The 115,343-nt window shown below is 39.8% G+C and carries 96 protein-coding genes and 1 pseudogene (2 of these 97 cut by a window edge); 70 read left to right on the plus strand and 27 right to left on the minus strand.

Annotation, left to right across the window (positions count from 1 at the left end; genetic code table 11):
• The 15 genes from NLF99_RS13080 to NLF99_RS13150 form a co-directional block, all read left to right on the plus strand.
• Positions 1–837 carry the 3' portion of a RagB/SusD family nutrient uptake outer membrane protein gene (locus NLF99_RS13080; RefSeq protein WP_254528834.1) on the plus strand. Its footprint begins 735 nt before the window's first position, so only the last 837 of its 1,572 coding nucleotides appear in the window; the start codon falls outside the window, past its left edge; it ends in the stop codon at positions 835–837.
• A 66-nt stretch (positions 838–903) separates the two neighbouring features.
• Positions 904–1,827, plus strand: a complete 924-nt coding sequence (locus NLF99_RS13085; RefSeq protein ID WP_254528836.1) for a dihydrodipicolinate synthase family protein — start codon at positions 904–906, stop codon at positions 1,825–1,827.
• Entirely contained in the window at positions 1,827–2,948 is a 1,122-nt protein-coding gene (locus tag NLF99_RS13090; protein ID WP_254528838.1) for a hypothetical protein, read from the plus strand. The genes NLF99_RS13085 and NLF99_RS13090 overlap by 1 nt, the downstream gene beginning before the upstream one ends.
• Positions 2,949–2,952: 4 nt before the next feature.
• The gene (locus tag NLF99_RS13095) at positions 2,953–4,179 is read left to right on the plus strand and encodes an MFS transporter (protein WP_254528840.1); all 1,227 of its coding nucleotides are present in this window, start codon (positions 2,953–2,955) and stop codon (positions 4,177–4,179) included.
• The gene (locus NLF99_RS13100; protein WP_254528842.1) at positions 4,163–6,241 is read left to right on the plus strand and encodes a GDSL-type esterase/lipase family protein; all 2,079 of its coding nucleotides are present in this window, start codon (positions 4,163–4,165) and stop codon (positions 6,239–6,241) included. The genes NLF99_RS13095 and NLF99_RS13100 overlap by 17 nt, the downstream gene beginning before the upstream one ends.
• Before the next feature lie 6 nt (positions 6,242–6,247).
• Entirely contained in the window at positions 6,248–7,441 is a 1,194-nt protein-coding gene (locus NLF99_RS13105) for an AGE family epimerase/isomerase (RefSeq protein WP_254528844.1), read from the plus strand.
• Positions 7,434–9,377: a family 20 glycosylhydrolase gene (locus NLF99_RS13110; protein ID WP_254528846.1), complete on the plus strand. Its 1,944-nt coding sequence runs from the start codon at positions 7,434–7,436 to the stop codon at positions 9,375–9,377. The genes NLF99_RS13105 and NLF99_RS13110 overlap by 8 nt, the downstream gene beginning before the upstream one ends.
• A 19-nt stretch (positions 9,378–9,396) precedes the next feature.
• The gene (locus NLF99_RS13115; RefSeq protein ID WP_254528847.1) at positions 9,397–10,554 is read left to right on the plus strand and encodes an exo-alpha-sialidase; all 1,158 of its coding nucleotides are present in this window, start codon (positions 9,397–9,399) and stop codon (positions 10,552–10,554) included.
• 118 nt (positions 10,555–10,672) lie between these two features.
• Positions 10,673–11,779 (plus strand): family 43 glycosylhydrolase, encoded by a 1,107-nt coding sequence (locus tag NLF99_RS13120; protein WP_254528848.1) that lies wholly within the window; start codon positions 10,673–10,675, stop codon positions 11,777–11,779.
• 9 nt (positions 11,780–11,788) lie between these two features.
• Positions 11,789–12,868 (plus strand): glycoside hydrolase family 43 protein, encoded by a 1,080-nt coding sequence (locus NLF99_RS13125; protein WP_254528849.1) that lies wholly within the window; start codon positions 11,789–11,791, stop codon positions 12,866–12,868.
• Positions 12,869–12,908: 40 nt separating this feature from the next.
• Positions 12,909–13,961 (plus strand): UDP-glucose--hexose-1-phosphate uridylyltransferase, encoded by a 1,053-nt coding sequence (locus tag NLF99_RS13130; protein WP_254528850.1) that lies wholly within the window; start codon positions 12,909–12,911, stop codon positions 13,959–13,961.
• Positions 13,958–15,115 (plus strand): galactokinase, encoded by a 1,158-nt coding sequence (gene galK, locus NLF99_RS13135; protein ID WP_254528851.1) that lies wholly within the window; start codon positions 13,958–13,960, stop codon positions 15,113–15,115. Before NLF99_RS13130 ends, galK begins: the two co-directional genes overlap by 4 nt.
• 19 nt (positions 15,116–15,134) lie before the next feature.
• Complete coding sequence (locus NLF99_RS13140) at positions 15,135–16,307, plus strand: aldose epimerase family protein (protein ID WP_254528852.1); 1,173 nt, start codon at positions 15,135–15,137, stop codon at positions 16,305–16,307.
• A 5-nt stretch (positions 16,308–16,312) separates the two neighbouring features.
• On the plus strand, positions 16,313–17,971 hold the full coding sequence (locus NLF99_RS13145; RefSeq protein ID WP_254528853.1) for a sodium/sugar symporter: 1,659 nt from the start codon (positions 16,313–16,315) through the stop codon (positions 17,969–17,971).
• Between the two features lie 66 nt (positions 17,972–18,037).
• On the plus strand, positions 18,038–19,990 hold the full coding sequence (locus NLF99_RS13150; protein WP_254528855.1) for a glycoside hydrolase family 127 protein: 1,953 nt from the start codon (positions 18,038–18,040) through the stop codon (positions 19,988–19,990).
• 30 nt (positions 19,991–20,020) lie between these two features.
• On the opposite strand, the gene NLF99_RS13155 is transcribed toward NLF99_RS13150, so the two are convergent.
• The gene (locus NLF99_RS13155; protein ID WP_254528857.1) at positions 20,021–21,208 is read right to left on the minus strand and encodes a PLP-dependent aspartate aminotransferase family protein; all 1,188 of its coding nucleotides are present in this window, start codon (positions 21,206–21,208) and stop codon (positions 20,021–20,023) included.
• 113 nt (positions 21,209–21,321) lie between these two features.
• Here NLF99_RS13155 and NLF99_RS13160 point away from each other — a divergent pair, with 113 nt between their 5' ends.
• Positions 21,322–23,817, plus strand: coding sequence for a M14 metallopeptidase family protein (locus NLF99_RS13160; protein ID WP_254528859.1), 2,496 nt, complete (start codon positions 21,322–21,324; stop codon positions 23,815–23,817).
• 191 nt (positions 23,818–24,008) lie between these two features.
• On the opposite strand, the gene mfd is transcribed toward NLF99_RS13160, so the two are convergent.
• Both mfd and NLF99_RS13170 read right to left on the minus strand, forming a co-directional pair.
• The gene (gene mfd, locus NLF99_RS13165) at positions 24,009–27,344 is read right to left on the minus strand and encodes a transcription-repair coupling factor (protein WP_254528861.1); all 3,336 of its coding nucleotides are present in this window, start codon (positions 27,342–27,344) and stop codon (positions 24,009–24,011) included.
• Between the two features lie 57 nt (positions 27,345–27,401).
• On the minus strand, positions 27,402–27,956 hold the full coding sequence (locus tag NLF99_RS13170; protein ID WP_254528863.1) for a hypothetical protein: 555 nt from the start codon (positions 27,954–27,956) through the stop codon (positions 27,402–27,404).
• Positions 27,957–28,118: 162 nt separating this feature from the next.
• Between NLF99_RS13170 and NLF99_RS13175 the strand changes: the two genes are divergently transcribed.
• Both NLF99_RS13175 and NLF99_RS13180 read left to right on the plus strand, forming a co-directional pair.
• A complete protein-coding gene (locus NLF99_RS13175) occupies positions 28,119–28,979 on the plus strand; it encodes an AraC family transcriptional regulator (RefSeq protein WP_254528865.1) in 861 nt (286 codons plus the stop codon).
• A 125-nt stretch (positions 28,980–29,104) separates the two neighbouring features.
• Complete coding sequence (locus NLF99_RS13180) at positions 29,105–29,407, plus strand: DUF983 domain-containing protein (RefSeq protein ID WP_308214535.1); 303 nt, start codon at positions 29,105–29,107, stop codon at positions 29,405–29,407.
• A 165-nt stretch (positions 29,408–29,572) separates the two neighbouring features.
• Here the strand turns inward: NLF99_RS13180 and galE are convergent, their stop codons facing one another.
• Together galE and NLF99_RS13190 are read right to left on the minus strand one after the other, a co-directional pair.
• Positions 29,573–30,601, minus strand: a complete 1,029-nt coding sequence (gene galE, locus NLF99_RS13185; RefSeq protein WP_254528869.1) for a UDP-glucose 4-epimerase GalE — start codon at positions 30,599–30,601, stop codon at positions 29,573–29,575.
• 29 nt (positions 30,602–30,630) lie between these two features.
• On the minus strand, positions 30,631–31,578 hold the full coding sequence (locus tag NLF99_RS13190; RefSeq protein WP_254528871.1) for a UDP-glucuronic acid decarboxylase family protein: 948 nt from the start codon (positions 31,576–31,578) through the stop codon (positions 30,631–30,633).
• 56 nt (positions 31,579–31,634) lie between these two features.
• Between NLF99_RS13190 and NLF99_RS13195 the strand changes: the two genes are divergently transcribed.
• Entirely contained in the window at positions 31,635–32,882 is a 1,248-nt protein-coding gene (locus tag NLF99_RS13195; RefSeq protein ID WP_308214536.1) for a glycosyltransferase N-terminal domain-containing protein, read from the plus strand.
• 11 nt (positions 32,883–32,893) lie between these two features.
• Here NLF99_RS13195 and NLF99_RS13200 read toward each other — a convergent pair whose 3' ends face one another.
• From NLF99_RS13200 to NLF99_RS13220, 5 genes are all read right to left on the minus strand, one after another.
• Positions 32,894–33,943, minus strand: a complete 1,050-nt coding sequence (locus NLF99_RS13200) for a ThuA domain-containing protein (RefSeq protein ID WP_254528873.1) — start codon at positions 33,941–33,943, stop codon at positions 32,894–32,896.
• Between the two features lie 23 nt (positions 33,944–33,966).
• The gene (locus NLF99_RS13205; protein ID WP_254528875.1) at positions 33,967–35,226 is read right to left on the minus strand and encodes a sugar MFS transporter; all 1,260 of its coding nucleotides are present in this window, start codon (positions 35,224–35,226) and stop codon (positions 33,967–33,969) included.
• 61 nt (positions 35,227–35,287) lie between these two features.
• Positions 35,288–36,142 (minus strand): sugar phosphate isomerase/epimerase, encoded by an 855-nt coding sequence (locus NLF99_RS13210; RefSeq protein WP_254528877.1) that lies wholly within the window; start codon positions 36,140–36,142, stop codon positions 35,288–35,290.
• Between the two features lie 28 nt (positions 36,143–36,170).
• Complete coding sequence (locus NLF99_RS13215) at positions 36,171–37,232, minus strand: cytochrome c (RefSeq protein ID WP_254528879.1); 1,062 nt, start codon at positions 37,230–37,232, stop codon at positions 36,171–36,173.
• 142 nt (positions 37,233–37,374) lie between these two features.
• Positions 37,375–39,252 carry a PVC-type heme-binding CxxCH protein gene (locus NLF99_RS13220; RefSeq protein WP_254528881.1) on the minus strand — a complete coding sequence of 626 codons (1,878 nt, stop codon included), beginning with the start codon at positions 39,250–39,252 and terminating at the stop codon, positions 37,375–37,377.
• A gap of 1,027 nt (positions 39,253–40,279) precedes the next feature.
• Here NLF99_RS13220 and NLF99_RS13225 point away from each other — a divergent pair.
• Positions 40,280–40,948 carry a hypothetical protein gene (locus NLF99_RS13225; RefSeq protein WP_254528883.1) on the plus strand — a complete coding sequence of 223 codons (669 nt, stop codon included), beginning with the start codon at positions 40,280–40,282 and terminating at the stop codon, positions 40,946–40,948.
• A gap of 41 nt (positions 40,949–40,989) precedes the next feature.
• Here the strand turns inward: NLF99_RS13225 and NLF99_RS13230 are convergent, their stop codons facing one another.
• On the minus strand, positions 40,990–42,438 hold the full coding sequence (locus tag NLF99_RS13230; RefSeq protein ID WP_254528885.1) for a glyceraldehyde-3-phosphate dehydrogenase: 1,449 nt from the start codon (positions 42,436–42,438) through the stop codon (positions 40,990–40,992).
• A gap of 431 nt (positions 42,439–42,869) precedes the next feature.
• On the opposite strand from NLF99_RS13230, the gene NLF99_RS13235 reads away from it, so the two are divergent.
• Positions 42,870–45,335 carry a glutaminase family protein gene (locus NLF99_RS13235; protein WP_254528887.1) on the plus strand — a complete coding sequence of 822 codons (2,466 nt, stop codon included), beginning with the start codon at positions 42,870–42,872 and terminating at the stop codon, positions 45,333–45,335.
• Between the two features lie 60 nt (positions 45,336–45,395).
• On the opposite strand, the gene hemW is transcribed toward NLF99_RS13235, so the two are convergent.
• Together hemW and NLF99_RS13245 are read right to left on the minus strand one after the other, a co-directional pair.
• Entirely contained in the window at positions 45,396–46,523 is a 1,128-nt protein-coding gene (hemW, locus tag NLF99_RS13240) for a radical SAM family heme chaperone HemW (protein WP_254528889.1), read from the minus strand.
• Positions 46,524–47,069: 546 nt separating this feature from the next.
• On the minus strand, positions 47,070–47,447 hold the full coding sequence (locus tag NLF99_RS13245) for a (deoxy)nucleoside triphosphate pyrophosphohydrolase (protein ID WP_254528891.1): 378 nt from the start codon (positions 47,445–47,447) through the stop codon (positions 47,070–47,072).
• Positions 47,448–47,765: 318 nt separating this feature from the next.
• On the opposite strand from NLF99_RS13245, the gene NLF99_RS13250 reads away from it, so the two are divergent.
• Positions 47,766–48,854, plus strand: a complete 1,089-nt coding sequence (locus NLF99_RS13250; protein WP_254528892.1) for an ImmA/IrrE family metallo-endopeptidase — start codon at positions 47,766–47,768, stop codon at positions 48,852–48,854.
• Here NLF99_RS13250 and NLF99_RS13255 read toward each other — a convergent pair.
• From NLF99_RS13255 to NLF99_RS13265, 3 genes are all read right to left on the minus strand, one after another.
• Positions 48,844–49,776: a hypothetical protein gene (locus tag NLF99_RS13255; protein WP_254528893.1), complete on the minus strand. Its 933-nt coding sequence runs from the start codon at positions 49,774–49,776 to the stop codon at positions 48,844–48,846. The genes NLF99_RS13250 and NLF99_RS13255 overlap by 11 nt on opposite strands.
• Positions 49,773–50,741: a thymidylate synthase gene (locus tag NLF99_RS13260; RefSeq protein WP_254529107.1), complete on the minus strand. Its 969-nt coding sequence runs from the start codon at positions 50,739–50,741 to the stop codon at positions 49,773–49,775. Before NLF99_RS13260 ends, NLF99_RS13255 begins: the two co-directional genes overlap by 4 nt.
• Positions 50,742–50,976: 235 nt before the next feature.
• Positions 50,977–51,462, minus strand: coding sequence for an antitoxin Xre/MbcA/ParS toxin-binding domain-containing protein (locus NLF99_RS13265; protein ID WP_254528894.1), 486 nt, complete (start codon positions 51,460–51,462; stop codon positions 50,977–50,979).
• 240 nt (positions 51,463–51,702) lie between these two features.
• On the opposite strand from NLF99_RS13265, the gene NLF99_RS13270 reads away from it, so the two are divergent.
• The 3 genes from NLF99_RS13270 to NLF99_RS13280 all read left to right on the plus strand — a co-directional run bounded on the left by NLF99_RS13270 (position 51,703) and on the right by NLF99_RS13280 (position 57,643).
• Entirely contained in the window at positions 51,703–52,791 is a 1,089-nt protein-coding gene (locus tag NLF99_RS13270; protein WP_254528895.1) for a hypothetical protein, read from the plus strand.
• A gap of 379 nt (positions 52,792–53,170) precedes the next feature.
• Positions 53,171–56,302, plus strand: coding sequence for a DUF6493 family protein (locus tag NLF99_RS13275; RefSeq protein ID WP_254528896.1), 3,132 nt, complete (start codon positions 53,171–53,173; stop codon positions 56,300–56,302).
• A gap of 3 nt (positions 56,303–56,305) precedes the next feature.
• Positions 56,306–57,643 (plus strand): SWIM zinc finger family protein, encoded by a 1,338-nt coding sequence (locus NLF99_RS13280; protein ID WP_254528897.1) that lies wholly within the window; start codon positions 56,306–56,308, stop codon positions 57,641–57,643.
• 1 nt (position 57,644) lies between these two features.
• On the opposite strand, the gene NLF99_RS13285 is transcribed toward NLF99_RS13280, so the two are convergent.
• The 3 genes from NLF99_RS13285 to NLF99_RS13290 all read right to left on the minus strand — a co-directional run bounded on the left by NLF99_RS13285 (position 57,645) and on the right by NLF99_RS13290 (position 59,243).
• A complete protein-coding gene (locus NLF99_RS13285) occupies positions 57,645–58,040 on the minus strand; it encodes a type II toxin-antitoxin system HigA family antitoxin (protein ID WP_254528899.1) in 396 nt (131 codons plus the stop codon).
• Complete coding sequence (locus NLF99_RS19820) at positions 58,012–58,134, minus strand: type II toxin-antitoxin system HigB family toxin (RefSeq protein WP_368041470.1); 123 nt, start codon at positions 58,132–58,134, stop codon at positions 58,012–58,014. The genes NLF99_RS13285 and NLF99_RS19820 overlap by 29 nt, the downstream gene beginning before the upstream one ends.
• Before the next feature lie 218 nt (positions 58,135–58,352).
• Positions 58,353–59,243 carry a VCBS repeat-containing protein gene (locus NLF99_RS13290; RefSeq protein WP_254528901.1) on the minus strand — a complete coding sequence of 297 codons (891 nt, stop codon included), beginning with the start codon at positions 59,241–59,243 and terminating at the stop codon, positions 58,353–58,355.
• A gap of 514 nt (positions 59,244–59,757) precedes the next feature.
• Between NLF99_RS13290 and NLF99_RS13295 the strand changes: the two genes are divergently transcribed.
• Positions 59,758–60,309: a hypothetical protein gene (locus tag NLF99_RS13295; RefSeq protein WP_254528903.1), complete on the plus strand. Its 552-nt coding sequence runs from the start codon at positions 59,758–59,760 to the stop codon at positions 60,307–60,309.
• Between the two features lies 1 nt (position 60,310).
• A complete protein-coding gene (locus NLF99_RS13300) occupies positions 60,311–60,925 on the plus strand; it encodes an OmpA family protein (protein WP_254528904.1) in 615 nt (204 codons plus the stop codon).
• Positions 60,926–60,981: 56 nt separating this feature from the next.
• Here the strand turns inward: NLF99_RS13300 and NLF99_RS13305 are convergent, their stop codons facing one another.
• Both NLF99_RS13305 and NLF99_RS13310 read right to left on the minus strand, forming a co-directional pair.
• Entirely contained in the window at positions 60,982–62,472 is a 1,491-nt protein-coding gene (locus NLF99_RS13305) for a SusD/RagB family nutrient-binding outer membrane lipoprotein (RefSeq protein ID WP_254528905.1), read from the minus strand.
• 3 nt (positions 62,473–62,475) lie between these two features.
• A complete protein-coding gene (locus tag NLF99_RS13310; protein ID WP_254528906.1) occupies positions 62,476–65,697 on the minus strand; it encodes a SusC/RagA family TonB-linked outer membrane protein in 3,222 nt (1,073 codons plus the stop codon).
• A gap of 288 nt (positions 65,698–65,985) precedes the next feature.
• On the opposite strand from NLF99_RS13310, the gene NLF99_RS13315 reads away from it, so the two are divergent.
• The 6 genes from NLF99_RS13315 (at position 65,986) to NLF99_RS13340 (ending at position 72,926) form a co-directional block, all read left to right on the plus strand.
• Positions 65,986–66,474 (plus strand): porin family protein, encoded by a 489-nt coding sequence (locus tag NLF99_RS13315; RefSeq protein WP_254528907.1) that lies wholly within the window; start codon positions 65,986–65,988, stop codon positions 66,472–66,474.
• 199 nt (positions 66,475–66,673) lie between these two features.
• On the plus strand, positions 66,674–67,093 hold the full coding sequence (locus NLF99_RS13320; RefSeq protein WP_254528908.1) for a hypothetical protein: 420 nt from the start codon (positions 66,674–66,676) through the stop codon (positions 67,091–67,093).
• Between the two features lie 56 nt (positions 67,094–67,149).
• Positions 67,150–68,220 (plus strand): hypothetical protein, encoded by a 1,071-nt coding sequence (locus NLF99_RS13325; RefSeq protein WP_254528909.1) that lies wholly within the window; start codon positions 67,150–67,152, stop codon positions 68,218–68,220.
• A gap of 37 nt (positions 68,221–68,257) precedes the next feature.
• Positions 68,258–68,812 (plus strand): GNAT family N-acetyltransferase, encoded by a 555-nt coding sequence (locus tag NLF99_RS13330; protein ID WP_254528911.1) that lies wholly within the window; start codon positions 68,258–68,260, stop codon positions 68,810–68,812.
• A gap of 222 nt (positions 68,813–69,034) precedes the next feature.
• Positions 69,035–71,290, plus strand: a complete 2,256-nt coding sequence (locus tag NLF99_RS13335; protein ID WP_254528913.1) for a GH92 family glycosyl hydrolase — start codon at positions 69,035–69,037, stop codon at positions 71,288–71,290.
• 121 nt (positions 71,291–71,411) lie between these two features.
• Positions 71,412–72,926, plus strand: a complete 1,515-nt coding sequence (locus NLF99_RS13340) for a sulfatase-like hydrolase/transferase (RefSeq protein ID WP_254528915.1) — start codon at positions 71,412–71,414, stop codon at positions 72,924–72,926.
• Positions 72,927–73,140: 214 nt separating this feature from the next.
• Here the strand turns inward: NLF99_RS13340 and NLF99_RS13345 are convergent, their stop codons facing one another.
• The 3 genes from NLF99_RS13345 to NLF99_RS13355 are packed head-to-tail and all read right to left on the minus strand — an operon-like array spanning position 73,141 to position 76,867.
• A complete protein-coding gene (locus NLF99_RS13345; protein WP_185213074.1) occupies positions 73,141–75,009 on the minus strand; it encodes a M1 family metallopeptidase in 1,869 nt (622 codons plus the stop codon).
• Between the two features lie 41 nt (positions 75,010–75,050).
• Positions 75,051–75,479: a hypothetical protein gene (locus tag NLF99_RS13350; protein WP_254528916.1), complete on the minus strand. Its 429-nt coding sequence runs from the start codon at positions 75,477–75,479 to the stop codon at positions 75,051–75,053.
• 2 nt (positions 75,480–75,481) lie between these two features.
• Positions 75,482–76,867, minus strand: coding sequence for a WG repeat-containing protein (locus NLF99_RS13355; RefSeq protein ID WP_254528917.1), 1,386 nt, complete (start codon positions 76,865–76,867; stop codon positions 75,482–75,484).
• A 128-nt stretch (positions 76,868–76,995) separates the two neighbouring features.
• On the opposite strand from NLF99_RS13355, the gene NLF99_RS13360 reads away from it, so the two are divergent.
• The 18 genes and pseudogenes from NLF99_RS13360 to NLF99_RS13445 all read left to right on the plus strand — a co-directional run bounded on the left by NLF99_RS13360 (position 76,996) and on the right by NLF99_RS13445 (position 93,278).
• On the plus strand, positions 76,996–78,519 hold the full coding sequence (locus NLF99_RS13360; RefSeq protein ID WP_254528918.1) for a sulfatase: 1,524 nt from the start codon (positions 76,996–76,998) through the stop codon (positions 78,517–78,519).
• Positions 78,520–78,532: 13 nt separating this feature from the next.
• The gene (locus NLF99_RS13365) at positions 78,533–80,062 is read left to right on the plus strand and encodes a sulfatase (protein ID WP_254528919.1); all 1,530 of its coding nucleotides are present in this window, start codon (positions 78,533–78,535) and stop codon (positions 80,060–80,062) included.
• 107 nt (positions 80,063–80,169) lie between these two features.
• Positions 80,170–80,850: a response regulator transcription factor gene (locus tag NLF99_RS13370; RefSeq protein WP_254528920.1), complete on the plus strand. Its 681-nt coding sequence runs from the start codon at positions 80,170–80,172 to the stop codon at positions 80,848–80,850.
• Entirely contained in the window at positions 80,840–82,222 is a 1,383-nt protein-coding gene (locus tag NLF99_RS13375) for a cell wall metabolism sensor histidine kinase WalK (protein ID WP_254528922.1), read from the plus strand. The genes NLF99_RS13370 and NLF99_RS13375 overlap by 11 nt, the downstream gene beginning before the upstream one ends.
• A 74-nt stretch (positions 82,223–82,296) precedes the next feature.
• Positions 82,297–83,493 carry a porin gene (locus NLF99_RS13380; RefSeq protein ID WP_185213067.1) on the plus strand — a complete coding sequence of 399 codons (1,197 nt, stop codon included), beginning with the start codon at positions 82,297–82,299 and terminating at the stop codon, positions 83,491–83,493.
• 35 nt (positions 83,494–83,528) lie between these two features.
• Positions 83,529–83,834 (plus strand): urease subunit gamma, encoded by a 306-nt coding sequence (gene ureA / locus NLF99_RS13385; protein WP_185213066.1) that lies wholly within the window; start codon positions 83,529–83,531, stop codon positions 83,832–83,834.
• Between the two features lie 18 nt (positions 83,835–83,852).
• A pseudogene (gene ureB, locus NLF99_RS13390) lies at positions 83,853–84,155 on the plus strand (urease subunit beta); the annotation flags it as partial.
• Between the two features lie 86 nt (positions 84,156–84,241).
• Complete coding sequence (gene ureC, locus NLF99_RS13395; RefSeq protein ID WP_185213064.1) at positions 84,242–86,095, plus strand: urease subunit alpha; 1,854 nt, start codon at positions 84,242–84,244, stop codon at positions 86,093–86,095.
• A 6-nt stretch (positions 86,096–86,101) separates the two neighbouring features.
• Positions 86,102–86,596 (plus strand): urease accessory protein UreE, encoded by a 495-nt coding sequence (locus NLF99_RS13400; protein WP_185217411.1) that lies wholly within the window; start codon positions 86,102–86,104, stop codon positions 86,594–86,596.
• Positions 86,597–86,618: 22 nt separating this feature from the next.
• Complete coding sequence (locus NLF99_RS13405) at positions 86,619–87,284, plus strand: urease accessory protein UreF (protein ID WP_254528924.1); 666 nt, start codon at positions 86,619–86,621, stop codon at positions 87,282–87,284.
• Positions 87,285–87,295: 11 nt separating this feature from the next.
• A complete protein-coding gene (ureG, locus tag NLF99_RS13410) occupies positions 87,296–87,910 on the plus strand; it encodes an urease accessory protein UreG (RefSeq protein ID WP_093099259.1) in 615 nt (204 codons plus the stop codon).
• An 11-nt stretch (positions 87,911–87,921) separates the two neighbouring features.
• The gene (locus NLF99_RS13415; protein ID WP_254528926.1) at positions 87,922–88,851 is read left to right on the plus strand and encodes an urease accessory protein UreD; all 930 of its coding nucleotides are present in this window, start codon (positions 87,922–87,924) and stop codon (positions 88,849–88,851) included.
• Between the two features lies 1 nt (position 88,852).
• The gene (locus NLF99_RS13420) at positions 88,853–89,206 is read left to right on the plus strand and encodes a hydrogenase maturation nickel metallochaperone HypA (RefSeq protein WP_185213060.1); all 354 of its coding nucleotides are present in this window, start codon (positions 88,853–88,855) and stop codon (positions 89,204–89,206) included.
• The gene (hypB, locus tag NLF99_RS13425) at positions 89,199–89,912 is read left to right on the plus strand and encodes a hydrogenase nickel incorporation protein HypB (RefSeq protein WP_185213059.1); all 714 of its coding nucleotides are present in this window, start codon (positions 89,199–89,201) and stop codon (positions 89,910–89,912) included. The genes NLF99_RS13420 and hypB overlap by 8 nt, the downstream gene beginning before the upstream one ends.
• Positions 89,912–90,361 carry an urease accessory protein UreE gene (locus tag NLF99_RS13430; protein WP_185217408.1) on the plus strand — a complete coding sequence of 150 codons (450 nt, stop codon included), beginning with the start codon at positions 89,912–89,914 and terminating at the stop codon, positions 90,359–90,361. The genes hypB and NLF99_RS13430 overlap by 1 nt, the downstream gene beginning before the upstream one ends.
• A gap of 33 nt (positions 90,362–90,394) precedes the next feature.
• Positions 90,395–91,399, plus strand: a complete 1,005-nt coding sequence (locus NLF99_RS13435; RefSeq protein WP_185213057.1) for an iron ABC transporter permease — start codon at positions 90,395–90,397, stop codon at positions 91,397–91,399.
• Complete coding sequence (locus tag NLF99_RS13440; RefSeq protein WP_185217407.1) at positions 91,399–92,169, plus strand: ABC transporter ATP-binding protein; 771 nt, start codon at positions 91,399–91,401, stop codon at positions 92,167–92,169. The genes NLF99_RS13435 and NLF99_RS13440 overlap by 1 nt, the downstream gene beginning before the upstream one ends.
• A gap of 236 nt (positions 92,170–92,405) precedes the next feature.
• Positions 92,406–93,278 (plus strand): alpha/beta fold hydrolase, encoded by an 873-nt coding sequence (locus NLF99_RS13445; RefSeq protein WP_254528928.1) that lies wholly within the window; start codon positions 92,406–92,408, stop codon positions 93,276–93,278.
• A 60-nt stretch (positions 93,279–93,338) separates the two neighbouring features.
• On the opposite strand, the gene NLF99_RS13450 is transcribed toward NLF99_RS13445, so the two are convergent.
• A complete protein-coding gene (locus tag NLF99_RS13450; RefSeq protein ID WP_185213054.1) occupies positions 93,339–94,199 on the minus strand; it encodes a M23 family metallopeptidase in 861 nt (286 codons plus the stop codon).
• A gap of 128 nt (positions 94,200–94,327) precedes the next feature.
• Between NLF99_RS13450 and mutY the strand changes: the two genes are divergently transcribed.
• The 17 genes from mutY (at position 94,328) to NLF99_RS13535 (ending at position 110,880) form a co-directional block, all read left to right on the plus strand.
• Complete coding sequence (mutY, locus tag NLF99_RS13455; RefSeq protein WP_254528930.1) at positions 94,328–95,371, plus strand: A/G-specific adenine glycosylase; 1,044 nt, start codon at positions 94,328–94,330, stop codon at positions 95,369–95,371.
• 25 nt (positions 95,372–95,396) lie between these two features.
• Complete coding sequence (locus NLF99_RS13460) at positions 95,397–95,849, plus strand: single-stranded DNA-binding protein (protein WP_185213052.1); 453 nt, start codon at positions 95,397–95,399, stop codon at positions 95,847–95,849.
• 61 nt (positions 95,850–95,910) lie between these two features.
• Positions 95,911–96,951 (plus strand): phenylalanine--tRNA ligase subunit alpha, encoded by a 1,041-nt coding sequence (gene pheS, locus NLF99_RS13465; protein WP_254528932.1) that lies wholly within the window; start codon positions 95,911–95,913, stop codon positions 96,949–96,951.
• A gap of 89 nt (positions 96,952–97,040) precedes the next feature.
• Positions 97,041–97,646, plus strand: coding sequence for a TetR/AcrR family transcriptional regulator (locus NLF99_RS13470; protein ID WP_185213050.1), 606 nt, complete (start codon positions 97,041–97,043; stop codon positions 97,644–97,646).
• A gap of 577 nt (positions 97,647–98,223) precedes the next feature.
• Positions 98,224–99,633, plus strand: coding sequence for a 23S rRNA (uracil(1939)-C(5))-methyltransferase RlmD (gene rlmD / locus NLF99_RS13475; protein ID WP_185213049.1), 1,410 nt, complete (start codon positions 98,224–98,226; stop codon positions 99,631–99,633).
• The gene (locus NLF99_RS13480) at positions 99,634–100,035 is read left to right on the plus strand and encodes a hypothetical protein (protein ID WP_254528934.1); all 402 of its coding nucleotides are present in this window, start codon (positions 99,634–99,636) and stop codon (positions 100,033–100,035) included.
• A 56-nt stretch (positions 100,036–100,091) separates the two neighbouring features.
• Positions 100,092–100,847 (plus strand): hypothetical protein, encoded by a 756-nt coding sequence (locus tag NLF99_RS13485; RefSeq protein ID WP_185213047.1) that lies wholly within the window; start codon positions 100,092–100,094, stop codon positions 100,845–100,847.
• A 131-nt stretch (positions 100,848–100,978) separates the two neighbouring features.
• Positions 100,979–101,662 (plus strand): OmpA family protein, encoded by a 684-nt coding sequence (locus NLF99_RS13490; protein WP_313260521.1) that lies wholly within the window; start codon positions 100,979–100,981, stop codon positions 101,660–101,662.
• Positions 101,663–101,869: 207 nt separating this feature from the next.
• Positions 101,870–103,303 carry a tRNA (N6-isopentenyl adenosine(37)-C2)-methylthiotransferase MiaB gene (miaB, locus tag NLF99_RS13495; protein WP_185213045.1) on the plus strand — a complete coding sequence of 478 codons (1,434 nt, stop codon included), beginning with the start codon at positions 101,870–101,872 and terminating at the stop codon, positions 103,301–103,303.
• Between the two features lie 22 nt (positions 103,304–103,325).
• Complete coding sequence (locus tag NLF99_RS13500) at positions 103,326–104,597, plus strand: sigma 54-interacting transcriptional regulator (protein WP_185213044.1); 1,272 nt, start codon at positions 103,326–103,328, stop codon at positions 104,595–104,597.
• Position 104,598: 1 nt separating this feature from the next.
• Positions 104,599–105,129, plus strand: coding sequence for an LptE family protein (locus tag NLF99_RS13505; RefSeq protein ID WP_185213043.1), 531 nt, complete (start codon positions 104,599–104,601; stop codon positions 105,127–105,129).
• Between the two features lie 20 nt (positions 105,130–105,149).
• Entirely contained in the window at positions 105,150–106,259 is a 1,110-nt protein-coding gene (locus NLF99_RS13510) for a hypothetical protein (protein ID WP_185213042.1), read from the plus strand.
• Positions 106,260–106,272: 13 nt separating this feature from the next.
• Positions 106,273–106,653, plus strand: coding sequence for a preprotein translocase subunit SecG (gene secG / locus NLF99_RS13515; RefSeq protein ID WP_185213041.1), 381 nt, complete (start codon positions 106,273–106,275; stop codon positions 106,651–106,653).
• A gap of 235 nt (positions 106,654–106,888) precedes the next feature.
• Positions 106,889–107,164 carry a co-chaperone GroES gene (gene groES / locus NLF99_RS13520; protein WP_185213040.1) on the plus strand — a complete coding sequence of 92 codons (276 nt, stop codon included), beginning with the start codon at positions 106,889–106,891 and terminating at the stop codon, positions 107,162–107,164.
• 94 nt (positions 107,165–107,258) lie between these two features.
• Positions 107,259–108,896 carry a chaperonin GroEL gene (gene groL, locus NLF99_RS13525; RefSeq protein WP_185213039.1) on the plus strand — a complete coding sequence of 546 codons (1,638 nt, stop codon included), beginning with the start codon at positions 107,259–107,261 and terminating at the stop codon, positions 108,894–108,896.
• A 135-nt stretch (positions 108,897–109,031) separates the two neighbouring features.
• Positions 109,032–109,829, plus strand: a complete 798-nt coding sequence (locus NLF99_RS13530) for a zinc-dependent peptidase (protein ID WP_254528938.1) — start codon at positions 109,032–109,034, stop codon at positions 109,827–109,829.
• A gap of 67 nt (positions 109,830–109,896) precedes the next feature.
• Complete coding sequence (locus NLF99_RS13535) at positions 109,897–110,880, plus strand: aldo/keto reductase (protein ID WP_254528940.1); 984 nt, start codon at positions 109,897–109,899, stop codon at positions 110,878–110,880.
• Positions 110,881–110,931: 51 nt separating this feature from the next.
• Here the strand turns inward: NLF99_RS13535 and NLF99_RS13540 are convergent, their stop codons facing one another.
• Positions 110,932–111,312, minus strand: coding sequence for a nuclear transport factor 2 family protein (locus NLF99_RS13540; protein ID WP_254528942.1), 381 nt, complete (start codon positions 111,310–111,312; stop codon positions 110,932–110,934).
• A gap of 243 nt (positions 111,313–111,555) precedes the next feature.
• Between NLF99_RS13540 and NLF99_RS13545 the strand changes: the two genes are divergently transcribed.
• Positions 111,556–113,862, plus strand: coding sequence for a lipopolysaccharide assembly protein LapB (locus NLF99_RS13545; RefSeq protein WP_254528944.1), 2,307 nt, complete (start codon positions 111,556–111,558; stop codon positions 113,860–113,862).
• Positions 113,863–114,054: 192 nt separating this feature from the next.
• Positions 114,055–115,173: an acyltransferase gene (locus NLF99_RS13550; protein WP_254528945.1), complete on the plus strand. Its 1,119-nt coding sequence runs from the start codon at positions 114,055–114,057 to the stop codon at positions 115,171–115,173.
• Between the two features lie 76 nt (positions 115,174–115,249).
• Here NLF99_RS13550 and NLF99_RS13555 read toward each other — a convergent pair whose 3' ends face one another.
• Positions 115,250–115,343, minus strand: partial view of a hypothetical protein gene (locus tag NLF99_RS13555; protein WP_185213033.1) — the 3' portion only. The gene runs 68 nt beyond the window's last position; 94 of the gene's 162 nt are visible here — the last part of the coding sequence; the start codon falls outside the window, past its right edge — the gene reads right to left on this strand; it ends in the stop codon at positions 115,250–115,252.

Below are 115,343 nucleotides of genomic sequence, written 5' to 3' on the forward strand. Positions count from 1 at the left end.
ACTGCACAAGATCTTCAGACTGCAAAAGCTGCTGTAGAGGCCGTAATACCAAAATTCACCCTAGTCAATGATTATGCGAATGTCTTTGCGACGGCAAGTTCAGCTGCCAATAAAGGAAATTCGGAAACCATTTTTACTTTGAGGTACCAATATGGTGAGGCGACCAGTTTCTTCAATAACTTTCTGTATGCACAGAGTGATGATATTTCAGGCTACGTAGATGATAAAGGTGAGGCCATTCCAGCAGATCCTTTGAAAATTTCCAATACGGGCATTATCCGTTATGAATACAAATATGGCCTATATCAACTGTATGAAGCAGCAGATAGCAGAGCCAATGCAACTTTCTTAAACTTTAACAAGGGCGATGTGCATGCAGTGGTACTCCGTAAATTCTTGGGTACCATTGTGGAAGGCGTACGAAGCTATTCAGATGACTATCCGATTTACCGCTTAGCCGATGCTTATCTGTTATTGGCAGAAATCAAGAATAAATTGGGGCAAGATCCGACTAATGAAATCATGTTGGTGCGAAACAGGGCTTATAAAGGTTCGGCTCCACAATTTGTAAACGGAGGGTTTGAAGCCAATGAACTTGCCATTTTTTATGAGAGGACCAAGGAGTTTGTTTCAGAGGGTAAGCGTTGGTATGATCTACGCCGCATGCAAGATGCCTCAGGAACGCCATTGGTTTTTCGTAAGGACCTGAATTTGGTTGGGGTGTTGGACAACAATGATTCCCAAAAACATAAAATTCTTTGGCCTATTGACCTTGGAACGCTATCGGCGGATCCGAAGTTAGATGGAGACCAAAATCCTGGATATTCAGGAACTTAATGTTAAATTTAATATAAACCTATCCTGCCCAGCAGGATAGGCTATCTAGTTTTTAATAATTTGTATATGCTAACAAACAAAATTGAAGGATTAATTGCCGCTCCATTTACGGCATTTGATCCAAACGGTGAACTGAACCTAGACCTGATTCCTGCTTATTATCAGTCGCTTAAAAAGAATAATGTGAAAGGAGCTTTTATCTGTGGCTCGACTGGTGAAGGGGTATCCTTGACCTTTGATGAAAAAGTGCAAGTATTGAAGGCCTGGACAGCATTGACAAAAGCCGATCCAGATTTCGCCCTGATTATGTTTTTAGGCGGTACGAATGTCAAGGAATGTAAGCAATTGGCAGTGATCTCTGAGCAAGAAGGAGCAGATGCCATTTCCTTTACTTCCCCTTATTATTTCAAACCTGCAAATGTGCAGCAATTGGCGAAATGCTGTCAGGAAATAGCTGCCGCTGCACCAAATACCGCATTTTATTATTACCATATTCCAGTGCTTACCGGTGGAAACTACAATATGATCGATCTATTGGAAGCTGTGGATAATATGATTCCAACCTTCAAAGGCATCAAATATACGCATGAAGATTTTATGGATTTCTTGTCTTGTTTAAATCATAAAAATGGAAAGTACGATATGCTTTGGGGGCGTGATGAAAACATGTTGTCCTCTTTGGTATTAGGAACAAAAGGTGCGGTAGGAAGTACCTACAATTATGCGGCTCCATTATACAATGATCTGATAGCGGCATATGACCAAGGTAATTTTGAGGAAGCCAATAAATTGCAGCAGAAATCCATTGATATGATCCGTCTGTTAGGTAAATATGGTGGTATTGCAACAGGAAAGGCTTACATGAAATTAGTGGACCTGGATTGTGGAGAATTCCGTTTACCGATAGCCAATATGTCAAAAGAGAATTTTGAGTTGTTCAAAGCTGATGTTGCGGCATTGGGCTTTGATTCCTTTAAGTCAATTAATTAATGCGGACTAAGGCAATATTATCTATGGCGGTTTTAGTGGTTGGTTGTTCTGGTTTGCAGAGCAAGTCTGGATTAGTATGGGAAGAAGCAAGTCATTTGCCTGCGATTTCTGGATCAAAAAATATAGGGGTCGCAGGACCAATAACAGGTATCCTTCAGGACAAACTGATTGTGGCAGCTGGTGCTAATTTCCCCGATGGATTGCCTTGGGATGGAGGAAAGAAAGTTTACCAATCTCAAGGATATATCTTTTCCATTTCAGGGTCAAGCATAAAGCTGGATACCATATTTAATCTTGAAACTGGGATTGCCTATTCTGCCAATCTCAGTCTTCCAGATGCCATCTATATTGCTGGCGGAGAAAATGAAATCGGTCCAATTGATCAAGTTGCCAAATATGAATTATCCGAAAGAGGTAAACTGGAAAAGAAATACTTAAAACCCTTGCCAGTGGCTTTGACCAATGCCGGTTTGGCAGCAGGTACCAACGAAATCTTCTTTATTGGTGGTGAAAATGCAGAATCGGTCTCTGATCGGGTTTATTCCCTGAAATTGGATGATTCCACTGCAAATTGGATAGAATATATGAAACTGCCCTATCCAGTAAGTCATGCTGTTGTGCTTGGCAATGGGAAGGACAAGGTCTATGTCATTGGGGGAAGGAAGAAAAATCCAAATGCCATCAGTGATATCTATGATGGGCTGTTGGAATTGGACCTAAATACCAAAAGTGTTCGTGAGCTTACTAAGCTCCCTAAGGCTTTGGCCGCAGGGACCGGAGTCTATAAAGATGGGAAAATCTTTGTGTTCGGAGGGGATGATGGAAGCACGTTTTCAAAGGTAGAGGAGGCTATAGCCAATATTGCCAAGGAAAATGATCCGCTGAAAAAGGAAGAATTGACTCAAGCAAAGAATAAACTTCAGGCAGGACATCCCGGGTTTTCGAAAGAGAATTTGGTGTATGACCTGAAGACAGGTGCTTGGTCACAATTGGAGGGAATTGAAACTGAAAGTCCAGTAACCACTACGGCAGTTATAAAAGAAAATCTATTTTTTATTCCATCTGGGGAGGTTCGAGCGGGGGTTCGTACCGATCAGATCTTGGTTGGACAGATAAAATAAATCTATGAAAAACAGTAAAAGATATCCTTGGATCGTTGTAGGCTTGTTATGGTTTGTGGCACTCCTGAATTATATGGACCGTCAGATCTTATCAACCATGCGACCTGCAATGGCCATCGATATTTTGGAATTGGAAAGTGCTGCGGTATTTGGTAACCTGATGGCTGTATTTCTTTGGATATATGGTTTTATGAGTCCTGTAGCGGGAATTGTTGCCGATAAGTGGAACCGGAAATGGTTGATCGTAGGGAGTTTGTTTGTATGGTCGGCAGTTACCCTAGCGATGGGCTATGCTGATACTTATGAGCAACTGTATGCCCTACGGGCGATTATGGGCGTCAGTGAAGCCTTGTATATTCCAGCGGGACTTTCATTGATTGCGGATTACCATTCGGATAAGTCAAGGTCCTTAGCTGTAGGGATCCACATGACCGGTTTTTATTTTGGACAGGCATTAGGCGGTTTTGGTGCCACCGTTGCGGCATCCTATTCCTGGCATTATACCTTTATCCTGTTTGGATTGATCGGAATCATCTATTCCGTCGTCCTTATTCTATTTTTACATGAAACGGATCATCGATCTGATGCCAAGAAGTTAGTGGAAAACAAGGTTCCCCTGTTAAAAGGGCTTTCCATGTTGTTTTCCAATATTGCTTTCTGGGTCATCCTATTATATTTTGCTGTTCCAAGCCTTCCGGGCTGGGCAACCAAGAATTGGCTACCTACCTTATTCTCGGAGAACCTGCATATCCCTATGGAAAAAGCAGGTCCATTGGCAACCATTACCATAGCCCTTTCCTCATTCTTTGGGGTAATCCTTGGAGGAATTATTTCCGATAAATGGATTCAAAAGAATGTGCGCGGAAGGATCTATACCAGCGCCATAGGATTGGCATCGACCATTCCGGCGGTAATATTGATTGGATATGGACACAGTGTCTTTGCAATCGTTGCTGCAGGCCTGATGTTCGGCTTTGGTTTTGGGATGTTTGATGCCAATAATATGCCCATCCTTTGTCAGTTTGTATCTTCAAAATACAGGGCAACGGCCTATGGGATCATGAATATGGTTGGTGTCTTTGCAGGTGCTTATATCACGAAGATTCTTGGTGCCTCTGCAGATGAAGGACAATTGGGAAGTGATTTTGCATTATTGGCGGGAATTGTGTTGATCGTATTGATCATTCAATTGGCCGTATTAAAACCGAAGGGAAATGAGGCTATCGATTAAAGTACTTTTCTTATTTATTCTATCGTTCAACTTTCTTTTTGCCCAACAAAAGAAGAGGGTGGCCTGTATTGGTGATTCAGTGACTAAAGGCTCTAATTTAGCCAAAGGGAAAACCTATCCGGATCAATTGCAGCAGTTACTGGGCGATGATTATGAAGTACGCAATTTTGGGAGAAATGGTGCAACTCTACTGGAAAAAGGGCATAACCCTTATCTGAAATCAGAGGAACTGGAGGCTGCGCTAGCCTTTAAACCTGATTTGGTTGTCATTAACTTAGGCTTGAATGATACAGATCCAAGAAATTGGCCTAATTACCAAATGGACTTTCAACGGAACTATAATAAACTGATCTCTCTTTTTAAAAACGGAAATCCGAAGGTGGAAGTTTATGTATGTGAAAACACACCAATTTTTAGTGGACATCCTCGATTCCTTTCAGGAACTCGAGATTGGTACTGGGATATCAAGAGAGAAATACGCGCTGTAGCGGTGAGACATTTCCACAAGCTCGTTTATCTCTATCCGCCCTTAGCTTTTCGTATCGATCTATTTGATGATTATCTACACCCATCGGAGCAAGGTGCCGAAATTATTGCAAAGACCATTTTCGATGTAATAGTTCCTGTAAGGCAGAAGCTTTCCGTACATGAAAGTATAGGTTCGCATATGGTATTGCAACGGGATCAAACTAATCGAATAACAGGCAAAGCGAATGCTAAACAGGCTGTATTTATTGAAATGAATGGAGGAACTTACTTATCCCCTGCTAACTCCGAAGGGGAGTGGAGAATTGATATTTATGACATACCTGCTGGTGGACCATATAAGATGAAAATTTTTACGGATCAGGATACGATCATCTTAGAAGATATATTGTTTGGCGATGTGTTTTTAGCATCAGGGCAGTCCAATATGGCTTTCCCGTTAAAGGATGCCAATGGATCAAAAGAATTGATTAAGGAGGCTTCCAAACACGATAATATTCGAATTTTTAATAACAAGGTCCTTAAGGAAACAAATAATGAAGAGTGGGATGAGGCTACTTTAAAGAAAGTAAATGACCTGGAATATTTCTCTGGGAACTGGGAAAAGCTAACAGCAGAAAATGCCGCCAACTTTTCAGCGATTGCCTACAGTTTTGCAATAGAATTACAAAAGGAAACGCAGGTTCCGATTGGCATCATTGAACTTGCCGTGGGCGGTTCGAATACCGAGTCTTGGATTCCGAGAAGAAGCTTGGAGAACGATCCGCTTTTGGCGACTTATATCCATCAGTGGCGGAAATCCGATTTCATTCAGGATTTCTGTAGAAGCAGAGCTGAGGTTAATCTGAAGAAATCCATGGTCAAGAACCAAAGACATCCCTATGAACCGGCCTATAATTTTGAAGCAGGTTACAATAAGTGGAAGGATGCTTCATTAAAGGGGGTTCTATGGTATCAGGGGGAAAGTAATGCCCATAACGTTGAACTACATGAGCATCTATTCAAGACTTTAATAGCTTCTTGGAGAGAGAATTATAAGCCCTTTTTCGGTAAACGGGAAAGGTTGCCATTCTATACGGTTCAGCTTTCCAGTATAGATAGGCCCTCTTGGCCAAAATTCAGGGATAGCCAAAGAAAGCTCAGCAATGAATTGAAGGATGTCTATATGGCTGTCAGTTCTGATCTAGGTGATTCCTTGGATGTACACCCTAGAGAGAAGTTAATCATTGGAAAACGATTGGCTAATCTGGTCTTGAAGCATGAATTTGGAAAGGATAATAATTCGGATAGCCCGCAACCTATTTATTCTTATGAAAATGAAGATATACATGAAATAAGGTTCAGTCATGCCAAGCAATTAAAGGTAATGGGATCAAAAGAAGTTACAGGTTTTCAGGCTAAAGATGAAAACGGAAATTTGGTAGATCTCAAGGTCGTGGAAATAAAAGGGAATTCGGTTTTCCTGGAAAATCCTAGAGGTTTAATGGAGATATATTATGGATACAAGCCTTTTTCAAGGGCAAATTTAGCGAATGAGGAAGGAGTGCCTGTTTCCACATTTTCGATTAAAAGATAAAAAAGAATGTACAATAACGAAGAGTTAACTGAATTAGCAGATTTTTATAAAGATCAATTGGTCAATGATACGGTTCCTTTTTGGTTTCCGCGATCATTTGATCATGAGTTTGGTGGGTACCTATTGATGCGAGATCAAGATGGTTCCCTGATTGATACCGATAAGGCCGTTTGGATACAAGGCCGTGCTTGTTGGTTGCTTTCTACCCTTTATAACACGGTGGAACCAAGGGAAGAATGGTTGGAAGGCGCGCGCTTAGGCTATGAATTTTTGAAAAATAAATGTTTTGATGCAGCAGGGAAAATGTATTTCCACGTTGATCAGGAAGGCAATCCAATCCGTATGCGTCGATATTTTTTCTCGGAAACCTTTGCCGTGATTGCCAGTGCTGCCTACGCAAAAGCTTCAGGTGATGAGGAAGCTGCGCAATTAGCCCGTAATCTATTTGGGATATGTTTGGAATATGCCAGTGGAGAACGAAAAATGGAACCTAAGTTTGAGGAAACTCGACCAAGCCGCGGAATAGGAATCCCGATGATCATGTGCAATACCGCTCAGCAATTAAGGGAGACCATTGGCGACCCTCGATGTGAAGATGCGATTACAAATTGGATCCAAGAGATAGAACAGTATTTTGTGAAGGATGATATCCGCTGTGTGATGGAGCAGGTAGCTCCTGATGGTAGTATCATCGATCATATTGATGGAAGAACACTCAATCCGGGGCATGCCATTGAGGGTGCTTGGTTTATTCTGCATGAAGCTGTTCATAGAAATATGGATGAGAAATTGATAAACCTTGGATTGCGGATGCTGGATTATATGTGGGAAAGAGGTTGGGATAAGGAATTTGGAGGTATTCTGTATTTTAGGGATGTCTATAATAAACCTGTCCAAGAATATTGGCAGGACATGAAATTTTGGTGGCCGCAGAACGAAGCTATCATTGCTACCTTATTGGCGTATCTGATAACCAAGGATGAGAAATATGCTAGCATGCACAAGCAGATCCATGAATATGCCTATACTCATTTCCACGATAAAGAACATGGGGAATGGTACGGTTATTTACATCGTGATGGGGGAATAGCCCAAACCGCTAAAGGGAACCTGTTTAAAGGTCCATTCCATTTGCCTAGGCAAGAATGGTACTGTTGGTCCATTATCAATCAATTTAAGAAAAAGGACAATTATGAATAGGATAGCCCATTATATTTTATTGTTGTTGAACTTTTTCGCTGTCGATAGCTTGAACGCTCAAGAGGCTTTGATTCCAATGCCTCAAGATGTGCAGTGGTCGGAAAATAAACTGGACCTATCCAAAGGGGTTCATCTTGAAATTGGCAAATCCATTGAAAAGAATGAGGTCAACCTGCTTAAAAATTTATTAGAAGGTCAATCGATAAACATTTCTAAGAATAAGAAATTACCTTCAATTTCATTGAAGATAATTTCAAGTCTGGAAGGTATACAATCTGATGAAGGTTATACTCTGCAAATTGATTCCCAGGGAATCCAAATCAAAGCTTTATCTAGTAAAGGGATTTTCTACGCTCTGCAGACTTTAGGACAAATGGACTTTCATGAGAAGCAAGTAGCTCTAGTGAAAATCAAGGACCAGCCTGCATATTCCTTTAGGGGATTCTTGCTGGATGTGGGTAGAAATTACCAACCGGTGGCGATGTTGAAAGAGCAGATCGATGTGATGGCGAAGTATAAGCTTAATGTTCTGCATTTCCATTTCACGGAGGATATTGCTTGGCGCTTGGAAAGTAAAAAATATCCTGGTCTCACAGCTGCGGAGAACATGACCCGATGGGCTGGGAAATATTATACGGTTGCGGAGTTTCAGGAGTTGATCGATTACTGTCAGGAAAGGCATATTTTATTTTTGCCTGAGATTGATATGCCAGGACATTCAGCTGCATTTGAGCGTTTCTTTAAGGTCAATATGCAGAGTGAAGAAGGTATTGTATACATCAAGGAATTGCTTAAGGAGTTTGCTGATACCTTTCCTACGCTCAAGCATCTGCATATAGGTGGGGATGAGGTAAAGATTAGTAATAAGCAGTTTATGCCGGAAATCACGAAATATGTGGAATCATTGGGCTTCAAAACTTACGGCTGGGATCCGGGAAGTAATCTGGAATCATCCACCGTTCGTCAAATGTGGATGGGCGGTCCAAAAGCTATAGATCCTAAAACTACACTTCAGTATTTAGACTCCAAGCATCTTTATATCAACCATATGGATCCTTTGGAGACTGTGACAACCTTGTTTTTCCGAAGGTTTGCTGAACAGGAAAAGGAAAGCTCGCAACTTCCTGGAGCCATTCTATGTTCATGGCCAGACCGTGCAGTTGAAAAACCAGAGGATATGTTCCTGCAAAGTGCTATCTATCCTGGGATGATAACATTTGCAGAAAGAATATGGCGTGGAGGCGGTGAATTAGGTTGGAAGGCATTTCTTCCAGAAAGAAAAACGGAAGCATTCCAAGAATTTGCAGCATTTGAGAAGAGACTCTTGTCCCATAAATCGAAATATTTCGCCAACCTTCCTTTCCCATATCAGCAACAGACTGGAATGTTCTGGGAAATGATCGGACCTTTTGATAATAATGGCGAATTAGCGAAAGAGTTCCCTATTGAAAAGGAACCATTTGGGGAACAATATGCTGTTTATAAGAACCAAGTCGGAGGGACCATCGTTTTGAGACATTGGTGGGCTGATATTATTCCCGGAGTTGTTGAATCGCCTAAACCCAACAGTACTTTTTATGAAAGAACAAGGATCTGGAGTGATAAAGCCGAAGAAAAAGAATTCTGGATCGGTTTTGCAAACCTTTCGCGGTCTTATGCCAGTGATTCGCCGGCAGAAGGTACATGGGATGACCTGCAAAGCCAGGTTTTGGTCAATGGAATAAAAATCCCAGCGCCGAAATGGAATCATCCTGGTCAGAAAGGGGAGCTAGAGCTGCCATTGACGGATGAAGGCTATTCTTTTAGGGAACCCACCAAGATCCAGATGGAGGAAGGATGGAATGAGATATTAATCAAGTTGCCAGTCGGAGATTTTAAGGGCAAGGATTGGCAGAATCCAACGAAATGGATGTTTACTTTTATCCCTTATCAATAGAAATCAATACACACTATATATGAAAAAACTATTTTTATCAGTATTTGCCGCATGCTTAATATCAGCAGTTTCAGCTCAGGAAACCGTAGTTTTCCGCTCAGGAGAGGATGGTTATGCCAGCTATAGGATTCCAGCCATTATCAAGAACAAGAATGGAGACCTGATAGCATTTTCGGAAGGTCGTGTGGACCATGCCGGAGATTATGGCAATGTGGATATCGTTTATAAGATCAGTCAGGACCAAGGAAAGACTTGGGGGAAACTGAATGTTGCAGCTGATTATGATAAGCTTCAGGCTGGAAATGTAGCGCCGGTGTTGGATATGACGGATCCAGCTTATCCAGCTGGAAGGATATTTCTTTTTTATAATACAGGGAACAACCACGAAGGCGAAGTGAGGAAAGGCAAAGGCTTGCGTGAAGTCTGGTACATCACTTCTACGGATGGTGCAAAAACTTGGTCTGAACCCGTGAATATCACGACCCAGACCCACAGACCAAATCAGCCACAGGTTAATTCCGCCTATACCTTTACAGAAGACTGGAGAACTTATGCCAATACGCCTGGACATGGATTTCAGTTTGTGTCAGGTCCTAATAAGGGAAGGATTTACATTGCTGCCAACCACAGTGCTGGAGATCCTAGTGCACAGGGTAAGGACTGGAATGCACATGCTTTCTATTCGGATGACCATGGAAAGACCTTTAAGTTGAGCCAGAATGTACCTTATCCAGGAACTAATGAATCTACTGCTGCTCAGGTTGGAGATAATGAGGTCTATATGAGTTCCAGGAATCAGCAGTTGAATCCAAAGCAACGTGTTATTTCCGTTTCGAATGATGGCGGTGAAACTTGGCAGAGTTCTGCTCCAGACCCTAATCTTCCAGACCCGATCAACCAAGGTTCGGTATTGTCCTGGAAGAAAGGGAAGAATTTCGTGCTGGCTCATATCAATGCAGCAGATGAAAAGAATAGGGATAACCTAACCTTGAGGCTTTCAAAGGATAAAGGGAAGACCTGGTATTTTACAAAATTGATTGCTAAGGCGCCTGAAGGATATAAAGGAGCCTATTCAGCCTATTCGGACATCGTCCTGATGAAACCTAAGTTGGTCGGTATTCTGTATGAAAAAGACAATTATAAAGACATTGTCTTCCTAACGGAAAAGATCAAATAAAGGAAAACCCTAAGCCCATAAAGCTTAGGGTTTTCTTTTTTTATTCCCTTAATTCTCAGAAAATTCCTGTAAATTGAACTTTATCTACTTGTTTAACCTGTTTAAACTCAATCAAATTATGTTTCTGAAAAGTGTGGTCTATATAAAAACATTGATCAGTGTGCCTTCGGTCCGCAATTCAATGCTCATGTCTGTTTTATTACTTTCAGCTTCTGTTCTTGATTCTTGTGCAAGGAAAAACTCTGTGGTTACAAGCCAAAAAAATGATACCTATCAGAATCCGGTATTTGAACCTGTGCTCGCTGACCCTACGGTAATCCAAGATCCTAAAACAAAACTATTCTATGCTTATGGCACCCAAGATAATTGGGATGATGGTAAGGGCTCTCGTCTTGTTCCAATCTTGGAGTCCAAGGATATGGTGAACTGGTCCTATGTGGGGCCTGCTTTTGACACTAAGCCTAATTGGAAAGAGGCCGGTGGTATTTGGGCACCAGATATCAATATTGTAGATGGAAAGTATTACCTCTATTACTCCTTTTCAACTTGGGGCGATAAGAACCCTGGTTTGGGATTGGCTATTTCGGATTCTCCAAAGGGGCCTTTTATAGATCAAGGGAAATTGCTTGATTCTGAATCTGCCAATGTGCCTAATTCAATTGATCCCTTTTTTATGGAGGATAATGGCAAGAAATATATATTCTGGGGAAGTTTCTCCGATAGTCCTGAACAGGGCACATTTGCGCTGGAGTTAACCTCTGATGGGAAAAAGGTGTTAACTGGGAAAAAGCATAAAATAGCTGCCGGTGATTATGAAGCCGTGACCATCTATAAGAAAGATGGCTATTTCTATTTCTTGGGTTCTAAGGGTAGTTGCTGTGAGGGTGCAAATAGTAAGTATCATGTGCTGACAGCAAGATCCAAGAATTTGTTGGGACCCTATCTCGATAAAGAGGGACGAGATATCAAGGAAAGAAATCATGGTAGCCTAATCTTGGAAGGTTCGGATTCCATAGTTGGCCCTGGGCATACTTCAGGGATCATCAAGGATGCTAAAGGTAAGGATTGGATTTTCTACCATGCGATTGATAAGACCAATGGAAAGTTGGGGAATGGAACAAGCAGAAGGATGTTGATGTTGGATCCGCTGAACTGGAAAGAGGGTTGGCCACTGATCGGTACAGGAAAACCAGAAAGAAATAAAACTCAAAAACCTATTATTTAATTCTTAGAGATGAACATACGATTATTGCTATTAGGATTGTCATTCCTGTTGTGCCTGCAAGGTAAGGCCCAGGAATTACCGGGGAATCCACTGTCAGTTGCTTTAGGGGATCCTTATATCATCTTTGATGAGCAGAGCGACCTTTATTATTTATATGGAACAGGGGGTACAAAGAACGGTTTTGTGGTTTATTCTTCCAAGGACCTAAAGGATTGGAAAAATGAAGGTGTAATCTACAATAACCAACAGGAAAAATCATGGGGAACCAAAGACTTTTGGGCTCCTGAGGTTTATAAATGGGATGATAAGTTCTATTTATTCTACAGTGCCCATTGGAAAGAAAATCCAAATAATGAACTTGAAAACTATAAAATCGGCGTTGCGGTATCGGATAATCCAACCGGTCCTTTTGTGGATATAGAATCGCATCCGCTTTTTGATCCTGGCTATCCCATTATTGATGCCAATGTCTATGTAGCGGAGGATGGCAAGAAATATCTTTATTATTCCAGATGTTGTTACAAACATCCCGTGGAATCAGAGATCGCAGATTGGGCAAAAAAGAATGGCATTTATGATGAGATTGAGGAGAGTTGGGTTTACGGAATTGAGTTAAAACCAGATTTGAGTGGGGTAATCGGTAAGCCTCGCCTTTTGTTGAAGCCACCAGTGAAAATGGACGATAAGCAGGCAGAATGGGAAAGCCGTTCTGTCCATAATAAGGAAATCAATCGCCGTTGGACCGAGGGGTCCTATTTGTTCAAGCATAATGGTCTTTTTTATATGATGTATTCTGCGAATCACTATGCAGGGCCATATTATGCCGTGGGTTATGCCACCTCAGAAAGTCCTTTAGGGCCGTTTGTGAAATCGGAGTTTAATCCGGTATTGGAAAAGAACAGCGAAAAGGGAGGTGATGTGACAGGTACGGGCCATAATTCTGTGTTTGTAGGTAAGGATGGCAAAATGTACTGTGTCTACCATGGCAGGACCACCAAAACCGGAAATGACAGGGTTGTTTTTATTGATCCCATAGAAATAGATTCTAAGGGTGTGTTAAAAGTACACGGACCCACTACAATTAATTGATGGAATTTGTATCTTAGGAAAACTAATTTAAGCGCAACCTATGCCCAACTTTGCTATAAATGATGTTCCTCACAGGCGTTTGAACCTGTTGACAGGTGAAAGTATCCTTGTTTCTCCCCATCGCAGTAAGCGACCTTGGCAGGGGCAAGTGGAAGATTTACCTGCCGACAATAGGCCTGAATATGACCCAAATTGTTACCTCTGCCCAAGAAATTCAAGAGCTGATGGAAGTGTAAATCCAGATTACAAAGAGAGTTTTGTGTTCGTGAATGACTTTTCTGCATTATTGAAAGATTCCGAGGAAGGGGAGATGAATGAGGAAGGCCTTTTGGTAGCTGAAACGGAAAGAGGGATATGCAAAGTGATCGCTTTTACGCCGCAGCATGACTTGACCTTACCAGAAATGGATATCCCAGCAATCAGGAAGGTAGTCGATGTGTGGCAAAGCGAATTTGCTTCTTTGGCAGCAAACGATTGGATTAAATACATACAGATCTTTGAAAATAAGGGTTCCATCATGGGCTGCAGCAACCCCCATCCGCATGGACAGATTTGGGCCGAGAGTAAACTCCCTATGGAAATCCAAAAAGAAGAGAAGCAACAAAAGGAATATTTCGAAAAAAATGGTCATTCCTTGCTTTCTGATTACCTAGCCTTGGAGCTCAAGAAAAAGGAAAGGATCATTGTTGATAATGATCATTTCGTCGCCCTGGTGCCATTCTGGGCAGCATGGCCATTTGAAACCTTGGTCATCAGCAAAAGACAGGTAAAGGACATCAGGGAATTTACCGATGATGAAAAAACCGATCTCGCCAAAACCTTACAAGAACTAACCATCCGTTACGATAATATCTTTTCTACTTCTTTTCCATATTCTGCAGGCATGCATCAAGCGCCAGTAAATAGTGGAAATCAAGATTTTTGGCATTGGCATATGCATTTTTACCCGCCTTTGTTGCGTTCCGCCACAGTAAAGAAATTCATGGTCGGATATGAAATGTTAGCCAATCCGCAACGCGATATTACAGCTGAAAAAGCTGCAGAAATAATCAGAAATCAATCCACAGTACATTATAAATCGAATACCAAATGATTGACAGAGACCAAATTAGTGCTAGGTTTAAGGAATTGTATGGAACAGAGCCTACATTAGTTTCGAAATCCCCAGGAAGGATCAATATCATCGGGGAACATACCGACTACAACGAAGGCTTCGTCCTTCCAACTGCTATTGACAAAGCTGTCTATGTTGCGCTTTCCAAACGAGAGGATTCGGAGATACATTTATACGCTGAAGACTTTAAAGAGAGCTATACAGTTGAATTAGACAAGGTAGCTCCTTCCGATAAAGGGTGGCCTAATTATATATTAGGCGTGGTTAATCAATTAAAATTAAGAGGATTGGAACTTTCAGGTTTTAACCTTTATATCGATGGGGATATCCCTGTTGGTGCGGGATTATCATCTTCTGCTGCCGTTGAATGTGCAACGGGTTATGGATTGAATGAATTGTTCAGACTAGGCTTGGATAAAGTCAGTATTGCCAAGATCGGTCAACTTGCAGAGCATACCTATGCTGGCGTAAAGTGTGGAATCATGGATCAATTTGCCTCGGTACTCAGCAAGGCAAACCATGTAGTTCGCCTGGATTGTCGGGATCTCACTTATACCTATGTCCCTTTGGAATTGGGGGAATACGAAATCGTATTGTTAAATACCAATGTAAAGCATTCTTTGGCCTCCTCTGCATATAATGATAGAAGGTATTCCTGTGAGCATGCTGTTACCTTGGTCCAAAAGAAACATGCTGATGTGAAGAGCTTAAGAGATGTTGATATAGCAATGTTGGATGAATTGGTCATGCCGTTTGATCTGGATAGTTATATCAAAGCAAAGTTTGTAGTAGAAGAAAATGAAAGGCTAGCGAAAGCCTGTGCAGCCATGGAAAATGGTGATATCGTAGAAATGGGCAAGCAGATGTTCCGTGCGCATGAAGGTTTGAGCAAGGAATATGAAGTAAGCTGTAAAGAATTGGACTTTCTAGTGGAGAAAGCGAAGGACTTCCCTGAAGTACTTGGAGCGAGAATGATGGGAGGAGGATTCGGTGGCTGTACGATCAATATCGTCAAAAAAGGATTCGGACAGCAGCTTGTTGATGCGCTTGCACCGGCCTATAAAACAGAGTTTAACCTTGAGTTGACACCTATTTTCGTAAAAACCGATAATGGCTCAGAATTAGTATATTAGAATCAATTATAAACAGAAAATGAAAAGATCAATCCTTAAACTTATGCTAGCGTGCGGCCTAATTACGGCTGTGGCATGCCAGCAAAATAGTAAGCAAGAAAGCAGTCAGTCCACTGATTCAAGCAGCAATGCTGTTACAACCTTAGACTCCAGTTCTTTCACGGAAAAAATCGATGGGAAAGAAGCCAAGCTTTACATGCTAAAGAATTCTTCCGGTGCCAAGGCTTATTTTACGAACTTTGGGGCCAGGATTGTTTCTCTACAGGTTCCTGATAAGAATGGAACACTGACTGACGTGGTATTGGGCTTCAATAAAGCTTCTGATTATAACAACCCTAAAGAACCATTTTTCGGACCTATCGTTGGACCATTTGGCAACCGTATTGCCAAAGGTAAGTTTACCCTAGATGGGGAAACCTTTACCCTTCCGACCAATAATGGTGCTAATACCCTTCATGGTGGATTAAAAGGAGTTCATTTTGCAAATTGGGAGGTGAAATCTGCCAATGATAAAGCCATTACCTTTGCATATACCCTTCCAGATAAACAAGAAGGTTTTCCTGGTCCTATCCATATCGAGGTTACCTATAGTCTTTCTGATAACAATGAATTGGCCATCGCTTACAAAGCAACCGCTGACAAGAAAACTGTAGTGAACTTTACAAACCATGCTTATTTCAATCTAAACGGTGAAGGTAGTGGAACCATTACTGAACATACCTTAAAGCTATATGCGGATAAATTTACGCCAGTAGATAGCACGCTGATCCCCACTGGAGAGTTGAAGGACGTGAAAGGTACTCCATTCGATTTTACAGTGTCCAAAACTATCGGTAAGGATATTCAACAAGAGGATGAGCAATTGAAATTCGGAAAAGGATATGACCATAATTGGGTTCTTAGCGGAACTAAAGTGGATGGATTAAACCATGCTGCCACGTTAACTGGAGATAAAACAGGGATCGTGATGGATGTGTATACCGAAGAGCCAGGAATTCAGTTCTACAGTGGGAACTTTATGGCAGATAATGTAACCCTAAAAAATGGTGTAAAGGATAGCTTCCGTACCGGTTTATGCTTGGAAACACAACATTTCCCAGATTCCCCAAACCAACCGAACTTCCCTTCAACAACCTTGAAACCAGGAGATACCTATACAAGCAAATCTATTTATAAGTTTACGACTAATTAATATCAATGGAAACCAAAGACTATATTGTATTCCTGTGTTACTTCATCATTGTTGCAGGATATGGACTTTACATTTATTATAAGAAGAAATCGGCCTCTGGAGACTCCAAGGACTACTTCCTAGCCGAAGGATCTTTGACCTGGTGGGCAATTGGAGCCTCATTGATCGCATCCAACATCTCCGCTGAGCAATTCATCGGGATGAGTGGTTCGGGCTTTAAGATCGGTCTTGCCATTGCTACCTATGAATGGATGGCAGCGGTGACCTTGGTGGTAGTCGCGGTTTTCTTTCTACCGGTCTATCTCAAGAACAAGATCTTTACGATGCCGCAGTTCCTGAATCAGCGGTATAACGGCACTGTAGCCATGATCATGGCTGTTTTCTGGTTGCTATTGTATATCGTTGTCAATTTGACCTCCATCTTATTCTTAGGGGCATTGGCGGTGTCCAGTATATCAGGGTTAGATTTCCAAGTCTGTATGATCGGCTTAGCGATTTTCGCTATTTTCATCACGCTAGGGGGAATGAAAGTAATTGGATATACTGATGTTATCCAAGTATTCTTCCTGATCTTAGGTGGATTGGCGACGACTTATCTTGCCTTAAACTTGGTGTCTGACCATTTCGGTGGTGGTGGCGTTTTAGATGGACTTGGAATTGTTCATAACAAAGCCCAAGACCATTTCCATATGATCCTAAAACCAGATAATCCGAATTACATCGATCTTCCTGGCCTTTCCGTTCTGATCGGGGGTATGTGGATTATCAACCTAAACTACTGGGGCTGTAACCAATACATCACGCAACGTGCATTAGGTGCGGATCTTCCAACAGCAAGAAACGGTCTGTTATTCGCTGCTGGATTAAAGTTATTGATGCCTTTAATCGTTGTATTGCCAGGTATTGCCGCCTTCGTACTTTATAATGATGGTCTATTCCAACAAGAAATGTTAGCTGGTGGAGAGCTGAATCCAGATAGAGCCTATCCGGTACTATTGAATCTATTGCCAACAGGATTGAAAGGCTTGTCTTTTGCGGCCTTGACTGCTGCGGTGGTAGCCTCATTGGCGGGAAAAGCAAACTCAGTGGCAACGATCTTTACCTTGGATATCTATAAAAAGATCTTCGACAAAGATGCTTCTGAAAAGAAATTAGTAAATGTAGGAAAGATCACTATTGTGGTTTCCATGATCTTGGCCATCTTTATCGCTCCATATTTAGGGATTGATAAAAAAGGCGGATTCCAATACATCCAGGAATATACCGGATTTGTTTCTCCAGGGGTATTTGCCATGTTCCTTTTAGGGTTTTTCTGGAAGAAAACGACTTCAAATGCAGCACTATTTGCAACCATCGTTGGTTTCTTGCTGTCGATCGTATTGAAATTCCTTCCAGGTTATATGGATCTTTCATTCTTGGCTTCAACAGGATTTGCAATCCCTGTGGATGGCGTTTATGAAATCCCATTCATCGATAGAATTGGATTCGTATTCATATTCTGTCTAATCGGGATGTACATTATCTCTATGTACGAGCACAAAAAAGGCGTGGTTACACACGGACTTGAGATAGATGCTACCATGTTCAAAACAAAAACTGGCTTTGCAGTAGGTGCCTTGATTGTTATCGGTATCACCGCAGCGCTTTATACCATATTCTGGTAATAACTAAAGCTAGAAGAGGAAAAGACCTCTTCTAGCTTTTTTCATAATTAACCCAACCCTACCATTATGAGAAGCTTTCTGATTTGTTCAGCGGGACTGTTATTTTCCGCGAGCCTTTGGGCACAAAGCCCTTCACAAAAGATTTATCCGATTAATTTTTCAAAGGTTGCCATAGAAGATAACTTCTGGTCACCCCAATTGGAAAAGGTCGCCAATGCTACCATAGATGCCTGTGTAACCTATACCGAGGACAAAACGGGACGCATCCGGAATTTTGAGAAGGTGGCTCAGGGTTCAGGCAAGCACGAGGGGATCTATTATGATGATTCCGATGTCTATAAAGCGATTGAAGCCATCGCCTATTCCTTGAAGAACTATCCAGACAAAGAACTAGAAGCCAATACAGATGTATGGATCGATAAAATAGCCGCAGCTCAACAGCCTGATGGATATTTAAATACCTATTACACCCTAAATGGCCTTCAGGATCGCTGGAAAGATATGGAAAGGCATGAGGATTATTGTGCTGGTCATCTAATCGAAGCGGGTATAGCCTATTATAATACAACTGGTAAGGATAAATTGCTGAAGGTAGCAACAAAGTTTGCAGACCATATCGACAATTATTTTCGGGTTCCCAATAAGCCATGGGTATCGGGACATGAGGGAATTGAATTGGCCTTGATGAAATTATATCATCATACCAATGAGAAGCGTTATTTACAATTGGCAGACTGGTTTGTTGAACAGAGAGGAAGGGGACATGGCGTAGGCAAGATCTGGGATGAATGGAAAGACCCTGAATATGCCCAAGATGATATTCCTGTTCGCGATCAAAGAAAAATAACGGGGCATGCCGTACGAGCTATGTATTTATATACAGGGGTTGCGGATATAGCTTCTGAAACAAAGGATGCAGGTTATGTCAAGACCATGGATGCCATTTGGGATGACGTAATCAACAAGCACTATTATATCACCGGCGGAATTGGAGCCCAAGGTTCCAATGAAGGGTTCGGAAAACCCTATGACCTTCCGAATGAATCCGCCTATTGCGAAACCTGTGCTTCCGTAGGGATGGTTTTCTGGAACCAGCGGATGAACATGCTTTCTGCACAGGCAAAATACATCGATGTACTGGAAAGGACGCTGTACAATGCCGCTATCGATGGCATCAGCCTTTCTGGCAATCGTTTTTTCTATGGCAATCCATTGGCTTCGGATGGAAATTACGAACGTAGCGAATGGTTCGGAACCGCCTGCTGTCCATCCAATATCGCAAGGTTGGTATCTTCCTTAGGTTCCTATATCTACAGTCGCTCGGCAACAGACCTCTATGTCAATCTATTCGTAGGCAGTGAGACAACAGTAGACCTAAATAAAAACGAGGTCTTTGTGAAACAGTCCGGCAATTATCCGTGGAACGGACAGGTCAGTATAGAGGTAAGTCCTAAGAAAGCGAAGGAATTTGCAGTCTTTGTTCGTATTCCAGGATGGTTAAAAGAACCCGTTCCAAGTTCATTATATCATTATAAAAACGGCAAAACCAATAACTATTCGGTAACTGTCAATGGAAAGCCTGTAAATGCAGCTGTGGAAGATGGATATTTAAAGATCGATAGAAAGTGGAAAAAGGGGGATAAGATTGATATGCAACTGAATATGGAGGTGCAACGGATCGTGTCTTCCGATGAATTGAAGCAGAACCAGAACCGTATTGCCCTACAATATGGTCCTATTGTATATGCCGTGGAAGATGTGGATAACCCGAACGCAAAGAATGGACTGTTCATTCCTGAGAACACCCAGTTTCAAGTAAACTACAAACCTGATTTATTGGGGGGGACAAATGTTATCCAGTTCAAAGCCCCTGTTGTAGCTATTGATCAGGCAAGCAATCAGGTATTACAACAAGAGAAAGAAATTACGGCAATCCCTTACTTCCTTTGGAACAATAGGGGTAAGAGTGCCATGCAGGTCTGGATACCTGAAAAATTAACATCCGTAAGGATCGACTAAAATAGAAGAAGCGGGTTTTGCCCGCTTCTTCTATTTGATATCCTCGAGTGCATGTTCAAAATCTGCAATCAGATCATCGATATGTTCTATTCCTACAGAAATTCGAAGCATGCCATTGCTTATTCCGGAAACTGATTTTTGTGTTTTATCATGATGTGAACCCCACATGCTGGCCGGGTGGACCACCAAGGATTCCACGCCGCCCAAACTGGCCGCATTGGCAAATACCTCCAATTTGTTTATTGCCGATTGCGCATTTTTATAGGCCTCGTCCTCATTAGCCCCCACAACTTCTATACAGAGCATGCCCGTTCCACCGCGCATCTGCTTTTTGACCAAATCATACTGGGGATGCGAAGGAAGCCCCACATATCCGGTATGTTTTATGGCCGGGTGGTTTTCAAAGTATTCAGCCAAAGCCAAGGCATTGCTATTTATCTGTTTTACGCGCATGGATAGCGTCTTAAGGCCTCTCAAGAGTAACCAAGAGTCGAAAGGACTCAGGGATCCCCCAAGCATCAAGGACCTTTTCCAGACCCTTTCAATAAAGGATTTGCTTCCACAGACCACTCCTGCAGTAAGGTCACTGTGGCCTCCCAAATATTTGGTCGCTGAATGAACCACGACATCAATTCCAAACTCCGTAGGCGTTTGATTGATGGGTGAGGCAAAGGTATTGTCAGCCATCGTGGTCAGCTGATGCTTCTTCCCTAAATAAGCGATAAACTTCAGATCGGTGACATCTAAGTTCGGATTCGAAGGGGTTTCAACGTAGATTAATATTGTGTTCGCTTGGATTGCCTTTTCGAAGGCTGTATTGTCTTTCTGGTCCACATGGGTTACTTCCACTCCATATTCGGTCAAGAAGTCCTTAAAAAAGAGCATAGCGCCAGAATATAATGAGTTTTGGGTTACAACATGATCTCCTGACTTGACCACCGATAAAATGGCCGTGCTGATAGCCGCCATCCCAGTTGCCAAAACCAAGGCATCTTCCGTCTTCTCCAAACTTGCCACAATGGCCGCTGCTTGGGAGTTGGTTGGATTGCCATGTCGATGATAAAAATTAGGGTTCTTCGTTTCTGTAGCAGAAATGATATAATTCTTCAAATCTTCATCTGCAAAATAGGTAGATGTCTGATAAATGGGTGTTACAACAGCTTTACTGCTGTTAAATTCCTGGCCTTTATGGATGAGGTCGGTTTCTAAATGAGCCATAGTAGGTTGGGTTTAAAAAATAAAGGACTGAAAATTAAAAAAATAACTTGTAAATACTTAATTTCAGCAACGAATTATTTTAAATTATTAAATCCTAATTAACCTCAAATACTATGAAAAAAATACTGGCCGTCCTGGCTTGTTTTATTTCCACACTTTCTTTTGCGCAAATCAAATCTCCCGCCGAATACCTAGGCTATCAAGTGGGAACAAAAGTGACGCCGCATTGGAAGGTTTTGGAATATTATCAGTATGTGGCAGATCAGGTTCCAAATCAAGTAAAAGTGGAATCTTATGGTGAAACACCTGAAGGTAGACCTTTAAAGGTTTTCTATATTTCCTCTGCCCAAAACATCGGAAACCTTGAAAACATCCGAACAAACAACCTTAAGCTTGCCCATGCCATCCAAGGCGAAGGCAGCAGCAGTTCCCCAGCCATTGTCTGGATCAGCAATAACATCCATGGCAATGAAACTTCATCGATCGAAGCTTCCATGATGACCCTGTTTGAATTGGTAAATCCAAAAAACAGCAAGACCAAAGGTTGGTTAGACAATACCTTGGTCATCATAGACCCATGTTTGAACCCAGACGGTACTGAACGTTATAACAATTGGTACAATGGTACCGTAGGCATCAAGTACAATCCTGAAATCTATGCTAGAGAGCATCGCGAACCATGGCCAGGCGGTCGATATAATCATTATTATTTCGATATGAACCGCGACTGGGCATGGCAAACACAAAAGGAAAGTACATTCCGTGCGGCGATCTACAACAAATGGTTGCCACATATCCATGCCGATTTCCATGAGCAGGGGATCAACTCACCGTATTATTTCCCGCCAGCTGCAGAACCTTTCCACGAGGTGATTACGCCTTGGCAACGTGAGTTTCAAACGACCATTGGTAAACATAATGCAAAGTATTTTGATTCCAAAGGCTGGTTATACTTCACTAAGGAGCGTTTTGACTTGTTTTACCCTTCCTATGGCGATACTTATCCCATCTATTCCGGAGCTATCGGTATGACCTTTGAAAAAGCCGGTAATGGATCTGCAGGTTTGGGAGTCTATACCGATGAAAAGGATACCCTGACTTTGGTGGACCGAGCTATCCAGCATCATGCCTCAGGCATGAACATCGTAGAAGTGGTTTCCCAGAATGCTGCAAAGGTCGTTTCTGAATTCAAGAAATTCGGAGATGATGCTGCTGCCGGTAAACTGTCTTCATATCAAACCTATGTGATCAAGTACGACTCTTCCCGAGATAAAACCATGCGTGCATTAATAGAACTGTTGGACAAGAATAAAATCAATTATTATTCGTCCTCAGGTTCTGTAAAGGGCTTTGATTATTTCAGCAAAAAAGAACAGAACCATAGTCTGAGCGAAAAGGACTTGGTTATCCCGGGCAATCAATCCAAAGCTGCATTGATACGCGTGCTGTTTGAACCGGAAGCGAAATTGACGGATTCCATCACCTACGATATTACCGCTTGGTCCTTACCTTATGTCTATGGCCTTCCAGCTATGGCATCCCAAGCAAAAATAAGCAACCTTAATCCGTATCAACTGGAAACCATCAGCAACAGCGTGGGTTCCAATTTTGGTTATGCGGTAAAATGGGATGGCTTCTCATCTGCCAAATTATTGGCGGCATTGTTACGCCATAAGATCACGGTTAAAGTTTCCGATCAGAGCTTCAAGATTGGTTCCGATGAATTTCCAAAAGGATCACTTTTGGTAATGAAAAATGGCAATAAACAGGCGAATGTAGAAAAGATCCTAAAGGAAGAAGCAGATAAGCTACAAGTGAGGATGTATGCTTTCCAATCTGGAATCGTAGAAGGCGGAAAAGATTTGGGAAGTTCCGATGTGAAGACCATCAAGGCTCCAAAGGTGATGATGATGGCAGGTGAAGGCCTTAGAGCGACCAATGTGGGCGAGGTGTGGCATTTCTTCGATCAACAATTACAGTATCCAATAATCCTGATCAATCCTACTGATTTTGCAAGAGTAGATTGGGATGAAGTCGATGTCTTCATCATGCCGAATGGCAATTATTCTTTCCTAAAAGATAAAGCGCAGAGCGAGGAATTTGCAACCTGGATCAGAAAAGGAGGAAAGGTCATTGCATTGGAAAGTGCCGTAAGTCAATTGGCTGCCCAACCTTGGTCTGAATTGAAAACGGTAAAACAAGATACCTCTGCAAAAGCAAAACTTAACCCATTGAAGAAATATGGAGACCGTGAAAGAGGTGCAATGGAAAATTATACCTCTGGAGCCATATTCAAACTGACTTTTGACAACTCACATCCTTTGATGTTCGGTATTAAAGATTACTTCACCCTGAAACAGGATGACAATCTCTTTCAATATTTTGAACAGGGCAAAGGTTGGAATGTGGGCTATATCACTGAAAACTCTAAGATGAGCGGCTTTGTCGGTCATAACCTCAATAAGAAGCTTAAGAATGGAATGGTCTTCGCGACCCAGAACCTTGGTAGAGGTTCTGTCATCTATTTGACGGACAATGTATTGTTCCGTAACTTTTGGGAAAGCGGAAAGCTGGTCATGGCCAATGCAACTTTCTTAACGGTTGAGTAAAAAATACCCAATGTCGGGGATTGTATCATGTCCTAATGTGATTTACTTTTGGGTAACCACATTAGGACATTTTATGAATTCGCATTCAAAAAGAAAATCAAAAAGGAAGGATAGATTAATACCCCTATTAAAATTCATTGCTGGATACTTTGTATTCCTGTATAGGATAGCTATTCGCCCTTAAGGCAATATTATCGCATCTGTTTCAACAATTCAATAGCATATTCAATACTGTTTACATTATTGATTGCTATACGCAATTGGCCTTTGACCTCCTTCATATTGGAGTTGCTGGCATGTTGCTGCACAAAGCCCAAAACCTTTCCAAAACTGTCCGATTGGTAATAACTTGATTTCGGATTGTTTACAAAATAGCCCTTCAGCACATGTTTTTTATAGGATATTTTCTCCAAACCAATTTCCTTACCCAACCATTGTAATCTAAGGGTATTAAACAGTTCAAAGACCGGCTCAGGTATTGGACCGAATCGGTCAATCAGTTCCTTCTCAAATTTCTGTAACTGCCCTTCATCCTTCAACTTCGATATATCGTTGTACAGATTGTATCGTTCAGATACGTTGGTCACATATTCATCAGGAATCATGACTTCCAGATCGGTATCTATCTGCGTGAAGCTCACATATTTTCTGTTTTCCTCATCTGCAAACAGTTCACCGAACTCATCATCCTTCAATTCCTGCACGGCTTCATCCAAGATCTTGTTGTACATTTCAAAACCGATCTCCGCGATGAATCCCGACTGTTCAGCACCTAGCAGGTTACCGGAACCACGAATATCCAAATCACGCATGGCAACATTGAAGCCCGAACCCAATTCGGAGAACTCTTCAATAGCTGATAATCGTTTGTAAGCTTCGCTGGTCAGGGTAGACAGCGGTGGACTCAGAAGATAACAGAAGGCCTTCTTATTTGACCTCCCTACACGACCACGCATCTGGTGAAGGTCACTCAAACCAAACATATGGGCCTGATTGATTATAATGGTATTGGCATTAGGGATGTCCAAACCTGCTTCAATAATGGTCGTCGCAATCAACACATCGTATTCATGGTTGATGAACTTCAGCATTACATCTTCCAAGTCATCTCCTTCCAGTTGTCCATGGGCAATTCCAACCCGTGCACCTGGCACCAATTTACGGATCAGCATACCCAACTGCGGTAGATCCGCCACCCGATTATGGATGAAGAAAACCTGTCCGCCACGATCGATCTCGAAGCTTACTGACTCTTGGATCAAACTCTCGTTAAAGACATGTAATTCCGTTTGTACAGGTTGCCTGTTTGGCGGAGGGGTAGAGATAATGCTCAAATCCCGAGCTCCCATGAGGGAGAAGTGTAAGGTTCTCGGAATCGGCGTCGCTGTTAAGGTCAGGGAATCCACATTGGCCCGCATCACCTTTAACTTCTCTTTCACTGAAACGCCAAATTTTTGCTCCTCATCGATGATCATCAAGCCTAGATCCTTGAACTTAACATCCTTGCTTACCAAACGATGGGTACCAATAATGATATCTATTTTTCCTTCTTCTAATTTCTTAAGTGTCTCTTTGATCTGCTTGCTGGTTTTGAAACGATTGATATAATCAATGTTTGCCGGCATACCTTTCAATCTTTCAGAGAAAGTACGGTAATGTTGCAGCGCTAAGATGGTGGTTGGTACCAATACGGCAACTTGCTTGCTATCAGCTACCGCCTTAAAAGCTGCACGGATGGCAACTTCGGTCTTACCAAAACCTACGTCGCCACAGACCAACCTATCCATTGGATGCGGTGATTCCATGTCCTTTTTCAGGTCAGCAGTTGCCTTTTCCTGATCGGGAGTATCTTCATAGATAAAGGAGGCTTCCAATTCCCTTTGCAAATAGGTGTCCGGACTGAAAGCATTTCCCGTCTGGGCTTTACGCTTTGCATACAGCATGATCAAGTCTCGGGCTATATCCTTAACCTTTTTCTTGGTGGTCCTCTTAAGTTTCTCCCAAGCATCTGTTCCCAATTTATTCATCTTTGGAACTGTTCCTTCCTTACCAGAATACTTGGATATGCGGTTTAAGGAGTTGATGTTGACATACAGTAAATCATTGTCTGCATAGACCAGACGGATCATTTCCTGGCTCTTGCCATTTACATCTACCTTTTCCAGACCTGCGTATTTACCTACACCGTGGTCTATATGCGTAATGTAATCACCGGGCTTTAGTTCGCTCAATTCCTTCAGGGTGATTGCTTGCGAACGTTCATAGCCCTTTCTACGTTTATATTTATAGTAACGATCAAAGATCTGGTGGTCGGTATAACAGGCCACTTTCAGCTTATCATCCCTGAAGCCTTCCCTTAGTGCCTTGTAGATAGGGGTAAAGGTTACGGTCTTGTCAAGGTCGTCCAATATGGCATAGATGCGTTCGATCTGTTTGCTGGAATCTGAAAAAATGTAATTATGGATCGCATGTTTTTCATTTTCCTTGAAATTATGGATCAGCAGGTTGAAGTCCTTGTTGAATGAAGGTTGCGGATGTGTGTCAAAACTGAACTCTTCATCCGGTTTATAGAAAAATTGCTTCCCAAATTCTACCAATGCATACTCAAAGAGCATGGCATTGAAGTTTTTGTCATCGGTAAAGGTGAATCTCGGATCTACCCAGTCTGGGTTATCCTTGATGTCCTTTTCGGTCAATGCCTTCCAATATTTAGAAGCTTTTTTATATCCGTCCTGAATAATGTCCAATGTAAACTGAACATCCTTGATCCAGATGATGGAATCCTTCTCTATATATTCCAATAAAGAGATATGATTATTGCTCAGGAACTTTGCTTGAACATTTGGAACAATGGTTACTGAATTGATCTTATTTACGGAAAGTTGAGATTCAATCTCGAAGGTCCTGATACTATCGATTTCATCGCCAAAGAACTCAATCCGATAGGGGAGGTCATTTGAAAAGGAGAATATATCCACGATCCCACCACGGATAGCAAACTGTCCGGGCTCATAAACAAAATCAACGCGTTCAAAATCATATTCATAGAGGAACTCATTGATGAAATCAATGCTCAGTTTGGTTCCCACTCGTATTTCCAACGTGTTTTTCTCGAGATCCTGTTTGTTGATGACCTTTTCCGAAATCGCTTCAGGATAGGTCACCACAATTTTTGGTAATTCAGAATTGCGGTTCAGTGAACTCAGCGTTTCTGCACGTTGCAGCACATTGGCGCTATCCAAGATGGTGAAATCAAAGGCCTTCCTGTAAGATGCAGGAAAGAACAGGATTTGATTATCAAATAAACTTTCCAGGTCACTCAAGAAATAGGATGCCTCTTCATGTGTCGGTAGAATAAAAACATTCAATCGCTTTTCTATCTGATAGCTTGCCGCAGCCAGCATAGCATCTGCCGACCCTACTAATCCCTTGACATGGATCTTCGGTTTGCCGTTCTGGATACTGCTTGTAAATCGCTTGACTTGTTCGGATAGGATGTATTTATCTAATATTTCTTGGATGTTCACGCTAGTATATTTTTGCAAATTTACAAAAATGCTTGGGTAATAGGAATGAATATCAACCTACAAGCTCTGATCGAGCTTATGCTGTGCAGCAAAATCAAGCACATATTCCATTTGCTCTTTCAGGTCAAATTGTAAATCCTCATGGAGATTGTCGAATATCTTTACGGCATTTTTTATCCTCGCACTGACATAACTCTGTAATTTGAAAGCAGGGGATAATGCCGATGGACCAAATAGGGAGGGATACCGGTCAAAGGCCTCCTGTAAAATCAAAAGCCTACATTCAACCACTGAAAACTTATCCTTCGTAATTTTTTCATGTTCATTGATCATCCCACTCGCCTGGCGTAAGGTGCTGTTTAACCCTTTGTAATTGGAATACATGGGCAAGTTTTTTACCTTATTGCTATTGATCTCAAATAGGGATTCTAAGGCATTCTTCAGATCAAAAATACGATCCTCCAGATCTGCTTCATCCTCCAAAAGCTCATAGTGCAATTGTTTCAAAAGCATCTTATCCTTATTGATTAACCTGACCAATAACTTGTCTTTTTCCTTTGCTGGTAGATTTAAAACCGCTTCCTTGAGTTCCTGATCCTTGTGTAATGACATAAATAAAGATAATTAATATTACAATTAATACCATTTTAATCTATATCAATGGTATTAATTCTCCCGTTTTTAAGGGTAAAATTAATTCAATAAGTAAATAACACCATTGATGACTGTTTTTATACCATTATCCATGGTAGTTATTGGTTACCTTTGTATTGTATGGGCAAGATACCTGTTTTAGAGCAATGTACAGTATCCTACAAGGAGGATAAAAACTTTTTGGCAGACCGTCTGGAGGTGTACCTAGGCAAAAATAATAACCTAGTTTTTCCACATCGACACAATTTCTACCAGATGTTGTTATTCCTATCGGGAGAGGGCATGCATGAAATTGATTTCAAGCAGTACCCCATTGAAAGGGGTCAGGTGTACTTTATGGGGCCAGGTCAGGTGCATTCATGGATGTTCGAAGGGAAAATGACTGGTTATATCGTCAATTTCGATATCGACTATTTCAAATCCCTGTTGATCCAGCCTGATTATGTAGAAAATCTAGATTTGTTTTCTTCCTTGAACGAGGGGGTATTCACACTAGAAGAATATCAGGTCCGCGAAATCTCTGGTCTGTTCGATCAATTGATAGAACTGAGCAGTCTACCTGTAGCAAAAGATCTTAAGCGTTCTTTACTGCTTTATATCCTGCTGAGGTTTGATCAAGCATATATCCCTAATTTCCCAGCAAAGAGCATCGACTATCATTTGGTGCTGATCAAGAATTTTATTTCTTTGGTCGACCAGAATTTTAAAGAGCTCCATTTACCGAAGGAATATGCAGAGTTATTGTTTGTAACTCCAAATCACCTCAATTCGGTATGTAAGGAATACTTGGGGACGCAGGCAGGGGAAGTGATCCGGAACAGGATCATGCTAGAAGCCAAACGCTTGCTGATCTTGCCAGACTGGACCATCTCACAGGTGGCCTATGAGTTGAGTTTTAACGATAATTCATATTTCACAAAATTTTTTAAAAAAGTAGAGGGTAAGACCCCCGAAGAATTCAGAAAATCACAATGGACGTAAATATCAATATGGAAACAAAATATACCATACCTTCCGAATTAAATAGTGCAATAGATGGAAAGTGCCCAAGATGTAGAACAGGTAATATGTTCGCAGCACCTCTTTTGAGTTTTAAATCCAAGCGAATGTTGGAAAGATGCCCAGCATGTGATTTGAAATTTGAAAAAGAACCTGGCTATTTCTATGTTGCCATGTATGTCAGTTACGCACTCAGTGTTGCCGAATTGGTAACAGCATGTGTATTGACCTATTTCCTGTCGGGTAATTTGGAAAGCCCTTGGCTATATGTCATCGTTGCCCTAGCTGTAACATTGATCATGGCACCATTCAACAACCGATACTCCAGAATCATCCTTTTATACTTGATGACTCCTTCCTTCAAATTCAACCCTAAAATCTTCCAAAGGGTGAAAGATGAGGGGAAATAGCATAATTCCATAAAAAAGCGGGCTCTTGTATTTCAAAAGCCCGCTTTTTTATGGGGTAGATGTGAGATTTGAGATATGAGTATTGAGATAGAAAGGCCGTTAGCATATTTAATAGTCATGAGATAAGAGATTTAATATCTCACATCTCATATCTCAAATCCCCTTTTACTTAATCGGATTCTCTTTCAAATATTTTTCCCATTCCCAAGCAGAGGACATCATCTCGTCGATCCCTAACTCGGCTTTCCAACCTAGTTCTTTTGTGGATTTAGTAACATCGCCCCAAACTTTTACGATATCACCTTCACGGCGAGGGCCAACCTCGAAGCTAAGTGGCTGTCCGGATGCTTTTTCGAATGCTTTGATGGCTTCTAATACCGAATAACCATTACCTGTTCCGATGTTGAAAACGTCGTAGTTGCCATTAGGGTTACCTTTTTCCAATAATTTGATGGCTGCAACGTGAGCTTTCGCTAAATCTACCACATGGATATAGTCGCGAACCGCTGACCCATCCGGTGTTTCATAATCATTACCAAATACGGTCAATTTCTCTCTCTTGCCAATTGCTGTTTGTGTGATAAAAGGCAATAAGTTCTGAGGGACACCGATTGGCAATTCACCGATTAGGGCAGAACTATGCGCTCCAACTGGATTGAAGTAACGAAGAGCAACAAATTGATAGTTTGGAGCAGCTTTCGCAGTTTCCTCTAAGATTTCTTCTGCGATCTGTTTCGTATTCCCGTACGGCGAAGTCGCTTTCTTTACAGGAGCACTTTCCGTCACTGGAAGAGTATCTGGTTCTCCATAAACTGTACAGCTCGATGAGAATACGAAATTGATCGGTTTCTCACGGTAAGCTTCTAGTAAATTGATTAAGGAGAAGAAGTTGTTATGATAGTATTTTAATGGGTTCTGAACAGATTCACCAACTGCTTTTGATGCTGCAAAATGAATAATACCCGTGATATCAGGATTTGCCTTTACAAATTCGTTTACTTTTTCCGTATCACAAAGGTCAAATTGATGGAATTCTGGTTTAACACCAATGATTTTTTCAATTTGCTCTAAGATCTTGATATTGGAATTTGAAAGATTGTCAACTAAAACAGGCGTATATCCAGCATTGTGCAATTCGACTACGGTGTGTGATCCAATGAATCCGGTTCCTCCGGTGACAAGTATTTTACTCATTTTATTTACAATTATATAGTTGCGTGTTCTTAAAATAATGTTCTATAGTATTCGATTGTTTTTTCAAGTCCTTCTTTTCTTCCGATTTTTGGCTCCCACTGAAGGATCTCTCTAGCCTTGCTAATATCGGGCCGTCTTTTCTTCGGGTCGTCAATAGGAAGTGGTTCAAAGATGATCTTGGACTTACTGTTCGTTAGGGCTATGATCTCATTTGCCATGTCGATCAAGGTCATTTCATCTGGATTACCGATGTTGATCGGTAAATGGTAATCGCTGAAAAGTAATTTACAGATACCTTCAACCTGATCCGAAACATAAATAAAGGATCTCGTCTGTTTGCCATCTCCAAAAACCGTTACATCCTTGTTCTGTAAAGCTTGGGAGATAAAAGTCGGCAAAGCGCGTCCATCTTCTAGCCTCATCCTGGGACCAAAGGTGTTAAAGATCCTGGCGATTCGAGTTTCCAATCCATGGAAATTATGGTAGGCCATGGTCATGGCCTCTTGGAAACGCTTGGCCTCATCATAAACCCCTCTTGGACCTACTGGATTTACATTTCCCCAATATTCTTCATTCTGCGGAGATACCAAGGGATCACCGTAGACTTCAGAGGTCGAGGCGACCAAGATCCGCGCTAGTTTGCTCTTTGCCAACCCCAATAGGTTATGGGTTCCCAATGAACCTACTTTTAGGGTCTGTATGGGAATCTTCAGATAATCAATGGGACTCGCTGGCGAGGCAAAATGTAAGATATAATGTAATTCTCCAGGTACATGGACAAACTTGGAAACATCATGATGGTAGAACTCAAAATTGGACAGATGGAAAAGATGTTCAATATTGCGAAGATCTCCAGTCACGAGGTTGTCCATTCCGATGACATGAAAGCCCTGATCAATAAAATGGTCGCAAAGATGGGATCCTAAGAATCCAGCTGCTCCTGTTATTAATATTCGTTTGCGCTTGTTTTCTTGCACAATAGTGAATTTGAAAAGGTTTAAATATCTTTGACGAAGATAAGTAATATTTTAACATGATGCGTTTTCTTTACGACCTGGGGATTTTAATTTATGGCTTGCTTCTTCGCATTTTTGCCTTGTTCAATACAAAGGCGAAGTTGCTGTCTGATGGTCGTAGAGGATTGATGCAGCATATAGAACAATCGGTTGAAAAAGGGCAGGAATACATTTGGTTTCACTTTGCTTCCTTGGGAGAATTTGAACAGGGTCGATCCGTCATGGAACAAATTAAATTGCGCTATCCTAAGGAAAAAATAATTGTAACATTTTTTTCCCCATCCGGTTATGAGATCCGCAAAAATACGCCATTGGCAGATCATGTATTTTATCTTCCCGCAGATACGGCTAGGAATGCTCGTCGCTTTCTAGATATAATTAATCCGAAGTTGGCCATTTTCACTAAGTATGAGTATTGGTACCATTACTTCAGGGAACTTGATAAAAGGAATATCAGGTTGTTGATGATATCGGCCATATTCAGGGAAAATCAAGTTTTCTTTAAGCAATATGGAGGGTTCTTCAGGGCCATTCTCAAAAAGGTTTCCTATTTTTTTACCCAGAATACCGAGAGTGTGAATATGCTAAAATGGATTGGTATCACGAAAGCAGGATTGGCAGGCGATACTCGATTTGATAGGGTAGTGGAGTTGCCAAAAGAACATAAGGATATTCCTGAAGCTCATATTTTCGCAGGGAATGAAGATATATTGGTAGCCGGAAGTACCTGGCCAGCTGATGAAGCACTCTTAAAAACTTTGCTGGAAAACAATAAGGATTTGAAGGCGATTATTGCGCCACATGAAATCCATCAGGATCATATTGATGCCATGATGAAGTTATTTCCGCATGCCCTGCTGTTCTCAAAATTCTATACCTATACGGATCAACAGATTGCCTCATCCCGACAGCTGATCATTGATAATATCGGTATGTTATCCTCTTTGTACCATTACGGTCGAATTGCATACATTGGTGGCGGCTTTGGTGCCGGAATCCATAATACGCTAGAAGCTGCAACCTATGGTATGCCCGTAATCTTTGGACCAAAGTATGAGAAGTTTCAGGAAGCAGTCGACCTCATGGAAATAGGGGCAGGATTCTCTATTTCAAATGAACAGGAATTGCTGGAAGTCTATAGTGCATTGTGCATCACTGAAAAGCTGGTGCAAGCCAGCATTGCTGCCAAAAACTATGTTCAACAACGGTCTGGTGCTACCCAAATCATTATGAAATACCTGGAAACTGAAAAGTTATTGGGTTAATCGGATCTGTCCTATTGGTAATCTTTTGGATATTTCCCTTTTATATGGGTACCGAAACCAAACATAATCGGCTTAAAATCACCTACAGGATCCACATTTGAATCTGCCTTGATTTCATTTTCCAAACCAACTGCCCAATAAGAAGCATTTACGATCAATCGTCTTAGGTTTTTATCCAATAGATCAATGGAAGATCCCATTGTGGTAGTGAATACCTTACCTTTCTTACCGCCAGGGATTTGGTAATCCTTTGTCCAAGCGACAGGCATGATTGATTTTTTTCTGTTGACAGGGCTATCTGCGGTCATTCCCAAGGTAGGCTGACCGAATACAAGGATTTCCGACTGTTTTAAGTTGTTTTTGATGCCATACACATCGGAAGGCACCCAAATATCCTCAACTCCTAACAGGATTGGGTTTTTGGCATTCACTTGAAGTCCATTTACCAAACCCAATGATCCTTCTGTACCATGGTCTCCATGGTGATTGATCCATGTTTCACCTAAAACAAATCCGCCAAAACCGCCTTTCCATTCACCTTCTTGGTTGCTATAACCATAGTGTTTATAGGCACTTTTTGATTCTTTGCCGAAATTGAAGGCATGGGTTGCAGTACGTAAGCCAATAACTGGTTTTCCTGCTTTAAGAAAATTGTCCACATGTTTCATCTGCTCATCCGGCAGTTCTCTAAATCGACTTGCAATGATCATCAAATCTGCATTTTGCAGATTCTCTAATCCTGGGATATTCTTTTGGTATTCAGGATCTATCTGTTTCGTCTCTGGGTTAATGGCAAAGAGCACGAAAGTTTCAAACCCATGCTTTTGAGTTAGGATTTTCGCCAGCATGGGTAAGCTTTCCTCAGAACGGTATTCTTCATCGCCAGAAATCAGCACCACTTTCTTGCCCTTGGCTTGCGCCTTTTCAGGTGTAAAGTGTAACCAATTATTTTGCTGGGCAACACAGTTGCTAAGACCCAAACTGATCAATAGAAAGGCTATCAATACCAGTTTATTGGTCCAAAATGAAAGAATAGAGGTGGTTCTGAGTTGATGTTTCATTATTTCTTTTGAGTATTGTTGAATTAAATGGTCTCTACTTGCGCATCAGATGTTCCTTCTTCAGTTTCCTGATGACCTTTATAGGTTCTCTTTTGCCAGAAATGGAAGAATAGGAACAGGACAATTAATATAGCTGGGAAAATTGCCAATTTAGCTAAAGTCACCTGACCTACGACCAAATCTAGGTTTTCTATCACTTCGCCGGATTGTTGTACGGCAGCTTTAGAATCATCAATCCAACGTCCAATGATTGGTTGGAAGATGGAAGTTGAGAACATCCCTACACCACCGATTACCGACATACCGATCGCACCGCTCAATGGTACACGCTGCGCTGTTGTTGCAATCATGGTAGGCCAGAAGTAACATACTCCGATGGCAAATAAAATGGCTGCTACGTATACCATTCCTCCTGTCGCAACAGAGAATAGGTAAACTCCAATGGTGGCAAAGATGGCTCCACCAAGCAATACGCCCGTTTGGCCCAAAGCTTTGACTACTGGACCGGCAAAGAACCTTCCTACAGCCATTAAACCCGTTACCAAGGCCAAAACTAACATTGGACTGGCACCGCTATTTGCCATAATAATTCCTACCCATTGCTGTGGTCCGAATTCAGAGATAGCCGTTAATGCCATACAGCAGAATAAGAATATAAAGGTCAGCGAGAACATGGCTTTCACATTATTGGAAAGTGAAGTTGCGCTTTCTTCTTTTGGTCTTGGAAAAACTTTTCCGTAAAAAATAATAGCGTATAAAATAGTTGGGATCATGATAATCCACATTTGAGTTTGCCAAGTTGCACCCATTTTTGTCATGGCCAAGGAAATCAAACTACCCAATACAATTCCTCCTGGGAACCACATATGGAACCTGTTCAACATCTTGTCCATTTTCTTGCCTGAATATAGATCCGCAATCAATGGATTACAGGCGGCTTCTGTACAGCCGTTACCTAAACCAATAAATAATGTGGAGATCAATAAAGTGGAATACCCAGTTGCAAAGATGGTCAACAAAATCCCAAGGGTATGGGAAACAAACGCAAAGCGCATGATGTTGCTAGGTCCAATTTTGTAATAGAATATACCTCCAAGGATCATCGAGATCGGAAAGCCGAGAAACCACATGGAATTGATAAATCCCAGTTGTTCTGCAGATAAATTGAAGCTTTCGCCTAACTGAGGTAATATCCCAGCACGAATTGAAAAGGTAAGACCTGTAGTGATTAGGGCTAAACAGCTTCCTAAAAACAAGGCACTAGGGTTAACTTGTTTACTCATAATGTGGTTTATTTGTGGTTAAATTATTTTGTGTTGATTATAAATCAATCAACAAGATAACTTATTTTTTTTCAAAATTCGCTAGATTATTTTTGATAAAATGATAACCATGCTCAGCAATCTCCCATGGATCGGAGTATTCCCGCCAAACATTAATGGCATTCGCAAAATCTGGATCTGCCCTGGAAAAAGCCTCAATGGTGTACCAACCTGAATAATTAACTTCGTTCAACGTTTGAAAGACTTCATCCCAATGCACTAATCCCCGACCTGGTGTACCTCTGTCATTTTCGCTGATATGGACATGGGCTAAAACCGGAGCTATTTTCTGGATAGAATTTCGAACGCTCTTCTCCTCAATATTGGCATGATGGGTATCATACATGCCTTTTACATGGGGATGGTCGGTCAGGTTGATCAGATAAGCCAAATGATCAATACAGCTTGCCAAATAGTTTTCAAAGCGATTCACCGCTTCGGGAGTTAGGGTTATGCCAGCCTGCTGGGCATGGTCACCCGCTGCTCGCAAGGTTTCAGCAGCCCATTGGTATTCCTGGTCTGTAGGAGCCGCCCTTGAAAAATAACCATGGGCAGAGTGAAAGGGTCCGCATAAAATCGTCGAACCCATATCGTGTGCCCGATCAATTACCCACTTTATTCTATCTAATCCTCGACTTCTACTTGCCCTGTCCGTCGAGATGGGACTTTCATTTTCACCAAGTGTGGTAACCGCATTGACTTCCAAACCTAGGTCATGTGCATGTCTTGCCAATGCCTTATATTCTTCTTCATCCGGAGAACCTATAAAGACCTCAACACCATCATAACCTATTTTCTTCAAACGGTCTAAGATGGGAAATGCCTTTTCGGTAACTCCTGCTGTCCATGGTAAAATGTTGAATCCTATTTTGTTCATTCTCTATATTTCTTTTTTATAAGTTTTTTTACTTCTCTAATGGATGCTCTTTTAACAGCTCATCCGGTGTATAGAATCCCTTCTTGTCCTTAATGGACTCCCGGATTTCCTTCACTTTCGCAGCAGAGATTGGGTTAGCCTCATTTGTAAATGAATTTCTAACATAGGTCAGCACATCTGCAATTTCCTGATCGTTCAGCATCATGCCAAATGGAGTCATCGGTACCTGACCAGGATATTTTTTGCCGTTCACTTCAATTGGTCCTAAAAGACCATTTAAGGTCAATTTGATCAAGCGGTCTTCACTTCCTGTAACCCATTTACTTGCATTTAAAGGAGGGAAGCCAGAGGCATCCAATCCTTTGCCGTTCGGTTGATGACAGGTAACACAGAATCCTTCTTTTGCATAGATCACTGCACCTCGTCTGTATTGTTCCAATGCCGGACCGGTCAGCTTAGTTGCTGTTTTACTGGTTTCATTTTTCTCCTTAACCGATTTGTTGTTTAGATGAGCAACAGAAGTTAAGTATGCCGGTTTATTCCACTTATCTAGACTTGTGGTATCGATCGCATTCATCAGGTCTATTCCCTCATTAGGTGACAACCAAGAAGCCGCTGCAATCAACTCTAATTTTACACGTCCGTTTTCATCTTTTGTTGCCTTGGCCATTAGATCTTTATAATTTTTGATCTTATCGGTGTTATATCGGATGGCATGGATGGCAGCTGCTCTCGCATGATAATCATTTGATTCCAATAGCTTTTGGACCAGGTCTGCATTGATCTTATTGGCTCCCCAAGTAACCCACATGGCTTCCAATAGATTGTGCAGGTACTTTGGATCTTTAGTATCCAACTTTTCAGCCCAAGCGATAGCTTTCTTAGCCACTTCATCATTATCACGCATCCTCAGTTCCGTACGTGTTCTGTAACGGGTCCTGATTTCCGGAAGTTTTAGGTTCTCAAGCAATTCATCAATGGATGCTCCATCAATCTTAGCAGGTTTTACCAATGGTCTGGATGGATAGGTAATCCTATAGATGCGACCATGAACATGGTCACGAAGGGGATCCCTTGCGTTGTGCTGCATATGTCCGATCAGCATATTATGCCAATCTACAATGTATAGAGAGCCATCCGGTGCTATTTCTGCATCTACAGGGCGGAAGTTCTTGTCATCTGACCAAAACAGGTCCTGCCTGTGTCTTGATTTGTAACCGGTACCATCATCCTCAAAAGGTATGCTGCTTGCCGCCTAAAAAGCCGATCGTATTGTTCAATAGGTAATCTCCTTGAACAGAGTCAGGGAAATGACTGGATGAAATAAATTCCAGACCTGAGGTAGGACGGACACGATGGTTTTCATCAACCAGAGAAAAAGATTTATCATTAGCTTCTCCATATCTTGGCTTCATACTTCCAGGCAACATCCATCTCACATCTGGACCGGAAGTTTCCAGATAGATCGTCTGGCCCCATTCGTCTGTAGCAATTCCCCAAGGATTTGGAATGGATACCTGCGCCACGCGTTCCAGTTTTTTGGTCTGCGGCGCATATCTGTAAAAACCGCCATTTACCCCACGTACTGGACCATATGAGGTTTCTACATTGGTATGTAGGAACACGCCTTCAGCCATTAAGATGGCTCCAGATGGATCCATGCTGTAGGCACTGTGGGCATGGTGCGTATCGTGATCATCAAAGCCACTTAAAATAACTTCTTTATGATCAGCTTTTCCATCATTGTCAGTGTCTTTCAATAAGACTAGATTCTTTCCTTGGGATAGGTAGACGCCTTCTGGAGCAAATTCAAATCCGATCGGTAGGTGTAAGTTGTCTGCAAAGACGGATTGTTTATCCGCTTTGCCATCACCATCGGTATCTTCAAGGATAATGATTTTGTCGTTAGGTTTTCCATCACCTGCTTTGTAATGGGGATAGCTCGGCATGGTTGCCACCCAAAGCCTTCCTTTGGAATCAAAGGAAATCTGAACAGGATTGGCCAAGTCAGGGAATTCCTTTTCCGATGCAAATAGATCGATCTTATAGCCAGGAGCGGTGTGGAATTTTGCCAATGCATCTTCTCCGTACAGATATCTAGAATTTGGATCCTGTCCAAAATCATAATTTGTTTTCACCTCCGGTAATTTCAGCGTATTCTTATCCATCGCCGCTAAATCATAGAATTCACCTTTAGCTGCTTTCCAGATGGCAGTATCGCGGATATAACCCATCTCGCGAAGTTTCTTGATCTCAAAAGGATAGTTTTCTGGACCAAAAGGATTAAAACGACGACCATAAGCATGTACGCCATTTGGAATCTTGAAGTCTTGGGTCCAGATCCAATCTTTCTCCAATACCGCTTTCTTGATCTCCGCTTTGTGGCTTGACGCTTTTCCTTCACCTTTGCCAAAAATGCTGCTCACCAAGTAATCAGCAAATTTCTCATAGGCTTTTTCTGAAAGCTGCGAGCCATCGATGGTTAAATAATCTGAGCTTTGCTCATACCATTTTTGGCTAATGTCAAAAACATCCAGGAATGGAACGTTTTTGTCCTTAGCCACCTGTTGCATTGCTGCAGCATAGAGCTGGATGTTCTTGTTGAATTCCTTGCCGTCAGGAAGGTCGAATTTATCGGTCAGGTCTTCGAATGCAATGGGAGAGATCAGGACCAAAGTGGTGCCCTTGCCACCATTGTAATCTTGACTTTTTGTATGGTCAATAAAGGCTGCAATTTCGCCTTTGAAATCTTCAATGCCCTCAGGTCCGCGGAAGGATTCATTATAGCCAAAGAATCCCAAGATCACATCAGGTTTCAGTTCGATCAGCCATTCATCTTCTGTAGGGAAGTGTCCTTCGCTGCCTGTATTGATGTCAAATTCTGGATTGAACTTTTCTGCGCCAGGGAATGCCCAAGGCGAGTTCCGAGACGGATGTGGTCTAAAGCCTGGCGTATTGCCCGGACTACAGATATTACGGATGAATAAATTATAATCAGGAAATCGTGTTTGCAGTTCAGTGTCAAAATCACCATATTCCATCATCCGCGAGCCCAGATTGTTCCCAACAAGTACGATACGGGAATCTTTTTGGATTTTTACTGGCTCCATCGTTGGCTTATGCGTACAACCGAATAGAACTAGAACCAAAGAGATTAAAATAAAATGCCTTAGACGGTTCATATTAATTTTTGTAGTGGTTTAGTTTAGATTTATAAGAACCGATTGCAAAGAATGTACGATTCTGGTTAACTCAAAGATAACTTTATAATTGATTGAGGGTATCCTGTACTGTCCTGTTATATGAAATTTTTACAAAGAAGGGGCGGGAAATGGTCTTGTGCTAAGGCTTTTTTGATCATGCTGATAGGCTTTGTTGCATTGGCGAACTGTTCCAGTTGAGGGTTTAGGGCGTTTTGCAATATCAATAAGTTAGGGATTTTTGTGTGTCATACTGAGGTTCATCCGAAGTATCTCGGAACAATGCAAACACCTAAAATTAAAAACATCATTAATAGCATTGGCGAACAGGTCTTCTATCGAAGATGGAGGATGACAGCAGGTTATGGGACATTGTCATACAGATTCTTCACGAATTGTTCAGAATCCAAATTTCCATAGAGGGATTCAGAACAAAGTGAAGAATCTATTTTTGTTTTTTTAGGATTGCTGTCATCCGGAATCGTAAGATGATGGAACCATTTTTTATTATTTTATGCCAATAAAGGGGATTTTCGGAAAAACATTCCAGCCCCGCTGGGGGTATCCAAAAAAGAATGGACAGTTCCGGGACCCTTCGGGAAACCCTCAGGGTGACACAGAAAGGATAAAGAAAAGATGTCACCCCTGCTGGGGGGTCCACGGAAATTATTTTGACCATGTTTTTTAGGTTTCATATTGACCTTATTCGAGACACATTCGGAATTTTCGCAATGTGTCTCGAATATGTCTCGAATGAGAGTCGGAGAGATGTCCAAGAATTTTGATGCATACATTACCAAATCGAAGAGCAAATCCTGACCATTTAGTATGATTTTATTGACCTTATCCGCTAATTTTGTTCTGATTCTGGTGGATAATAGAATAATATCATACCCCGAAATCAGCCTTAATAAAAAGTAAACCTTAATAAACCATCATGGAAATCGCAGAAATTCTTTTTGATAGTGCTTATCTCGTTGCGGTATTGACGATGGGGTTTATCCTTTTGATCCGGTCAAATGGCAGAGAACAGGTCAGGTTATTCGGAATTATGGCCCTGATACTAGGGCTTGGGGACTCCTTTCACTTGGTTCCCAGGATATATGCGCTGAGTACCGACGGACTGCAAAACCATCAAGCTGCATTAGGCTTTGGAACTTTTGTGGCCTCCATTTCCATGACTGTTTTTTATGTTATCCTATACCATATTGCAAAAATTCGATACTCCTTAAAAGATGGTTTCTTGACATTGTTGGTGTATGGTTTGGCAAGCATACGGATCTTGCTTTGCCTGTGTCCTGATAATAAATGGACCTCTGAAGCCCCATCGTTTTCATGGGAAATATATAGAAATATTCCTTTCTTGATGTTAGGGATAGTAATCATTATCCTATTTTGGAGGGAGGCAAGGAAGAATAAGGACAGGGTTTTGCGTTGGATGTGGTTGGCTATTGTGCTAAGCTTTGCCTTTTATATTCCGGTTGTCATTTGGTCAAGGACCTTTCCGAGTATTGGGGTATTGATGATCCCGAAGACGATTGCTTATGTTTGGATGGTTGTTATGGGAATGAACCTGTTAAAATCGGAAACGAGTTTTGAACAATAAGAAAGAAAGGGGCGATTGGATCCAATTGCCCCTTTCGTGGATTAATAATAAGTATATCTCCTTACACCAGCGATATGTCTTGCCAATCGCATGACTTGGTGAGAATAACCATATTCATTATCATACCATACATAGATAATAGCTGTTTTTCCATCTTCCGAAACGATGTTAGCAGGAGCGTCGATAACTGAAGCTGCTGAAGTTCCGATGATATCTGAAGAAACGAGTTCTGAATTGTTGGTATAGCTTATCTGTTCAACCAGGTCGCCATCTAATGCTGCCTTTTTCAGGAGGTCATTCAATTCGGTCAAGGTTGTTTTGTTTTTTAATTCTAAGTTGAGGATTGCCAATGATCCATTTGGTACCGGAACGCGGATGGCATTGGAAGTTAGTTTTCCAGCCAAGGAAGGCAATACTTTTGCCACTGCTGAGCCAGCACCGGTTTCTGTGATCACCATGTTCAAGGCAGCTGCACGGCCCCTTCTAGATTTCTTGTGCATATTATCGACCAAGTTTTGGTCATTGGTATAGGAGTGGATGGTCTCAATATGACCCTTGCTGATTCCCAATTCCCTTTCTAAAACGGCCAATACCGGTGAGATAGCATTGGTCGTACAAGATGCTGCTGAGAACAGTTGGTCTTTCTTAGGGTCTGCATCCAATTCATTTACCCCGTAAACAATATTAGGTACACCCTTACCAGGTGCAGTCAAAAGCACCATGGATGCGCCTTTTGAAGTCAGATGTCTTGAAAGTTCTTTATCATCCCTGAAAGCTCCTGTATTATCAATAACCAATGCATCCTGTATACCATATTTTCCATAGTCAATATCTTCATGGTTTTTTGCTGAGATAATATATACAGGAATTCCGTTGATGATCAAGGCTCCATTTTCAGCATCAACAGCTACTTCGCCATCAAAGTTTCCATGAATGGAATCTTGTCTTAATAGGGAGGCCCTTTTCTCAAGCGTTTTTTCATTTACCTCATCTCTGGTTACAATGGCTCTCAATCTCAATTGTCTGCCAGCTCCAGCTTTGCTGATCAGTTCACGGGCAAGCAATCTTCCAATCCTTCCGAAACCATAAAGTACGACATCCTTTGGTTGGAAAGGTAAATGTTGATTGGCAGGTTCCAATTCCTTGCGGACAAACTCTTTGATGTCAGCCTCTTGGATTCCCTGTTTACGGATGTTGAGTGCCAATTTTCCGATATCTAACCTAGAAGGATTAAGATCTAGGGCATAGATAGCTTCGGCAACCTTTAGGGTTTCCATAATATTCAATTCTACACCGGCATACTCTTTTGTTTCTTGGTGTAAATTCAGAATAAAGCTGACCCTACGGTCGATCAATTGGTTTCTGAAGAGCACGAGTTCAATGGATTGGTTGAACCATAGGTCGCTTATGATTTGGATAAGCTTAACGCATGCATTTTGGTTTGATTTGTAACTTTTGATCTGGTCCTCAAAAGTAGAATTGTGTATCATAATTATTGATTGAAAGAAATTTGACGCAAACTTAGAGCTTTTGTATTGCTTAAAAAATAAAAATTGAAAATATGGCAATTTTAAGCTACTTAAGCTTCGTGCTTTTTGTAATTTTTTAAAAATGACAACGTCTTATTGTTAATATGACAACTTTGTTCCCGTAGCTGCTAAACGCTTTTTGCTTATTTTATTTATTATTATGCTTTTGGGAAGAAATAATTATTAATCTAGGTTTATTACACATTTTAATGAATTGTAAAGAATTCCTTACAGAAGTTGCTTAAAACGTTTTAGTTACTATCTTTAAGCTAATCGATAAGAGATAATAAACCTTTAATCCAGAATTTTATTTTCATCAAGAGTACCAAGAATTCAATGAATTGATCTTTTGGACTTCCGATACATTTTATAAAAGATTTTAGACGGCACCTATGATTAATAAAGCAAATGTCCTTGGGGTTTTTATGTTGTTGCTGGCACACTTGCTGCCAGCACAACATATCAAAAATGATTTGAGAGCCCCCGCTTTTCCATTGATTACCCTAGACCCAAATACGAGCGCATGGTCTTATACCAATAATCTATATGATTCCAATCCATCCCATTGGTCAGATAAGAACCTGCCTTTTATGGGGGTATTAAAGGTGGATGGGAAATTTTATCGTTTTATGGGGGCAGAGGATGTAGAGATGCTGACGGTCATTCCAAATGGTGAAGATAAGGCTTGGGAAGGGAAGTACTCAACGACAGAGCCTGCAAAAAATTGGTTTGCCATGGATTTTGATGCCGCTAAATGGCAGACTGGAAAAGGTGCTTTTGGAACAACTGAAAATGAATCGCTGAGCAAGACCAATTGGACCACAGACAAGATCTGGGTTCGAAGGGATATTGAACTTGGGGAAGACCTGAACAACAAAAACGTGTTTCTGGAATATTCGCATGACGATGATGTTAAGATTTATGTGAATGGAATAGAAGTGGTCAATCATGGTGGAACTGGAAAGAATAAACGTGTCAAATTATCGGAGGAGGTAATCAAGACCTTGAAGAAAGGTAAGAATAGCATTGCTGCCTATTGTTTCAATGGTGGTGCAAATGGATTTTTGGATTTTGGATTGTTGGTTGAGCGTAGTGATAAGGCTTTCTTTGCTAATACGGCAAAGCAGATTTCTGTAGATGTACAGCCTATGCAGACGGTATATACCTTCCAATGTGGCGATGTGGAACTGAATGTGACTTTTACGGCTCCGGTATTTTTGGATAATCTGGAATTATTGTCTAGGCCGATCAACTATTTGAGCTATGAAATCAAATCTCCACAAGCCAAAGACGTTGAGCTGTATTTTGAAGCCTCTCCAAATTGGGCACTTAACCTTCCGACACAAGAGTCTGTTTCAAGTACCTTTCAAAAAAATGGAATTACTTACCTAAAGACAGGTTCTACGGCACAAAAGATTTTGGGTAGGACCGGAGACCATGTGAAAAACGATTGGGGATACTTCTATTTGGCCAGTGAAAGTGCCGGAACTACGGCAAAGGTAGGTTCTAGTACGGCCTTGCGTTCTGCATTTGCATTAGGTAATGCCAACGATGCAGACCAAAAGGGCGGAGTAAAGCAATTGGCTCTGACCAAGAAATTAAAAGTTAACGGTACGTCGAAAGGCAAAATAGCCATTGGTTATGACGATGTATATGCCATTCAATACTTCAAAACCAACCTTAGACCTTATTGGAACCGCAAAGAAAACAGCAGCATTGAGAAACAGTTTGAAATCGCCTTTAAGGAGTATGGCCAATTGATGGCTGCGAGCAAGAAGTTTGATGATAAATTCATGCAGGAATATCAGCCTTATGGAAAAGAATATGCAGAGCTATGTGCTTTGGCCTATAGGCAATCCATTGCTGCCCATAAACTGGTTGAAGCTCCAAATGGCGACCTCCTTTGGTTGTCTAAAGAAAACGACAGTAATGGTTCAATCGGAACGGTGGACATTACCTATCCTTCATCGCCCCTGTTCTTGATCTATAATCCTGAACTGGCAAAGGGCTTGGCGAACTTTATCTTTTACTATTCAGAGTCTGGAAAATGGCAGAAGCCATTCCCTTCGCATGATATCGGTACTTATCCTGTTGGAAACGGACAGACCTATGGTGGGGATATGCCGATCGAAGAGGGTGGAAATATGTTGATCCTGACTTATGCCATTGCAAGGGCAGAGGGAAATGCTGACTATGCGAATAAGCATTGGAACACATTGACCACTTGGGCAGATTATTTGGTCGAGAAAGGTCTGGACCCGGAGAACCAGCTCTGTACAGATGATTTCGCTGGACATTTTGCCCATAATGCGAACCTCTCTGTCAAGGCTATCATGGGAATTGCATCCTATGGTTATTTAGCGAAGATGTTGGGCCTAGATGAAGTTGGTACTAAATATATTGCGAAAGCTAAGCAAATGGCGAAAGAGTGGGAAGAGATGGCAAAGGATGGCGATCATTACAAGCTTACTTTTGATAAATCTGGAACCTGGAGCCAGAAGTACAACATGGTTTGGGACAAGATCTTTGATATGGGGATTTTTGATCCGAAGATCAGGGAGACGGAGATCAAATACTACTTGACCAAGCAGAATAAATACGGGCTTCCTTTGGACAGCCGTGAGGCCTATACCAAGACGGATTGGATTTTTTGGACAGCTACCATGGCGGATAAACATGAGGACTTCCTGAAGTTCCTAAAGCCTGTTTATCTGTTTATGAACGAGTCAACTACACGGGTGCCGATGTCGGACTGGATTTGGACGGATCGTCCTGAACGTAGAGGATTTAAGGCAAGAGCGGTTGTAGGCGGGTATTATATCAAACGTTTTGAGGATTTGATTAAAAAAGGAAATTAAGATCAGGTTATATATTAGGTTAATTAGAGAGGGGGGATGCGAAGGCATCCTCCTTTGTTGTTAATCGACGATAAATAATTCGGCTGCAATCTGATCTGCCAGTAATTTTCCGGATGGGCTTAAACTGATGATGCCTTCTTCTGAGATCATTACTTCTTGGTTGTGAACATATTCCTCTATGTTTTTAAGGATGCTGCTCAGGTAATCGTTGCCAAATTCCTTTTCCACGTAGTTTTTGTCGATTCCCCATTTGGTCCTTAATGAGGTCATGACATATTCATTGAAGCGATCGTTCTTGCTCAGTTGCTCCGTTTCCAGCGGTAGTTCTTTAGCTAGGATTCCTTTGATGTACAGGGCATTGTTGGCAATGTTCCAAGATCTGGAAGTTCCGTTGAAGGAATGTGCTGAAGGACCAATGCCTAGGTAGGGTTTCCCTTTCCAGTAATTGCTGTTGTGACGGGCGTAACGATCTGGTTTGGCAAAATTGGAGATTTCGTAATGTTCGTATCCTGAGGAAGTCAGCGTATCGATGAGCATGAGCATCTGTTCGGCACTCTGTTCTTCGTTGAGTGCTGGAGTTTTCCCTTTGTTGATAAGATGTGCCAATGCGGTTTTCTTTTCCACCGTCATGGAATAGGAGGAGATATGTGGGACTTCCAGTTCAATCAGTGATTGCATATTAGATTTCCATTTGCTATTGGTCAATAAGGGGTAACCATAGATCAGGTCGCAGGTAATGTTTTCAAAACCGGCATCCTGCACGCGCATGATCGATGATTTGGCTTCTTCGGAATTATGGGCACGGTTCATCCATTTGAGGTCTTCCTCAAAAAAGGACTGTATGCCAATGCTGAAGCGGTTGATCTCGGTGTTGCGGAGTTCCTGTACTTTCTTTTTATCCAGGTCGTCAGGGTTTGCTTCCAGGGTGATCTCTGCATCGGAACTGATTTCAAAATATTTGGCGACTTGGCCGATTAGGGCGTCGATTTCCTTTGCTTGGAGGATGGAAGGTGTTCCGCCACCAAAATATAGGGATTCTACTTTTTTGTTCTCGAGGTAGGCGGCACGGAGTTCAATTTCCTGATGCATTGCTTGGAGCAGGTCTTCCTTGTACTTTAGGGAAGTGCTAAAGTGGAAGTCGCAGTAGTGACAAGCTTGTTTGCAAAATGGAATGTGGAAGTAGAACATGGAGTGCTTTTGGGGAGTAAAGGTAAGGAAATGAACTCAAGTATCTAGATGGATATTTGAGAATGATCGATTAAAGTTCTTGGGATTAAATAAAAATTTTTGATGGTTAGACTGATTCTTTACAATTGAATTTTGGGAATATTCTAAAAGAAGAAGAGCAAAATATTAAAAAAGGTAATAAGTTTTTTTTTAATCAAAAAATCACATACAAATTATCAATTGGGAATTGTAATTGCAGCATTGAAGGAGAATTTTGTAAAGAGTTAAAACAAACACTAAATGAATAAAAGGAAGTTCCTCGGAATATTAAGCAACTATAATAACATATTAATGTCATGATACCTAATTCAAAAATTGAGGTTGATTGTGGTGAATTGAAGCAATATGTTGAAATTATTTTTAAACACCTGCTGAAATATCTAATCAGTTAAAGAAGGCTTTAGAGAAATTTTTCATAATTGTTATTAATTGCTGTTTTTAGGCTTACCATTAATATCCTCAAGTATTTCAATTTATTTTGCATACTTGGCAATACCTTTCAGTTAATTATTTATCTAAAAAATTTAAAATTATTGGGATATCTGCATCAGCTAAATCATACTGCAAGATTTCATTTTTGTTGCACCACTTATAAGCAAGATGATCATTAAGAATAATTCTTCCAGATTTAATATAACAAACAAATGGATGAAGCGTAATTTCTGCGAAAGAGTATTTATGGAAATGTGAAGGAAGTTTTTCAACTATATCTAATTCTATACATAACTCTTCTCTTATTTCTCTTAATAGGCAATCTTCCAGTGTTTCATTTATCTCTTGCTTGCCCCCTGGGAATTCCCATTTAAGAGGAAGAGATTTTTCAGAGTTTCTTTGGCAGATAAGAATTCTAGATTCTTTTATTATTATTCCACATGCAACATTCATACTCAAATATATAATATATATAAAACAATCTTTATATTTGTGATGTTAACCATTATTATAAATTGTATATATCATTTGAATCAGAAGATATTCGAAATATATGTGAAAATGAGGATGAAGCACTTTCTCTTTTTGAATACAATGTTGTTGAATCTTTAAAGTCTAGATTAAGTGAAATAGTTGCTTTAGATAATCTAGACGACTATGTTTTTTCTAATCGAAAGAGTGAAAGGTTTTTTATTAAATTATCGAAAGATTTATATCTTATTCTCGAATTATTAGAAGTAAATAGGGTGAAAATCCTTAATATCGAAAAAAATGAGTTTTAATCCTAATTGGGTTTCTATACCAGGTGATACAATTAAAAGTATTTTAGAATTTAAAGGTTCTAATATTATTGAATTTTCTGAAAAAATTAATAAACCAAGTTCTTTTATTGAAAATTTAATCAAAGGCTATGTTAGTATAGACAATGAATTAGCTGAAGCTTTATCAGAGCAATTAGGATTTGATAAAGAATTTTGGCTTAAAAGGGAAGAAAATTATAGAACTAAGTTAGTAGAACTCGAAAAAGAGTGGATATCGAATTTACCAATAAGGAGCATGCAAAAGCTTGGTCTATTACCTTTAGTAAATAAAGATAAAATTGTAAACTCTTGTTTACATTTTTTTGGTGTTAATACCTTAGATGAATGGAATAAGAATTATCGCAATCAAATATCACAATTTGCATTCAGAAAATCCCCCACTTTTAAGACTAGTCCATATTCGATTTCAGTATGGTTTAGACAAGCTGAAAATTTTATAAAAAAGATTAAGGTCGGCAATTGGGACAAAGTAATATTTGAATCAAAATTATCCGAGATTAAGCTCTTAACAAGAGAGAAAAAACCTATAGTTTTCATTCCTCAATTGATTAAGTTATGTGCCGAATGCGGTGTATATGTAGCTATTGTTAGAGGTTTGGAAGGAAACCCAGCAAGCGGAGCTACAAAATTTATTAACGGAAATCCTTTAATTATATTAAGTTTTCGATATTTAACAGATGACCATTTTTGGTTTACATTTTTTCATGAAGCAGGACATCTTATCTTACACGGAGAGAAAAAGCTTTGGTTAGAATTAGATTCAAATATAAATGAAAATGAGGAATATGAGGCTAATCTTTTTGCTCAGGCATGTTTAATCCCTCATGAGTTAGAAAACAGATTGCAATATATTTCACGTAATAAGAGAAGTATAATAAAAATTTCAATGGACGCTCAAATATCTCCTGGAATATTAATTGGTCAGTTACAACATAGAGGTTTTATATCAAAATCGTATATGAATGGCTACAAAAGATACTATACAAAAGATAGTATTAATGAAGCCATCCATAAAGTTCAAGAAATATTTAACCATTAAAAGGAATATAGTTTTGAGGTGATTTCTGCCAATTACAAACCGCATCTTCCATTATCTGCATTGTAAATTTAAGCCCCAAGTCATTCTCTAAATGATCGCCTAAATCTTTTAAGAAATCATCTAAGTCTTTCGGAGTTGTATTACCTGAAGTGTTAAATAATAATTTTGTGCCCTTCAAAGGCCCTGTAGAACAATTAATATACGGTGACTTTGGTTCACATTCAAAAATTCCTACTTTACCTAGCATGGTTATGAAGTCAAAGCAAGCCAATCGCCCAAATCCGATAATATTTTTACTTGCTTCCTTATATAGGTATTCAAAAAGTAAATATCTGTCATTTAATATTGCTAGGGGGATTCTCGCTAGAAAATCATTAAAGTTATCTCCTACCCAATTGATAAAGCTTTCAATAGTATCCCCTGTTCCGTTTGGTGAATAAGAATTTAAGGACTGATATTTTCGATGATTAGAAAATTTACCTGAATTCTTTAGATTAATTTGATTGTTATTCATCCAAAATTTACATTCTGTAATATCAGCCTCAACCTCTAGATAATTAAATATATCGGCCGAATTATTTTTACTATAAAAACATTTTAGAAGACCATATTTTGTAATGTTGTGTTTTCCAAAATGAGTAAACAAGAAAATTAGCCAAAATGCTTCTAATTTATTTCCCTCTTGATTATATAATATTGAAGCTCTAATAGGATCAAAGATATTTGATGTAGGATCTTTTCGAATTTGAGAAATTGGTCTAGATTTTATTGTTTCAATAAACTTGACTCTTGATATACTATCAATTAATTGGGAGATAAACGAATTTTCATTTGCAGGTGTATTAATTCCAGGCAAATCGGTTGTCAATTGATATTCATCTAATGAATCTTTTATTTTATTATATAAACCTGGTCTTTTCATAATGCTAATATTTTTTCTTCAATATACCTTTGATAATAATCATTGCTAAACCTTTTATTAATATTTAGTAATAACGCTTTTTTTTCCTCAGGAGGAATTGATTTTTTTGTAATATTAAAAGCTTGAAGGACTCTCAATATATCTTTCCAATATTGAGGTATTGTTCTACTTTCAAAAGAATAGTCGCCGTTTCTAATTTTTTTTTCATTTTCCAAAAGTTCTTTAATATTTGAATCAATATTTTCACTTGGCATTATAGGCATTTCAATTATCGATGATTGCAAACCTTCGTTTAAATATTTATTTGCTTCTTCTATTTTATCTTCATATAAATGAAGAGATGCAGTATAATGATAGTAATTCCCAAGTTCAATTTGAAGTTTTCTTGACATAATTTCTTGTAGAAATGTAAAACAAAAGATATCATGAGAAAGACCATATAAAACATCGTTTGATCTCATATTAACATACATATTTAGCTTTTTATCTCTAATGAGAAATTGGACAGAATTTGTACAAGGTAAATCATTTGTAACCTTGAATAAATCCTCACTATGCAGTATTTGAATTACTGCATGCTTAGTGTCTGGTTTTTCACTTAATTTTATAAAACAATTTTGGAACTGATTTTTATAGTTCGATGAACCAAAAATTCGAGGGCCATATCCACCATATAAACTAATTCCATCATCACTAAACTCTATATATTTGTTGATATAATATTTAATAAATTCTAATTCATTATTTCCATTAAGATACCATAATAATTCCCCCAAGGGAGAAAAGGATTTACCCCTGTTTTTTGATAAACTTATTCGGGCAAGTGGGTTTTTAAGGATTATTAAACTTGGGCTTATTTCAAAGTTTGGCCCTTTTGAGGAGTTTTGTACATATATGCCATTCTTCAAGATGGATTTTATACTACTATATAATATATCATCAATTGTTTTAGATTCAAATATCATCACATATTAAATAATTGGTTAATTAGGTGTTAGATTCCAAATATATACAAAAATATAGTCGTGTAGTCACGAATCGGATACTTTTCAAACTTTCTTTAATACCTTATAACCCAAATGTCAAAAAACAAAATGGAATCTATGTTTTTTATTTGTAACTTTTTATATGTAAATGTCTGATTTTTAGGCGAAATAAACATTCTGGGGGTAAAGGTAAGGAAATAAGGATAAACAGAAATTAGCAATACACATTGTACTTAACCCTAGTAATTTCATTTTCGACGAGGATAAAACCTAATGAGCTATCTAAGAAATCAAATGGTTTTTTGTTTCCTAAGGGTTTTGAATGGGTAAAAAGCCAATTTTTAAATTTTTCGGGACTATCAAATACCTCATATCCCAATCCAAATAAGTGGGATATCTCATAGATTCTTTCTGAGGTTTCTTGATTGAAGATGTTTTTATTTTGCATTTTTCTTTTGGAGTTTGGTAATATTTTTTCAAAATCCTTTTCATCAGCTTCTATATACATAATAAAATCTTTCCATTCCTTTTTAGTTACTCCTGTTCGGATCTTTTCAATTATAGCTAATTGCTCTGCAGGTGAATCTTTCAGCTTTCTAACTAACCAAGTGGAAGAAAGTTTTGTATTTGTTGCTGTTGGAAAAGAAGTGGTCTCTTTTATTATGCTTTCGTGAGGTTGGACTTTGTTTTTTGAACTCATAATGTTTGGGAAATCTGCCTTATGCTAATTGTGTTTAATTATCGACAAGTTGTTCATTACTAGTGATAAATCTAATGATTTTCTATTAAGTAATTGATTGTTATTTCCACATAGCAAAGAGCATACATGTAGGTTACTCTATCCCTCTGCTATACCTAAATTATATAATTCAGACATCCCAAAGTTTTGTTGCGGTTTTCGTATTCTGTTATTTCGGTTATTCATTTTAGGAAATAAAACATGAACAAGAGATTTTACCTATTCATATTATTCTGCTTTGCGGCGGTGCTGACAAGCCTTTTTTCTTGTAAGAAAGATTCAAACAATCCCGAATCGGAAACAGAGGATCCGGGTTTTGAGGAATATGCAGGAACGGAGGTTTTTATTGCCGGTGACCTAAAAACCCATATCCCCGTTTTATGGAAGAATGGAAAACCTAAGCTGATTCTTGATAATGGGAATTCGGGGATGGCTCATCATATTATGGGTTATGGGAATGACCTCTATATTGCTGGGATGACCCAAGAATTTACAGATGCAAATCCTTCAAACTTTAGGTCAGCAATGTATTGGAAAAATGAGGAGAAGGTCATTATCGATAAGGTAAATGATACTGAGTTAAAACAGATACATAGAGCAGACAATGGGGATATTTATGTATACGGATATAGGTACGGCGTGGATCCGACTTGGGATACCATCTGGAAAAATGGGGAGATCTATAAATTGGAACCTGCAGGGATACGCTGGACGATAAGTAATATGCTGACTATAGGCAATGATTTTTATGTGGCGGGGAACATACAAGAAAAAGGGAGCTCGCATGCCGTAGTATGGAAGAACGGTAAGATTTTTAAACATTATCCAAATAAATCCTCTATTGAAATCGGGACTAATGGGACAGATTTGTTCAATTACGTTTATTTTACGGAGGATCCGCAAACCAAGACGAAAAGCTATAAGGTTTATAAAAACTCCAGCTTGTTTTATAGTATTAACCTAACGGATACGGAATGGAAATTTGCATCAAACAGGGTCATATTCCAAGAGGGGGATAACAGCTATGTGGCTTGGGCAATTAGTTCGAAGAACATTACAGGGCTGAATGATGTACGGGTTTGGAAGAATGGGAAGCCACTGGATATTAAAATTAAAGATGTCTTCATTCCCACCGCTTTGTTTGTGAAAGGGAATGATGTCTATTTGGCTACCCTAAAAGAAGATGAGGCCTTTGACCTAAAGCCTGAGTTATTTAAGAACAATCAGTTGATGCCAATGGATTTTGGGGGCAATAATAGGGCGAGATTTAATTCCATCTACGTAAAATAGTGAAATTATGAACTTAGGTTCATTTTAACTGATTGTAGGACCGGTTAATTTGCTTATCAGGAAGATAAGCAGATGAAAGATTCTTTTCATCCAAAATATTCAGAAAGGGGTTTAAGTGTTGTTATTGCAAGTTACATGCGCGGAAATATCCTATTTGTAAAAGGAAAGAAGCGATAAGGGCTTTCCATTGATTTTTGTCCATGATTTATATAAATCATGCAGCTATTGATTTTTTATTTATTCCTAAATTATTTTCTTCGTTTTGAAGAAAGGGAATGGATTTTTCTTTTAATTTTATAGTAACTGCACTTTCTGGAAAAAAATGGAAATATCATCATCTTATTCCGTATTTTAAATCTTAACTAATAACAAGTAATCTATGTTCAAGCATCTTAAATATATTGACGGCAATTCAGATAAGTTTTGGGAAATTGAAACCTCAGGGGCTAGCCATACTGTTACCTACGGTAGAAATGGAACGGATGGGCAATCGAAGACCAAGTCCTTTGATTCTGAAGAAGCTTGTTTAAAAGATGCGGAGAAGTTAATCAATGAGAAGACCAAAAAGGGCTATTCAGAAGATGGGACTGTAAACCTGGAAAAACAGCTGTCCAAGGATGGTAAGCCAGCCGTGAAATCTGCTAATCAGCAACAGAAAGAGGAATTGATCAATGAGTTCAGAGATTTGGTTAAAAGAGCAAATGTAGATGGAATCGTCCCTTTCTTGGAAAAGCATGCAAGTGGGAATTTAGAGTTGCTCAGGAAGGAATTAAAGGATATAAAAAAGTACTATATGACCTATGTGGATCTAGCTAAAGAGCCTCAGTTCAGATCTCAGAATTCTGGTGATTGGGGGTATCGGGCAAATAGGATCCAACAGTTCGTCATTAAACTCCTTGCTCTAGGGCTGGTAAACCAAACTGAAGCTAACTCCTGGTTTGAGCTGGTGGAGTTGTTGAATGAAGCCAAAAATCCTAAGATGCTGCGGGTTTTGGAATATGCGAAGCCGACCTGGATAGTTGAATTCTTATTGACACAGATTAAAAGGAACAATTGGATAAATGTGAAATATTGGAATTTAAGGATGTATGAGGAGAAGGGGTTAGTTTCATTTAACCCTGAGCTCTATGCCTTGACAATCCCTGACTTTTATGAAAATTATCCTTCCGATATCAATGAAGAAATGTTGGAGGAGTTTTGTTCTGATCCGATCGTTTTGCAACGCGATATCCCTTTGGTATTTGAATATGAAACCGGTATTCAAGGGATTAACTATAATTATGACCATAAAACCGGAACCAGTATTTCTCTTTGGAAAACAATCTTTGAGAAGTTGGTAAAGGATGGAAAGTACAGTAAGGAGTTCGTTCTGAATGGTGCCCTAGAGGTGCAGACAAAAAATTGGAACCCTAACCTGAAGACCTTTTTTAGGGAGCTGATCGTGAACATAAAACCTGAAGATGATCTGTTGTTGAAAGAGCAACATGCAATCTTTCCTTTGTTTCATGCAGAGCAAACCGGTTCTATCAATTTTGCCATAAATATCCTTAAACCCTTATTAGATCATAAAGATTTTGATATCCAGGAATTCCTGACTTGGATTGAACCTGTTTTTATGCGTGTCGATATGAAAGGGGGCGTGAAGACCATGATCATTCAATTGGATAAATTGTTGAAGAACAAGCCTGAGCTCAGTGATCGGATTTCGGCAATGGTCGCGGATACCTTTATGATTCCTGACCTTCAATTGCAGGAGCGTGCCACTAAGTTTCTGTTGAAACATCAGAAGAATGTATCTGTAACTGTTCAGGAAAAACTATCGATGTACAGTACACAGATGTTAGGGGCTACATCTAATGATCTTAAGGAGTTAATAGGAGAAGAAGCTAACTATTATTCTGAAGATGATATCCTAGCTAGCTTGGCGGGTGAGGACCATGAAAACTACAAATATGATCCAGTGGCGGTAGAAAAGTTGGTTGAAGAAATCAAGGTTCCATCTGACTGGAATGATATCCTGTTTCTGTTAGGGCAGTTTATCCATAGTAAGGATCATTTGGATATGGAAATCTTTTTGAATGCATGGACCTTACATTTAAAGGATTTTCCAGAAGATTATAAAAAACAATTGGAGCCGTATATCAATAAATTGAAGAATACCTATGAGGATAGTGCTTTCATTGGAATATTTTCTGAGGTTTTTATTAATTATTTCCATCGACCGGCTAAAAACTACATATTCAATAACAACTATTATTCTAAAAGTAAGACGGTCATGTTATTGAATCTCTTATTGGTAACTCTTCAAAACCGATGGAGATCTGGAACGGCATTGCCTCTTCTGTCATTGCCGACGCATAAGCCATATTGGATCGATCCATCTGTCTTATTAGATAGAATCCTTTTGTATGAAGAAATGCGGGAAGACATCAATATCGTGGACCTGAGTATTGCACTGAGCCGTACCGTTCGTGAAAATTTGCCTGATGTTGAAGGCAAGATTGATAGGCTGGAGCATGAACAACTAAGGGAAATCCTTCGATTTGCCTTAGGCTTTGATAAACAGATGTCTCTAGCTAAAAAGAATTGGTTTTCTAAATTGATGGGTAAAACGGAAGGGGAGGATGATTGGATAGGATTATGGGCGACCGTGGCTAGGACGCATTATCCTGATGCAGTTTTTGAGGAATTTGATGCAACGGTCTTAAAGGCGGCCCCTTTTGCCGTAAAACCCTTTGAAATGGAGATTAAGGTTGAGCCGTATATTGTGCAACAAATGAATTGGAGGATCAATAAAAAGGAAGATGTTTTTATCGGGAACCAATTGCAATATGCCTTTCCGCCTAATGGAAAGTTCCCAGAAACCTTTTTATATGCATTGGATTTATTCAATCGCGTAAATGATCAATATTACTCCAGTTATATTCATGCTTTGGATGTGCCTTTTGTGTGCAGTGTAACGCCTCAAAATACGGAAGCTACCTGTATGTTTTATACCGTTCAACATAATCTCATGGCTGAATGGAGTGATAAATCAAGCAAACCGCTCTTGGAACAAATGTTTTATCCTTTCTTCAAAATGAATGAATATGCCATTTGGTATTTAGCAACAAACTTTTATAACAAGGATAAAGCGGTCCGAGCAACTGTTGTAGAGTTGTTGATTCAGCTGATCGAACAAAATAGATTACCAACGGAAGCACTAGGGAAAAAGCTTATGCTACTATTGAATAGTGATTATGGACCGATAGGTCGAATGGCGGAAATATTAGAACAATGCAAGGATATTTCTTCTAAACACAATCAAGCAATCCTGCAAACACTGAGTAATGCCTTTGAAGATGTAGTGATAAAGGATAAAATGCCCACCAATTTTAAGAAATTAGTGGAGCTGTTCTATGATCTTCAACATAAGTGCAATTGGCAGCTGAGTGAAAAACTGAAGGAGTCGATGCAGAAATTGGAAGGATATAAATCCCTTCAACCAATCTTAAAGAAAATATTGAAATAGATTATGGCAAATGTAGATCTAGATATTGCGTATCAAACGAATTCAGTTTTGACCCAGAAGTCGGGAATTCAACAATTGGTACTGTCGCACCAAGCGGAGCTTAAGGAAGTAAATGATGTTCCTTGTTTCTTTTGGGGTAGTTTGACAGATCCGCTAACTACCTCTAAATGCTTAATGACCCTTTCCAAAGTGGTTAGGTCCAGTTTTGGACCTATTCCCCCAAGTCTTCGTGATCCTATTGTTTCTGCCGGTACGGATCAGATCCGCTTTGAGGGTTTCTCCTCCTGTAATGGGGTTTATGCCCGCTTAGACCTATTAGAAGAAGCCATTGACGGTGAATTCCTAGCTAGCGGTACCACGAATGTGGATTTTAACGAACCTATGTTGAATGCATTGAATGCTGTTAGGAAAACAGAGAAGATGGTCCTAGGGGTAGGCAGTAAGGAAGTCTCCATCAGTACAAATAAGGGGAAGGTAGTTGAGAAGAAAGTTCGATTGCCAGAACGTTGGATAAAGGGATTGACCTCGGTGCAGTTGTATTTGGCTGGTATGGAGGAGAAATTTAGACTGAACAAGGTTCAGGTCATCCAATTGTTCCAAGCTATTCCCAAAGGGAATGTGAAAGGTGAGTTTTTTCTTACCAAACGTGCTAATCGATTTGTGCTAAGTCCGCTTGCCAGCCCTGATTCGGTTCGAATTGGCGGTGTTCAACGGTTGAGGCTCCTGGAAGGTATATTGCCGTACATCGATAGTATGGTAGTCTATCAAGAGCAAGGCGCTGAGAGCTGTTCAGTTGTCGCTGATTTTAAGAACATGCGATTGACCCTGTCACTGTCGCCTGATAATTATAGGGGCTTTTCGGGAGAAGGGAATGTATTGGAGAATATGGTGCAATCCGTTCCTGATGAATGGGTTTTAGGGATAAACTCGTTGTTGAAATCCAATGAGCTTTTTGACCCTACAATGCTATCAATTGAACATGATGTAGATTTTGGAACGATGGATAGCTTAACTGCCTCGCTCTCCTCCATTGGTCTTTTGGGATATGACCTGAATAGCCATCAGCATTACTATAGGAGACTGCCCTTTAAGTTGGAGAGAATTCTTTCCTTGAACCCTAGGTTGAAAAACGCCAAGAAGTTACTGGAGCATTCAAGTGTTCAAATTGTGAAATCTTCCGAGAACTATATTGAAGCCAGGGTAGAGGGCTCAGGAGTTCAGCATACAGTCATCATACAAAATGAACAGGGTAGATGTACCTGTGATTGGTTTACAAATCACCAAGGGAAACGCGGTGTCTGTAAGCATATATTGGCTGTGAAGATGTTGAATAATGGGTAGTTTATTTATCTGATACTAAATCATATTCTTTGATTAGTAAATCTGCCGGAATATGTAATTCTTTGGAAAATACTCTTATGTAATTTAAAGAAAGAGGCCTCTTATAATTTAATATTTTGCTGATTAAGCCTTTATTGGTCACCTGAAGATCCTTTTGTTTTAGTCCAAATTCTTTCATTCTGATTTTGATTAATTCAATAGGGTCAATATCATCAAAATGGTAATTCGACTCCTCATAATCAGAGATCAATTTTACCAGTAGTTTCTTTTCTTTATTTTCAGTAGTACCCGGTTTAGAGTGTTTCAATTCCTCAAAACGCGCTATCGCTCTATCGTATTCCGTTTCATTCTCTAAAATATACCACATTCTATACCTCCTTGGCATTAATTTTTTCATATTCACTGTGGGTTCCAATAAATCGAATGTCCACGTATTTTTCTAAAAAATCTACTTCAATAATTAATCTATACTTATTTCCTACAATCTTAATCTAGCTCTGTTTGTAGGAATGATTTTGGCCTTGGGGAAATCTTCAAGAACATCTGCAGATTTTGTCCAATTGGCTAATTTTACAATTGCAACCCATGTGTTAATGGATTTTGAGCTGTCAGCATGCTTTCTTTTGAAGTCGTGTAACTTCTTTAATTTCAATTATCATGCATTGTAAAAATAGCAATAAGTTGTCGATTTGACAACTTAATAGCCTGCCTATTTCCTACCTTCATTATAGAAAATATACAGTCCATCCTTCCCGGCGACTATCACATCTTTTCTGCCTGAGTTTCTGAGGTCTGTCACTGAAAAATAAATCCCTGCACCTTTTCCTTGATCCAACGGTCCATAGCTAATGATGTTTTTCGTAAAGGACTCGCCATTCCATTTGAAATAATATAATCCCACAGGATCATTTGCACCCGGATCTTTTCCATTGTGTGCTCTATATCGTTTTCCGCTGATGAGTTCTTCTTCTCCGTCGCCATCAATGTCTACCCATTCCATGCTATGGTATTGTGAATTGTTCAGGTCAATAGGGTGTTCTATCCACTCTCGCTTACCATTTGAAGCAACTTTTTGTTCATACCAATGAAGGCCGTAGGAATGCCCTTGTCCGACGATAAGGTCGTTTTTTCCATCCTTGTTGATGTCCAGCACCAATACGGGGATGCTCGCATCTCCAAAATCAAATTCCCGATGTAGCGTCCATTTCCCTTTAGGGTCTGCAGGAGCCTCATGCCAACCATTGTTAACAATGATATCCATCCGTTTGTCGCCATTTACATCTCCAAAGCCCATTCCATGCCCTTGCGTTGGGGCAACATCGATCTTACTGAATTTTCCAGTTCCTTTGCCATTGGCGTCGGTAATCAGCTTATAGTACTTCAAGGGATGTCCAGGATTGTTTGGGATAATTTCAAGGTTGCCATCACCATCAAGGTCAAAACCTCTAGCGGTTTCAATATTGCCGGTAGAATCAATGCTATGTTTCTTCCAGGCTGTATTGTCTCCAGGGTTCTCCATCCAATATAGTGTTCCCGCAAACCAACCCCCGGTGATATAGTCCATTTTTCCATCTCCATTGACATCCATTTGGATATGCATAAACTCATCCCAATATTCGTCGACACGCTTACCTCAGCAATAAAATGTCTTTGCACATAATCTGGCCCCTCATACCAAAAAGCCCCGGAGACCAAATCTGGCTTTCCATCTCCGTTGACATCGAACACCCCCACAGATTCATAGGTCTCCGATGAAACCTTCACTTTCTTAAAATGAACTGGTCCGACAGGGTTGGCCTTTTTCTGGTCCTGGCCAGAGGCGGATAGAATAAATCCTAAGCTAAAAATGGTTAAGAGGGTTAGTCGCATAATTTCAAGTTAAGAAACTAGCATAATTAATCCATCATGTAGTGTCATGGTTTTTTAAGATTGGTCTATTGAGGTCGCGGTTAAACCTCTATTTAATAGAGGGTAGCAAGGTCTTCCTTTCCTCAAAGGAAGACCAAAAGACCATTTGTTTTATTCCTGAAAAATCAAATAATTTATCCTTTGGTATAAAAATTGATTTGTGATTTACAACACCAACTATAAATTACATTTAAAAAGAACTCACTATGAATTACAAATTAATTATTGCCATGGGAATGGGAGTGCTATTAATGGCTTCATGTTCCAACTCGAACCAAGATAAATCCAACGAACAGAATGATAAGGATACCGTTGTTCAGGTTGTCCCAGAAACCAAAGTGGTCGTTGAGGAAGTAGAAAAAACTGATCCAGCACAAACTGCGCCTGCTGCCATAGCGTCCAAACAAGTTAATGATGGAACCTTGAGCGTTACGAAGGCTAGTATCGTCGGCAGCATCCTAAATGTTGAGTTAAGATTAGACAACACAGATAAAAAGGTAATAAACATCAACTTTCCTGGAGAAAACATTTATTACATCGATGATGCCACGGCTAAAAAGAACAGTCTGTTAAAGGATGACGCCGGTAAATTCATGTTCACTCCAACCAAGGAAGAAGGTAAAAAGCTTTGGTATTTAGGTTCAGATAAGATGGTATTGATAAACTTAAAGTTTGCTGTTCCTTCTCCAGAGACCAATACCATTAGTTTGACCCTTAGTGATTACGGTAGCTTTGATGCCCTGCCAATAACCAGGTAATATGAGAAAAATAGAAATATTATATGCCTTATCTTTCTTGGTTCTCGCCGCATCCTGTAATTCGGAAACAAAGAAAGAAGAGCCTAAAAACTCTACCGAATTGATTGCAACGGAGGGTTCCATTGAAGATAATGTCGAAGCTGGAGATACCTTGCGGGCAACTCGCGAGACGGTTAATCCTGGGAACAACACTTTGACAGCAACTGGGAGTGGCCTCAGCGCTGAACAGAGCAACCTCAATGTAGAGGCTCAGCTCGCCGCTGATCAGCTCTTTGATTTCAATAAATCGACACTGAAGCCTGAAGCTGAAGAGATGTTAACCCAGCTTGCTGCAAATCTTGAATCAATGGGTGATGAAAGCGTAAGGATAACCGGACACACAGATTCCAAAGGGGACAACAACTATAATAAAAAACTCTCCTTAGCTAGAGCCAATGCGGTCAAGGATTGGTTGGTCAATAAAGGATTGAAAAACCAGATCATTACCGAAGGAAAAGGTGAGGAGGAGCCCATTGCTGAAAATACCACGAGCGATGGAAAAGATAATGAAGAAGGTAGAGCCAAGAACCGACGGGTGGAGGTGAAATACCTAGGTACACAAAGTATCAGTAAGTAAAATAAAGAAAGGCCGGAAATCAGATCTCCGGCCTTTTCTATGATTAATTTAGAGTATTATTTTAACCACCAAGGTTTTGCTGTAATCACATCCGATCCAGAAAACTGACTGGCTATTGCTGCAGCTACGTTGGTTGCATTGGAATTGTATTCCGCTTGAGGGTACATCCATCTATATGCATAGTGGTTGGGGTTAGCTTTTGCAAAACTTGGATACCCAGTTCTCAAATGGTCATAATATGCAGACCAGCTTCCTTGATGGAAAGAACGAAGGTATTTCTGCATCAAGATACGCTCTATCTTCTGTTCCACTGTGCTTACTGAAGATAGCTTTACGGAGCTTTGAGCCAAGTAGTTTGCAGCAATGGCTTCATTTACATAACCTCTAAGTCCTTTCGCATAGGTTTCATAGAACTTGAACCCAGCCTTTACACCTTCGTTATAGTAATTGTCGGCATTGCCAGAGATCCATCCTCTCACGGCGGCTTCAGCTAAGATTAACTGTTGCTCACTATAGCCCAACAATACCGATGGTTCGTTGGTGGGGTCTTTCGTAAAGCGATCGGCAACCTTTGAAACATTACCATTAGTCGCTTTCTTGTTAACTTCATCATAAGGTCTGATCGGGTTACCTCCTTCGTATGCCGTGAAATCGTTAACTGCCTTACCAGCTTTAGCGGCATTTGGAGTCCTAGTGAACAACACGAATAAACGAGCATCTTTCAGGTCCTGCAATCTTTTGATATAGGTTGAATCCACATACATGCCCGAACCATAGCTACTTGAGTTGAACTCAGGATAACGGTTTCCGATCTGATCTAAGTACACTAATTTGGCGTCATCAGAACCCGAAGTGAACAAAGGTTCACTGCTTACGATCTGACTGAACTTAGCCTTCGGAGCAATATCGCCATCTGCTTCTTTCGGAGACAAGGTCATCAAAATCTTCAATCTGAAAGCATTTACCAATTTACGCCATTGAGAAGCCGTTCCTCCATAGATAATATCTCCACCGATCCTGTTCTCAATTTTTGAAAGCAAGGTGTTAGCTTCTTCCAGCTCTTTTAAAATCCCTACTAATACATCCTTTTGGCTATCGTATTTCGGGGTATAGTTATTCTCTTTCTCACCTTTCAATGCTTCCGAATACGGAACATCACCAAAAGTCATCGTCAGGTTAAAGAAATAATAGGCTCTGAAGAATTTCCCCAAGGCAATATAGTCTTGCAGATTTCTCTTTTCTGCTTCTTCGATCATTTTGGTAACATCGCGAAGCTGGCCATAGGCATCAAAGTCGCCACGTTGCCATACATAGATCTGATTGGAGTTTTCACCATCAGTCTGCACAATCATTTTTAGGGCATATAAAGGCCCCGTGCCTTTAAATGCATTGAACGCCTGCCACTGTATTTTTGTGAGCAAAAACTGTGGGTGAGTTGTAGACGATTCGTTGGGGTTGATATTGATCTCTTCCAATTTTCGGCAGGAAGAATTCAAGCTCACAAACAGAGCAAGAAATCCCAATATGATGATATGTTTGATTTTCATTGTTTAGAATTTAAAGTTTAAGGATGCCCCAATGTAGCGTGCGGAAGGATCTTGCAGGTTGTTGTCATCACCATAGTCAGGATCCAAGAACGGAATGTTTTGCCACATCAATAGGTTGTAACCGAATACCGTTGCATTGATTGACTTCACCTTTGAGGTTTTGATGAATTTATTGAGGTCATAGCCTACCGATAAGCGGCGTAATTTTACAAATGAACGATCAAAGGTATTCGCAAAGAATTTGCTCTCATCTTCAGTTACCCTTGCTTGGTAAGGGTAGATCTGACTCCAAGTTTGCCAGCTCACTGCCTGTGTGTTTTTCTCGTAGGTACGCGTATCGGAAACAACGTTTCCATTTACATCCCTTACCAGTTCACCACCCGTTACGATTACACCTTCAGGGACATAAACATATTTTCCAGCAGTATATTCTGCATCTCTATATTTGGTTGAAGATGGATGCTTACCACCCCACCACATTTTCTCGTGGGTAACGGAATTGATCAGACCGCCAATGGACCCATCAATATCTAGATTCAATGAAAATCCATGAAGATTGAATCTGTTCTGGAAACCAAATCTCCAATTGGGATCAAGGTGTCCTACGTTTTTGGCATAACTATCACGGATAGGCATTCTTGTGTCATTGTTCAAGATAACTTGACCATCAGCTGATTTCTGCCAAATCGTTGCATAATAGGCATCAGCACGGTCGCCTACCATATAGTTTCCGAATTTCTCAGAACCATGTATCGCAGCGAATTTTTTCACCTGTCTGCTCCAGTTTACCGAGAAGTCCCAGCTGAAGTTCTCGTTCTTGATCGGATAGATGTTCAACATTAACTCTAGACCCTGCGTCCTGAAATCCAATACATTGGATTTTCTCAACGGGAATCCAGAGGCCTGTGAGATCGCTAGATCCCGAATCTGGAATTCATCATAAACATTATAGTAGGTCGCTTCTGCACTTACTTTATTGTTCAAGAAAGATAGCGCCAAACCAGCCTCGAAAGCGGTCGACTGTTCCGGCAAAATAGCAGGATTTGAAAGTACGTCTCTATAGGATACAGATGGAGTAGATCCATAGGTCAAGTTCTTTCCATAGGTCAAATAGGTACTATATGGATCCAAGTCGTTGGATACCTGTGCTAAGGATGAATATACTTTCAGGTAGTCGATTCCAGCCGGCAGTTTAAAGTAATCCGATAGGATGGAACTCAATGATACTGCAGGGTAGAAGTATGAATTGTTTCCTTGTGGCAAGGATGAAGACCAGTCATTTCTTCCAGAGAAGTTGATGTAAGTCGATTTAAATAAATCTACGTTCACCGATCCATATACCGAGCGGGTTACCTTTTCAGAATTGAAGGTTGTAGCGGAAGCCGGACCTTGCGTATTGGCCAAACTGTAAAGGTTTGGAACGATCAAACCATCTGTTGCTAAATAAGAATTGTTCAATGAACGTTGATAAACCGAAGAACCCGCATTGACGCTGATCCCAAAGTTTTCGCCAAATTCCTCATGGTAAGTTGCCAGAACGTCTGCATCAAAATCAATTCTCTTGTTATTCCAAACTTTATAGTCACCATTTCTCGAATCACTATAGTTCATGTACGATTTCGGACTTTGCATGTTTTCAAATGAAGAATTCTGTCTTGCCGAAGCACGTCCCTGAACCGTAAAGTTTGGTGATACCTGCCAGTTCAAGGTAGATTGACCTTGTAGTACATCACGGTTATGTTGTTGGTTTAGCTCGTTGGCTGCAAAATATGGGTTGTTGTACCAAGCATAGTTATAGTTCGCTTGGCGGAATCCTTCCTGACCGGGAACATAATAGTGCTGACTTAAATCCTTACCGTTTACATCATTACCCATCCATAACAAGATCGTATACATGTGGTTTTTCGGTCCATAACCATATCTCGGATAGTTTGGAGAATAAACCTTGTTATACGATAGATTCACGTCCAATTTTAAAGATGGATTGAACATGTAGGAGGTATTCATGGTCGCGCCACCAGATTGTAACTGCGAATTAGGAACCTGACCTTGTTGGATAGCATATTTACCGGTAAAGAATACGGCGGCTTTTTGTCCCTTGTAAGCAATACTTACGTTATTATCATTGACAAAACCTGTTCTCAGGAAATCTTGAAGGTTATTATGGCTCACAAAATCCATCGGTACACGCTCATATAATGAACGGTCGTCATAGATGGTACCTTTCACATCGCCCCACCATGGAATGATTTCGCCAGTCTGTTTATTTTTGATTGGGCTGTTCCATTGCGGTACTTTCACACCGGCGTTCAGCTTTGGTCCCCAGGTCATATCTCCATCCGAGATACCACCGTCGGCACCATCCCAAAATTCATATTTACCATTCGATCCCGAACCGTATTCAGTCTGTGTTTCAGGGAATACCGTGAAACCTGCCGTCATCATGTTCGTTGTCGTGAAGCTTACTTCCAATCCATCTTCCTTCGCTGTCTTGGTGGTGATCAAGATCGCCCCATCTCTACCTCTAGATCCATATAGGGTAGAAGCTGCGGTACCTTTCAGTACGTTGATATTGGCAATGTTCTCGCTTGGAACATCAAAGAAGTCGGTTTCCACCACGATACCATCGATGACGATAATCGGGTTCTTCCCACGAAGGGAGAAATTAGGTTTTTGGAAAATACCTGTAGGATTGGTTACCGTCAATCCGGCAACCTGTCCTGAAAGGGCATTTCCGATATTCATGGTTTTAGATTGATCCAACACCTCCGTTTTCACTTCCTGTGTTGCATAACCTAACTTACGTTTCTGTTGTTTGATACCGATTGCCGTTACTACGACCTCTTCCAATGCCGATTCATCCTTCAACATCGTGATATTGATCGGAGATCCTGAATAGGTAATGGTTTGAGTAACATAACCGAGAGAGGTAAATTCTAATACATCCCCTTGTTTAGCGTCAATTTGGAATGAACCATCTAGTTTGCTTGCAGTACTTAGCTTGTTGGTTAGGTTTCGGATTGTGGTACCAACTAATACTTCGTTGGCTTCGTTTTTTATCTTACCAGTGGCTTGGGTCTGGAAGGATAAGCTGGTGGGAGTTTCATGGAAATGGGCTTCATCAATGCTACTTGCCGAAGCGGATTTTCCAATGAGTGCACAGCATAAGAGGGCATAGCCAATTTTGCTGTATTTCCGAAAATTTCGGACGGTTAATAAATCCATAAATAATATTTAGATTAATAATAGAACCCCTGTTCCATTTATTTCTGCAAAAAAAGCAAAGCTATTTTAAGGGAGTTTTAAATAAATGTTAAATTATTAGTTATAATTTATTAATTAATTGTGAACTAAAAACAGGCATGGCTAACATTTTCTTTAAATAAAAAATATTAATCAATAGTTGTTTAAACATGTAGTTTTTGAGGGGTCCCCAAGGGCTGAGAAATTCTCAAATGATGGAACGATTTTTGAAACCTGCCTGAAAAAATCAATCACATAAAACTATTTCAAATGAAAAAATTAGTATTTGCTGCATCCATTTTAATGTTAAGTTTTGGCGCTAAAGCGCAGAGCCCAGGTCAATTCAAGATCGGAGCTAACATTGGACTTCCAGTTGGCGATGTTGCTGATGTTTCCTCATTTACAGCCGGTGTTGATGCGGCGTACCTATGGAACGTTGGCGAGAAGTTCCAGGTAGGTCCTACCGTTGGATTCCAGAACTATTTCTTGAAGTCGGACTATAAAGATGCGGGCTTTACAGATTTCAACTACATCCCTTTGGCTGCGTCTGGACAATATTCTATCGTTCCTGAATTCTTCATCGGAGCCGATCTGGGGTATGCACTGACTACTTCAGGTGGTGAAGATGCTGGAGGTTTCTACTATATGCCGAAAATTGGTTACCAACAACAGAAATGGGAACTTTTCGGCGGTTACCGTGCCGTAAATAATGATGTCAATTTCGGAGCTATTAACCTTGGTTTTAACTTCAAGTTTTAATAATTAGACATTTGTGGAAAGCCGGTAAAACCTTGGGTTTTGCCGGCTTTCTTATTGCCCAAACCTTCCTCCACAGCACTGCAATCACCCGCAGAATCTCAACAATAACCTTATTATATTATTGTTAACTTATTGCTATTCCTGAAAATATTAATAAATTTAGTCTATATTTTATCCAAACTTATTAACACTAGATACTATGAGTAATATCAAAGAGAGAGTACTATTGATTGCCGAATCAAAGGGGATACACAAAGTCGAGTTTTTTAAAGGATTGGGTCTTTCCTATGCAAATTTTAAGGGCGTACAAAAAAACTCCGCCCTAGGCTCCGATGCAATAGCCACTATTCTATCTAGCTATGCCGATATTTCTCCTGAATGGTTAGTCTCTGGTGCCGGCGAGATGTTGAGAGAGGATAATCATCAACTTCATGAAGTCGCCATTACCCTTCCTTCTAAAATCGATAAACCTATCGATAATGGTACCTTGTCCGCTGCCCTGGAAAAAGTAATCAGCGCTCAACAGTCTACCATTCAATCACAAGAAATAACCATTGCAGCCTTAACGGCAAGGATTGACCAATTGGAAAAAAAGAAGAAAAACAAGAAAAAACGTTAATGCATTTTCAATAAAAGTTCTTTCACAGAAAGCTGGTTTTTTCTTATCTTTTCTGTATGAAACTGCTATTAATTTTATGTGCTTTCCTGCTTCCTAATATCCTTTTTGCGCAAGTCAGTAGAAACCTAAAGGCATTCTACAATGCTGATTCTACCTTGGTCGGCTATCAAGATCGGCAAGGAAAAGTTATTGTTCCACTCTCCCTACAAGCTGTCAGTAGGATCCCAAGTTCTTTTGACAATATCATTTCGGTAACAGAGGTCAACGATCAGGAAGAATTTCGTTCTTATTTCCTGACCAAGACCGGAAGAAAGGTTGGCAATGACAGCCTCTACTATTTCGACAATGTTCCGGATTGCGAGAGTGAAGGCTTTATCCGTTTCTATGATCAAGCAAATGACCTGGTAGGCATGCTTAATGCCGAAGGCGAAATTCAAATTCCTGCTATCTATAATGGCTTAGGACGTGTCAAAAATGGAATGATCCCTGCCTTAAAGGGTGCCCAAAGAAAAAGGGATAGTCCTGATGACGAACATTCCTATTTTGTGGGCGGAAAAAGTATGTTGATCGATACGAATAATCAGGTCCTTATTGAGGATTTCCCATACAATGATAACCTGAATTTTTACCAAGTGAGTATCAATGGCTCTTTACCTGAAGATAGGGCATGGGAAAAATTTAAGGGGAAAAATGGTAATACTTATGCCTTTATGGACTATGTAAAAGAGTTTGAACAGCTTTTTCCTAAATTATTTTCCAATGAAATAACAAAAGAACAATTGATCTCCCATTCCTATGACAGCATCGCCTATTGGCATGAGGACCAAAATCAATGGGTATTTGAGGAAAGTCCTAAATACATCAACCGTCAAGGTGATATATTAAAGGAACTGTTCGAGTCTGTTATCAGCGGATCGAAAAAATACGATATCTCTAAATCCAGCTTAAATTATTTCATATTTGAAGGCGAATCCTATAGTAAGTATCTCGATCAATGTGGTGATTCATTAGATGCAAAGTATCCGGTCATATCCCTGTCTTTGTACGACGAATTCCCATATGTATCAAAGACATTTGAGTTTCTCCGGACGGATGAGGGATACAAGCTCATCCTCGTCAATTTTTAGATTAATTTTTATCTTAGGGCAAAATATTATTTTAACAATGATTATTAGAAGAGGATTAAAGCAGGATTCGGAACAAATAGCAAGTTATTTATTGTTGGCCATGGAAGAGATTGCCTACCGTTTTATTGGAAAAAGAGACCAGCAGCAAGCCTTGCATTTTTTGACAGAATTGGTAAGACAAGAAGGCAACCAATATTCCTATAATAATAATTGGGTCATCGAAGAGGCCGGAGAAGTTGTGGCAACTGCCCTCATTTATGACGGTTCAAAATTGCATGAATTAAGAAAGCCGGTTGCACAGTATGTAGAAACCCAATTCCAACGTGATTTCAACCCTGAAGACGAAACACAAGCAGGCGAATTCTATATTGATTGCATCGGGGTCAATCCCAATCAACAGGGTAAAGGTTTGGGATCGAAAATTATTGAATTCCTGATCGGGGAATATGTTACGAAGAATAAAACGGTATTAGGCTTATTGGTCGATGATGATAACCCGAAAGCTAAAAAACTATATGAACGTCTAGGCTTCCAAGTGGTCGGCGAAAAATGGTTGATGGGAAAACATCTGGAACATATGCAGATTAAATAATCGCTTAAAAATACTGGAAACGCCCATGCCCTCGCATAGGCGTTTTTTTATGGGTTATTATTCCCTAAATTATTAGCTAAAACCTTTTTACTACCTATCTTTTTTGTAATTTTTTTTATTAAATTTGATAGTGGACCTGTTGTAAACCAATCAATCTAATGCTTATTTCGAAGTCGGTATAACAGTAAACGGTGTTTTTTCAGATTACATTACTAGATCACTATGTTCAAGAGTCAAATTCCGCGAATTGGGAAAATTTGGAGCAAAGGGAAGAGCTTTGCAGCCATGGCAATGATTTTTATCTCTGCAACCCAAGCCCAGGCCCAAAAGTCAGAGGTAGATTATGTCAATCCTTATATGGGAAATATTTCCCACCTGTTGGTGCCAACTTACCCAACCGTTCATTTACCAAATTCCCTGTTACGTGTCTATCCTGAAAGGGCTGACTATACCTCGGATCGCATCAAAGGCCTTCCTTTGATCGTCACCAGTCACCGCGGAAGCTCTGCCTTTAACCTGAGCCCAATTGTCTCGGGAACCCGAGGTTTAAAACCGGTATTGAACTATAGCTATGATCAGGAAATCATCAATCCATATAGCTATTCCGTTTATTTGGATGAGGATAATATTCAGGTTGACTTTGCTGTTTCCCATCAGGCCGCAATCTATGAATTGGGCTTTGAAAAAACAGGGCAGCCACAACTGATCTTTAATTCTCGCAAGGGCGATGTGAAATGGGATGGAAACGGTGTATCTGGAAGTCAGGATATCGGGAACAATACAAAGGTCTATATCTATGCAGAATTTGACCAAAAACCTACCGAAGTTGGTAGCTTAAACAATGGTCAGGTCAGCAAGTCCACTGAAGCCTCAGGCGATCAGGCGAATTTAGTCTTGACATTCCCAACAGCGGCTAAGACTTTAAAAGTTCGTTATGGTATTTCCTTTATCGATGCAGCTCAGGCTAAAGCAAACCTAAACCGTGAAATCAAGAACTTCGATTTGGAAAAAGTGAAGACAGATGGAAAAGCAACCTGGAATAAGGCCCTTGGTAAATTGAAGGTGGAAGGGAAAAATGAAAATGATAAGAACATTTTTTATACTTCCCTTTACAGAACCTTTGAAAGACCAGTCAATATTTCTGAAGATGGTCGCTACTTCAGTGCCTTTGACGGCAAGGTCCATTCAGATGAGGGAGTCCCATTCTTTACAGATGACTGGATTTGGGATTCATATCGTGCCCACCATCCTCTCAATGTCTTGATCGATACCAAGAAGGAAGGCAATATCCTGCAATCATTCGTTCGCATGTCAGAACAGATGCCTAACTTCTGGTTGCCTACTTTCCCTGAGATCACTGGCGATAGTCGCAGAATGAACTCCAACCACGGGGTAGCGGCACTCTTAGATGCTTACGAGAAAGGTGTCCGTTCATTCAATGTTGAAGAAGCTTACCGAGCTGCAAAAGGTGCTATTACAGAAAAGACTTTGGCTCCATGGTCAGGTAAACCTGCTGGTAAGATGGATCAATTTTTCTTTGAAAAAGGTTATATCCCAGCTCTGCATCCTGGTGAAAAGGAAACCTATCCAGAGGTACATAGTTTCGAGCGCCGTCAACCAGTGGCCGTTACTTTAGGTACTTCGTATGACCTTTGGTGTTTGGCGCAACTGGCTAAACATTTAGGTAAGACAGAAGACTATGAGAAATTTATGAAACAGTCTTTCAATTATAGGAACCTATTCAACCAAGAAACAAAATTCTTCCACCCTAAAGATGAGAAAGGGAAATTCTTGGAACCATTCGATTATGTGTTTTCAGGAGGCCAAGGCGCTAGGGAATATTATGGAGAGAACAATGCTTGGATCTATCGTTGGGATGTTCAGCACAATATCCCTGATTTGATCAATCTGATGGGAGGAAATGAACAATTCGTCAACTATCTGGATGAAATGTTTGTACAGCCTTTAGGCAAGTCCAAATTTGATTTTTACCAGCAATTACCGGATCACACCGGAAACGTTGGGCAGTTTTCCATGGCAAACGAACCATCTCTACATATCCCTTACTTGTACAATTATGCTGGTCAACCTTGGAAGACCCAAAAGAGAATCAAGACCTTGATCAAGCAATGGTTCCGCAATGACCTCATGGGGGTTCCAGGAGATGAAGATGGAGGTGGACTTTCCTCTTTTGTCGTGTTCTCCCAACTGGGTTTCTATCCGGTTACTCCAGGCTCTGGAATGTATAGCATCGGTTCGCCATTCTTTGAAAAGGCAGTCATCCAATTGGAAAACGGAAAGACCTTTACGGTCATTGCAAAAAATGCTTCGGATAGATTTAAATATATACAGTCTGCTAAATTAAATGGCAAAATCTTAAATAAAGCCGAGATCTCCCATAAAGATATTTTAAATGGTGGAGTCCTAGAATTCGTCATGGGCGAAAAAGCCAATAGAAACTGGGGTACCGGTAATTAATACACAATTAGAAAAAACTGAAAGGCTGCCTCATCACGGGCAGCCTTCATTATTTCCCCCCTTTTCTGCTCATTTCAATAAAATCTGTATATTCGGGTATATTCTAAACCCAATCATTTCTATGAAAATCCTTTATTTAAAGCTTAACCAAGCTTTATTCTTGCTATTATTCCTCCCTTTATTGAGTTTCGGCCAACAGAAACCGAATGTAGTCATGATCTATGCAGATGACTTAGGCTATGGAGATTTGAGCATCTATGGGGCAACGAAAATCAAAACCCCCAATATTGATGCACTAGCTAATCAGGGCATCCGGTTTACCAATGGACATTCCTCTGCTGCAACCTGTACACCTTCTAGATATTCCCTGATGACAGGCAAATATCCATTCCGAAAAACCGGAACAGGGGTATTGCCCGGGGATGCTGCCCTGATTATCGATCAGGGGCAGATGACCTTGCCAGAGCTCTTTAGACAACAGGGCTATGAAACAGCAATAATCGGGAAATGGCATTTAGGATTAGGCTCTCAGGTTGAAAAGAACTGGAATGAAAGTATAAAACCAGGACCATTGGAAGTAGGCTACAATTACTCCTATATCTTCCCTGCGACGGCAGATCGTGTCCCAACCGTTTTCTTGGAAGGGCATCGCGTGGTAGGGGTGGATCCAAATGATCCCATTGAGGTTTCCTATAAACAGAAGATCGGAAACGAACCGACAGGGCTTGAAAATCCGGAACTATTAAAAATGAAAGCTAGTCCCAACCATGGACATAACCAAACCATTATCAATGGAATTGGAAGGATAGGCTGGATGACTGGCGGCCTGCAGGCCAGATGGGTGGATGAGGAAGTAACCATGACTTTTGCCGATAAGACCATTCAATATATCCGTGAAAATGCCAGGAAACCATTCTTCTTGAGCTACCATGCTACCGAACCTCATGTCCCAAGAATGCCTTCTACCATGTTCAAGGGGAAGAGTGGCTTAGGTTACAGAGGCGATGCGATCCTACAATTGGACCATACCGTAGGCGAGATAGTCCAAGCTTTAAAGGATAAGGGGATCTATGAAAACACGATCATTATCTTTACCAGTGATAATGGGGCCGTATTGGACGACGGCTATGTAGACGGAGCAGTGACCCAGCTGAATGGACATAATCCATTTGGTCCATACAGAGGAGGTAAATATTCGGCTTTTGAAGGAGGTACCCGTGTTCCCTTTATTATCAGCTGGCCAAAAGGCATCAAGAAACAGCAGGTGTCAGACGCTTTAGTCTGTCAGATGGATCTTCTTTCCAGTTTTGCCAATTTCTTTAAAAAACCGTTGTCCAATCAAGACGAATTGGATAGTGAGAATATCTGGAATGCATTTATCGGGAATGATAAAAAAGGAAGGGAATTCCTTGTTCAATCTGCAGGAACCTTCTCTATTACAAAAGAAAATTTGAAATACATCAAGCCTAGCAAGGGGAGAGCTTTCAATGAACTGACCGGAACTGAACTGGGCAATCATCCCGAAGATCAATTATATGATCTGTCAAAAGATCCGGGAGAAAAAGATAATATCGCTAAACAAAATCCAAAAGCAGTCGCAGAGTTAAAGGAACTGTTGGAAAAAGTACTGAAATAATATTTGTTGAGCCTGAAGTTCAAAAATTTTGGCATGGGCTTCGAGATTCGTTTTAGTCTTGTTCGAGACATATTCGGAAAATTCGGAATGTGTCTCGAATGAGACTAAAACAAGGTCAAAGAAAAGTTACTAATAAACTGACCATGGAAATTAAGTAAAAAGGCTGTTCCCCATCATGGGGAACAGCCTTTTTACTTGCTAGATTTTTTAATATTTATAAACCGTAGGCATTGTCATCGTAGTTGATGTCAGCAAGCCTTTGAGTAGGGTCAATCCAAGCTTTTTTCACTTTCTTGGTAACTGGCACTGAATAAGTTGGTTTTGTCCAGAACCAATCCGTAAGGACCGTGCGCTTTACACCTTGGTAAATATCATATTGCTCAGCCGGTTTTTCACCGCGCATTTCACGTAATGGGATGTAGAAAAGTTCCTTGCTTCCATCTTCATATTCTACCAATAGGTCGATAGGCATAGCCAAGTTCGATTTATTTTGGATTTCAATGCTGTTTTCAGAAACATTGGCAATGGCATAGTCAATTGTTCTCGTAGTATTGATAAACAAGTTGAAATACCATTTCAAATTGATTCCAGAGGTCTCTTCCGCTACCCTTTTAAAGTCATTAGGAGTTGGGTGTTTGAATTTCCAGATATCATAGAAATTTAAGAAGGTCTTTTGCAAGTTTTGCTTTCCAATGATATAGCCCATTTGTTCTGCCAATACTCCACCTTTACTATAGGCTTCAATGCTATAGGCAAAGTTGGTATTGTAATAGTCTGCTAATAGACTCATTGGTTCCTCTTTTCCAGATTTAGCCAAGCGATAGTAAGAATTATAAGCTGAACCGATAGGGTTAAGTGCTCTTGCTTTTGGTTTTTCAAACAGTTCAGTGTATGCCAGTTCTTCAATATAACTGGTGAAACCTTCATCCATCCATTCATCGACTGTTTCATTCACACCAAACAACTGTTGGTACCAAGAGTGCGCTGCTTCATGGAAGATAACGCCAACCAATCCCTTCAGGTTTCTCCCACCTGTGATCAAGGTTGCTGTTCCATATTCCATTCCACCATCACCACCTTGTACGATCGAGTAGGTTTTCCAAGGATAGGCACCGAAGTTCTCACTGGTAAAATCAAAGAATTCCGTAGCTAATCCTAATGCTGTTTTCCAATTATCCTTAACCTCTTGGTCTGTAGGTAGGTAAATCGTATAGATAGTAGTTCCTAATTTTGTTTTGGCAGAATCCACTTCAAATTTAGGATCTGCTGCCCAAGCAAAATCATGGATATTCTCGGCTTTATAATGCCAAGAAGCCTTATTGTTTTTGGTTTTGATCTTGGCATTTTTTACATAGCCCTTTACTTCAGCAGGGTTCTGTAATTTTCCAGAAGAACCGATCACATAATCTTTGTTGATATGGATGGTAACATCGAAATTTCCGAAAGGGGCAATAAATTCACGACCAATGTATTCGTCCAGGTGCCAGCCGAACTCATCGAATTGGGCCATTTTAGGATACCATTGGGTCATGGAGAATGCTACACCTTCTTTTGAATTACGACCGCTTCTGCGGATCTGTTCAGGCACCTGAGCTTGCCATGTCAAGTCAAACTCTACCGTACTGCCATCTTTGATCGCTGTAGGCAAGGTTACCTCGAGGATGGTGCCATCTTCTTTGAAGGTTACATCCGTACCATTGTATTTTACCGATTTGATTTTTTGAAATCCGATCTGATCTGGTGACAGGGCAGAAATACGGCTTTGACGAACAGGTTGTTCTTTAGTACCAACATTGGTTACCATCCTTGCATCCGGGTCAGGAATGGTTTTCAAACGCTCATCCATCATGCTTCCAGGTTGGAAGGCATTGAAATAGAGGTGAAAGTAGACCTTGCTCAATTCTTGTCCAGAATTATTGCTGTATTTCAGGTTCATCTTACCATCGTATTGGAATGTCTTTTCGTTGACATCAATATCCATGGTATAATCGACTTTCTGATCCCAATACGTTTTGCGCTGTGCAAAGGATGTTAGGGAACAAAGAGCCAAGACTAGTAAGCCAAGAGTGTTTTTTAGATTCATAATGCCAAATATATAAAATTTAACATTTGAAAATGACAGGCTTATCCGATGACGATTTCGATTCCGAGGTCTTTGATTGTTTGGATCAATTGATCGAATTGATCATTGCTGGCAAAAATCTTGTTTCTCCAGATCCGTACGGTGCTCATTTTTCCCTTTTTATGAAAGGCTAAAAGGTTTCCTCCGGATCGGATATGGTTCTTGAGATAGGTGATTTCTGCGATGGGGATCTGGATTTCCTGGCCAAACTTGGTAATGTTAATGTTACTCTTATCGATTACCCAAGTAGAGTTCTGTTTGCTGAAACGGACCGCTGCCCACATGATGGCAGGGATAAAGAACAATAGGATCAAGATCTTATAGATTTCTTGTAGGGTGCTAAGTGATAAAAAATACCCAACCACAAAAAGGGAGCCTAGCAATATCCAGATAAATCTCCCTCGATGTAGGGTGTTGATTTGATAAGTCATGTTTAGGGGTTGTTAATGAATTTTCCTTTGGTATTGATGACCCTTTCTTCGGATTCACCATTTTTTAAAACGATAGCCTTTCCATTTTCAAAAGGATTTATATAGCTATATTCCAAAGGAAGAATAGTATCACCTTTTGAATTAATCAATCCGAAGTTTTCGCTATCTTTTGATATGATGAATAAGTCATCCTCATTGGATAATCCTAAATAGTAATTTCCTGAAGTAATCAGTTTATTGCCTTCAATTTGAAATATTTCGTATAGTCCATCCTTTTCTGAAACATAGTATTTGTTGTCATTACTTAAGATGACGTTCTCTCCTAAGGGCAATACGATATTACCTTTTTGATCTGCAAGTCCAAACTTTAGCGAAGTCATTACAATGGTGTAATTCGCTGAGAAAGGAGTGATATATTCAAATTCATTGTTCCAGATTTTATTTCCTTTTGCATCCATCACACTCATCATTCCTTCCAATGAGAAAAGATAAGTATTAAGAACGGGGTCATACTGGATATTATCAAATTTGAATTCAGTCAGGTTCTTACCGTTAGCATCGATCAATCCTGCAAAGTTTCCTTCGTCTACTGCCACAGCTATTCCATTGTTAAATGGTGCTATTGTCAAATAATTCGGTTGGGTGATGATTTCGCCATTTGGATTTTTTAAGCCAAATAAAAAACTTGTTGAATCGTAATATGCGGTCATTCCATCGCCTAGATCCATTTCCGTTAATTCTTCATCGGAATAATCTGAAGGGACTTCAAAGAAATTATCGGGAACCTGGGTTTTTGATATTTCCATCACCTGATACGCAGCACCTAACGCATTTACCCTCAGAGCTAGACCCGGTATTTTATCCAGGTATTGGTATTTACCCCAAAAAATTGCAGGTATCTTATCCGTATACCATACCTCAACTATTTCAGGTTCCCCTGCATTAGATTCATCCTGTAATTCTAAAATTGCCAATTTACTGGGAAATCCAGCGATCATTTCCGTCTTTTCAGAATCTAAGTTTACTCGCAGATTAAATTCACTCTCGGGAGCATATTCTTCCTTGGAAAAACTTTTTGCTAATGAATCTAAAAAAAATAGGGTTTTGTTTTTTGTATCTCTGAGTTGTAAAGTGGGTTCAAAGTACAGGTTATGGATTTTGTTTTGATGCTCACTGACCCATGCCTCCATCAGTGGTTTACCTTCCATTTCAGACAATAGAGTTAGAAACAATTCTAATTCTTCACTTTCACCTTGTCCCAATTCCTTGATGTTGGACTTGAAAGACTCATCTAAGGAGATGGTATAAATGATTTTATAAACTTCTTGTTGGGCAAGAGCAAACTGGAAAAGAAGAGTTGATACAATGAGGGAAAAAAGCTTTTTCATGTAATGAAATTATTACGCAAAAGTCCTCATTTTTATTGATTCTGCAAATTACTGAAAGCAATATTTTACAGTATTTCTGGATTTATTTAAATCAATAATATTTAACCTTGAATTTGTATATTTAATGTATGATTAGATTATCTACCTACCTGCTTTTTTTCGTTTTCGGAATAAATGTGCTTTTTGCTCAGAAGGCTCCAAATATCGTGATCATTATATCCGATGACCATTCTTTCCAGACCATTTCTTCATACGGCTCCAAGATTGGCAGTACGCCCAATATTGATCGTATTGCTCAGGAAGGCTTACTTTTCAACCGCGCCTATGTGAACAATTCCCTATGTGGGCCAAGCCGTGCAAGTTTGTTGACGGGGAAATACAGTCATAAAAATGGTTACCGGGAAAATGAAAAGTCCCATTTTGAGCATAGCCAGAATTCCTTTGTCAAAGAGCTCAGAAAGGCAGGGTATACAACTTCATGGATTGGAAAACAGCATTTAGGGGATACTTTGGAAGGGTTTGATTACTTTGATGTACTGCTAAACCAAGGGCATTATTTCAATCCTGACTTCAAGAACCAAAAAGGGGAATTGACCAGGGAGAAGGGTTATGTGTCGGATATTGTAACCGAAAAGGCATTGAACTGGATGGGGTCCTTGGATGGAGAAAAGCCATTCTGTTTGATACTAGGTCATAAAGCAACCCATAGGGAATGGGATCCAGACCCACAGGATTTTGGAAAGAATGACCATAAGAAATTCCCATTACCAGATAATTTCTATGATGATTACAAGGGAAGAGAGGCTGCTAAGATCCAGGAAATGCAGATCAGCAAGGATATCAAATTAGATTACGACCTAAAGCTATTTAAAACCGAAGAGGATTGGATGAAAGAGTCCAATTTCAGGAGAATGGATGAGTCCGATCGTGAGAAATACAGACAATATTATGCGAAGGTAAAAGCCGATTATGCGAGTCAGGATTTTTCGGATCCAAAGAAATTGGCAGAATGGAAATTCCAACGGTATATGACCGATTACCTGAATACTGCTGAATCAATGGACAGAAATATAGGAAAGGTATTGGATTACCTGGATGAGCATCACCTGACCGAGAATACGATTGTGATCTATATGTCCGATCAAGGGTTCTACATGGGCGAACACGGATGGTTTGACAAACGCTTTATGTATGAGGAATCCTTCCGTACGCCAATGATGATGCGCTTCCCTAAAGAAATCAAAAAGTCCAGGAAGGTCAACGATCTTTTGATGACCGTGGATATTGCGCCTACGATGTTGGATTTGGCAGGGGTGCCGATTCCAGAAGATATTCAAGGGGAATCTTTCAGTGCGATCGTGCATGGTAAAAAAGGGGATAGAAAACAATTATACTACCATTATTATGAGGATGGAATCCATAATGTTTCTCCGCATTTTGGTGTGAGTGACGGACAATATAAATTAATCCGTTTCTATAATAAAGTCAATTCTTGGGAGCTCTATGATATGCGCAAGGATCCAAAAGAAATGGAGAATCTCTACAATAATCCTAACTATACTGAGAAACAAGCGGAAATGATGAAAAAGTTAAAAGATGAAATCCAGAAACAGGATGATTCGGAAGCAATGCTTATATTTGAAGCTTCCTAAACTTTTAGAATACATGCGCATACTAACTTTTATCTGTTTTTGCCTATTCAGCTTGGCAACTTTCGCTCAGCGTAAGCCCAATATTGTAGTTATTATTTCTGATGACCATTCCTACCAGACCATTGGAGCCTATGGTTCCAAGGTTGGCCATACGCCAAATTTGGACCGGATTGCAAAAGAGGGGGCTATTTTTACGCGTGGGTATGTCACCAATTCGATCTGTGGGCCGAGTCGCGCCAGCTTATTGACTGGAAAATATAGCAACAAAAACGGATTTAAGGATAATGAGACCTCTAATTTCAACCATGGTCAGAACTCCTTCATTAAAGAACTTCATAACAATGGTTACCAAACAGCTTGGATCGGTAAGATACATTTGGGCAGAAAACTGGAAGGATTCGACTATTATAGTATCCTGACCGGACAGGGACATTATTTTAATCCCGATTTTATCAGCAGTAAAGAAGGGGAAAAGGAAGTCGTGGCAAGAGAGGATGGCTATGTAGCGGACTTGGTGACTGATAAAGCATTGGATTGGTTAAAAGGACAGGATAAGCAAGAGCCCTTTTGCTTGATCATAGGCCATAAAAATACACATAGGACCTGGATGCCGGCCGTTGAAGACTTCGGTAAAAATGATCATAAGCAGATCCCATTACCTGAAACCTTCTATGATGATTATGCAGGTAGAAAGGCAGCTGCGCAGCAAGAGATGAGTATCGATAAGGATATGCAGATGGGCTATGACCTGAAGATGTTTGAAAATATCGAGAAAATGCGCGCTGATGGAAATTTCAGCCGGATGACTGATGAACAATTCCAAGCTTACGTAGATTACTATAAACCAATCTATGAGGAGTTGAAAAAATCAAACCTGAGCGGAAAAGCCCTGGCAGAATGGAAATATCACCGTTATATGGTTGATTATTTAAATACAGCCGAGTCGATGGACCGCAATATTGGCCGCGTATTGGATTATTTAAAGGAGCAGAACCTAGAGGACAATACCTTGGTGCTTTATCTTTCCGATCAAGGCTTTTATATGGGTGAGCATGGCTGGTTTGACAAACGCTTTATGTATGAGGAATCATTCCGTACCCCCATGTTGATGAAACTGCCCGGCATGATCAAGCCAAATTCCAAAATTACGGGAATGGTTTCCAATGTTGATATTGGTCCGACCTTCTTGGAATTGAGTGGAACGAAGGTGCCTGCTGATATGCAAGGTAGGTCATTCTTGAGTTTGTTGAACGGCAAGAAAAAAGATATTCAAGATCAGATCTATTATCATTATTATGAGAATGGAGAACATGCGGTTTCACCCCATTTTGGTGTGAGCGATGGACGTTATAAATTGATCCGTTTCTATAAAAGAGTGGATGCTTGGGAATTATATGATATGAAATCAGATCCGCGTGAGATGAAGAATGTCTATGGGCAGACAAAATTCAAGAAAGTACAGGTTCGATTAGAGAAATTATTGAAGCAAGAGGTTGATAGGTTAGAGGATGAGGATGCGAAGATGATATTATCTAAAAATTAGATTAATGTAAAATTTTAATCTAATTGAATCCTTTTATTAGACTTTAAGCAAATAACTTTCACTTTTTTGTATATTTATTACGATTCACGTATTATATCTAAAAAGTATTGGAAATATTATTAGTCGAAGATGAGAGTTCAGTAATATCCCTTATTCAACGCGGGTTGAAATATGAGGATTTTCAAATTTCTGTAGCCACTGATGGAATTAGTGGGTTAAAATTAGCTAGCTCCAAGAAGTTTGATCTGATTATATTAGATGTTATGTTACCGCAAATGAATGGGTTGGATGTCTGCAGACAGATACGCAGCTTTGACAAGGATGTTCCTATTTTGATCTTGACAGCTTTGGATCAAACAGAAGATGTTGTAGAAGCTTTCAATAGGGATGCCGATGATTATATGACAAAACCCTTTCAGCTTGAAGAACTCAAAGCTAGGATTCATAGGCAATTACGTAAATCCAACAGTAACAATTCCAGCAATCATCTTATCCAGATAGGCGACCTGTTATTAGACAGGTCCAGTAAATATGTTTCACGTGACGGAAAGGCTATTTCCTTGACCGCTACGGAATTCCGCCTATTGGAATATCTGATGGTCAATAAAAACAAGGTGATTTCAAGGATGGATATCCTGGAGGAAGTTTGGGAGATGGATATCAACATGAGTACCAATGTGGTTGATGTCTATGTCAACTATCTTCGGAAAAAGGTCGATAAACAATACGAGAACAAGTTGATCCATACCGTTATTGGTATGGGATACGTGATGCGGAATGAAAATTAAGGCAAAGATCATATTATCCTTTTCCTTAATAGCAATTAGTTTGATCGTACTATTTGCCTATTATGTCTCCTATTTTACCAGAGACAGCTTACAGACCAAATTTTTCCATCGTTTAGAAGAAAATGCCCGCATAGTTGGAGAACATATCATCCAAAATGATGAGTATAACAATCAAATTTATTATGAGGTAAAGCGGAAATACCTGAAGCAGTTGGCAGAAGGAAATGATTACTACCTCAGGATTGTTAAAGGGAGCAACCAATTGCGGATCAGGCCTGACCTGCCCATGCCATCTGAGTTTTATAAAACAGCAATCGAAGAGGGTAGAGCTACCTTTCTCCATAAAAATGTTTCTTATTTAGCCCTGTTTTTTGAGGATAAGCAGCATGCCGAGAACTTATTGGTGATTTCTGAGGGGATTGATGATTATGGACATGGAGAGCAAAAGGACCTTGATCAAACTTTGCTAACGGGCGGTTTAATTTCCTTTGTGTTCATCATTGGGTTGGCTTTTTATTTTGCCAATAGGATCCTTAATCCGTTGAAAGTACTGAATGATGAGCTGGAAAAGGTCAACATTGCCACCCTTGATCATCGACTCAGCAATAAATTCAGTAGTGAAGGCGATGAAATTGATCAATTATATACTAACTATAATTCCATGCTTGACCGCTTGGATATTGCAGTCCAATTGCAAAAAAGCTTTATTGGGAATGCATCCCACTCCCTACGAACTCCATTGACCATTATCGGCGGGGAAGCAGAACTTGCACAACAACAAATCGACCGATCGCATGAAGCCTATCAGTCAATAGACACGATCATACATCATACCAACCGCATGAAGTTTATGATCAAAGACCTTTTGGTGATGTCGAGTTTGGGGAGCCAACGGAAAATTAGAGATATACTTCCAGTACGTATCGATGAATTATTGTTTGAAGTAATTAAAACCGAAACGGAGTTAAACAGCAACAGTAAAGTTCAGTTTGATCTCAGCAATATACCGGAGGATAGTGATGATCTGTTGGTGAAAGCAAACCCAGATCTGTTCTATATTGCCTTTAGTAATATATTGTCCAATGCCATAAAATATGGTGACGACAAAGCGGTAAAAGTTCTCATGGAATTTGATCAGGAGTTTATCATTATTAAAATTATTGATCAAGGAATCGGTATTCCAGAAAAAGATCTTTCCAATATCTATTATTCCTTTTTTAGGGCTTCCAATGTCGGCGAGATCTATGGAAATGGCCTTGGATTAGTTTTGGCGCGCAATATTTTCATCTTGCATGATGTTCAACTAGAGCTCGATACGGAGGAAAATAAAGGGACTACGGTCAGTGTGAAAATCCCTAAACCATCTTTCTAATCTCATTCTAATTTCAGGCTAATTTCATTTTTATATGTTGAAACTATATTTGGTCAGTACCGAATAATTTCGACATGAAAAAACATCTCCTGATAATCCTTTTTCCCCTTTTATTTTTACAGCTTTCCCTAGCTGAAGAATTGACCGATTCTTTGGTGAACGAACAATCCGAACAAGACAGCATTAGGCAAAAAGAACCCAAGGCTTCCAAGCTGATCAATTTAGATGTATTGCTCCGTGCCGGATTAAATGCCAACAACTTAGGGAATGATGACAGTAAGGTAAATGCCAATCTTGATGAAGCGCGTATTTTATTAGGAGGAGATTACAATGACCAACTTTCTTATAAGGTTAGGTTTAGGCTTAACCGCTCCTTTGCACCCACTAGTCAAGACAATGGATCTGCTGCATTAGATTTTGCTTTTTTGAAATACAAATTCGGCAAAGACAATAAATGGTCGGTTACCTTAGGAAAGCAAAGTGCAATTGTGGGTAGTTATGAATTCGAGAATAACCCCATTTATGAGTATAAATTTACAGACTACGTAGACCGGATCTTAAATCTATTTGTGGTCGGAGGAATGCTGAGTTATGAGGTCGATCCCAATCACTCCCTAAATCTGCAGGTCTATAATACCAGTAACCACAGTTTTGATAGATTATTGGCAGACAATAACCTTTCAGCATCTGGGTTGGAAGCATCGAAAGCACCGTTAGGAGCATACTTTACCTGGATAGGAGCATTTGCTGAGAAAAAATTCAATACAAAATGGTCTTATAATATATCTCAATTTGCAAAAGGCAATACCAACCATGCCGTTTCATTAGCGAATAAGTACAAGACCGATCGTCAAATGATCTATCTAGATCTTCAATATTCATATTATGCGGTTGATCATGCCTTAATCGGTTCCAATGTTATCAATGATTTCTATGCAAGGACCGGGGCTGCAAGAACCCTTTCGAAGGATATCGTTTATAAATCTGCCATTTTAAGGTTTGACCAGTTCTTGGCGGACAAATGGGAGATTGCCTTAAAAGGAGGAGTGGAGACCGCCGGGTCAAATGCGGATGATGAGTTAGGGAATGATTTCAGGACAAACTATACCTATTTCGCTGCCTTACAACATAAGCCATTCTTAACAAAAGACCTCAGGTTCTATTTGGGCTACATGGGAAATACGGTTTCATACAAAGATGTAGTAAACATGGATAGGCAACAATTTAACAGGTTGTCCCTAGGGGCTTACTTTACCATTCCAGTTTTGTAAAAGAGGATAAGAAAAAAATATATACAAAAAAACATATGCGATTAACACCGAGAGAGACTGAAAAGTTGATGTTGTATCTAGCCGGAGAGCTAGCTGCAAAAAGACTCCAGAAGGGGGTCAAGTTAAATTACCCAGAAAGCATAGCGTATATCAGTTCACAGATTGTGGAAGAGGCCCGAGTGGGAAAGAAATCTGTTGCAGATTTAATGGAGTTCGGCACTAAGTTGTTGACAAAAAGCCAAGTGATGGAAGGTGTCCCAGAAATGATCTATGATATTCAGGTGGAGGTAACATTTCCCGATGGGACAAAGTTAGTTACCGTAAATAATCCAATTCGTTAACCTTTAAAAAAACATAAGATGGTTCCAGGAGAATACATATTGAAAAAGGAGGAGATTATTGCCAATGACGGTCATAAGACCGTTGATATCTCTGTAAAGAATGAAGGTGATCGACCTATTCAGATAGGGTCGCATTATCATTTTTTTGAAGTCAACAAATTTTTGTCTTTCGATAGAGAGAAGGCCTTCGGCATGCGTTTGAACATTCCTGCCAGTACCGCTATCCGATTTGAACCGGGAGAAGAGAAGAAGGTCATTTTGGTGGAGATCGGAGGCAATAAAGAGGTTCATGGTTTCAACGGTTTGACCAATGGAAAGGTTACAGACTCCAAAGTGAAATCAGCTGCCATGGCGAAAATAAAAGAACTAAAATATAGGAATTCCAAATAACATAAAACACAGTAAAAATGGGAACATGGAATAGAAGAGAGTGGATCAAAGTGGTTGGATTGACAACCGCTGGAACTGCAGCAATGCGTTTGGATGCACTCGGATTAGAGAAATTAGGAATCGATAAATCATCGGTTAAATACATAGATGGCGTTTTACATATCCCTAGGGATAAGTATGCATCACTTTTTGGCCCGACCACTGGGGATAAAGTTAGATTGGCCGATACAGAGCTTTTTATTGAAATAGAAAAAGATTTCAATGTATATGGTGAAGAGAACAAATTTGGTGGCGGTAAAACCATCCGTGATGGAATGGGGCAATCTGCACGTGCCTTGCGTGATGAAGGTGTGCTAGATTTTGTAATTACCAATGCCATCATCATTGATCACTGGGGAATTGTAAAAGGCGATGTGGGTATTAAGGATGGAAAAATCGTTGGAGTTGGAAAAGCGGGTAATCCAGATATTCAAGCAGGGGTAACTGATGGCATGGTGATCGGTGCGTCTACTGAAGTCCACAGTGGTGCCGGAATGATCCTTACTGCTGGAGGAATCGATACGCATATTCACTTTATCAGTCCTCAACAGGTTGAAACAGCATTGTACAGTGGAGTTACGACTTTTATCGGTGGTGGTACTGGACCAGCTGATGGTACCAATGCTACTACAGTTACACCAGGGAAATGGTATTTAGAAAAGATGTTCGAAGCATTTGAGAACATCCCTGTCAATGTTGGATTCTTTGGGAAAGGAAATGTTTCCACGATGAAACCAATTGAGGAGCAGATTGAAGCCGGCGCATTGGGGGTAAAGATCCATGAGGATTGGGGTGCTACTCCATCTACCATTGACGCCTCGCTGAAAGTGGCCGATAAATATGATGTTCAAGTTGCCATACATACCGATACCTTAAATGAGGCGGGTTTCTTAGAGGACTCTGTTGCTGCCATTAATGGTCGTGTGATCCATACCTTCCACACGGAAGGTGCAGGTGGAGGGCATGCTCCAGATATCATCAAGATCGCTATGTACCCGAATATCCTTCCAGCATCGACGAATCCGACCAAACCATTTACTGTAAATACAGTAGATGAGCATTTGGATATGTTAATGGCGGTGCATCACTTGGACAAAAAGATTAAGGAAGACGTAGCGTTTGCCGATTCCAGGATCCGTCCACAGACGATGGCCGCTGAGGATATCTTCCAAGATATGGGCGTATTCTCAATCATGAGTTCGGATAGCCAGGCAATGGGTCGAGTTGGTGAGGTTATTTCAAGGACTTTCCAGACAGCGCACAAAATGAAAGTACAACGTGGTCCACTAGCGGAGGATAAAGGTAAGGACAGTGATAACTTCCGTGTGAAACGTTATATCGCTAAATACACAATAAATCCAGCTAAAGCGCATGGTATAGATGAATACATCGGGTCCATCGAAAAGGGCAAATATGCTGACTTGGTATTGTGGAAAACGAGCATGTTTGGCGTGAAGCCTGAATTGATCATCAAAGGAGGAATGATCCTGAGTTCAAAAATGGGTGATGCCAATGGTTCCATCCCTACACCACAGCCAGTCATGTATAGGCCAATGTTTGGTAGTTATGGACGTGCTTTGCCTTCTGTTTGCTATAATTTCGTATCCAAGATTTCCATTGACAATGGGAATATGGAGAAATTGAAATTGAGCAGAAAGAACTTGCCAGTGAAAAACTGTAGGACCGTTATGAAAAAAGATATGGTCCATAACAGTGCCACGCCAAATATTGTGGTTAATCCAGATACATATGAAGTAACCGTGGATGGAGTTTTAGCGACCTGTGAACCGGTTAGCGAAATTCCTATGGCACAAAGATATTTCTTGTTTTAAGTAATCATGCTGGTATCAAGAGCAATAAAAGGCAATATCCATCATTCAGGCTCTGGAGTTTTCATAAATCCCATAGAATATTTAGAACTGGAATGGTTTGATACAACCAAAAGAATAATCCGGGCATATAGTACAGGTGGGAAAGAGTTAGGCTTCAGGAACCTAGACTCTGTGGCACTTGAGGACGGAGATGTGCTATATGATGCGGATGGAATTTGCATTGTTGTACGGGTATTGCCCTGCTCTTGTATTGTTTTTGAGCCGCAATCGATCAAGGAAATGGCGATTGCCTGTTTTGAGATTGGGAATAAGCATATTCCAATATTTATCAATGACCAAAATGAGGTCATTACGGCATTCGAAAAACCTTTGTTTGATCAATTAAAAAGAGCAGGATTCCGGCCATTGATTGAAGAACGAGTTATTGAAAGGACTGATGTACTAAAGATGCATCAGGTATCAAATTTTAAGAATAAAATAATATTAGTAAAGGAAGATTAAGATGAATCCACTGTTGACCCTCATGCAAATTAACGATTCGGTATTTCCGATCGGAGGATTTACGCATTCTTATGGATTGGAAACCTACATATTTAAGGGGATAGTCAAGGATAGCAAGACTGCCCGGGAATATGCAAGTTCCATGTTGGAGAATAGCTTTTACTATAACGATGCCGCATTTTTCCATAAAACTTGGGAGATCTGTGAATCCAGGGCAACCAAAAAGCGGATTGCGGAATTAGACGCCTTAATAACAGCTTATAAGGCCCCGTTTGAGATCAGAGATGCGAGCAAGAAACTTGGGATTAGGTTCTTGAAGTTGACGGAGAAATTACATCCTGTTGCTCGATGCAGCAGTTATCTGAAAGGCATTCAAGCCAATGAGTACCATGGGCATTATGCCATGGCATTTGCAATGTATGCACATGCGCAAAAGATTGATAATAAGGATGCATTGAGTGCATTCTATTATAACTCTTTAAATGGCATTGTAACCAACTGTGCCAAACTGGTTCCTATTAGCCAAATGGATGCGCAACAGATTTTATTTAAACTTCAGCCACTTATTAATGACTTGGTTGAGAAACAGGCCGATTTGAAGGAAGATCTGGTCGGCAATTGTTGTGTAGCTCAAGATATACGTTGCATGCAACATGAAAAACTATATACACGGATCTACATTTCATAAAACATAAAAATATGCCAGCAAGAAATTACGTAAAAATAGGTGTTGCAGGGCCTGTTGGCTCTGGGAAAACAGCATTGATTGAAAGACTGACAAGGTCTATGTCTGAGGATTACAGCATTTGTGTTGTTACCAACGATATCTATACCAAGGAAGATGCCATGTATCTTCAACAAAATTCAGCATTACCTGCCGAACGCATCATGGGAGTGGAAACGGGGGGATGTCCTCATACAGCAATTCGCGAGGATGCTTCAATGAATATTGAAGCTGTGGAGGATCTTGCCTCCCGATTTCCTGATGCTGAGATCATATTTGTGGAAAGTGGCGGAGATAACCTAACGGCAACTTTTAGCCCTGACTTGGCCGATGTAACCATCTTTGTATTAGATGTGGCGGAAGGTGAGAAAATGCCAAGAAAAGGTGGTCCTGGGATAACCCGATCGGACCTCTTGTTGATCAATAAAATAGATTTGGCTCCTTATGTCAATGCTGATCTTGAGGTCATGAGAAAGGATACCCTAAAGATGAGAGGGGATAGGCCATTTATCTTTACCAATATGATGACTTTGGATGGATTGGAAGATGTAAAAAATTGGATTAAGAAGTATGCTCTTTTAGAGAATTAAAACTCAGTTTTATGGATAGTGCAATTAAGATAAATGCGGAGAAAGAAAACCAAAAAACTGTTTTAAAAGAGAGTTATCACAGTGCTCCCTATAAACTGACTTATTACGGTTCACCTACCTTCCATGAACATCTGGAGATGATCATCATGAGTGCATCTCCAGGTGTAATGGATGAGGATAAATTGACCATAGATGTCCATGTGAAAGAGGCTGCTGAACTTAAGTTGTTCACTCAATCTTTTAACAAGGTTCATCCCATGAAGATAGGAGCGGTTCAGGAAACTCAGATCCAATTGGAAAGAAATGCAATATTTCACTATATCCCACATCCCATAACTCCCTTTAAGGATTCCATTTTTTTGGCTAAAAATGAAATCCATATGGATAAGGATGCTGTGTTGATTTGGGGTGATATTATCTGTTCTGGCCGGGTACATATGAAAGAGTCTTTTGTATTTAGCCAGCTTCACTCCTTAACAAAAATCTATAAGGATAATAAACTCATTTTTATTGATAATCAGTTTCTAAGTCCAGCTAAGCAACCGATCCAGAAGATGTTGTTCTTTGAGGGCTATACCCATCAGGCAACCTTGCTGTTTTCAAGCTCCTTTGCCAAGGACCTGAAGGTTGAACTGGATGAGATATTGGTACAGGATTATGAGGATATAACATATGGATTCACCCAGGCAGCTAATGATGTTGTCATCTTTAGGGCATTGGGGAATAATGGAGAACTGTTGTATGATTTTCTATTGATGTTGGGGCAGTTATGTTGGGAGTTTTCCCAGCATAAAATTGAGGAGCTTAATGCCAAGATGGAGGTCATTGAAGAGGAGACAGCTGAGGAAGTTCCTTTAGAAGTTCCCATAAAAAAGAAGGCTGCAAAAAAAGCATTCAAAAAAGCAGAATCTACCAAGAAATTAGAAGTAATAGCCGAATAATATGCATGAACTATCCATTGTAAAAGATATTTTCCAAACCTTAGAACAGGCATATCCAGAAACCTTTAAGGATATCGTCGGGGTAGAGATACAAGCTGGCTTACTGAGTAATATTCAGCCGGTATTGATACACAATGCCTTTGAGGCCTATAAGGAGGAATTTTCGGAATATGCTGACGTTGAACTTGACGTTGAGATTTTACCGATTATAGCATACTGCAAAGATTGCCGGGAGGAATTTGAGGTGAAGTACCATCGCTTTGTTTGTGCATGTGGAAAAGGTTCGGACAAAATAGTGCAGGGTGAAGAATTGAAAATTAGTAAAGTGACATTTAAAAAGAAAGACCATGAGTAATCGTACAGCAAAAAGTAATCAGATGCCAGTAGGCTCTGTGCAATGTGATAATACCTCTTTGAATTTATTGAAGGCAAATGATTTTGTTGCAAAAGCCATTCGCGACAGAATTCCTAATATCTGTGTGATCAATATCTGTTCCTCTCCGGGAAGTGGAAAGACAACCTTGATGCAAGAGACTGGGAAGCGATTAGGTAAGGAATTAAATATTGCCGTATTGGTTGGTGATCCAGAAACCGAGCGTGATGCGGTCCGTATGCGAGAGGTTGGCATCAATGCCCTTCAGATCGTGACCGGAGGAATGTGCCATATCGAAGCGCAGATGATATTGCAGGCATTGGATCATATCGATCTAACAGATGTAGACCTTTTGTTCATTGAGAACGTTGGGAATTTGGTTTGTCCGGCAGCCTTCGATCTAGGTGAAGATTATAGGGTAACGGTATTGGCAGCTACTGAAGGCGATGACAAGCCCAAGAAATATCCAAGGATGTTTTTGACCAGTGAATTGATGTTGGTTTCAAAGGCGGATTTGTTGCCGTATGTTCCTTTTTCAGTGGAGGCCGCAGCAAAAGATGCGAGGGAAGTCAATCCTAATCTAGAAGTTATATCCATCAGCAGTTTGAAGGGTGAGGGTTTAGATGAATGGTGTGATTGGTTAAAGAATAAAGTTGCTGAGAAGAAGGCAATTTCCCAGGTAGTCTAATGATTATCATTGAAAAATTGGTCAGCAAGTCAATTCCTAAACATGATAAGGATGATTTCCTAGAATTGGAATGGTATGAAGTCAATAGGACTTATTTGAACAGGAAAACGGTATCAGGTCTTGCCGTAAAGATTCAGCTGCCTGAAAAGGCGACCTTTCAAGATGGGCAGTTAATCTATCAAGATGCAGAAATTTCCATTCGGATCCGGATCAAAGCCTGTCTTTGTATTCTATTGACTTCAACTTCGATCCATACCGTTGGGAAGTTCTGTTATGACGTGGGAAATCGACATCTGCCGATCTTTCAAGTAGCTGACGACAGGATTGCAGTTTCTTATGATGGACGTTTATTCCAGGCGTTGAAGGAGAAATTTGATGACCAAGTGGTCTTAGAGGAAATGACCTTATTACCGAGTGCAGCATTGAAAGCCTTCGGAAACTTTATTTAAGGAGGGTTAAGGCTTTTGAAAACAAAAAATGGAATGATTAAGCGATTGAAAGTCATCTTACTTTTTTTGGTTCCTATATTTCTTGTTATTTTTTCATTGGCATGGGGAAGTACGGGAGTGTTGGGAATTGAGGAGCTCTATGACCATATTGTTGCAGCTCTTCATCCAACTGGCGGCAGTGGAACTGTAAATGAGAATATGGCCACTATTTTATGGCAGGTAAGATTACCGAGGATATTGTTGACCTTTTTGGTAGGGGCAGCACTTGCAGTTTCAGGAGCGGTATTGCAAGCGATTTTTAGGAACCCTATTGTGGATCCTTTTTCACTGGGGATTTCCTCAGGGGCAGCATTTGGAGCCGCACTTTCCATGCTGGTTTCCTTTTTTTCCATTACTTTTTCTGCTTTTTTATTTGGAGTCTTGGCTGTTGGCATCACCTACTTGGTATCCTATTCAAAGACCAGAACGACTTTGATTACCATGGTCTTGTCGGGAATGATAATTTCCGGGGTATTTACCGCTTTTTTAACGGTCTTGCAATATATGAGCGACCCCTATAAATTACAGGCTATTGTGCAATGGACCATGGGAAATCTACATACAGCTTCATGGGCAAAGCTGAACAGTTCAGTCCTACCCATTGTTGGAGGGATATTGTTGATTATCATCTTCCGGTGGAGATTAAATTTACTGGCTTTAGGGGATGAAGAGTCTATGGCGGTGGGTGTAAATCCCAAGGGAATGAAATTATTGATGATAGGTTTGGCAACCATGATAACTGCTGCTTCGGTTTCTGCAGTGGGCATGATCAGTCTGTTTGGATTGATCGTTCCTCATCTTACCCGAATTATTTTTGGACCCAATAATCAAATCGGTGTCTTTGCAAATATTAGTATCGGAGGGTCATTTTTATTGTTGATCGACGATCTATCTAGGACCTTAATGCCATTTGAAATACCGATCGGTGTATTTACGATGTTGCTAGGGGCACCATTATTTATTTACTTGATGCGAAAAAACGCTGTAAACTGGAACTAATGGAAGAGTTGATTAGCATAAAAGGTTTGACTTTTGGGTTTTCAGGCCATCAGGTCCTGAAGGAGTTGAATGCTGAATTCCGTTCTGCTGAATTTAGTGTGATATTGGGAAGGAATGGCAGTGGGAAATCTACTCTTTTTAATATTCTTTCAGGGATGGAAAGGGAGTATAGAGGCGAGGTTGTTTTTGGCGGTATGGAGAGGAGGAAAATCAAGCCCCATCAAAATGCCAAGGTTAGGATTGGATTTATGCCACAGTTCCATCATAGTACCTTTCCCTTCAAGGTATTGGATGTCCTGTTGACAGGTAGGGCTGCATTCTCCAAATTTTCGCCAACCGTTCAGGACAAAGCTTTGGTAGATTCTGCTCTGGAGTCATTCGGTCTGTTGCACCTTAGGGACAAACCTTATACTTCGCTTTCGGGAGGAGAGCGGCAACTGATATTATTGTGCAGGGTACTTTTGCAGGAGCCCTCGGTATTATTATTGGATGAACCAACCAATCACTTGGATTTACATTATCAAGTGGCAGTTCTAGACCATTTAAAGCGACTAGTGAGTAAAGGTACTACCGTGATCTGTATTATGCATGATCCGAATTTGGCCTTGCTCTATGGAGACCGGCATTTTTTGATGAACGAAGGACGGTTGAATGAATTGTCAAGCGATAATCCAAAAGATAGGATTTCGGCCTTAGAGACCACATATCAAGTTAAGTTAGCTGGGGTGGATTATTTGGGTGGACAACTTATCGTTCCAAGGATTGTGTGATAATAAATCAGTTAAATCCAATAAACCTATTATTTTTGAGGTGAATCCATTTGCTAATCAGTATGCCTCGATTTCTTCTATTGTTATTAAGTATATTTTTCCTATCTGATTTTGTCTATTCCCAGGAGAATGATTCTGGGCTATATGGAGATTTTCTAAAAGATAAAGCGAAGTTTCAGTCCTTTGAATCTAAACACAGGAAATCTGTTCAAACTAAAAATCATAGAATTTCATATTTGAAATGGGGTGAAAATAAAGGGAAGGTCTTTGTTTGGTTACCGGGAAGTCTGTTGTCGGCTTATGATTTTTATCCATTTGCTAAAGAACTGGTCAACCAGGGTTACTGTGTCCTTTCAATAGATCATTATGGACATGGATTAACCGAAATACCTAAGGAGGATCTTGATTTCTGGAATTTTGCAGACGATCTTGCGCACTTGTTGAAGCATGAGGAAGTCAATCAAACGGTAATTGCTGGGTTTTCAAGAGGAGCTTATCTTGCTACGGCATTTTATCAGAAATATCCAGAAATGGTTCGTGCCATTATCCTAGAAGAAGGTGGTTCAGTTTCATTCAAGCGTATGTTTGATGAGATGGAGCAAGACAAGTTGGAAGAATTCCTACTGACCGTTGAATTCCCAGATGATTTGAAGGAGCTGTTATTTGCTGCGTATGGTTCAGACTTTGAAATATACAAGAATATAAAGTCTTTGGAAGATTCGGATTCACTTTGGCAATCCTTTGGTTTTATGAAGCGGAAGGAAAAGCAATGGATACTTTATAAAGGATTAAATGAGTATATGCATATGCAGGATAGGCTACATTATTTGCAGGTTTTAAATTCGCCAGAGTCTACAAGTAAATATGCTGCATCCATGGTAAATATTGATCCCTTGAGAATTTATGCTAAACTGGATGTTCCTCTCTTAATTATTGAAGCTAAAGGGCCAGATGATTTGTTTGATACCAGCAAAGGGAATAATGACCTGAAAAACCTACATCCCGATCTAATCCAGCTAAAGGTTTATGATTGTGATAACCATAATTTGCATTATGCTTGTCCGGATCAATTTAAAGAAACCTTGAAATTCTTTTTAGACAAATTATAAAGGGCATAAAAAAAGGCTTCCTTGGTTAAAAGAAAGCCTTTTTTTATGTTTTATGATCTTTTAGTTGAAGATCAGTGTTTTTTCAGGATTTATTTTTCTTCCGAAACTCAATAGTTCATAATGAAGATGAGGTCCGGTTGATCTACCGGTGCTACCAAGTCTTCCAATTTGTTGACCGGCCTCTACCTTTTGACCTTTTTTTACTTTAGTGCTTGAAAGATGGGCGTATCTAGTTTCCCAACCGTTGGTATGTTCAACGATTACGACTTTCCCATATTGCCCTTTATATCCAGCATAAACTACTTTGCCAGCAGCTGTGGCCGTAATTGGCTCACCTGTTCTTCCGCTGATGTCAATACCTGAATGCATTTCAAGGCCACGGTTTGTAAAAGGGTTTCTACGGTATCCGAATCTAGAGGTAATCCTTCCATTATGGGGAGTTCCCAAAGGCACACCTTCCAATTTTTTGTCCAGTTTCTTGACCGTTGCTTCGTAGTATTTGATAAGTTCAGGTAGATTAACTTCTTCTTCTACCGGTCCACCAGCGTTTTTAAGCTTCGGCGCAAACTCTTTTAAACCTCTTCTGCGCATTTTGGCATTAATTTGGTTTACTGCACTATCAATAGCATCGAAGGATTTTTGGATTTGAACTGTACTAAGTTGGTTGGTTGCTTCTTCCAGAGCCAAGGATTGCTTCGCTTTTTCGAGCGCTTCAATCTTCTTAGTCAATTGTTCTTCGTAATGGTCACTTGTTGATTTTGTGGCAACATATACAATCGTTGCACATATCAAGCAGATACAGAAGATTCCTCCAGCTAGGATATATTTCCAATTTTTTAAAACAATAGTTGGAATCTGAATCTTCAAGTTCGAATCGCCGTTTGAGTCTAGAATTTCAACGGCAGTCTTCTTTTTTGTCATAGTATTTTACTCTCCCACTTTATGTTAGCCGGGCGTAAAAATAGAGGATGTTAAAATAATTGCAAGAAATTTTAACATTTTATAACTTTTTAAGGAATAGGGAGGGTTAAAATTATCATCTTTGTATTATGTCATTTTCGGAACGAATCTTAACCTGGTATGCTCAGCATAAAAGAGCTCTACCATGGCGTGAGACCAAGAATCCCTATATCATTTGGTTATCAGAAATCATCCTTCAGCAGACAAGGGTTGAGCAAGGGATGCCGTATTTTTTCAAATTTTTAGAGAACTATCCTAATGTAACAAAGTTTGCGAAAGCAGAGGAGTCTGAAATTTTGAGATTATGGCAAGGCTTGGGCTATTATTCTAGGGCGAGGAACATGCATAAGGCGAGTAAACAGGTTTTGGATAGGCATAATGGGGAGTTCCCTACTGATTATCAGATGCTTTTGGCATTGCCAGGTGTTGGGGAATATACAGCTGCGGCCATTTCCTCTTTTTCCAGCAACCAAGCGCATGCTGTTCTGGATGGAAATGTATTTAGGGTATTAGCTCGATATTTTGGAATAGATGAGGCGATCAACAGCAGTTCTGGGAAAAAGCTTTTTTCCAAATTGGCTGAAGAGATGTTAGATCGGGAGCATCCTGCGGAATACAATCAGGCAATAATGGATTTTGGTGCCCTGCAATGTAAGCCCAAGAATCCAAATTGTGAAGATTGCATCTTGAGGTTAGATTGTAGGGCCTATGAAGAGGGTTTGGTTGATAGATTGCCGGTTAAACTAAAAGGTAAAAAAAGTAGAGATAGGTATTTTAATTACTTTATAATTGAAAAAGAGGGGTCTGTTTTGATGTCACAACGATCCGAAGGAGATGTTTGGGCCAATTTGTATGAGTTTCCGATGATAGAGAGTGAAGGGGATTTGAATGTAGCAGAATTGGTACAATTAGAAGAGTACAGGAATAATTTTGGGGAAACAGTTCCTAAAATGATAAAAGGGCAAGTGAAGCATATTTTAAGCCATCAGAATATTTTTGCCCGCTTTTATAGCCTTGATATGGATAATCGGGAATTGGTCAAAAAAAGCTTTTGGAATTATTTTTTATTAGAAAAATTAGATACATTAGCTAAACATAAACTGATTAGTTCCTTTGTGGAACATTATTTTTAGTGCTCACTAAATCCTAAATTATTGTATGTCGGGAGTAAATAAAGTTATTTTAGTTGGTCATCTTGGAAAAGACCCAGAAATCCGCTATTTAGAAGGAAATGTAAGTGTTGCTAGTTTTCCGTTGGCAACTTCGGAGACTTTCAACAAGGATGGCCGTCGTGTAGAGCAGACTGAATGGCACAACATCGTATTGTGGCGCGGTCTGGCAGATGTTGCGGTAAAGTACCTGAGTAAAGGGAAATTGGTCTACATAGAAGGGAAATTGAGGACACGTTCTTATGAAGATAAAGAAGGTATCCGTCGCTATACGACAGAGATCGTAGCAGAGAGTTTTAATTTATTGGGTAGACGTTCTGATTTTGAGCCTCAAAGCCCACAACAGAGTGCCACGAGTGGAGCCCCCACTAGCAGTGAACCAAAGGAACAAGCCGTCGACTTTACAGAGAATGACGACGATAGTGATGGTCTACCATTTTAATCTACCTAATTAAATATTGTACCATTTCATTTATTTTTTAAAATTGCTGTATCTTTGACACATGTTGCAAGATAAGATAACGCAGTATACTGAAGAGATAAAGGCATTTGCGCCAAGTTCAGCCCAAGATGTTGAAGCATTTAGATTAAAGTTTTTGGTGTCTAAAGGCATCGTGAAAAACCTGTTTGAAGAGTTCAAGACGGTATCCTCGGATGAAAAGAGGGTTTTAGGAAAAGTATTGAATGAATTCAAGCAGTTTGCTGAAAATACATTTAAAGAGGCATCGGAACAATTTGCAGATCAATCTGAAGGTCAATCGGCAAATCCTGAAGGAGATTTGACTTTACCAGGTCCAGGCTTCACCTTGGGATCTAGACACCCACTTTCCTTAGTAAGAAAAGAGATTGTTGAGATTTTCAAGAAGTTGGGCTTTGTAGTTGCTGAAGGAAATGAGATTGAGGATGATTGGCATAACTTCTCAGCGTTAAATTTTGCTCCAGAGCATCCAGCTAGGGATATGCAGGATACATTCTTTATCAAGAAGCAAGATGGAAATGATGTTGTGCTTCGTACGCATACCTCCTCGGTTCAGGTTCGATTGATGGAAGCAGGGAAACCTCCCTTCCGCGCTTTGATGCCGGGAAGAGTATACCGTAATGAAGCAATATCTGCGAGAGCGCATTGTTTCTTCCACCAAATCGAAGGATTATATGTGGATGAGAATGTGTCGTTTGCTGATTTGAAACAGACATTATATCACTTTGTGAAAGAATTGTACGGAGAAGACACGAAAGTAAGATTCCGTCCATCTTATTTCCCTTTTACTGAACCTTCAGCTGAAATGGATATTTCCTGTACCATCTGTAAAGGGGCAGGTTGCCAGATGTGTAAATATTCAGGTTGGGTAGAGATCCTTGGTTGTGGTATGGTAGATCTGAACGTGTTGGATAATTGTGGAATCGACAGTAAGAAATATTCAGGCTTTGCCTTCGGTATGGGTATCGAAAGGATCACAAACCTGAAGTATGAGATCCGCGACCTGCGTTTGTTCTCAGAAAACGATGTTCGTTTCTTATCTCAATTTGAGACAGAGATTATTTAAACCAATTGGTTAGTATTCTACCCGAGATTTTAATGGTCTTGGGTAGAATCATATAAAAAATTGAATCCCAAATTCAAAAAAACAGCTTCATGGAAGACAAAGTGGTTATAGCAATAAAGAAATCTGCAAGAGATCTATTTAGGAAATATGGCTATAATAAAACCAGTGTTAATGAGCTGGCCAAGAATGCTTCCATTGCTAAAGCAACCTTCTATAAATATTTCGCAAGTAAGGAGTTGATTTTACATGAGGTTCTGATGGATTATATCCAGGACAATGTCTATGATATCCTGAACAAGAACGTGAATGAAAAAGACCTGGCACTTTTCCTTGCCAATACCATTTTGAGGGTTAGCCGTGTAACCTATACGGTCTGTAATGAATTTGTAGGTTGGGAATTTATCCGTGAGTCGGTCAATGCCCAGGAGTACCTTAAACTTCTTTCGGATGACCTGGAGTTTCTATTGCTGCGTTCGTTTATGCAGAATGAAACCATTGCCAATATGATTCCCGAAGAACGATTGACCTTCCTTATTAAAACTTCCAAAAACATTGTATTTTCTTTCGCATTTACCGCTGTATCTGAGGCCGATGTGCGTAAGAATTTTATTTCCTTCCAGAAAGAAATCCTTCCCTATTTAGTTGAAGCTACTCTTTTGGAGTCTAAGAAAGAGGCTTTAGATATAAGACAATAGACATTTTATAGGGCTTTGGGGCAATGTAGTTAAGTTAAGAAATAATCATTATGCAGATTCTTCGTTACTTCTGAGGCCCAAAAGTAACCAAAAGGCTTCGGCTCATTTAAGATGGCTTTTCGCACAGTCATTCACACAAGAAAAGAATGCCTTGATGTCGAGGATGCCGTTCTTCAAAATTCTCCCTTTAGAATTTCTTGAAAGCATCCAAGGCCAATCCCATCGCACACAGCAACGGCATTCTTTCCATTTTTCCGCCATTGGAAATGAGGCGTGGGATAAGGGACTTCCTTCGGAAGAATGGGCGTTTGTTTTGAGAAGACCCTATAAAATTGTGACCTCAAAAAAGAAAATCCTTAACTTAATGACAATAGTCTTTGGGGCCTGTCGTTTAGCCCTACCCAATCATGTTAATTAATATTGAAATTCTCTTGGGTAGATTAATAAGATAAATATTTCGCTCGGTTCTGTTTTCCTTAATCTTTTTCCATTATCTAACAGTAGAATTAATTAGCACATTGCTGTCACGATTGTTAAATCATTTTGCTATTAAATTTTTGCGTATTTTTGCGCCAATATGGGAAGAAGAATACCTCAGGAAAAAAAATTTATTACGGATGTTGAGATTATTGACATTGCGGAAGAGGGCAAGGGAGTTGCCAAGCATGATAATTTAGTTTTATTTATTGAGCGGGCAGTGCCTGGAGATGTGGTGGATGTTGAATTGATCCGCAAGAAGAAGAATTTTGCGGAGGGTAAAATTTCTGAGGTGAAGAAGGCTTCTGAATATAGGATAGATCCATTCTGTTCACATTTTGGTGTGTGTGGAGGCTGTAAATGGCAACACATGACCTATGAATCTCAGCTGAAATTCAAGGAGCAGTATGTAGGGAATGCCTTGTCCCGTATTGGAAAAGTGGATGTTGCTGGCATGGAGCCGATTTTAGGTTCTGCGCAGACAGAATATTATAGGAATAAGCTGGAATATACTTTTTCGAACAAACGTTGGTTGACCAGTCTAGATGAGGTTGAACCTGGGGATTCCATGGATGCTTTGGGTTTCCATGTTCCAGGTAGATTTGATAAGATCTTGACCATTGACCATTGCTATTTGCAACAAGAGCCTTCTAACGATATTAGGAATAGCATTTTTGAATTTGCTAAAGAAAACTTTTTTTCATTCTATGATCTAAGGGACCATGAAGGTTCCCTTCGAAATTTAATCATCAGAACTTCTTCCACTGGTGAATTAATGGTGATCGTGGTTTTTGCATATCCTGAAGAAGGACAGGTAGATTTATTGATGTCCTTTATTAAAGACAAGTTTCCTGAAATTACTTCCTTATTATATATCATCAACCAAAAAAGGAATGATACCATTTTTGATCAAGATATACATGTTTATTCAGGCCGTGATTTTATCTATGAAGAAATGGAAGGCCTCAAATTCAAAGTTGGTCCTAAATCTTTCTATCAAACAAATTCCAGACAAGCATACGAACTTTATAAGATTACCAGAGACTTTGCTGATCTAAAAGGAGATGAGCTAGTCTATGACTTATATACCGGTGCTGGAACTATCGCGAACTTTGTGGCGCGATCTGCTCGCGAGGTTGTTGGCGTGGAATATGTTCCATCAGCTATTGAGGATGCCAAAATCAATTCTGAGACCAATGGAATCCATAACACGAAATTTTATGCAGGTGACATGAAGGATGTGTTGACGGCTGATTTTATCCAAGAACATGGGAAGCCAGACGTTGTGATTACCGATCCGCCTAGAGCAGGTATGCATGCCGATGTCGTAGATAGGATTTTGGAAATGGAAAGTGATAAAGTAGTGTATGTAAGTTGTAATGCTGCAACTCAGGCACGTGATTTGGAAAGCTTAACCAGTAAGTATGAGGTTGTGCGGATAAAACCGGTAGATATGTTCCCCCATACGCAACATGTTGAGAATGTAGTATTGTTAAAATTGAAGAAATAAATGGATTTACAGGATCTATTAAATAAAGGACCCGAAGAAGAAGGTAAAGCAGGAAAAGGGCAGAGTCCATTAGTAAGCTTGAAGAAAGACCTCGATTTTTATAAGGAGTCTATTCAAGAGGTATCTGCTGAAATGATGGCAGAAGGCTATACTCTGTATCCTATTTTTGTTGCCCACCAGTTGAAGGTTGATTTGGGAGAAATGATCTTGGACAGGGATGAGCTGAATACACAATGGAGCATTCAAGCGAGTTCCCTGGAAGAGTTTGTCGATAGAGGGGTCATAAAGGAAGATAAGAAAGAATATTTCGAAAGGAATTTCAAATCAGCGAATGATTTTATGTGTTTGTTCGTTGTGGTTCCAGAGGGTGCAAACTTTGTTTTCTATCCATATAATGCATAGTGATTTAAAACTTTTTAACATTTCCTAGTCAAAAGTATTATTACCTTTAAAATTGGATGTATAATAAAGTAAAATATATTGCCCTGTTATGTACATTGTTTTTCTTGGCGCTTGCTGCACATGCCCAAGATCAGGATAACATAATTTCTGGATTGGTTCTGGAAAAAGGGACAAGCACTAGGATTAGTGATGCGAACGTGGTCAACCAGAGGACCAAACAAACTGTGAGGAGTAACTCTTACGGTGTCTTTAATATTGAAGTTAATGTTGGTGATACCATTACCATCAGTAAAGTTGGATATGGACCTATCAAAACTAGGATCAACACGCTAGAAGATATTTTGGTGGATTTGCAGGCGGGTAATCGGATCGAGACCGTTGTTGTGACCCGTAGTACGAAGGAGATGGAGATGAAGGAGATGTTGAATGACTACGAGAGCAAAGGAGTCTACAATGGTGGACAGAATAAATTTGGCACCTATGTTTCCAGTCCTGCAACAGCCTTGTATAACCTTTTTGGAAAGGAAGCCAAAAATGCGAAGCGTTTTGAGAAGTTCATGAACCAAGAGCTTGAAGAAACTAAGGTAGACCGTATTTTCAATAAAACCATAGTTACCAAACTGACCCATCTGGAAGGAGAGGAATTACAATCTTTTATGGATATCTATAGACCATCCTATGCCACTGCGTCGCGTTGGGGTCAATACGATCTGATGAATTACATCAATTCATCTTTTAAGACTTGGAATGCTCAAGGGCGCCCTAAATCACAACGTTTACCGAAGTTAGATATTCCTGTTCAGGAAAAATAAGATACTGATAATTAATATGTTGCAACTGACAAAGGCGATAAAAAAGCTTTTGGCATTGGCTTTGCAAATAAGTTGACTATAAATTGACAATAAATTATTTAGTATAAAAGATAAACAAATTGATTATGAAAATGAATAAAAGACTAGCGGTTTATGGATTGACAGTAGCTACATCAGCTATGTTATTTGCTAGCTGTTCAACCATTCAAAATAGTAGTAACACTACAAAAGGAGCAGTAATCGGTACTGCATCAGGTGGTGCTCTTGGAGCATTAATCGGAAGTAAAGCAGGTAACACGGCAGTTGGAGCAATCGCTGGAGCTGTAATTGGTGGAGCTGCAGGTACTTTGATCGGTAAGAAAATGGACAAACAGGCCAAAGAGATCGAAAATACAGTAGCTGGTGCTGAAGTAGAGCAAGCAGGTGAGGGTATTTTGGTAAAATTTGACTCTGGAATTTTGTTTGATTTCAACAGTACAGCTTTGAAACCATCTGCAAAGGAAAACATCGCTAAATTAGTTGAGACCTTGAATAAAGAACCAGATACTGAAATCTTGGTGTTAGGTCACACAGATAACGTAGGTACATTACAAGCAAACCAAAAAGTTTCTAATGGTCGTGCCGCATCTGTAAAATCATTCGCAGTTTCTCAAGGTTTAGCAGGTAGCCGTATCAAAACAGAAGGTAAAAACTATTCTGAGCCAATTGCATCAAACGATACTGATGCAGGAAGAGCAGAAAACCGTCGTGTTGAGATCATTATTACTGCAAGTAAGAAAATGCAAGAAGAAGCTAAAAGAGAAGCAGGTCAATAAGACTGTAAAAAATAATTTGAAAAGGGTGTCAAGTAAATTGACACCTTTTTTTTTGATTTTGCTGATTACTGGGTTGAAGATGTTATAAAACCAAGGTAGGGTGGAACAGACTTGGGAGGGGATTTTTGTTAAATTTTCCTCAACTGCTGACAAACTGTCATTTGTTTAATAGATAATTACTAACTTTGTAGTCTTTGAAAATTGACTATGTTAGAGTTATCGCATACAACAAAAACGCATGATGAATCTCGTCAAGGCGAGGCTTTAGATATGCTGCCTACAGGGAAATCCACTGGGCGTAAGTTATATATAGAGAGTTACGGGTGTCAGATGAATTTTTCTGACAGTGAGATTGTGGCATCTATCCTAATGGATAAGGGTTTTGAGACTACTAAGGACTATAAAGATGCCGATGTAGTGTTTATCAACACCTGTTCGATCCGTGAGAATGCTGAACAACGTGTTAGGAATAGGCTGAAGGAGTTTGAATCTGCGAAGGCTAAGAACCCTGGGATGGTTGTAGGCGTTTTAGGCTGTATGGCGGAACGTTTGAAGGCTAAATTCTTGGAAGAGGAGAAGTTGGTGGATGTTGTGGTTGGGCCAGATGCTTACCGTGATCTTCCTAATTTGATTGAAAAAGTTGATGAAGGTGGTCGTGCTGTAAACGTATTGTTATCTAGGGAGGAAACTTATGCTGATATCAGTCCGGTGCGATTAAATTCGAATGGTATTTCAGCGTTCATTTCCATTATGCGTGGTTGTGATAATATGTGTTCATTCTGTGTTGTTCCATTTACAAGGGGTAGAGAAAGAAGTCGTGATGTGGAATCTATTGTGAAAGAAGCGCAAGACCTATTCAATGCTGGGTACAAGGAAGTAACCTTATTGGGACAGAACGTAGACTCGTATAAATATACGCCAGCGGTGGCAGAGGGAGAAGAGGCTAAGCCTACCGTGAACTTTGCGCAATTGTTGGCATTGGTTGCTGAAGTGAGTCCAGAATTAAGGATCAGGTTTTCTACCTCACATCCTAAGGACATTACAGATGAGGTATTGTATACCATGGCAAAATATGAGAATATCTGTAAATACATCCATTTACCGGTTCAGTCTGGAAACAGCCGCGTATTGGAGTTAATGAATAGGACCTATGACCGAGAATGGTATATCAACAGAATTGAAGCCATTCGCCGTATTATTCCAGAATGTGGGATTTCTACAGATGTCATCACCGGTTTCTGTACTGAAACTGAGGAAGAACATCAGGAAACCCTTTCCATGATGGATTATGTAAAATATGATTACGCCTATATGTTTGCTTATTCAGAACGTCCGGGAACTTTGGCTGCCAAACGTTATGAGGATGATATTCCTGAAGAAGTTAAAAAACGCAGGTTGACCGAGATTGTGGATCTTCAACGTGAGCATAGCTTATATAGAATCGAAAAATTTGTAGGTCAGGTTCAAAAAGTATTGATTGAAGGGACTTCAAAGCGTTCTGACAAGGATTTCTGCGGAAGAAACGATCAAAATACTATGGTTGTATTTCCAGTAGATGAACGCTATAAAGTAGGAGATTATGTGAATGTGTTAGGCGAAAGCTGTACATCTGCAACATTGATTGGGAAAATAGTTGATTAATATCAAACACTAAATATTAATAATGGATCATCAAGATATTAAGAGCAGGTTTGGGATTATTGGGAATTCTCCATTACTAAATCGTGCGATCGATATTGCACGTCAGGTAGCACCTACCGATATCTCGGTTTTGATTCAAGGTGAAAGTGGTTCTGGTAAGGAAGTGTTTTCACATATCATCCATCAATTAAGTGGCCGCAAGCATGGTCCGTTTATCGCGGTAAACTGTGGTGCGATTCCAGAGGGAACGATTGATTCTGAATTGTTTGGTCATGAGAAAGGTTCTTTTACGGGAGCCCATGAAGCAAGGAAAGGATATTTTGAAGTCGTTGATGGAGGGACCATTTTCCTAGATGAAGTTGGTGAATTACCTTTAGGTACGCAGGCACGATTGTTACGGGTTCTGGAGTCGGGTGAATATATCCGTGTTGGATCGTCTAAAGTTCAGAAAACAAATGTTCGCGTAGTTGCTGCGACGAATGTTGATGTTTATGAAGCGGTAAAGAAGGGGAAATTCAGGGAAGATCTATATTATAGATTGAATACTGTTCCATTGCGTATTCCAGCTTTGCGAGAGCGTAAGGAAGATATTGTCCTTTTATTTAGGAAATTCGTTGTGGATTTCTCAGATAAATACCGTTCACCGGGTATTCAACTTACAGAAGACGCGCAAGAAATGTTGCGTAACTATAGCTGGCCGGGAAATGTGAGGCAATTGAAAAATATTGCAGAGCAGATTGCCGTTCTAGAGAAGGAAAGGTTGGTCAACGCACAGATTTTAAGCCATTATCTGCCAGTTGAGACCCAAAGTACTACTCTTCCGATGCCATTAAAGGATCAGTCGAAGGAGAATTTCTCGGAAAGAGATTTGTTGTACAAGGTTCTGTTCGACATGAAGAAGGATATGGTCGACTTAAAGAAATTAGTCGTTGAGTTGATGCAGAAGGGTTTCAATCAAGGAACCATGGATCAAAATTCACCTTATATCAATCAATTGTATCAGGAGATCAGGCCAAGTTCTGCGGCCATTGGTTCAGAAGACTATCCTGTTAATCCAAATCCAACGATTACCATCCATAATCCTAATCAGCCGAATGGGAATGCAAATGATTATTTGTATGATACCCAAGATGTGGAAGAGGTAGAAGAATCATTATCTTTACTTGATAAGGAGTCTGATTTGATCAAGAAAGCCCTCAAGAAGCATAAAGGCAAGCGTAAAGCAGCGGCGCAGGAATTAGGAATTTCTGAGCGTACGCTTTATAGAAAGATTAAGGATTTGAACTTAGATTAATATGTCCAATTTTAAGAATAAAGGCAATTTCATTACATTTATTGTTGCTGCTTTAGTAATACTTACTTTTAATGGTTGCGGTGTAAAATATAGTTTGAGTGGAGGGTCGATTCCCGAAAACATGAAAACCTATTCGGTGGAGATATTTGAGAATATTTCGCCTTTTGTATCTGCTACCTTGAGCCAGACCTTTACGGAGGGGTTGAAGGAGCGTATAAGGACCCAATCTAAGTTGAGCCAAGTAAATCAGGATGGAGATGCTATCTTTTCAGGAGTGATCACCAACTATGCGATTACGCCTGCGGCAGTGGAAGCTGGGACAGATATGGCAGCATTAAACCGACTATCCATTACAGTTAAGGTAAAATACGTGAATAGGAAAGATGAGACCGGTGAAAGTGACTTTGAGGAGTCTTTTACGCAGTTTAAGGAATTTAGAGGACAGGTAAATAGCCAAGAAATGACCTTAAACCAAGAGATTGTCAAGATGTTGACCGAAGATGTATTTAACCGCGCATTTAATAACTGGTAAAAAAAGAGCCTTTGAATCACATGGATCAAGTATATATTTTTAGAAAAGCACTGGAAAACCCCATGGAAGTTAGTGTTGCTGATTTTGAGCAACTCCTGACCAAGTATCCATATTCCCAGCCTATAATATATGCCTATGAACGCAAGAAATTTTTAGAAGGACAAAGCATTGATAAGCAGCGAACTTTGATCTATGCCAATAATCCTTTTTGGCTACGTGATTATTTACAAAAACCAATTGAGGTTATCCCTGAGATAGAAGTGGACTCTGATGATTATATTGCCTATGAGGAGCTTGACGGTGATGGGCTGATAGAGGAAACGGAAGTTGAGGCAGTAGATGTAGAGAGTATCCCAGAGGTTGAAGAAACTATCGCGGAGCCAGCAAATGATCTTGACGAAGTGGAAGATGAGGTTGTTGAGCGTCAAGAAGAGGAGATAAAGGAGGAAGAGCCTGCATTTGAATTCGCTGCGGGGTACGATATTGAAAGGGAATATGCTGGAGAAGAGGAACATGATGTAGAGTCGGAAGAGCTTGTTTCTGTGGAATCAGATGAAGAAGTGCCTGCTCAGGAAGAAGAAAATAAAAGAAGTCCGGAAGAGGATATCAGTCTGTACAACGATGAATTGATGCCATACAGTTTTAGATGGTGGCTGTATAAGACTAGGATGGAGCATGCCGATACCTATCAGCCTTTTTCTTCGCCTGTGTTGCCGAAACAGCAAAAAGGTCAGTTTGATCCTAAAAAATTAGATGAGGCGATATTGGATCAGCAGATCAGGGAGAATATCTTCCATTTGCAGGATCCTTCGGATAAGCTTAGTGATAAACATAAAAAGGAAACGGTAGAGTTTAAGTCTACGGAGATGATGGATGAGGTGATCGAGAAGTTCATTCGTGAGGAGCCTCAGATCCAGCCTCCAAAGGCAGAGACCATCAATACCGAAAATAAGGCCCGTAGTAGTTCTGAAGACCAATTACAGGTAGTGACCGAGACCTTGGCGAACATTTACGAGACACAGGGGATGTATGAAAAAGCGATCATGGTATTTAGAAAATTAATTTCGGATAATCCAGAAAAAAAATCGTACTTTGCGACCCGAATTAAAGAGATTGAACAAAAGTTATAATTGAAATATAGAAATGGACGTATTATTTATTATCCTAATTATTCTAGCAAGCTTATTATTAGCGTTTTTTGTATTGATTCAGAACCCTAAAGGGGGAGGTTTATCCTCAGGATTTTCTGGTGGCGCTAATTTAATTGGTGTGCAACGCACAGGTGATATTTTAGAAAAAGGAACATGGATTTTTGCGATTGCCTTAATGGTATTTTGTATTGCAATAAATATTATTGGTCCATCATCATCCAACACAGGTGGTTTGGGAGATCAAATTGAGGCGCCAGTAACGGCTCCTAACTTGAACCTTAATCCTTCGGCGACTCCTGCAACAGGAGCTCCAACAGGAACTACTCAAACTCCGGCAACTGAAACTCCAGCTGCTACCGATACGACAAAGTAATCAGGCTTAATAGCTAAAGAAATAGAACCCTGTCTAGTTTTAGGCAGGGTTTCTTGTTTTTATGTTTTGGGAGGGATACGGAATTGGTGTCATGATGACATTAAGATGATGGTTAACTGTCATGAAAAATGACAGTTAATGCAAAAATGGCAAAATATTTTGCTTAATTTCAATTGGCATAGTTAGTGATGCTTTTGAGTTACGTAATCGAAAAAAATAAAATTGATATACAATTATGGCATTAAGTATTAAACCTATCGGAGACAGAATAGTAGTTGAGCCTGCTCCAGCAGAAGAAAAAACAGCATCAGGTATCTATATTCCTGACACAGCGAAAGAAAAACCATCCCAAGGAACAGTTGTAGCTGTTGGTGCTGGTAAACCTGAAGAACCATTGACTGTAAAAGTAGGTGACAAAGTGTTGTACGGCAAATACTCAGGTACAGAGATTACCTATGAAGGAAAAGAATATTTAATTATGCGCGAAGCTGATATCTACGCAGTTCTGTAATTAAAAAATCAACGATAAAAAATTAAAACACAGTAGGTTTTGGGTTTGAGATCTATTGAAAAACCTAATACCTAAGATTCAATTTCATATAACAATGGCAAAACAAGTAAAATATAATGTAGAAGCGCGCGACGCCCTGAAAAAAGGTGTTGACACACTTGCAAACGCAGTAAAAGTTACCTTAGGTCCAAAAGGTCGTAACGTAATCATTGAGAAAAAATTTGGTTCTCCAGCAATCACTAAAGATGGTGTTTCAGTTGCGAAAGAAATCGAATTGAAAGATGCTCTGGAAAACATGGGCGCACAAATGGTTAAGGAAGTTGCATCTAAGACTGCTGACCAAGCGGGTGACGGAACAACTACTGCTACTGTTTTAGCTCAAGCAATCGTAGCTCCAGGTATTAAGTCGGTAGCTGCTGGTGCAAATCCAATGGATTTAAAACGTGGTATTGACAAAGCTGTTGCTGCTGTAGTAGAGAACCTAAGATCTCAATCACAAGTAGTAGGTGCTGACAACAATAAAATCAAACAAGTTGCTTCGATTTCTGCAAACAATGACGAAGTTATCGGTTCATTGATCGCTGAAGCAATGGAAAAAGTTGGAAACGACGGAGTAATCACTGTTGAAGAAGCAAAAGGAACTGAAACTGAAGTGAAAACTGTGGAAGGTATGCAATTTGACAGAGGATACTTATCTCCATATTTCGTAACTAACTCGGATAAAATGGAAGCGGAATTAGAAAGCCCTTACATTTTGATCTATGACAAGAAAATCAGCAACATGAAAGAGTTGTTGCCAATCTTGGAAAAACAAGTTCAAACTGGAAAACCTTTATTGATCATTGCAGAAGATTTAGACGGAGAAGCTTTAGCTACTTTGGTAGTTAACAAAATCCGTGGATCACTGAAAGTTGCTGCTGTTAAAGCTCCTGGATTCGGTGACCGTCGTAAAGCAATGTTGGAAGATATCGCTATCTTAACTGGAGGTACAGTAATTTCTGAAGAGAGAGGTTTCAAATTAGAAAATGCTGAATTATCTTATTTAGGACAAGCAGAGAAAGTTGTTGTTGACAAAGATAACACAACTATCATTAACGGTGCTGGAAACGTGGAAGATATTAAGGCACGTGTTGCTCAAATCCGTTCACAAATTGAAACTACAACTTCTGACTACGATCGTGAGAAATTGCAAGAGCGTTTGGCTAAATTGTCAGGTGGTGTTGCTGTTCTTTACGTTGGTGCTGCTTCGGAAGTAGAGATGAAAGAGAAAAAAGACCGCGTTGATGATGCTCTTCACGCTACTCGTGCTGCAGTAGAAGAAGGTATTGTTGCTGGTGGTGGTGTTGCTTTCATCCGTTCAACAGAAGCTTTGGTTAACTTAAAAGGCGAAAACGAAGATGAGCAAATCGGTATCGATATCATCAAACGTGCTATTGAAGAGCCATTACGTCAGATCTGTGCAAACGCAGGTATTGAAGGTGCAGTAATCGTTCAAAAAGTTAAAGAAGGAACAGCAGATTATGGATACAATGCTCGTACAGACAAGTTTGAGAACTTGATTTCTGCTGGAGTTATCGATCCTACTAAAGTATCACGTGTAGCGTTAGAGAATGCTGCTTCAGTAGCTTCCATGTTATTGACTACAGAGTGTGTACTTGCTGATGAACCAGAAGACAACCCAGTAGGTGCTGGCGGTCCTCCAATGGGCGGTGGCATGGGTGGAATGATGTAATCATCATCCCTTAATAGATACAAAAGAGCTTTCCAATTGGGAAGCTCTTTTTTTGTATGCCCGCAAACGTTTATTACCGACTTCAACGCATCATTATTTGTATATTAGAATTTGTGCTACCTCAATTAAATATATATGGAAACTTATAATATCATTGCCCTTCTTATCGTCTTTTCAATTGGTATTGGACTGGCAGTCTACATCTGGAAAAAAGTGGGCAATAAAAAGGTGGTCAACAAGGTGATTCCAGACGAAAGTGAAATAGAAAATGTGCTTCGAGAAAAAGTGAACTTCTTCAAGCAATTGAACGTAACTGAACAGGGTAAATTCATCAAGAGGGTTTCCTATTTTTTGGCTACCACAAAGATTTCTCCGGAAAAAGGTGCTGTGATCAATGATGAACATAAGATTCTGATAGCTGCCAGTGCCACCATTCCCCTCTTTCATTTTGAAAATTGGTCTTATGAAAACTTAGATGAAGTCCTTGTCTATCCAGGAACCTTCAGTGAAAAGTATGATATTGAAGATGAAAAAAGAAATATCCTTGGGATGGTGGGAGATGGTGCCATGCACAGAAAGATGATCCTGTCGCTTTCTGCATTGATGGCCGGATTCAACCAAAACGGGGAAAGCAATACTGCTATCCATGAATTTGTTCACCTTATTGATAAGGCAGATGGGGAGGTGGATGGAATTCCGGAATATTTGATCCCCAAAAGTTTGATCCATCCTTGGTTGGAGGAGATGCAAGCTACCATTTCAGCCATCAGAAGAGACAAGTCAGATATTAGAGATTATGCAGCTACAAATCCAGCAGAATTCTTGGCGGTTGTTTCGGAATATTTCTTTCAGAAACCTAAAATGTTGAAATCAGATCATCCGGAACTATATTCCATGCTGAATGAAATATACAATGGAAATAAAGAAGAATAATACTAAACATTTTTAATTAATGTGCTGTTGTTTAATTGAATAGGTCAAAACAAAAAATTAAAATATTATGGAATACAGGTATATAGGAGACAGTGAGATCAATGCTTCGGTAATTACATTTGGGGCTTGGGCAGCAGGTGGATGGATGTGGGGGTCGACCGATCGTAAAGAAGCCATTGAGGCTATAGTCGCGGCCTACGAGGTGGGTGTGACCACTATTGATACAGCTCCTATTTATGGTCAAGGAACCAGCGAAGAGATTGTTGGAGAAGCCCTGAAGGATATCCCTAGGGATAAAACCCAAATCCTGACTAAGTTTGGGATGCGCTGGGATTTAGCGGAAGGCGATTTCGCCTTTCACAGTAAGAAAAACAATGGTGAAGATATTGAAATCTATAAATATGCTGGAAAGGATAGTATTATTTATGAATGTGAACAGAGTCTAAAAAGGCTTGGGACAGATTATATCGATCTCTATCAGATCCATTGGCCAGATTCAACGACCCCTTTGGATGAAACCTTTGAAGCAGTTGCCCAATTGATCGAACAGGGAAAAATCAGATATGCTGGGGTTTGTAATTATAACGCCCAATTGATGGCTGAAGCTGAGAAGACCTTGCCATTGGTTTCTAACCAGATCCCTTTTAGCATGGTGAACAGGGCAGTGGAGGAAGAGACCATTCCATACTGTATTAAACATAATAAAGCTGTACTAGCCTATAGTCCATTGGAAAGAGGTCTTTTGACCGGTAAGATCCATGTTGGTCATCAGTTCCAGGAGGGCGACCATAGAGCCAAACATCCGCACTTCCAGCCTGATTTTATTGAGAAGACCAACATCTTGTTGGAGCGGATAAAGCCACTGGCAGATGATAAGGGGGTTACTTTGGCGCAATTAGTCCTCCGCTGGACCGTTGAACGTCCTGGTATTACGATCGCCTTGGCTGGCGCTAGAAATGCCCAGCAGTCTGTTCAAAATGCGAAGGCCATGGATTTCAATCTAACCCAAGAGGAATTGGATTTCATGAATGCGGTAGTTGATGCCTTTTAATCTTAAAAAGAATAATATTGAACGTTATTAAGAAGATTAATAACGTTCAATTTAACTGATATCCTTTAACACAATGATCTTATTTTCTGGGCTGAATTCAAAGATTGATTTTCCGTCGAGTTGGATGCTGTCTCCAATATTTAATTCTGGTGAAAGATCTTTAGAAAGTTTAGCGGAGTACTCAATAGTGATTTCAGAATAGTTTTCGAAGTGTTCCATTGCGGTGATCTTTTGATGCCGCTCAGAGAAAAAGGACTTTGCCTGTTCTGCCTGATTCATAAATTCTTGTTTCCCCACAAGTGAATCAGTTACATTTCCATTGGATATATTTTCGAACAGAAGGTTTTCATCTAAATCTCTAGACATCATTTCTGTGTTGAAACTATTATAGCCGTTAATATAGTTCTTGATTATTTCTTCCCTGCTATTCATGTTGTAAGTTCGATTTAGTGATCGAATTAAAGATAAGAGAATTCTCTTTTAATATCGCCCATTTTTAGGCTCGTTTTTATTGAATTGGCTTTCAGTTAGTTGAAAAAAGAGGTATATTATGAATATGTTAACCTTTAAAAACTTGGAAAATACCTATAATAAATGAGGCTTAACTTTCGTATTTTGCTTTAGGAATCAAATTTGATTTAAGCTTAACATGCTTTTAGCATTAAAATTTAATAGATGAGTTACGAAGAATTAGAGCAGTTGTTTTATGCTGGGGAACTGGAGTTGTGTATAGAAAAGGGGGAAGAATTTTTATTAGATAATCCCAAGGATACGGATGTTCTTTACCTGATGTCGATTGCCCATCATGATTTAGCTTTAGAAGCGGGGCCTGAACAAGCATATAAGGTTATAAAAAAGCAGGTAATCCCATACCTCAAGCGTGTACTGAACTATGAACCTAACAATCCAAAGGTTTTATATAATCTATTAAATTATCAACTAGGCAATCAATATGTGCTGGAGCAAATTGCTAGACCCAATGTAGACCTCACCCAGAGTAATAAAGCTGAACTGCTTGGATATGCCGAAAAACTCAAGCAAGACCCTCTCAACAAAGTTTTCGGATTTGAATTTGAAATCAAGATATATGAGATCTTAAAAGAAGATGATGCTCTACTGAAGTCCTTAAATGAGGCAATTGCTTTCTTCGAGATCGAGTTTGCAGATTTCCGGGAGTTAAAGGATCGCAATATCTCGATTTGCTGGATAAAGAAGGTTTATCTTTTGGACAGGGATGGGGTAACAGAGAAAGTTGAATTGCTGGAAATGATTGATAAGGGAATTTTTCACTTTGTTAGTCCTCAGGATCTTGAATATTTAGATTTAGCAGAGATTGCTTTCCAAGGCAATGGCTTGGACGTTGCTTTAAAAGTATTGTTGAAGTTGATAAAAGGAGACAACCATGAACCTGAGGTTCTCGAAGGCTTTGTGAAATGGCATCAACGATTTAAGGAGCAAATTGAACTGGGTTATAACAATCCGGATGTTTTCTATTATCAGTTAATTATTGAAAGAAACTATTATGAGCCATTGGGTGTTCCTGAGGACTATTACTATCAACATGGATTGGAACTCTTAGGGAAATATCCGAATAACTTTGCTGCAAATCATTTCGTTGGCACTTATTTATATGAGATGGGCAATTTTGATGATGCCTATTCTATTTTGAAGAAAGGGGTGAGTATTCATCCTGATGTGACCACTTGGAGGAGGATGGTAGAGTCTCAATTGTTGTCCACGGGCTTGGTTGAACAGGAAGTTCCGATGTTTGCAAGTTTACCTAGGGATATCTATAACGAAGGGGTTAATTTGGATGACTTTCTGAAAAATATGGCTGAAGATGCAATTAAGGAAGGCTTGAGAGTATTGGATGTAAAACTTTACCAGCAGTCCTTTGATGCATTTAGAAAGTATTTTGAAGATTTTGCCTTCGAAAGTGACTTTTATGGTGATGAGCATTGCTGGGCAATGTGCTGTAACAACCTGGCAATCGTTTATACTGCATTAGGCAACTATCCTGCGGCTGTTTCGGTGGCAGAGGAAGGGTTTAAACATTCTGAGTTCCCAGAATTAAATCACACCCTTATTGATGCCCTTTTGAAACAAGAAGATTATCCCAAAGCCCAGAAAGCCCTGGAAAATTACTTCAGTATTTACGATGAGCAAAGTGCATCGTATTATAGGCACCTACAGCATAAAGCGGACTGGGTGATTGTAAACCATAAATTGGAAATGTCCTCAGATATTAAAGCTGAGGCAGAGGAACTCCTGTTCCAGATTTACGAGCATTATTTGGAGAACCCAGATATTTCTGATTTTGATTTCAGGGATTTTGAAGCTGCCAAAAATACCGTTGAATCTATTTTGTACCATGAATTTGAACATAAATCTGCATCAGAGAGGCGAGACTACTATTTAGCAATCGCTGAGAAGTATCCCGATGAAGCGAATCCCCAATATAATTTGATGCAGGCCTATAACGAACTTGAGGATTATGAGCATGTGAATAAATCGGCAAGACTTTATCTGGAGAATAAACAATCCTTTCTGTTGAATGACTTTGATAAGGCGAAAACCATCTATTTGATTGTCAAAAGTCATTATCTAGTTGGGCAATATAGGGAAGGGGCGGCGATGTTCAGTGATTATGATGCCTTTTGCCTAGAAGCTATGGAATGCAATGAATATGTGATATGGCTGAGTTACGGTATCAAGTTATATGACAAACAAAATGACCTTGGCCAAGTGAATATATTGGTCGATCGTTTTCAAGAGATCTATAAGGTGGAACAGTGGGCCTATGATAGTCTTTCTGAGGAGGTTCTATTGGCAAAAGCCCATGTAAATTATCAACAAGGATATCTCAAGGAAGCCCATAAAATATTAGATTATATTTTATCCTATGATGATCATGATGCCATTGCAGAGCATTTTAAACAAACTTGGAAAAAACCGGGCTTGTTATCCAAATTAGGATTTTAGTAACCTGCCATAATTCACTATGTTTTTTCGGTAATGATCTATTACGCGACATGTTTTTATGTGTAATATTGCATTACTTTTGGAATGAATTAAAATCACACAGAGGGGTTTATCCTTTATGCGCCCTTATTAATACGCCAAATTTAACTATTAAAGATTTTTTCTTTTACTGTACATTGTTAATTATTCAATATGAATAGTGAAAAGCTGTCGAAAGTTATCGACACAATGAGAATGCCCTTGATCTTTCTGGTGGTTATTGCTCATTTGGCGCCTTTTGCATATCCTACCATAAAGTTCAATATTTCCGCCAATGACACTTATGTCTTGGTTTCGGAAATGTTTTCCCATCATATTGCGAAGTTTTCGGTTAGATGCTATTTTCTGGTTTCTGGCTTTTACTTTTTCAAAAGCTTTTCAGGAAATGTTCTTCCTTTCTATAAAAAGCAGTTTAGAAGCAGGTTTAGGACGATAATTAGTCCTTATATTATTTGGAATATCATTACTGGAATCGCGATATTCTCTAAGAATTTTATTTTCATCAAGTTAGGTAAACCCGTTGATGATGATTTTGGGATTCTCATGAATGCTGGTTTCTACCATAATCTCTGGGAGGTGCCGATAAATTTTCCATTATGGTACCTGCGAGATCTGATTGTTATGGTATTGATTTCCCCGCTGATAGTTTATTTTATCAAGTATTTCAGGGCTTATGGAATTATGGGCCTGGCCATTCTGTATTTAGCTTTTATTGAGATCCCTGTTCCTGGATTTAGCATGACCGCTATATTTTTCTTTAGTTTAGGAGCCTACTTTTCTTTGGAAAAAAGAGATATGCTCAAGCTATTTGACAAGGTTAAATATCCAGCAATGGGTTTGACATTTCTTTTCCTTTATCTTTCCTTAAAGGCCAGTGGGACTGATTATCATGAATATTTTTTGAGAGTGTTTATTTTAGCCGGCGTTATTTCCATGTTCAATTTATTCGCCTATCTCAATGATAATTATGAGGTCATGAACAAATTGACTGGCTTCAGCTCACTTTCCTTTTTTATTTATGTGTTCCATGAAATTTATATCATAGAATGGTTGAAAGGATTTTTCTTCAATCATCATTTATTTATGGAAGGCTGGGACCGGTTTTATGCCTACTTGATCATTCCGATTTTATGTGTTGCCATATGTAGCTTCATCTACTTTGTGTTGATGAAAATGATACCTAAAGTTTTTGTTTTCCTATTAGGTGGAAGAGTTCCAAGTTATCAACGAATCATTTCAAATAAACCAAACAAGCTTTTTAAGCTAGGGTAGCAAATATTAGAAAATAAAAAAAGCGACATACCAATGTCGCTTCCTATCGAATTCAATTCTTTTCTTTGAGCTGAGATTACCAATCAATATTACGATTGTCATCATCTTCTTGGATCCATTGGTCTTCCATAAATCCATTTTGATTCATTGGATAAACTTTTGCTGATCCT

It is taken from the genome of Sphingobacterium sp. LZ11T8, assembly GCF_024261425.1.
Taxonomy (GTDB): Bacteria; Bacteroidota; Bacteroidia; order Sphingobacteriales; family Sphingobacteriaceae; genus Sphingobacterium.

What these genes read in the sequence shown, in the direction of transcription:
- NLF99_RS13100 (WP_254528842.1), top strand. Translation starts at nt 4,163, where the DNA reads ATGAGGCTATCGATTAAAGTACTTTTCTTATTTATTCTATCGTTCAAC.
- NLF99_RS13540 (WP_254528942.1), bottom strand. Translation starts at nt 111,312, where the DNA reads ATGAATAGCAGGGAAGAAATAATCAAGAACTATATTAACGGCTATAAT.
- NLF99_RS13220 (WP_254528881.1), bottom strand. Translation starts at nt 39,252, where the DNA reads ATGGAGCCAGTAAAAATCCAAAAAGATTCCCGTATCGTACTTGTTGGG.
- NLF99_RS13545 (WP_254528944.1), top strand. Translation starts at nt 111,556, where the DNA reads ATGAGTTACGAAGAATTAGAGCAGTTGTTTTATGCTGGGGAACTGGAG.
- NLF99_RS13260 (WP_254529107.1), bottom strand. Translation starts at nt 50,741, where the DNA reads ATGATATTTGAATCTAAAACAATTGATGATATATTATATAGTAGTATA.
- NLF99_RS13450 (WP_185213054.1), bottom strand. Translation starts at nt 94,199, where the DNA reads ATGACAAAAAAGAAGACTGCCGTTGAAATTCTAGACTCAAACGGCGAT.
- NLF99_RS13510 (WP_185213042.1), top strand. Translation starts at nt 105,150, where the DNA reads ATGGATCAAGTATATATTTTTAGAAAAGCACTGGAAAACCCCATGGAA.
- NLF99_RS13275 (WP_254528896.1), top strand. Translation starts at nt 53,171, where the DNA reads ATGTTCAAGCATCTTAAATATATTGACGGCAATTCAGATAAGTTTTGG.
- NLF99_RS13305 (WP_254528905.1), bottom strand. Translation starts at nt 62,472, where the DNA reads ATGAAAATCAAACATATCATCATATTGGGATTTCTTGCTCTGTTTGTG.
- NLF99_RS13310 (WP_254528906.1), bottom strand. Translation starts at nt 65,697, where the DNA reads ATGGATTTATTAACCGTCCGAAATTTTCGGAAATACAGCAAAATTGGC.
- NLF99_RS13365 (WP_254528919.1), top strand. Translation starts at nt 78,533, where the DNA reads ATGCGCATACTAACTTTTATCTGTTTTTGCCTATTCAGCTTGGCAACT.
- NLF99_RS13245 (WP_254528891.1), bottom strand. Translation starts at nt 47,447, where the DNA reads ATGAATGTTGCATGTGGAATAATAATAAAAGAATCTAGAATTCTTATC.
- NLF99_RS13300 (WP_254528904.1), top strand. Translation starts at nt 60,311, where the DNA reads ATGAGAAAAATAGAAATATTATATGCCTTATCTTTCTTGGTTCTCGCC.
- NLF99_RS13140 (WP_254528852.1), top strand. Translation starts at nt 15,135, where the DNA reads ATGAAAAGATCAATCCTTAAACTTATGCTAGCGTGCGGCCTAATTACG.
- NLF99_RS13230 (WP_254528885.1), bottom strand. Translation starts at nt 42,438, where the DNA reads ATGATACACAATTCTACTTTTGAGGACCAGATCAAAAGTTACAAATCA.
- NLF99_RS13210 (WP_254528877.1), bottom strand. Translation starts at nt 36,142, where the DNA reads ATGAACAAAATAGGATTCAACATTTTACCATGGACAGCAGGAGTTACC.
- NLF99_RS13175 (WP_254528865.1), top strand. Translation starts at nt 28,119, where the DNA reads ATGGGCAAGATACCTGTTTTAGAGCAATGTACAGTATCCTACAAGGAG.
- secG (WP_185213041.1), top strand. Translation starts at nt 106,273, where the DNA reads ATGGACGTATTATTTATTATCCTAATTATTCTAGCAAGCTTATTATTA.
- NLF99_RS13170 (WP_254528863.1), bottom strand. Translation starts at nt 27,956, where the DNA reads ATGTCATTACACAAGGATCAGGAACTCAAGGAAGCGGTTTTAAATCTA.
- NLF99_RS13435 (WP_185213057.1), top strand. Translation starts at nt 90,395, where the DNA reads ATGATTAAGCGATTGAAAGTCATCTTACTTTTTTTGGTTCCTATATTT.
- NLF99_RS13530 (WP_254528938.1), top strand. Translation starts at nt 109,032, where the DNA reads ATGGAAACTTATAATATCATTGCCCTTCTTATCGTCTTTTCAATTGGT.
- NLF99_RS13315 (WP_254528907.1), top strand. Translation starts at nt 65,986, where the DNA reads ATGAAAAAATTAGTATTTGCTGCATCCATTTTAATGTTAAGTTTTGGC.
- NLF99_RS13285 (WP_254528899.1), bottom strand. Translation starts at nt 58,040, where the DNA reads ATGAAAAAATTAATGCCAAGGAGGTATAGAATGTGGTATATTTTAGAG.
- ureC (WP_185213064.1), top strand. Translation starts at nt 84,242, where the DNA reads ATGGGAACATGGAATAGAAGAGAGTGGATCAAAGTGGTTGGATTGACA.
- NLF99_RS13120 (WP_254528848.1), top strand. Translation starts at nt 10,673, where the DNA reads ATGTTTCTGAAAAGTGTGGTCTATATAAAAACATTGATCAGTGTGCCT.
- NLF99_RS13295 (WP_254528903.1), top strand. Translation starts at nt 59,758, where the DNA reads ATGAATTACAAATTAATTATTGCCATGGGAATGGGAGTGCTATTAATG.
- NLF99_RS13500 (WP_185213044.1), top strand. Translation starts at nt 103,326, where the DNA reads ATGGATCATCAAGATATTAAGAGCAGGTTTGGGATTATTGGGAATTCT.
- NLF99_RS13115 (WP_254528847.1), top strand. Translation starts at nt 9,397, where the DNA reads ATGAAAAAACTATTTTTATCAGTATTTGCCGCATGCTTAATATCAGCA.
- groES (WP_185213040.1), top strand. Translation starts at nt 106,889, where the DNA reads ATGGCATTAAGTATTAAACCTATCGGAGACAGAATAGTAGTTGAGCCT.
- NLF99_RS13325 (WP_254528909.1), top strand. Translation starts at nt 67,150, where the DNA reads ATGAAACTGCTATTAATTTTATGTGCTTTCCTGCTTCCTAATATCCTT.
- rlmD (WP_185213049.1), top strand. Translation starts at nt 98,224, where the DNA reads ATGGGAAGAAGAATACCTCAGGAAAAAAAATTTATTACGGATGTTGAG.
- NLF99_RS13290 (WP_254528901.1), bottom strand. Translation starts at nt 59,243, where the DNA reads ATGCATATCCAAATGGATGTCAATGGAGATGGAAAAATGGACTATATC.
- NLF99_RS13225 (WP_254528883.1), top strand. Translation starts at nt 40,280, where the DNA reads ATGGAAATCGCAGAAATTCTTTTTGATAGTGCTTATCTCGTTGCGGTA.
- NLF99_RS13460 (WP_185213052.1), top strand. Translation starts at nt 95,397, where the DNA reads ATGTCGGGAGTAAATAAAGTTATTTTAGTTGGTCATCTTGGAAAAGAC.
- NLF99_RS13415 (WP_254528926.1), top strand. Translation starts at nt 87,922, where the DNA reads ATGGATAGTGCAATTAAGATAAATGCGGAGAAAGAAAACCAAAAAACT.
- NLF99_RS13095 (WP_254528840.1), top strand. Translation starts at nt 2,953, where the DNA reads ATGAAAAACAGTAAAAGATATCCTTGGATCGTTGTAGGCTTGTTATGG.
- miaB (WP_185213045.1), top strand. Translation starts at nt 101,870, where the DNA reads ATGTTAGAGTTATCGCATACAACAAAAACGCATGATGAATCTCGTCAA.
- NLF99_RS13485 (WP_185213047.1), top strand. Translation starts at nt 100,092, where the DNA reads ATGTATAATAAAGTAAAATATATTGCCCTGTTATGTACATTGTTTTTC.
- NLF99_RS13155 (WP_254528857.1), bottom strand. Translation starts at nt 21,208, where the DNA reads ATGGCTCATTTAGAAACCGACCTCATCCATAAAGGCCAGGAATTTAAC.
- ureG (WP_093099259.1), top strand. Translation starts at nt 87,296, where the DNA reads ATGCCAGCAAGAAATTACGTAAAAATAGGTGTTGCAGGGCCTGTTGGC.
- ureA (WP_185213066.1), top strand. Translation starts at nt 83,529, where the DNA reads ATGCGATTAACACCGAGAGAGACTGAAAAGTTGATGTTGTATCTAGCC.
- NLF99_RS13400 (WP_185217411.1), top strand. Translation starts at nt 86,102, where the DNA reads ATGCTGGTATCAAGAGCAATAAAAGGCAATATCCATCATTCAGGCTCT.
- NLF99_RS13480 (WP_254528934.1), top strand. Translation starts at nt 99,634, where the DNA reads ATGGATTTACAGGATCTATTAAATAAAGGACCCGAAGAAGAAGGTAAA.
- NLF99_RS13125 (WP_254528849.1), top strand. Translation starts at nt 11,789, where the DNA reads ATGAACATACGATTATTGCTATTAGGATTGTCATTCCTGTTGTGCCTG.
- NLF99_RS13430 (WP_185217408.1), top strand. Translation starts at nt 89,912, where the DNA reads ATGATTATCATTGAAAAATTGGTCAGCAAGTCAATTCCTAAACATGAT.
- NLF99_RS13085 (WP_254528836.1), top strand. Translation starts at nt 904, where the DNA reads ATGCTAACAAACAAAATTGAAGGATTAATTGCCGCTCCATTTACGGCA.
- groL (WP_185213039.1), top strand. Translation starts at nt 107,259, where the DNA reads ATGGCAAAACAAGTAAAATATAATGTAGAAGCGCGCGACGCCCTGAAA.
- NLF99_RS13360 (WP_254528918.1), top strand. Translation starts at nt 76,996, where the DNA reads ATGATTAGATTATCTACCTACCTGCTTTTTTTCGTTTTCGGAATAAAT.
- NLF99_RS13320 (WP_254528908.1), top strand. Translation starts at nt 66,674, where the DNA reads ATGAGTAATATCAAAGAGAGAGTACTATTGATTGCCGAATCAAAGGGG.
- NLF99_RS13150 (WP_254528855.1), top strand. Translation starts at nt 18,038, where the DNA reads ATGAGAAGCTTTCTGATTTGTTCAGCGGGACTGTTATTTTCCGCGAGC.
- NLF99_RS13200 (WP_254528873.1), bottom strand. Translation starts at nt 33,943, where the DNA reads ATGAAACATCAACTCAGAACCACCTCTATTCTTTCATTTTGGACCAAT.
- NLF99_RS13180 (WP_308214535.1), top strand. Translation starts at nt 29,105, where the DNA reads ATGTTGGAAAGATGCCCAGCATGTGATTTGAAATTTGAAAAAGAACCT.
- NLF99_RS13350 (WP_254528916.1), bottom strand. Translation starts at nt 75,479, where the DNA reads ATGACTTATCAAATCAACACCCTACATCGAGGGAGATTTATCTGGATA.
- NLF99_RS13250 (WP_254528892.1), top strand. Translation starts at nt 47,766, where the DNA reads ATGAGTTTTAATCCTAATTGGGTTTCTATACCAGGTGATACAATTAAA.
- NLF99_RS13490 (WP_313260521.1), top strand. Translation starts at nt 100,979, where the DNA reads ATGAATAAAAGACTAGCGGTTTATGGATTGACAGTAGCTACATCAGCT.
- NLF99_RS13505 (WP_185213043.1), top strand. Translation starts at nt 104,599, where the DNA reads ATGTCCAATTTTAAGAATAAAGGCAATTTCATTACATTTATTGTTGCT.
- mutY (WP_254528930.1), top strand. Translation starts at nt 94,328, where the DNA reads ATGTCATTTTCGGAACGAATCTTAACCTGGTATGCTCAGCATAAAAGA.
- NLF99_RS13090 (WP_254528838.1), top strand. Translation starts at nt 1,827, where the DNA reads ATGCGGACTAAGGCAATATTATCTATGGCGGTTTTAGTGGTTGGTTGT.
- hemW (WP_254528889.1), bottom strand. Translation starts at nt 46,523, where the DNA reads ATGTTCTACTTCCACATTCCATTTTGCAAACAAGCTTGTCACTACTGC.
- NLF99_RS13380 (WP_185213067.1), top strand. Translation starts at nt 82,297, where the DNA reads ATGAAAAAACATCTCCTGATAATCCTTTTTCCCCTTTTATTTTTACAG.
- NLF99_RS13375 (WP_254528922.1), top strand. Translation starts at nt 80,840, where the DNA reads ATGAAAATTAAGGCAAAGATCATATTATCCTTTTCCTTAATAGCAATT.
- NLF99_RS13160 (WP_254528859.1), top strand. Translation starts at nt 21,322, where the DNA reads ATGAAAAAAATACTGGCCGTCCTGGCTTGTTTTATTTCCACACTTTCT.
- NLF99_RS13440 (WP_185217407.1), top strand. Translation starts at nt 91,399, where the DNA reads ATGGAAGAGTTGATTAGCATAAAAGGTTTGACTTTTGGGTTTTCAGGC.
- NLF99_RS13110 (WP_254528846.1), top strand. Translation starts at nt 7,434, where the DNA reads ATGAATAGGATAGCCCATTATATTTTATTGTTGTTGAACTTTTTCGCT.
- NLF99_RS13335 (WP_254528913.1), top strand. Translation starts at nt 69,035, where the DNA reads ATGTTCAAGAGTCAAATTCCGCGAATTGGGAAAATTTGGAGCAAAGGG.
- NLF99_RS13355 (WP_254528917.1), bottom strand. Translation starts at nt 76,867, where the DNA reads ATGAAAAAGCTTTTTTCCCTCATTGTATCAACTCTTCTTTTCCAGTTT.
- hypB (WP_185213059.1), top strand. Translation starts at nt 89,199, where the DNA reads ATGAGTAATCGTACAGCAAAAAGTAATCAGATGCCAGTAGGCTCTGTG.
- NLF99_RS13130 (WP_254528850.1), top strand. Translation starts at nt 12,909, where the DNA reads ATGCCCAACTTTGCTATAAATGATGTTCCTCACAGGCGTTTGAACCTG.
- NLF99_RS13330 (WP_254528911.1), top strand. Translation starts at nt 68,258, where the DNA reads ATGATTATTAGAAGAGGATTAAAGCAGGATTCGGAACAAATAGCAAGT.
- NLF99_RS13255 (WP_254528893.1), bottom strand. Translation starts at nt 49,776, where the DNA reads ATGAAAAGACCAGGTTTATATAATAAAATAAAAGATTCATTAGATGAA.
- NLF99_RS13205 (WP_254528875.1), bottom strand. Translation starts at nt 35,226, where the DNA reads ATGAGTAAACAAGTTAACCCTAGTGCCTTGTTTTTAGGAAGCTGTTTA.
- NLF99_RS13195 (WP_308214536.1), top strand. Translation starts at nt 31,635, where the DNA reads ATGATGCGTTTTCTTTACGACCTGGGGATTTTAATTTATGGCTTGCTT.
- NLF99_RS13345 (WP_185213074.1), bottom strand. Translation starts at nt 75,009, where the DNA reads ATGAATCTAAAAAACACTCTTGGCTTACTAGTCTTGGCTCTTTGTTCC.
- NLF99_RS13420 (WP_185213060.1), top strand. Translation starts at nt 88,853, where the DNA reads ATGCATGAACTATCCATTGTAAAAGATATTTTCCAAACCTTAGAACAG.
- NLF99_RS13340 (WP_254528915.1), top strand. Translation starts at nt 71,412, where the DNA reads ATGAAAATCCTTTATTTAAAGCTTAACCAAGCTTTATTCTTGCTATTA.
- NLF99_RS13265 (WP_254528894.1), bottom strand. Translation starts at nt 51,462, where the DNA reads ATGAGTTCAAAAAACAAAGTCCAACCTCACGAAAGCATAATAAAAGAG.
- NLF99_RS13270 (WP_254528895.1), top strand. Translation starts at nt 51,703, where the DNA reads ATGAACAAGAGATTTTACCTATTCATATTATTCTGCTTTGCGGCGGTG.
- galE (WP_254528869.1), bottom strand. Translation starts at nt 30,601, where the DNA reads ATGAGTAAAATACTTGTCACCGGAGGAACCGGATTCATTGGATCACAC.
- NLF99_RS13550 (WP_254528945.1), top strand. Translation starts at nt 114,055, where the DNA reads ATGAATAGTGAAAAGCTGTCGAAAGTTATCGACACAATGAGAATGCCC.
- NLF99_RS13405 (WP_254528924.1), top strand. Translation starts at nt 86,619, where the DNA reads ATGCAAATTAACGATTCGGTATTTCCGATCGGAGGATTTACGCATTCT.
- NLF99_RS13470 (WP_185213050.1), top strand. Translation starts at nt 97,041, where the DNA reads ATGGAAGACAAAGTGGTTATAGCAATAAAGAAATCTGCAAGAGATCTA.
- NLF99_RS13535 (WP_254528940.1), top strand. Translation starts at nt 109,897, where the DNA reads ATGGAATACAGGTATATAGGAGACAGTGAGATCAATGCTTCGGTAATT.
- NLF99_RS13235 (WP_254528887.1), top strand. Translation starts at nt 42,870, where the DNA reads ATGATTAATAAAGCAAATGTCCTTGGGGTTTTTATGTTGTTGCTGGCA.
- NLF99_RS13215 (WP_254528879.1), bottom strand. Translation starts at nt 37,232, where the DNA reads ATGCAGCACAACGCAAGGGATCCCCTTCGTGACCATGTTCATGGTCGC.
- NLF99_RS13280 (WP_254528897.1), top strand. Translation starts at nt 56,306, where the DNA reads ATGGCAAATGTAGATCTAGATATTGCGTATCAAACGAATTCAGTTTTG.
- NLF99_RS13145 (WP_254528853.1), top strand. Translation starts at nt 16,313, where the DNA reads ATGGAAACCAAAGACTATATTGTATTCCTGTGTTACTTCATCATTGTT.
- NLF99_RS13105 (WP_254528844.1), top strand. Translation starts at nt 6,248, where the DNA reads ATGTACAATAACGAAGAGTTAACTGAATTAGCAGATTTTTATAAAGAT.
- galK (WP_254528851.1), top strand. Translation starts at nt 13,958, where the DNA reads ATGATTGACAGAGACCAAATTAGTGCTAGGTTTAAGGAATTGTATGGA.
- pheS (WP_254528932.1), top strand. Translation starts at nt 95,911, where the DNA reads ATGTTGCAAGATAAGATAACGCAGTATACTGAAGAGATAAAGGCATTT.